This is a genomic window from Oceanisphaera pacifica (genome assembly GCF_017498065.1).
Lineage (GTDB): Bacteria > Pseudomonadota > Gammaproteobacteria > Enterobacterales > Aeromonadaceae > Oceanimonas > Oceanimonas pacifica.
On record NZ_JAGDFX010000010.1, the window covers coordinates 54,406 to 139,874 of the forward strand.

General features: G+C 47.3%; 68 protein-coding genes and 5 tRNA genes (1 of these 73 running past the window's edge). 43 read left to right on the plus strand and 30 right to left on the minus strand.

The window, feature by feature from the left end; all coding sequences use genetic code 11:
• The 3 genes from rpmG to radC form a co-directional block, all read right to left on the minus strand.
• On the minus strand, nucleotides 1–38 hold the start of the coding sequence (gene rpmG / locus J3U76_RS09655) for a 50S ribosomal protein L33 (protein ID WP_208005766.1). The gene continues 130 nt to the left of window position 1, outside the view; the window shows 38 of its 168 coding nt (coding positions 1–38); the start codon lies at nucleotides 36–38; its stop codon lies off the left edge, out of view.
• 11 nt (nucleotides 39–49) lie between these two features.
• A complete protein-coding gene (rpmB, locus tag J3U76_RS09660) occupies nucleotides 50–286 on the minus strand; it encodes a 50S ribosomal protein L28 (protein WP_208005767.1) in 237 nt (78 codons plus the stop codon).
• A gap of 134 nt (nucleotides 287–420) precedes the next feature.
• On the minus strand, nucleotides 421–1,095 hold the full coding sequence (gene radC / locus J3U76_RS09665; RefSeq protein WP_208005768.1) for a RadC family protein: 675 nt from the start codon (nucleotides 1,093–1,095) through the stop codon (nucleotides 421–423).
• Nucleotides 1,096–1,396: 301 nt separating this feature from the next.
• Here radC and coaBC point away from each other — a divergent pair, with 301 nt between their 5' ends.
• The 6 genes from coaBC (at nucleotide 1,397) to J3U76_RS09695 (ending at nucleotide 7,677) form a co-directional block, all read left to right on the plus strand.
• Nucleotides 1,397–2,611, plus strand: a complete 1,215-nt coding sequence (gene coaBC, locus J3U76_RS09670) for a bifunctional phosphopantothenoylcysteine decarboxylase/phosphopantothenate--cysteine ligase CoaBC (RefSeq protein ID WP_208005769.1) — start codon at nucleotides 1,397–1,399, stop codon at nucleotides 2,609–2,611.
• Complete coding sequence (gene dut, locus J3U76_RS09675; protein ID WP_208005770.1) at nucleotides 2,592–3,047, plus strand: dUTP diphosphatase; 456 nt, start codon at nucleotides 2,592–2,594, stop codon at nucleotides 3,045–3,047. Before coaBC ends, dut begins: the two co-directional genes overlap by 20 nt.
• Nucleotides 3,048–3,064: 17 nt before the next feature.
• Nucleotides 3,065–3,664, plus strand: a complete 600-nt coding sequence (slmA, locus tag J3U76_RS09680) for a nucleoid occlusion factor SlmA (RefSeq protein WP_208005771.1) — start codon at nucleotides 3,065–3,067, stop codon at nucleotides 3,662–3,664.
• A gap of 41 nt (nucleotides 3,665–3,705) precedes the next feature.
• A complete protein-coding gene (mscS, locus tag J3U76_RS09685) occupies nucleotides 3,706–4,548 on the plus strand; it encodes a small-conductance mechanosensitive channel MscS (protein ID WP_208005772.1) in 843 nt (280 codons plus the stop codon).
• Between the two features lie 124 nt (nucleotides 4,549–4,672).
• Complete coding sequence (locus tag J3U76_RS09690) at nucleotides 4,673–6,673, plus strand: LTA synthase family protein (RefSeq protein ID WP_208005773.1); 2,001 nt, start codon at nucleotides 4,673–4,675, stop codon at nucleotides 6,671–6,673.
• 113 nt (nucleotides 6,674–6,786) lie between these two features.
• On the plus strand, nucleotides 6,787–7,677 hold the full coding sequence (locus tag J3U76_RS09695) for a chemotaxis protein (protein ID WP_208005774.1): 891 nt from the start codon (nucleotides 6,787–6,789) through the stop codon (nucleotides 7,675–7,677).
• An 84-nt stretch (nucleotides 7,678–7,761) separates the two neighbouring features.
• Here J3U76_RS09695 and pyrE read toward each other — a convergent pair whose 3' ends face one another.
• Both pyrE and rph read right to left on the minus strand, forming a co-directional pair.
• On the minus strand, nucleotides 7,762–8,403 hold the full coding sequence (gene pyrE / locus J3U76_RS09700; RefSeq protein WP_208005775.1) for an orotate phosphoribosyltransferase: 642 nt from the start codon (nucleotides 8,401–8,403) through the stop codon (nucleotides 7,762–7,764).
• Between the two features lie 65 nt (nucleotides 8,404–8,468).
• Nucleotides 8,469–9,209: a ribonuclease PH gene (rph, locus tag J3U76_RS09705; RefSeq protein WP_208005776.1), complete on the minus strand. Its 741-nt coding sequence runs from the start codon at nucleotides 9,207–9,209 to the stop codon at nucleotides 8,469–8,471.
• Between the two features lie 174 nt (nucleotides 9,210–9,383).
• Here rph and J3U76_RS09710 point away from each other — a divergent pair, with 174 nt between their 5' ends.
• The 8 genes from J3U76_RS09710 (at nucleotide 9,384) to murQ (ending at nucleotide 19,649) form a co-directional block, all read left to right on the plus strand.
• Complete coding sequence (locus tag J3U76_RS09710; RefSeq protein ID WP_208005777.1) at nucleotides 9,384–10,247, plus strand: YicC/YloC family endoribonuclease; 864 nt, start codon at nucleotides 9,384–9,386, stop codon at nucleotides 10,245–10,247.
• A gap of 169 nt (nucleotides 10,248–10,416) precedes the next feature.
• Nucleotides 10,417–12,342, plus strand: coding sequence for an LTA synthase family protein (locus J3U76_RS09715; protein ID WP_208005778.1), 1,926 nt, complete (start codon nucleotides 10,417–10,419; stop codon nucleotides 12,340–12,342).
• 541 nt (nucleotides 12,343–12,883) lie between these two features.
• Nucleotides 12,884–13,513: a guanylate kinase gene (gmk, locus tag J3U76_RS09720; protein ID WP_208005779.1), complete on the plus strand. Its 630-nt coding sequence runs from the start codon at nucleotides 12,884–12,886 to the stop codon at nucleotides 13,511–13,513.
• A gap of 49 nt (nucleotides 13,514–13,562) precedes the next feature.
• Nucleotides 13,563–13,838: a DNA-directed RNA polymerase subunit omega gene (gene rpoZ / locus J3U76_RS09725; protein ID WP_208005780.1), complete on the plus strand. Its 276-nt coding sequence runs from the start codon at nucleotides 13,563–13,565 to the stop codon at nucleotides 13,836–13,838.
• A 91-nt stretch (nucleotides 13,839–13,929) separates the two neighbouring features.
• Nucleotides 13,930–16,047 (plus strand): bifunctional GTP diphosphokinase/guanosine-3',5'-bis pyrophosphate 3'-pyrophosphohydrolase, encoded by a 2,118-nt coding sequence (gene spoT, locus J3U76_RS09730; RefSeq protein ID WP_208005781.1) that lies wholly within the window; start codon nucleotides 13,930–13,932, stop codon nucleotides 16,045–16,047.
• 104 nt (nucleotides 16,048–16,151) lie between these two features.
• The gene (locus J3U76_RS09735) at nucleotides 16,152–17,195 is read left to right on the plus strand and encodes an alpha/beta fold hydrolase (RefSeq protein ID WP_208005782.1); all 1,044 of its coding nucleotides are present in this window, start codon (nucleotides 16,152–16,154) and stop codon (nucleotides 17,193–17,195) included.
• Nucleotides 17,196–17,291: 96 nt separating this feature from the next.
• A complete protein-coding gene (locus J3U76_RS09740) occupies nucleotides 17,292–18,380 on the plus strand; it encodes an anhydro-N-acetylmuramic acid kinase (RefSeq protein WP_208005783.1) in 1,089 nt (362 codons plus the stop codon).
• A 348-nt stretch (nucleotides 18,381–18,728) separates the two neighbouring features.
• Nucleotides 18,729–19,649, plus strand: a complete 921-nt coding sequence (murQ, locus tag J3U76_RS09745; protein WP_208005784.1) for an N-acetylmuramic acid 6-phosphate etherase — start codon at nucleotides 18,729–18,731, stop codon at nucleotides 19,647–19,649.
• Nucleotides 19,650–19,780: 131 nt separating this feature from the next.
• Here murQ and J3U76_RS09750 read toward each other — a convergent pair whose 3' ends face one another.
• Nucleotides 19,781–20,098 (minus strand): hypothetical protein, encoded by a 318-nt coding sequence (locus J3U76_RS09750; protein WP_208005785.1) that lies wholly within the window; start codon nucleotides 20,096–20,098, stop codon nucleotides 19,781–19,783.
• A 134-nt stretch (nucleotides 20,099–20,232) separates the two neighbouring features.
• Between J3U76_RS09750 and J3U76_RS09755 the strand changes: the two genes are divergently transcribed.
• On the plus strand, nucleotides 20,233–21,108 hold the full coding sequence (locus J3U76_RS09755; RefSeq protein ID WP_208005786.1) for an aldo/keto reductase: 876 nt from the start codon (nucleotides 20,233–20,235) through the stop codon (nucleotides 21,106–21,108).
• 160 nt (nucleotides 21,109–21,268) lie between these two features.
• On the opposite strand, the gene J3U76_RS09760 is transcribed toward J3U76_RS09755, so the two are convergent.
• Nucleotides 21,269–22,906 carry a Na+/H+ antiporter gene (locus tag J3U76_RS09760; RefSeq protein ID WP_208005787.1) on the minus strand — a complete coding sequence of 546 codons (1,638 nt, stop codon included), beginning with the start codon at nucleotides 22,904–22,906 and terminating at the stop codon, nucleotides 21,269–21,271.
• Between the two features lie 399 nt (nucleotides 22,907–23,305).
• Between J3U76_RS09760 and J3U76_RS09765 the strand changes: the two genes are divergently transcribed.
• Together J3U76_RS09765 and J3U76_RS09770 are read left to right on the plus strand one after the other, a co-directional pair.
• The gene (locus J3U76_RS09765) at nucleotides 23,306–24,469 is read left to right on the plus strand and encodes a linear amide C-N hydrolase (protein ID WP_243454186.1); all 1,164 of its coding nucleotides are present in this window, start codon (nucleotides 23,306–23,308) and stop codon (nucleotides 24,467–24,469) included.
• Nucleotides 24,470–24,587: 118 nt separating this feature from the next.
• Nucleotides 24,588–26,105 carry a TolC family protein gene (locus J3U76_RS09770; RefSeq protein WP_208005788.1) on the plus strand — a complete coding sequence of 506 codons (1,518 nt, stop codon included), beginning with the start codon at nucleotides 24,588–24,590 and terminating at the stop codon, nucleotides 26,103–26,105.
• Here J3U76_RS09770 and J3U76_RS09775 read toward each other — a convergent pair.
• Genes J3U76_RS09775 through J3U76_RS09785 form a run of 3 tightly spaced genes read right to left on the minus strand, consistent with a single transcriptional unit; the run spans nucleotide 26,011 to nucleotide 29,123 of the window.
• Entirely contained in the window at nucleotides 26,011–27,780 is a 1,770-nt protein-coding gene (locus tag J3U76_RS09775) for an FUSC family protein (RefSeq protein WP_208005789.1), read from the minus strand. The two genes, J3U76_RS09770 and J3U76_RS09775, sit on opposite strands and share 95 nt — an antisense overlap.
• On the minus strand, nucleotides 27,773–28,855 hold the full coding sequence (gene mdtN / locus J3U76_RS09780) for a multidrug transporter subunit MdtN (RefSeq protein ID WP_208005790.1): 1,083 nt from the start codon (nucleotides 28,853–28,855) through the stop codon (nucleotides 27,773–27,775). Before mdtN ends, J3U76_RS09775 begins: the two co-directional genes overlap by 8 nt.
• Nucleotides 28,856–28,865: 10 nt before the next feature.
• Nucleotides 28,866–29,123: a YtcA family lipoprotein gene (locus J3U76_RS09785; protein ID WP_208005791.1), complete on the minus strand. Its 258-nt coding sequence runs from the start codon at nucleotides 29,121–29,123 to the stop codon at nucleotides 28,866–28,868.
• A 250-nt stretch (nucleotides 29,124–29,373) separates the two neighbouring features.
• Between J3U76_RS09785 and J3U76_RS09790 the strand changes: the two genes are divergently transcribed.
• The gene (locus J3U76_RS09790) at nucleotides 29,374–30,459 is read left to right on the plus strand and encodes a linear amide C-N hydrolase (RefSeq protein WP_208005792.1); all 1,086 of its coding nucleotides are present in this window, start codon (nucleotides 29,374–29,376) and stop codon (nucleotides 30,457–30,459) included.
• Nucleotides 30,460–30,549: 90 nt separating this feature from the next.
• Here the strand turns inward: J3U76_RS09790 and J3U76_RS09795 are convergent, their stop codons facing one another.
• Nucleotides 30,550–31,737 carry a BaiN/RdsA family NAD(P)/FAD-dependent oxidoreductase gene (locus J3U76_RS09795; RefSeq protein WP_208005793.1) on the minus strand — a complete coding sequence of 396 codons (1,188 nt, stop codon included), beginning with the start codon at nucleotides 31,735–31,737 and terminating at the stop codon, nucleotides 30,550–30,552.
• Between the two features lie 115 nt (nucleotides 31,738–31,852).
• Between J3U76_RS09795 and J3U76_RS09800 the strand changes: the two genes are divergently transcribed.
• From J3U76_RS09800 to J3U76_RS09810, 3 genes are all read left to right on the plus strand, one after another.
• Entirely contained in the window at nucleotides 31,853–33,025 is a 1,173-nt protein-coding gene (locus J3U76_RS09800; RefSeq protein ID WP_208005794.1) for a methyltransferase, read from the plus strand.
• A 141-nt stretch (nucleotides 33,026–33,166) separates the two neighbouring features.
• Nucleotides 33,167–33,973, plus strand: a complete 807-nt coding sequence (locus tag J3U76_RS09805) for an ion transporter (protein WP_208005795.1) — start codon at nucleotides 33,167–33,169, stop codon at nucleotides 33,971–33,973.
• Nucleotides 33,974–34,200: 227 nt separating this feature from the next.
• Entirely contained in the window at nucleotides 34,201–34,641 is a 441-nt protein-coding gene (locus J3U76_RS09810) for a universal stress protein (RefSeq protein ID WP_208005796.1), read from the plus strand.
• Between the two features lie 24 nt (nucleotides 34,642–34,665).
• Here the strand turns inward: J3U76_RS09810 and J3U76_RS09815 are convergent, their stop codons facing one another.
• Nucleotides 34,666–35,589, minus strand: a complete 924-nt coding sequence (locus J3U76_RS09815) for a LysR family transcriptional regulator (protein ID WP_208005797.1) — start codon at nucleotides 35,587–35,589, stop codon at nucleotides 34,666–34,668.
• 643 nt (nucleotides 35,590–36,232) lie between these two features.
• Here J3U76_RS09815 and J3U76_RS09820 point away from each other — a divergent pair.
• From J3U76_RS09820 to J3U76_RS09835, 4 genes are all read left to right on the plus strand, one after another.
• A complete protein-coding gene (locus tag J3U76_RS09820) occupies nucleotides 36,233–37,099 on the plus strand; it encodes a carboxylate/amino acid/amine transporter (RefSeq protein ID WP_208005798.1) in 867 nt (288 codons plus the stop codon).
• A 125-nt stretch (nucleotides 37,100–37,224) separates the two neighbouring features.
• A complete protein-coding gene (locus J3U76_RS09825) occupies nucleotides 37,225–38,199 on the plus strand; it encodes an MDR family oxidoreductase (protein WP_208005799.1) in 975 nt (324 codons plus the stop codon).
• A 106-nt stretch (nucleotides 38,200–38,305) separates the two neighbouring features.
• Nucleotides 38,306–39,325, plus strand: coding sequence for a CobW family GTP-binding protein (locus J3U76_RS09830; RefSeq protein ID WP_208005800.1), 1,020 nt, complete (start codon nucleotides 38,306–38,308; stop codon nucleotides 39,323–39,325).
• A gap of 111 nt (nucleotides 39,326–39,436) precedes the next feature.
• Complete coding sequence (locus tag J3U76_RS09835; RefSeq protein ID WP_243454187.1) at nucleotides 39,437–41,401, plus strand: methyl-accepting chemotaxis protein; 1,965 nt, start codon at nucleotides 39,437–39,439, stop codon at nucleotides 41,399–41,401.
• 316 nt (nucleotides 41,402–41,717) lie between these two features.
• Here J3U76_RS09835 and J3U76_RS09840 read toward each other — a convergent pair whose 3' ends face one another.
• From J3U76_RS09840 to prlC, 4 genes are all read right to left on the minus strand, one after another.
• Nucleotides 41,718–42,593, minus strand: coding sequence for an MBL fold metallo-hydrolase (locus J3U76_RS09840; RefSeq protein WP_208005801.1), 876 nt, complete (start codon nucleotides 42,591–42,593; stop codon nucleotides 41,718–41,720).
• 207 nt (nucleotides 42,594–42,800) lie between these two features.
• Nucleotides 42,801–43,280 carry a DNA starvation/stationary phase protection protein Dps gene (gene dps, locus J3U76_RS09845; protein WP_208005802.1) on the minus strand — a complete coding sequence of 160 codons (480 nt, stop codon included), beginning with the start codon at nucleotides 43,278–43,280 and terminating at the stop codon, nucleotides 42,801–42,803.
• 175 nt (nucleotides 43,281–43,455) lie between these two features.
• Entirely contained in the window at nucleotides 43,456–44,229 is a 774-nt protein-coding gene (locus J3U76_RS09850) for a class I SAM-dependent methyltransferase (protein WP_208005803.1), read from the minus strand.
• Between the two features lie 185 nt (nucleotides 44,230–44,414).
• Nucleotides 44,415–46,457, minus strand: a complete 2,043-nt coding sequence (gene prlC / locus J3U76_RS09855; RefSeq protein WP_208005804.1) for an oligopeptidase A — start codon at nucleotides 46,455–46,457, stop codon at nucleotides 44,415–44,417.
• Nucleotides 46,458–46,696: 239 nt separating this feature from the next.
• Between prlC and gorA the strand changes: the two genes are divergently transcribed.
• Complete coding sequence (gene gorA / locus J3U76_RS09860; RefSeq protein ID WP_208005805.1) at nucleotides 46,697–48,049, plus strand: glutathione-disulfide reductase; 1,353 nt, start codon at nucleotides 46,697–46,699, stop codon at nucleotides 48,047–48,049.
• Between the two features lie 71 nt (nucleotides 48,050–48,120).
• Here gorA and J3U76_RS09865 read toward each other — a convergent pair whose 3' ends face one another.
• Nucleotides 48,121–48,291, minus strand: coding sequence for a hypothetical protein (locus J3U76_RS09865; RefSeq protein WP_208005806.1), 171 nt, complete (start codon nucleotides 48,289–48,291; stop codon nucleotides 48,121–48,123).
• Nucleotides 48,292–48,760: 469 nt separating this feature from the next.
• Here J3U76_RS09865 and J3U76_RS09870 point away from each other — a divergent pair, with 469 nt between their 5' ends.
• Together J3U76_RS09870 and J3U76_RS09875 are read left to right on the plus strand one after the other, a co-directional pair.
• Nucleotides 48,761–50,176, plus strand: coding sequence for a DUF2868 domain-containing protein (locus J3U76_RS09870; RefSeq protein WP_208005807.1), 1,416 nt, complete (start codon nucleotides 48,761–48,763; stop codon nucleotides 50,174–50,176).
• Nucleotides 50,173–51,561 carry a GTPase/DUF3482 domain-containing protein gene (locus tag J3U76_RS09875; protein WP_208005808.1) on the plus strand — a complete coding sequence of 463 codons (1,389 nt, stop codon included), beginning with the start codon at nucleotides 50,173–50,175 and terminating at the stop codon, nucleotides 51,559–51,561. The genes J3U76_RS09870 and J3U76_RS09875 overlap by 4 nt, the downstream gene beginning before the upstream one ends.
• Before the next feature lie 100 nt (nucleotides 51,562–51,661).
• Here J3U76_RS09875 and J3U76_RS09880 read toward each other — a convergent pair whose 3' ends face one another.
• The gene (locus tag J3U76_RS09880; protein WP_208005809.1) at nucleotides 51,662–52,144 is read right to left on the minus strand and encodes an FKBP-type peptidyl-prolyl cis-trans isomerase; all 483 of its coding nucleotides are present in this window, start codon (nucleotides 52,142–52,144) and stop codon (nucleotides 51,662–51,664) included.
• Nucleotides 52,145–52,647: 503 nt separating this feature from the next.
• On the opposite strand from J3U76_RS09880, the gene gcl reads away from it, so the two are divergent.
• The 8 genes from gcl to J3U76_RS09920 all read left to right on the plus strand — a co-directional run bounded on the left by gcl (nucleotide 52,648) and on the right by J3U76_RS09920 (nucleotide 64,276).
• Nucleotides 52,648–54,426 carry a glyoxylate carboligase gene (gene gcl / locus J3U76_RS09885; RefSeq protein WP_208005810.1) on the plus strand — a complete coding sequence of 593 codons (1,779 nt, stop codon included), beginning with the start codon at nucleotides 52,648–52,650 and terminating at the stop codon, nucleotides 54,424–54,426.
• Nucleotides 54,427–54,493: 67 nt separating this feature from the next.
• Complete coding sequence (gene hyi, locus J3U76_RS09890) at nucleotides 54,494–55,279, plus strand: hydroxypyruvate isomerase (RefSeq protein WP_208005811.1); 786 nt, start codon at nucleotides 54,494–54,496, stop codon at nucleotides 55,277–55,279.
• Between the two features lie 106 nt (nucleotides 55,280–55,385).
• The gene (locus J3U76_RS09895) at nucleotides 55,386–56,273 is read left to right on the plus strand and encodes a 2-hydroxy-3-oxopropionate reductase (protein ID WP_208005812.1); all 888 of its coding nucleotides are present in this window, start codon (nucleotides 55,386–55,388) and stop codon (nucleotides 56,271–56,273) included.
• 806 nt (nucleotides 56,274–57,079) lie between these two features.
• Nucleotides 57,080–58,534 (plus strand): YfcC family protein, encoded by a 1,455-nt coding sequence (locus tag J3U76_RS09900; protein ID WP_243454188.1) that lies wholly within the window; start codon nucleotides 57,080–57,082, stop codon nucleotides 58,532–58,534.
• Between the two features lie 601 nt (nucleotides 58,535–59,135).
• Nucleotides 59,136–60,239, plus strand: coding sequence for a type III PLP-dependent enzyme domain-containing protein (locus J3U76_RS09905; protein ID WP_208005813.1), 1,104 nt, complete (start codon nucleotides 59,136–59,138; stop codon nucleotides 60,237–60,239).
• Between the two features lie 54 nt (nucleotides 60,240–60,293).
• Nucleotides 60,294–61,535, plus strand: coding sequence for a saccharopine dehydrogenase family protein (locus tag J3U76_RS09910; RefSeq protein WP_208005814.1), 1,242 nt, complete (start codon nucleotides 60,294–60,296; stop codon nucleotides 61,533–61,535).
• A gap of 295 nt (nucleotides 61,536–61,830) precedes the next feature.
• The gene (locus J3U76_RS09915; protein ID WP_208005815.1) at nucleotides 61,831–62,316 is read left to right on the plus strand and encodes a DUF3015 domain-containing protein; all 486 of its coding nucleotides are present in this window, start codon (nucleotides 61,831–61,833) and stop codon (nucleotides 62,314–62,316) included.
• 91 nt (nucleotides 62,317–62,407) lie between these two features.
• Nucleotides 62,408–64,276, plus strand: coding sequence for an Lnb N-terminal periplasmic domain-containing protein (locus tag J3U76_RS09920; protein WP_208005816.1), 1,869 nt, complete (start codon nucleotides 62,408–62,410; stop codon nucleotides 64,274–64,276).
• A gap of 144 nt (nucleotides 64,277–64,420) precedes the next feature.
• Here the strand turns inward: J3U76_RS09920 and J3U76_RS09925 are convergent, their stop codons facing one another.
• The 6 genes from J3U76_RS09925 to J3U76_RS09950 all read right to left on the minus strand — a co-directional run bounded on the left by J3U76_RS09925 (nucleotide 64,421) and on the right by J3U76_RS09950 (nucleotide 66,076).
• On the minus strand, nucleotides 64,421–65,239 hold the full coding sequence (locus J3U76_RS09925) for an IclR family transcriptional regulator (protein ID WP_208005817.1): 819 nt from the start codon (nucleotides 65,237–65,239) through the stop codon (nucleotides 64,421–64,423).
• A gap of 156 nt (nucleotides 65,240–65,395) precedes the next feature.
• Nucleotides 65,396–65,472 (minus strand) — tRNA-Pro (locus tag J3U76_RS09930).
• A gap of 44 nt (nucleotides 65,473–65,516) precedes the next feature.
• Nucleotides 65,517–65,593 (minus strand) — tRNA-Pro (locus J3U76_RS09935).
• A 168-nt stretch (nucleotides 65,594–65,761) separates the two neighbouring features.
• Nucleotides 65,762–65,846 (minus strand) — tRNA-Leu (locus J3U76_RS09940).
• A gap of 34 nt (nucleotides 65,847–65,880) precedes the next feature.
• Nucleotides 65,881–65,956 (minus strand) — tRNA-His (locus J3U76_RS09945).
• A 43-nt stretch (nucleotides 65,957–65,999) separates the two neighbouring features.
• Nucleotides 66,000–66,076, minus strand: a tRNA-Arg gene (locus tag J3U76_RS09950).
• A 244-nt stretch (nucleotides 66,077–66,320) separates the two neighbouring features.
• Here J3U76_RS09950 and J3U76_RS09955 point away from each other — a divergent pair.
• From J3U76_RS09955 to J3U76_RS09965, 3 genes are read left to right on the plus strand one after another with little or no spacing between them, the layout of a single operon-like run.
• Nucleotides 66,321–66,887, plus strand: coding sequence for a TetR/AcrR family transcriptional regulator (locus J3U76_RS09955; protein ID WP_208005818.1), 567 nt, complete (start codon nucleotides 66,321–66,323; stop codon nucleotides 66,885–66,887).
• Nucleotides 66,888–66,913: 26 nt separating this feature from the next.
• Entirely contained in the window at nucleotides 66,914–68,047 is a 1,134-nt protein-coding gene (locus tag J3U76_RS09960) for an efflux RND transporter periplasmic adaptor subunit (protein WP_208005819.1), read from the plus strand.
• A gap of 12 nt (nucleotides 68,048–68,059) precedes the next feature.
• Nucleotides 68,060–71,134 (plus strand): multidrug efflux RND transporter permease subunit, encoded by a 3,075-nt coding sequence (locus J3U76_RS09965; protein WP_208005820.1) that lies wholly within the window; start codon nucleotides 68,060–68,062, stop codon nucleotides 71,132–71,134.
• 413 nt (nucleotides 71,135–71,547) lie between these two features.
• Here J3U76_RS09965 and J3U76_RS09970 read toward each other — a convergent pair whose 3' ends face one another.
• Both J3U76_RS09970 and J3U76_RS09975 read right to left on the minus strand, forming a co-directional pair.
• Nucleotides 71,548–72,621, minus strand: coding sequence for a hypothetical protein (locus tag J3U76_RS09970; RefSeq protein WP_208005821.1), 1,074 nt, complete (start codon nucleotides 72,619–72,621; stop codon nucleotides 71,548–71,550).
• The gene (locus J3U76_RS09975) at nucleotides 72,614–73,183 is read right to left on the minus strand and encodes a DUF4442 domain-containing protein (RefSeq protein ID WP_208005822.1); all 570 of its coding nucleotides are present in this window, start codon (nucleotides 73,181–73,183) and stop codon (nucleotides 72,614–72,616) included. The genes J3U76_RS09970 and J3U76_RS09975 overlap by 8 nt, the downstream gene beginning before the upstream one ends.
• Nucleotides 73,184–73,660: 477 nt before the next feature.
• Between J3U76_RS09975 and J3U76_RS09980 the strand changes: the two genes are divergently transcribed.
• The 4 genes from J3U76_RS09980 (at nucleotide 73,661) to recG (ending at nucleotide 80,398) form a co-directional block, all read left to right on the plus strand.
• Complete coding sequence (locus J3U76_RS09980; protein ID WP_208005823.1) at nucleotides 73,661–74,542, plus strand: DMT family transporter; 882 nt, start codon at nucleotides 73,661–73,663, stop codon at nucleotides 74,540–74,542.
• A 207-nt stretch (nucleotides 74,543–74,749) separates the two neighbouring features.
• Nucleotides 74,750–76,540, plus strand: a complete 1,791-nt coding sequence (locus J3U76_RS09985; protein ID WP_208005824.1) for an aminopeptidase P family protein — start codon at nucleotides 74,750–74,752, stop codon at nucleotides 76,538–76,540.
• 144 nt (nucleotides 76,541–76,684) lie between these two features.
• Complete coding sequence (pssA, locus tag J3U76_RS09990) at nucleotides 76,685–78,034, plus strand: CDP-diacylglycerol--serine O-phosphatidyltransferase (protein WP_208005825.1); 1,350 nt, start codon at nucleotides 76,685–76,687, stop codon at nucleotides 78,032–78,034.
• Between the two features lie 291 nt (nucleotides 78,035–78,325).
• Entirely contained in the window at nucleotides 78,326–80,398 is a 2,073-nt protein-coding gene (gene recG, locus J3U76_RS09995) for an ATP-dependent DNA helicase RecG (protein ID WP_208005826.1), read from the plus strand.
• 90 nt (nucleotides 80,399–80,488) lie between these two features.
• Here the strand turns inward: recG and J3U76_RS14670 are convergent, their stop codons facing one another.
• The 4 genes from J3U76_RS14670 to J3U76_RS10015 all read right to left on the minus strand — a co-directional run bounded on the left by J3U76_RS14670 (nucleotide 80,489) and on the right by J3U76_RS10015 (nucleotide 85,302).
• Nucleotides 80,489–81,436, minus strand: a complete 948-nt coding sequence (locus J3U76_RS14670) for a DUF5655 domain-containing protein (protein WP_208005827.1) — start codon at nucleotides 81,434–81,436, stop codon at nucleotides 80,489–80,491.
• Nucleotides 81,437–81,518: 82 nt separating this feature from the next.
• Nucleotides 81,519–82,037, minus strand: coding sequence for a hypothetical protein (locus tag J3U76_RS10005; RefSeq protein WP_208005828.1), 519 nt, complete (start codon nucleotides 82,035–82,037; stop codon nucleotides 81,519–81,521).
• A gap of 735 nt (nucleotides 82,038–82,772) precedes the next feature.
• On the minus strand, nucleotides 82,773–83,747 hold the full coding sequence (locus J3U76_RS10010; protein WP_208005829.1) for a transposase: 975 nt from the start codon (nucleotides 83,745–83,747) through the stop codon (nucleotides 82,773–82,775).
• Between the two features lie 169 nt (nucleotides 83,748–83,916).
• A complete protein-coding gene (locus J3U76_RS10015; protein WP_208005830.1) occupies nucleotides 83,917–85,302 on the minus strand; it encodes an ATP-dependent nuclease in 1,386 nt (461 codons plus the stop codon).
• Between the last annotated feature and the right edge of the window lie 167 nt (nucleotides 85,303–85,469).

An 85,469-nucleotide genomic window follows, 5' to 3' on the forward strand; every position in this document is an offset into this window, starting at 1 on the left:
GAGTTCAGGCGGATCTTCTCGCGAATACCTTTAGCCATTGGTTAACTCCTTAAACCTTTTCGCCACGGGCACGAATATCTGCTAACACAGATTCGATACCATTTTTGTCGATAGTACGCATACCTTTAGTGGTAACGCGCAATTTTACAAAACGTTTCTCACCTTCAACCCAAAAACGGTGAGTTTGCAGGTTAGGTAAAAAACGACGCTTGGTAGCGTTTCTGGCGTGAGAGCGGTTGTTACCAACAGCTGGTCGCTTACCAGTTACTTGGCATACTTTAGACATGTCAGTCTTCTCCAATACTTACTTTTGCTCGAGCAATTAATTACCCCGTTGGCCGTCTATCGGGGCAAAATAAGGCGGCAATTTATACAGCATACCGAGCTAAAGATCAATAAAAATACCAAAATCGCGGCCATTTAAAGCCAGCCACGCTCGGCAAAAGAAACGGTTTCACCATCACCCACCACTAAATGATCTAGCACGCGTATATCTAACAACCCTAGAGCTGATTGAATGCGTTCGGTAATCATGCGGTCGGCCCGACTGGGCTCGGCGACGCCGGATGGATGATTATGCACCAAAATGACCGCCGCAGCACCCCGTTTCAGTACTAAAGAGACAATTTCGCGCGGATATACTGCTGCCGCGTCTACTGTACCAAAAAATAACTCACAATATTCAATAACTCTGTGCTGATTGTCTAGTAGCAATAGCGCAAATACCTCTCGGGGTTGATCACGTAACCGCGACTGCAAAAACGCTCGTGTGAGCTCGGGGCTGGTTAGTGCATTTTCACGAATAAGCTTTTCATCTAAAAAGCGACGCATTAACTCTTGGCTTGCCTGAAGCTGCACATATTTTGCTAGCCCAAGCCCCGGTCCTTGGCAAAAGCTTTGTTGATCCGCCATTAATAATTGGCGCAAAGAACCAAATTGATTAAGCAGAGTTCGTGCTAAGGTTACGGCATCCATACCTTTAGACCCAGTACGCAAAAAAATCGCCAGCAACTCAGCGTCCGATAAACTATGAGAGCCACGTTTCAGTAGTTTTTCTCGGGGCCGCTCACCCAAAGGCCAATCTTTAATACTCATCACCACCTCCGTGTGGTTATTTACTGCTAGAAATTAACAACGTCTTTGCCACTGAATACACAGACTCACACGGAAAGTTAAAATGCTGTACTAATAAAAATGTGTATTCATTTTATTGTTCGCCCCTTATCAGAGTCTGCTCTGTACTCAGAGGTAAAACAGCGATTAGGTTTTGGGGTGTCTGTCGCTTATCGCAAACCAAGCCCCGTTACGTTTAAGCCTAGTCGAAAGCTGGCTAATCACCGCAAAATTCATTTTTTTATGATAATCTTGGCAGCTTGTTAGCGGTTGGAACACAGTGATGTCTTTAATAAACAAACGCATTTTAATCGGTATTAGTGGCGGCATTGCGGCCTATAAAATAGCCGAGCTAATACGCCGCCTTAAAGAACGCCACGCCGAAGTGCGCGTGGTGATGACGGAGTCTGCCAAGGCTTTTATTACTCCACTGACCTTGCAGGCGGTATCTGGTGAGCCGGTCTCCGACACCTTGCTTGACCCTGCTGCCGAAGCCGGCATGGGCCATATTGAACTGGCTAAATGGGCCGATCTCATCTTAATTGCCCCCGCCAGTGCCAATACGATCGCTAAACTCAGTGCGGGTCTTGCCGATGACTTACTCACAACCTTGTGTTTGGCCACGCCAGCGCCTCTTGCCGTAGCGCCTGCCATGAACCAGCAGATGTATCGTCATTTAGCTACGCAACATAACCTTGCTACACTATTGCAGCGTGATACTTTGGTGTGGGGCCCAGCATTAGGTGCCCAAGCCTGTGGTGATGTTGGACCAGGCCGCATGCTAGAGCCCATGGAGCTGCTCGCCTTAGTCGAGCAACATTTTACCGCACCTTCACAATTACTAGCCGGCGTTAAGCTGATGCTAACAGCAGGCCCGACCCGAGAAGCACTCGATCCGGTGCGCTTTATTTCTAATCACAGTTCAGGAAAAATGGGTTACGCCTTAGCCGCTGCCGCCCAACAGATGGGCGCAGAAGTAACATTAGTCAGTGGCCCAGTGGCGTTAGCTACCCCTAATGGGGTCACGCGTATTAATGTAGAAAGCGCGACCCAAATGCATGCCGCAGTCATGCAAGATATTAAACATCAACAAATTTTTATCGCTTGCGCTGCTGTGGCAGATTACAGCCCTAAGCAGATAGCTGAGCATAAGATTAAAAAGACATCACAAGACGCTCTGGTCATAGAGCTGACCAAAAACCCTGATATTGTGGCGGACGTGGCGGCTGGCACTAATAAGCCCTTTACCGTGGGCTTTGCCGCTGAAACGCAAGGTGTTGCGCACTATGCTCAAGATAAACTCAAGCGTAAGAAGCTTGATATGATTGCGGCCAATAATGTTGCGGCACAAAATCAAGGTTTTAATAGTGACCATAATGCGCTTAGTGTATTTTGGCCAAATGGACACACTGAGCTGCCGCTAGCAGAAAAAACGACCCTTGCCACCCATCTTCTTACTTTAATTGCAGAGCAATACCATGACACCAATAGAGCTTAAAATTCTTGATCCTCGCGTGGGCAAAGACTTTCCTGTGCCCGCCTATGCCACGCCTGGCTCAGCAGGATTAGACTTACGCGTTTGCCTTGAAGCGCCCTTAACTTTGGCCCCTGGCGACACCCAGCTATTACCGACCGGAATCGCAATTCATATTAGTGATCCTAGCCTGTGCGCCACCATTTTACCGCGCTCTGGCCTTGGTCATAAACACGGCATAGTATTAGGAAACTTAGTAGGCTTAATTGACTCTGATTACCAAGGTCAGTTAATGGTATCCTGCTGGAATAGAGGCTCAACGTCGTTCACTATTGAACCCGGAGAGCGTATTGCACAATTGGTGATTTTACCTGTCGTGCAAGCTCAATTTACGCTTGTTAATGAGTTTAACCAAAGCGAACGAGGAGAAGGCGGTTTTGGCTCTTCTGGTCGCCAATAATCGAGTGATGCGCATTTATGGCTAACACCCAAGTTAAAAAAAATAGACGCGAACAGATCCTACAAGCACTGGCGCACATGCTAGAAACTAGCTCTGGCCGGCGCATTACCACGGCTAAACTTGCAGCCGAGGTAGGCGTATCTGAAGCGGCGCTATATCGGCATTTTCCTAGTAAGGCACGGATGTTTGAGGGATTAATCGACTTTATAGAAGAAACGCTCTTTTCACGCATTAACCTGATCTTACAAGATGAAAAAGACTGCGCCTTACGATTACGCTACATAATGCAGCTAATTTTAGGCTTTTGTGAGCGTAACCCTGGTATCACTCGATTATTAAACGGTGATGGTTTACAAGGCGAGCACGAACGCTTATTAGCGCGCATGAATCAGTTATTTGAACGCTTAGATGTACAACTAAAACAAGTAATACGTGAGCGCCGTTTATATGAAGGTGAAGGCTTTGCTACTAATGAGAAAGTGTTAGCTAACCTGCTACTTGCCCATATTGAAGGCCGTATTAACCAATATGTGCGCAGCCAGTTTCGCATTAAGCCCACCTTACACTTTGATCAGCAGTGGCAGCTACTACTACCACAAGTAAGCACAGTGGCTTAACTAACAACAATAAACCCTCACTAATATAAAAAGGTAACCCAATGGAACCAGCTGAGGCAGCCAGCCAAATTCAAGATTGGCTAAGCAATAACCAAGAGTTAATTATTCACTACGCAGTAAATATTGCAGCAGCGCTACTAACGCTCGTTATCGGCTTTGTAGTAGTGGGCATGCTAACGGGTGGCGTCAACTCACTACTAAAAAAGCGTAAAGTGGACAGTACCATTGCTGACTTTACGACGAGTCTCCTCAAGTATGGCTTATTGGCATTTGTGATTATTGCCGCACTCAGCCGAGTAGGCGTTCAAACTGCGTCATTTGTAGCCATTGTGGGTGCCGCCGGTTTAGCGGTAGGTTTAGCACTACAGGGCTCTTTATCTAACTTTGCCGCCGGTGTGTTACTCATCAGTTTTCGCTTTTTTAAAGCAGGCGATTATATAGAAGGTGGCGGCACTGCAGGCACAGTACAGTCGGTGCAAGTTTTTACCACCATACTCATGACCCCCGACAACCGTATGATAGTGGTGCCTAACTCCAAAATCTTAAACGATAATATTATTAACTACTCAAAAGAAAAAACACGCCGCCTAGACTTAGTGATTAGTGTGTCTTACCACGCCGACTTACGGCAGGTTAAAGCGTTATTAAATCGTGTTGTATTAGCCGACGATCGCGTATTGAAGGACCCTGAATGCAATATTGCTGTAAGTAACTTAGGTAATACTGCGGTTGAGTTTATTGTGCGTCCTTGGGTTAACGCCAGTGATTACTGGGCATTAAAGTTTGATTTGCTAGAGCAAATTAAAGCTGAAATGGATGCGCAGAATATTCGCATGCCCTACCCCAACATGGATGTACACCTCATTAAAGACGAGGTGGTATAATCAATATCGTTTAATATAAGCGTAAATAAAAGGGCCTATATAGGCCCTTTACTCTTTTAATATGGCGATATTAAGCCATAAAAATTATATTAAAGATTTTCCGCTTTATCTATCTAGGCCCACCATGTACCAATCAAGAATTCGCCTGTTATTTCGCCTCCTATGGCCGCAATTTATTTGGCTTACGCTCATTTTATTAGGTGCCCGCTATGTGATGTTTCAACAGTTTACTGGCCCATCAGCATTAGTAGACCAAGCCGATGATATACGCCGTATGTGGATAACTGGCCTAAGGTATGACTTACGCATTGCTGGCATGGCCTTGGCTCCCTTGGTTTTATCTGGATTATTGCTGGCGGCTTGGCGCAGTAGTTGGCAACTTTGGCGGCACTTAGCGTTAGGGTTTATTGCCTTAGTGAGCCTGATTGTGGCGGGCTGCGCTATTAGTAACTTTTATTACTATCAGACCTATCATCGCCATTTTGATGTATTCGCCTTTGGCCTATTTGAAGATGATACATCGGCCGTGTTGGCCAATATGGGGCAAGATTATCCTATTCTGGCGGCCAGCTTGCTTGCTGTTTTGCTCGCTGCTATTCCTACCCTGTTCGCCTACTATCAATTGCGCACAGCATCAATTAAAGGCGCCATCTCTTGGCCCTTTTTCATCATCTATGTACTGATTAGCCTGACCCTTGTTTTTGCCTTCGCTCGTGGCAGTTTAGGCACCTTTCCTTTGCGCCGAGGTAATGCGCAAGTTTCTGAGCTATCGGTACTCAATCAGCTAACACCCAATGCACTGATGGCGCTAGCATGGGCGCGCAAAGATAAAATACACGACGTAAAATTTAGCCCGGTTAGCTCTGCAGAGGGCCAAGCTCTGCTAACAACCCTTAACTTTGACTCCCTTAACGGGCAAACACCGCGCAATGATTATGTTAGCCAGTATCCGCCCCATGTTGTGGTAGCCATGATGGAGGGGCTGGGCAGTAATATGCTGGCCTTTGATGAGCCTGAGCGCAACGATTTGCTAGGTCGACTACGCCCCCATTTTGAGCAGGATTTTTTATTTACTCGTTTTTTATCGCAAGATAATGGCACAGCCCCCTCATTAGCGGCGCTGTTCTTTAATAGCCCAGTGCAAAGTATTAGCCACTCATCAGCACAAACAGTTGACTTAACTACCCCCTTCGATGTGTATAAAAAAGCGGGGTATCGCAATATTTTTATTTCTCCTGGCAATATGATGTGGCGCAACTTGGTTAACTACCTGCCACTGCAAGGGGTTGATGCTGTGTATGACCAAAATGCACTGTTAGAGCATTACCCCGATGCCGAGCAATATATGACCGATTGGGGGCTGCCCGATGAATACGCTTACCGCTTAGCCGAAAAGTTATTGGCCGAGTCTGAACAGCCGTTATTTATTAGCATTTTAAGTGTGACTAATCACCCGCCTTATGTCACACCTAATACCTACACGCCAAAACCGGTTGCCATAACGCCACACTATCAGCGCCACATTGAAGAAGGGGCGATTAAACCACATAATATTTTAACAACCTTTCAGTACGCCTCCGATGCCTTAGGTGGCTTTATCAGTCATATAAAAGATTCAGATTTAGCAAAACGCACCCTGATTGCTGTAACGGGTGATCACCAAATGCGCCGTGTTAAGGCGTTTTATCCTAACGAACAAGTATTAGACAGGGGCGTACCTTTTTATCTGTATGTACCAGATAATATTCTTAACACTCGTGATTGGCACTTTGACCCGACACGCGTAGGATCACACAAAGATATTATGCCAACTCTGTATCATTACAGTCTCTCGCAGCAGCCCTACTTAGCTTTAGGTGGCCGTAATATGTTGGCTACTACTGATGATGCAGCTCGCAACTTTGGCTACAACGTCTTATTGTGGATAGACGCAAAGGGGGCTTATGTATTAAATGAATCCCCCGTCTTTTACCCTTGGCTTAATACCGATTCTCTGCAACTTGATGGCGAACAAGCTTATGCTGTGAGCCCGCAGCAAGATAAACGAATGGCCGCTTATCCTAAGCTGTTACGCTGGCATATCAATCAACAAGTTAAAGGTGAGCACACCAGTGAAAAGCAATAATGCTACCTTGGCTAGACTTAATAAGCGGCCATTGCATACCATGACCCAATAACGTCTGGTGATGTGTACATTACTCGGTACCAGTTATTCTTATTATCAAAAGAGCGTGAACTATGAATAAACAATCCAAACAGCTGCAAAAATTGCTGCTATTTCAGCTTGCGGGTCACCGTTTATTTGGCCTAGGAACGCTGAAAATTCGTGAGATCATGCCGCTGCCTCACTTAACTAAGCTGCCTAGCAGCCAAGGAGCTGTGATTGGTACCGCGACTTTTCGTGGTGCAGCTGTACCTATTATTGATATGGCAGCCGCTATTGGTTACCCGCCATTAACGGGCGAAGAAAGGGCAAACGCCACTGTTATTGTTACCGATGTTAATCGTACAGAAATCGGCTTTATGGTGCGTAACGTGCAGCGCATAGTAGAAACCGACTGGAAAGATGTCTCTCCGCCACCCAAAGCGTTAGGGAGAAATGCCTTTATTACCGGCCTTGTAACCATAGATGAAGACCTAATCCAGCTGTTAGATTTAGAGTTACTACTAGCTAAAGTCTATCCAGAGTCGTTAAGCAGCAAAGATGTATTGCTAAACGATATGGAAGTAGAGACCTTGCGAGGCTTTTCCATATTGATGGTGGATGACTCTGTGGTGGCGCGCAAACAACTCAGTGTGCTGCTAGATAGTAAAAATATCGACTATCAGGTGACTCACAACGGTAATGATGCGTTAGAACGTATGATTAACGCCAGTGAGCAGGGTAATCCAGTTGATATATTGGTTAGCGATATCGAAATGCCTGGGTTAGATGGGTATGAGTTAGCGTTTCAAATACGTAATAACAAAAGCCTGCATCAGCCCTGGATCATCTTGCACTCATCATTAAGTAGCGAAATGAGCCTAAGCTATGCCGAGCAAGTAGGTGCCGATAGAGCATTAACCAAGTTTGATGCCCACGAGTTACTGCACACCATGCTCGATGCCGCCGCAGGCCGCAAACAGTAGCGATGGCTGAAAATAATGCCCAGCGCCAGCGAGCCAAGAACAGAGCCTTATGTTAGCTGGCGCGAGGTACTAGGAGCGACACATTTAAATGCCGTATTGCTCACGGTAGGCTTGCACATTGGCTAAGTGCTCGGCCATGTCTGTTTGCTTGCTTAAATACTCAACCAAATCGGCTAAGGTAATAATAGCGGTAACCTCGGCGTTATAATCGCGCTCGACTTCTTGAATAGCCGATAACTCGCCCTTGCCCTTCTCTTGGCGGTCCAATGCAATCAACACCCCAGCTAGGTCGGCACCGTTAGCCTGAATAATATCCATAGACTCACGAATCGCGGTGCCAGCGGTGATCACATCATCCACCAACATAATACGCCCTTGCAGCGGGCTACCCACCAAGTTGCCACCCTCGCCATGATCTTTGGCCTCTTTGCGGTTAAAGCAATACGGCACATCTTGGTCGTGTAACTCTGCCAGTTGTACGGCAGTGGCACTGGCAATAGGAATACCCTTGTAAGCGGGGCCAAACAACACATCATATTGAGTGTTGGCATCCACTAGCGCAGCGGCATAAAAACGGCCTAAGCGAGCTAAGTCACGGCCACTGTTAAATAAACCAGCATTAAAGAAGTAAGGGCTAGTACGACCCGATTTTAAGGTAAATTCGCCAAATTTAAGCACGTCTTTACTCATGGCAAATTCAATAAACTCACGCTGATAAGCTTTCATCAAGTTCTCTCTTAAGATGTGATTAACGACATTAATATATTTTAGTTTTATCTTTAGCTGATGGCTTACAGCTGACCGCTGATAGCTGGCCGCATGGCTTCACGCTGAATATCGACTAATTCAGCAATCGACTGACTGGCTAGCGCCAACATATCTAACAACTGCTGATGAGTAAAAGGCGCAGCCTCGGCAGTACCTTGTATTTCTATCATCTCACCTTCAGCTGTCATCACCACGTTCATATCGGTATCGGCACTCACGTCTTCGGTATATTCCAAATCCGCCACCGCTTGGCCATCAACCATGCCCACAGAAATAGCCGCCACCCAAGTTTTCATCGGGTTTTGGGCAATCATTTTTTGAGCTTTCATCCACTGCGTGGCATAAGCCAAAGCCACACAAGCCCCGGTAATAGCAGCGGTGCGCGTGCCACCATCGGCTTGAATGACATCACAGTCTAAGGTGATGGTATGCTCACCCAGCTTTTTTAGATCGATAGCTGCCCGCAAAGCCCGGGCAATTAATCGTTGAATCTCTAGGGTACGGCCGCCTTGTTTACCGGTGGCCGCTTCACGCCTCATGCGGTTATGGGTTGAACGTGGCAACATGCTGTATTCTGCATTGACCCAACCTTGGCCTTTGCCACGCAAAAAACGGGGCACACCCTTTTCTACCGAGGCAGTACACAACACCTTGGTATCACCAAATTCAACCAACACAGAGCCCTCTGCGTGGCGGGTATAATGAGGCGTAATAGTAACGGGGCGAATTTCACCCACTGCACGGCCGCAAGCGCGTGTAGACATGGTACTCTCCAACTTAAATAGAATGATAGCGGCCTAAGGCAAAGCCCACTCGTCGTTATTATAAAGAAACAACTCCGCCATTGCATGCAAGCCCTTAGCTAAGCGCAGCATTGCTGTACAGTAAGGCCTTATGCCAAAATTACCTGTTAACGCGCCACTGATATCGAGAGCACTATGATCCACAGTATGACCGCCTATGGGCGACAAGAATTTAAGCAAGAATGGGGCACTGCCGTTTGGGAAATCCGTTCTGTTAATCAACGCTATCTAGAAACCTACACCCGTTTACCCGAGCAGTTTCGTAGCCTAGAGCCATTAATCAAAGAAAAGCTGCGATCCCGCATGCAGCGCGGCAAGGTAGAATGTGCCTTACGCTTTGAGTCAAATACCGCCGTTCAAGGCGAGTTACAGATGAATAAAGCACTGGCACAACAACTGATTAGCGGTGCCGACTGGATTATAAAAGAAGCCGGACAAGGCACGCTTAACCCAGTTGATATTTTGCGCTGGCCAGGCGTAATGGAAGCCCAAGCGCAAGACATGGACGCATTAAGCAATCAGCTTATGGCTTGCTTAGATACAGTGGTTGAGGACTTTTTAGCGGCCCGCGCCAGCGAAGGCGAACAGCTTAAAGAGCTCATTGAGCAGCGCTTGAATGGCATTGAGCAAGAAGTCTCTAAAGTAAAAACTGAGATGCCCGCTATTGTGGCTTGGCAGCGCCAGCGCCTACAAGAGCGCTTTGAAGAAGCCAACATTGAGCTAGAACCACAGCGGGTCGAACAAGAAATGGTGTTATTGGCACAAAAAGTTGATGTGGCAGAAGAGCTAGATCGCTTAGTTACGCATATTAGTGAAACCCGCAAAATTCTCAAAAAAGGCGGCGCCTGCGGCCGACGACTGGACTTTATGATGCAAGAGTTCAACCGCGAGTCTAATACGCTAGGTTCTAAATCGATCAGTACCAGCATTACCAACTCAGCCGTGGAAATGAAGGTATTAATAGAGCAAATGCGCGAGCAGATCCAGAATATTGAATAATATTATAACGAGAAGGTTATTCAACTAATAATGTCTAAAAGCCCTGCTATTTCGTTGTAAATACAGGGCTTTTATTATTCAGCCAATGGTAAATAATGGAGAAGTGATTGACATCCCTAGTGACTGATTAGACTATTTGGCATTATCACTTTTTTGTATTGAGTTTGTTGTGTTACTGAATATCTTTCGCACCCTCTTATTGTTACTGAGCGCGACTGTGCTTAGCAAAATCGCGCTTAGTGCCCTTAACCCTTTTTTAGCAGAGCAGTTATTCAGTCACAGTGGCGCTTATAGTCTCTGGTGGGGGCTGCGCCTTGATATTACCGCTGTTATGGTGATGGCCACACCTGCGGTATTATTACTACTTATCGCCCATTGGGGAAACTGGCGACCTCGCTTGGTCAAGTTATGGTTACTACTGGCCTGTTTTTGGCTGATCGTCACCACCACGGCAGATGCTATCTATATGCTAGAAGCAGGCCGACACGTCACCTTTGAAGTGTTTACCGGCCAAGGCCTAGAGCAAGGCTTGTTGGCCACCGCTGTTACCACCTACTTACCCCAAACCTTCACCGCCTTGATATTAGTGCTGCTATTCGCCTGGCTCACTTGGCGCTTGCCCATAACCGCAGCCCCAGCACCTTGTCGTTATGCGCGCATGATAGGCGGCGCTCTGGTATTAGTGCTTTGGTTAGGGGGCACAGTGACCGCGGTTCGTGGTGGTTGGAGTGATGCCCCACAATCGCCCATGAGTGCATATAAAGTTGGGGAGCCCGAGCAAGCGCTTATCGCGTGGAATGCCCCTTATGCCATTAGCTATTATTTAGCTAAAGGCAAAAAACGCGCAGCTCAGCAAATAACACCAGCGCCAACAGCACAAGAACTCGCGTTATTAGCAAAACATTTTGCTCAGCAGCCACAGTTACAATTACCAAGCAAACAAGCCAATGTGCTCATTGTACTGCTAGAAAGCTGGCCCGCAGCAGATTTAGCCAGCTACCTACCGCTCGATACCGAACAAGGCCCTAAGTCTGCGGCCCCCTACTTTGACGCTTTGCGCCAACAAAGCATCACCACCAATGCGCTATACGCTGATGGGTATCGCACTGTAGAGGGCATGTTTGCCACATTTTGCTCGTTTGCCAACCCTATAGGGGGCGGTGTGGCGGGCACACAATTACAAAGTGCCCCCTACCAATGCCTACCACAAATACTTAAAGAACAGGGCTTTGATACCCACTTTATTCAAGGCAGTGGCAAGGGCATTGTCGGCTCATTTGCGCAAAGTTTAGGCTTTACCCATTCTTATGGTAAAAAAGACTACCCCTTTGCCGGTACAGAGAACTACTGGGGGTATATGGATGACGATATTTATCGGTTTACGCTAGATAAACTCGCTCAGGCCGAGCAGCCTTTTCTGATCACGGTCAATACTGGCACTACCCACGACACTTACTTACCCAACGACAGTGACTATGTGTTTGGCAAAGATAATCGCTCTGCACTGCGACGTAATGTAATTCATCATGCCGATGGCGCACTACAACGCTTTTTAGAACAGCTACCCAAGGTGCTAGATGAGCCAACCTTAGTGGTATTAATGGCGGATCATACCGCAGGCGTTACACAACATGATCTAGACCGTAACGCCATTCCCTTTGCGATGTTTGCCACCGATGGTTCGCTGCCTGTACAAAAGCTTCCCCTTAATGCTGGTCAGCTAGATATCGCCCCCACTATTATGGACTGGCTAGGTGGCAGTGTGCCTTGGTTTACCGGACAGTCATTATTAACACAACCCTATCAAGGCTTTGCTCATTATTCTGCTGGGCAAACAGTGAATTGGATTCAAGGCCAACACTTAGTGCGATTTGATGTAACACAAGATGTCAGCCTTGAGCATAATGCCCGCTGTTTTACCATTGCCGATAACGGCATTAAGCTTCATCAAGCACAATGTGCTCAAGCACCTTATGCCGATATGCTGTCTTTAGCTCAGGCTTATACTCGCTACACCCAGTCTTTATTATTTAAAGGTAAAACCAGTGAGTTTGCCGAGTCGCTATCAAGCTCAAGTACTGTCGCCTCACAATAACTAAGAGTCTAATGTAAAAGAAATGAGGCCCCAATACGAAGACATAGGATCTGAACCGCTCATTTCCCAGATTGGTATCACACTTGTTGACCCATCACGGTTAACAACATGACCGCTCAGCCCTTGTTATCGTCAGAGCTTTATACTGAGTGTGGGTATTATTAAAGATTTCATGCCAAGTAAAATAGAAACAAGGCGGTTTTCTCTATCGAGAAGCGTGCTTTACACAAAGCAGCAACAAGCTTCTTCTAAACTTAACAACTAGGCCTTAATTGTATCTTTAGACAGTAATAAACTCGCGACCCAGCTTAACAGCTCGGTTTTACCGAGGTTTTCATCAGGAAAAAACTGATAGAGTCGAAGCGACTACCTGATCATAATGAAATTTGCGTGGAGGGCACTTCCGCAGCAAGCTATAGTTACTTTTTGATTGGTCGTTGTATTTACAGCGACCATTTTTTTATTCCCGATCTTCTGGTAAACTTGGCCGCCCTTGGTTCCAGCTCGATGCTGGCAAATAACCCCAAACGGCACACATATTATGGCGCACTGCGGTACCTTATTTATTATTTCTTCTCCTAGCGGCGCAGGCAAATCCAGTCTGATCCAAGCCCTGCTTGCGCGTCCTAGCGCCGACGGCCAGCTACAGGTGTCTGTTTCTCATACCACTCGCGGCGTACGCCCAGGTGAAGAAAATGGTATTCACTACCACTTTGTGAGTCAGAACGAGTTTAAAGTGCTGATTGAGCGCGGCGCTTTTTACGAATGGGCTCAAGTGTTCGACAACTACTACGGTACCTCACGGGAGTGGATTGACGAGCAGTTAGCGAAAGGCATAGACATATTATTGGATATTGACTGGCAGGGTGCCCGTCAAATTCGCGAACAATCTCCCAGCGCTAAATCTATCTTTATTCTTCCCCCTAGCCGAGAAGAGCTAGAACGTCGTTTAAATGCTCGTCAGCAAGACAGTGCAGACGTTATTCGGTGTAGAATGGATAAGGCGGTATCTGAGATGTCGCATTACAATGAATACGATTATTTATTGGTTAATGATAACTTTGACCAAGCATTAAATCGCCTCAGCGCCATTATAGAAGCCGAACGGGCCAATACGGGTAAACAGGCGATACGTTACCAAAACTTGCTTTCTGGCCTACTGGCGGAATAAGCTAAGATCAATTAGAATTTTGCACCTTTTTTAATCATTGGAGTCCATTATGGCACGCGTTACTGTTGAAGATGCTGTTGAGCAGGTTGGCAACCGTTTTGATTTAGTGTTGGTTGCTTCTCGTCGCGCTCGCCAACTGGCGATTCAAGGCAAAGACGCCTTAGTACCGTTAGAAAACGACAAGCCGACTGTTATCGCATTACGTGAAATTGAGCAAGGTTTAGTTAACCATGCGGTGATGGACGTACAAGACCGTCAAGAGCAGCAAGAAATGGATGCCGCTGAAATGGCTGCTGTTGCCGCTATTTCTGAAGGTCGCCTGTAACCTTTAAAGAATATCGGTAAGTCCGTTTTAGCACTAAAGCGGACTTAGCTTCTAAACGACCTAGTAACGATATCGTTTATCGAGGTATTGATTGTATCTATTTGAATCTCTTAAAGAGCTTGCTAACAGCTACTTGCCCCCCGAGCAGGTAGCGCAGCTTCAAGCCGCTTATGTGGTGGCCAGAGACGCACACCAAGGGCAAACTCGCTCAAGCGGCGAGCCCTATATCACCCATCCGGTGGCGGTGGCGCGTATTTTGGCAGAGATGCATCTTGATCATGAAACCTTAATGGCGGCCTTGTTACACGATGTAATTGAAGACACGCCCATTACTAAAAATGCCTTAGCTGAGCAATTTGGTGAGGATGTGGCTGAACTGGTGGAAGGGGTCTCTAAACTCGATAAAATTAAGTTTAGAGACCATAAAGAAGCACAAACCGAAAACTTCCGCAAAATGGTACTGGCCATGACCCAAGATATTCGGGTTATCTTAATTAAATTGGCCGACCGCACTCACAATATGCGTACTTTGGGGGCATTACGGCCCGACAAACGTCGCCGTATTGCCCGAGAAACCCTCGAAATTCATGCTCCTATCGCCAATCGTCTTGGTATTCATACTATTAAGAATGAGCTGGAAGAGCTGGGCCTAGAGGCGCTGTACCCAATGCGTACCCGAGTGTTACGTGCATCTGTACGTCGCGCACGGGGTAATCGTCATGAAATTATTCAGTCTATTTTAGAACAAATTAGTGGCCGCTTAGTTGATGCAGACATCACAGCTTCAGTGGCGGGCCGCGAAAAGAACATGTTCTCCATCTATAATAAGATGGTAAAAAAAGAACTGCAATTTCATGAAGTTATGGATATTTACGCCTTTCGCGTGATTGTGAAAGACCTAGATACTTGCTATCGCGTTTTAGGGCAAATGCATACCTTATATAAGCCTCGCCCTGGGCGCTTTAAAGATTATATTGCCATTCCTAAAACCAACGGTTATCAGTCGTTACATACTTCTTTAGTTGGCCCTCATGGGGTGCCCGTAGAAGTGCAGATCCGTACCGAGTATATGGATCAAATGGCCGATAAAGGGGTGGCTGCACATTGGGCTTATAAAGTTGATTCTGAAAAATCCAATACCACAGCGCAGGTTCGCGCCGAACGTTGGATGCAAAGCTTAGTAGAATTGCAACAAAGTGCCGGTTCGTCATTTGAGTTTATTGAAGGGGTTAAAACCGACCTTTTCCCTGACGAAATCTATGTGTTTACTCCAGAAGGCCGCATTTTAGAGCTGCCCTCGGGCGCCACACCGGTCGACTTTGCTTATGCAGTGCACACCGATATTGGTCATGCTTGTGTAGGAGCGCGCGTCGATCGCCAACCCTACCCTCTTAGCCAGCGATTGCACTCAGGCCAAACTATCGAAATTATTACCGCCCCCAACGCACGCCCTAACGCGGCTTGGCTTAATTTTGTGGTGACCTCGCGCGCGCGCACGAATATCCGTCAATTCTTAAAGAACCTGCGTACCGAAGAGTCCGTATTATTAGGCAAACGCTTATTAAATCACGCCTTGGGTGCTAAAAACCTAGAAGATATTTCGGTAGATAGAGTCGAACAGGTGCTAAAAGACACCAAATACAGCTCTATTACCGCCTTACTAGCCAATATTGGTTTAGGTAATGCAATGAGCGTGGTTATTGCTCGGCGCTTGCTAGAAGATACAGATGAAGAACCCACAGAGCGCAATAAAGCACTGAAGAAGATGCCAATTAAAGGCACCAACGACATGTTGCTGAACTTTGCTAATTGTTGTCGCCCTATTCCGGGTGACCCCATTGTGGCGCACATTAGTCCGGGTCGAGGCTTAGTGATTCATTTGGATTCTTGTAAAAATATTCGTGGCCACAATAAAGAGCAAAACAAATACCTGCCCGTGCAGTGGGATATGGATCAAGATTTTGATTTTGACTTTAAAACCGAAATTGGCATCGAAATTATCAATCAACAAGGTGCACTCGCCGGGCTGGCTAACATTATTTCTGCCACAGGTGCCAATATTCACAATATTGCTACCGAAGAAAAAGACGGCCGCGTCTATCAAGTTGAGCTGTTAATTACCACCACTAGCCGGGTTCATTTGGCTAATATCATGCGTAAAATCCGCGTAGCACCGAATGTACTTAAGGTATATCGTCTACGTAAATAACACCTTTGGGGCTCTTTGCGTCCAATATTGGCTGAGTGTTTTTACTGGGTGTTGGCTCACACAGCTCGCTGTGTTATTAAATAATAAACACTTTGGAGCCCAATATGCTTGCCCGCTTGTTATTACTCGGAACTTGCCTGCTCATGAATGCTGTCTCTGCCGCTCCCTTTTTTACTACTGAATCTCAACTGAGCGATTTAAGTCATTCAGGGCTGAATGCTCATTGGCAACGTCAAAGCGTACAGGGCGTATTTAGCAGCCACGACAATCTCGCTTTGCCCTATGCAAAACTGACTAACCCCCAACATCAGCAATCGATCATACTGGTTAATGGCCGTACAGAAACCTACTTAAAATACCAAGAGCTGGCCCTCGATTTATTTAATAATGGCTATAACGTTTATTTATATGATCATCGTGGCCAAGGTCTGGCTCCTCGTCTATTAAAAAACCAACAAATAGGTTATGTGGGGAATTTTGATGACTACGTTCAAGATCTTGAGCAGTTTGTGCAACAAGTAGTCTTAGAAGAGCCGGTCGATAGCCTGTACCTGTTATCACACTCTATGGGCGGGACTATTTCTGCACTCTGGCTAAGTCAAACCCAGGTTCGTCTGCAAGCGGCTGTGTTATCTTCCCCCATGATGGGTATTTATCTTAAACCCCTACCACGCTGGCTAGTTAATGGGCTCTTGTCAATATTTGACAGTGGTTGTGGTTGGCTGGGGCGTACGGCTTGCTATGCACCGGGGCAAGCTGATTATAAGCAGCTTCCCTTTAAAGAGAATGTGCTGACTCACAGCGAAACTCGCTATCAGCTGTTACGCGATTTATATCAGCAACAGCCTCAGTTACAGCTAGGTGGTGTAAGCGTACACTGGTTAAAGCAAGCATTAATGGCCGGAGATCAGGCTATTACAGAAGCTGGACGCATTACCACTCCCCTGCTGGTGTTACAGGCAGGTAATGATGTTGTGGTGGATAACCATGCGCAAAATCGTTTTTGTGATGCCTTGCCCTATTGTGCAGGCGGAGCGCCCAAGGTCATTGACGGCGCCTCTCATGAGCTCTTTATTGAGCAAGATAAACTGCGTAAGCCGGCGCTTCAAGCCACCTTGTCTTTTTTTGAGCAACACGAAAAACAATAGCCGTACGCGTTACCTCATAAGCCGTAAGTAAGATCCGCGACTGTGTTCGCCTTTAACTTACGGCGTATAGCGTGTGGCTTTGCTAAGGGGTCATAGATGGAATTGTTTATTGGTATTATGTCGGGAACCAGCTTAGATGGCATAGATGCCGTTTTAGTGGCCACAGATGGCAAACACGCCGAATTAAAAGCCAGTACCACTCTCCCCTTTGCCACCAATTTGCGCCAGCGCTTATTGCACCTAGCCGGTGGCGCGGCTATTACCGCTCAACAATGGGGCGAACTAGACACCGAGCTTGGCCAAGCTTATGCAGATATTGTGTTGCAGCTATTAAGCGAGTCAGGCACCTCCGCCGAGCAAGTTCGCGCCATTGGTTGCCACGGGCAAACCGTGTGGCACCAGCCAACAGGCGCCCTGCCGTTTTCATTACAGTTAGGTGACGCTAATCGAATTGCCGCATTAACAGGCATAGTCACCATTAATGATTTTCGCCGTAAAGACATGGCGTTAGGCGGCCAAGGTGCTCCCTTAGTACCGGCTTTTCATCAGCAAGTATTAGGTGACACAAAACAAGTACGCATTGTGGTAAATATTGGCGGCATTGCCAATATTACGGTGCTTGCGCCAGGGCAAGCGGCCGTGGGCTATGACGTAGGGCCGGGTAATATGCTAATGGATATGTGGTGCAAACAGCACTGCGGACTCCCATTTGATAAAGACGCAGCACTGGGTCGACAAGGCCAAGTGAACCCCGCCTTACTATCGCGCTTACTCAGTGAGCCTTGGCTGGCACAGCCTGCTCCTAAAAGTACCGGCCGTGAGCTATTTAGCGCGCCATGGTTAGCCCAGCACTTATTCGATAATATTTCGGTGGCAGATGTACAAGCCACTTTGGCTGAGTTTAGCGCCCAAGCCATTGCTAACGAGGTCGATAAGTGGCCCGTAGGCGAGCTATTAGTCTGTGGCGGCGGCGGCCATAACCCGTTATTAATGCAGCGCTTAAGCGCTTTGCTGCCTCAGTGGCAAGTGGATACCACAAACCGTGCTGGGGTTGATATGGACGCTATGGAAGCCATGGCCTTTGCCTGGCTGGCCCACCAAACATTAAAGGGTTTACCAGGTAATTTACCTTCTGTTACCGGTGCCAGCCGCCCCGCCATTTTAGGTGCCATCCATTTGCCGTAAGTCTTGCAGGCGCCAGTAATGCCATACGCTGTACGTTAAGGGCAACAACTAATTACCAAGATAGACCAAAAGGTATATCTGCAACGCTTCTTTATAACGAAAGGCACGGAAGAACACGGAAAAATAAAGATCAGATCTGAAAAAACCAAAGCTATATGAGTAAGGGCCAAATACCAAACCATCAGCGGGCAGGACTTTTGAACTTACCATTAAAAAATCACTTATCACTTTTCGACCTTATCTCATGTTAATTTTTCCGAGGGTTCCGTGGATTCCGTTGCAAAGAGGCTTGAGGTTTGGTGTTATCTCGCCCTCTTTACTCTTCACGCCCTTTTTAAGGAGTATTAAATGCCCACTTCAAATTTACTCAACGACTTAGCTAAGCTGGCCTCTGAAGGGCGAAACCCGGATACCTTAGATATCGACCGCCAATCCACCCTTGAGATGCTGACCACCATTAATAACCAAGATAAGCAGGTGCCAGCGGCTATCGCCAAGGTATTACCTGCCATAGCAGCAGCGGTCGATAGCATTGTTACTGCCTTTCAACAAGGCGGGCGGCTGATTTATATGGGGGCGGGGACCAGTGGCCGTTTAGGGGTATTGGATGCCTCTGAATGCCCGCCCACTTTTAGTGTGCCGCCAGACATGGTGATCGCCTTAATTGCCGGAGGAAAAGAAGCCATGTTTCGCGCTCAAGAGGGTGCTGAAGATAACCAACAATTAGGCGCCGATGACTTAGCCGCACTCACCCTAACCAACAAAGATATAGTGGTCGGCATAGCAGCCAGTGGTCGCACGCCCTATGTGCTGGGCGGTTTAGCCTACGCGCGCAAGGTAGGGGCCACTACAGTGGCACTCGCTTGCAACAGCGGCTCGGCCATTGGGCTGGCCGCCGATATTGCGATTGAGCCGCAAGTGGGCCCAGAGGTGATTACCGGCTCTACCCGATTAAAATCGGGCACTGCACAAAAGCTGGTGCTCAATATGCTCAGTACCGCCAGCATGATCCGCATTGGCAAGGTGTATCAAAACCTAATGGTGGATTTAAACGCCAGCAACTTAAAACTAGAAGCCCGTGCGCTGCGCATTGTGATGCAAGCCACCGAGGCCTCAGAGGCTCAGGCCATAGCAGCCCTTAAAGCCGCCGACAATCAAGTAAAGCTGGCCATTTTAATGTTGCTATCAGGATTAGATAAAGACACCGCCACCGCACAGTTAGCACAACACCAAGGCGGGTTGAACGCAGCTTTAAGCCGTCAGCGGTAAGCTGTCAGCTAAAAATAATACCAAGTGCCCAACTACACACTCAGCAAGATGAGATAGCCGCGATCCTAAGAGCCCGTGTTTATGTTGTTCTGACCGCTGAAAGCTGATGGCTGAAAGCTGATAGCTATCTTTCAAGGTTCTTCATTAAGCTGGGCGCGTAGTTTTTCTTCGCGCTTTAAATACCAGTTCGCCTTAAAAGAGGTCCACCAGTCGGCTGATAGCTCGCCGCCATAAGCTTCTAGTAATTCAATCACCCGCTCTAGGGTTAACACGGCAACGTCATATTCAATTTCTAACCACTGCTTGCGCACCACCACTTTAGCAACACCGGCTTCATGGTTAAATTGTTTCGCTAATAACTCTATTTGCAGCTGATTTAAGTCATCTAGTCGTAAGCGTCGTCGCACCGGAACAACTTCACTTTGGTCATCAAGCTCTGATGTACTCATACATTGCCCCTTAATTAATAACAGAGATTAGCTGCCTATTGCTAAGCCAAGACCGTTGCAATAGGCAGCTTGCTCATGGAACATATTGACTTAGAATACACAAAAAATCCCCATCAACAAATGAAGAGGTTATCATGGACGCGACCGTTACGCTTAAAGCCACCACCACAGAACCCGCGGTTACCCTAGCCGCCATTGGCCAAGGCTCTTGGTATATGGGCGAAGGCTTAGCGCCACGCCGCGATGAAGTGCGCGCCATTCAACAAGGGCTAGACTTAGGGCTTACCTTGGTAGATACCGCCGAAATGTATGCCGACGGCGGCGCCGAAGAAGTAGTAGGCGAGGCATTAAAAGGGCGCCGTGAACAGGCGTTTTTAGTGTCTAAGGTCTATCCGTGGAATGCGGGCAAACGCAGCGCGATTCAAGCCTGTGAAGACAGCTTACAACGCCTAGGCACCGATTATTTAGATATGTACCTACTGCATTGGCCCGGTGGCATAGCGCTAGAAGAAACCCTAAGCGCCTTTGAGCAATTGCGCCTTGATGGCAAGATCAAACGCTTTGCCGTGTCTAACTTTGATCATGATGAATTACAGCTATGGCATTACTTAAGCGGCCAAGATACCGCCGTTAATCAGGTGCTGTACCACTTAGGTTCTCGTGGCATTGAGCATTCGTTACGCCCTTGGCAGCGCCAGCAAGATATTGTCACTATGGGCTATTGCCCGCTGGCCCAAGGTGGCCGCTTACAGCGCGACTTAATGACGCACCCCGAGCTACAGGCTATCGCCAATGAGCTTAATATTAGTGTGCCGCAGCTGTTATTAGCGTGGGCAATTCGTCCTATAGATGGCAAACGCGATTTAATTGCGATTCCTAAAGCCGTGCAGCCGCAGCATGTACAGCAAAATGCCGACGCCTTAAATATTAAACTCAACAGCGACGTACTCGCCCGTTTAGATGCCGCTTTTCCGGCACCTAAGCGCAAAACACACTTGGATATTGTTTAGCCCCCTCCGGGAGCAATATGCTTGACGCCGTACGCTGTAAGAGAAAACTGCCTTATACCGTGACTATGAGGGTTATCTGGGTCACGGTATAAATATACAACTAACTCCCTGTGGTCGTACCGGATCTGTCATCGCCGCCCAGGGGCATTGCCGAGTAGAATTAATTAAAGCGTATTTCATCTAAATCCAACAATGTGACCATGTCTCGAGCCACTTCATCCGAAATTTTCTGCTCTCGCGCCAACAGATAAATAGCTTGGCGAGCAGTATCTATGATAGCTAAGCGCATTTTCCGCTCTACTTCATACTGCAAATGCTGCACATTCTCTGGATCTCGATATGAGTCAAAAGTATGTTCAAACTCTTCCCATATTCGCTGCTTTACCCCCGCAAAATAATCGACACTCAACGCAGTATTAGTGCTAGCTAGTTGCTGTAGCAACTCAGTGAGATGCTTTTCACCAGACTGGCGTGCGGCAGCGATAGCTAACCTTTTCTGCTGTGCTAAAGGGGATTGTAAATGCTCGTGATCTTCGGCACTTCTAAGTAATAATGGCAAGCAAACACTGGCGGTTATCAAGCTAATAATGATCACAGAGGCGGCCAGAAAAATAGCCAAGTCTCGCCCCGGAAAATCCTCACCACTGGGCAACAATAAAGGCAAGGTCAGCACGCCAGCTAAGGTAATAGTGCCGCGCACACCGCCCACGGACACCAGCACTATATCCCGTAAATTATGGTCATCGAAGCGGATGAAGCGCTTATGTTTTACCAAAGAAGTTATATTTACCGAGATAAAGACCCAGCTAAAGCGCAGCACAATCAATACCAAGAAAATGACCACCGCATACAGCAATAACCACCAAGCACTGTTCTGTTCGAGATTGGCCATCACATCCAGAGCACCCGTAAAGATATCGGGCAGCTGTTCGCCCAACAACACAAAAATGGCCCCGTTTAAGGTGAACTGAATGGTGTCCCAAGTGGCGGTGCGGCGCATGCGGGTCATGGGCGAGATAGCCCCACCCAGCTCTAAGCGACTCATGGTAATACCGGCGGCCACCGCCGCTAATACGCCAGAAGCATCAATGTATTCAGCGGCGGCGTAGGCGGCAAACGGCGTCAGCAGGCTGAGTAGCACTTCAGAGCCCAGCTCTTCACCATATTTAGCGGTAAATTTACGACGCACATAAGACAGCAGCCAAGTCACGGCAACCCCAGTGCCAATGCCGATTAAAGCCACCCATAAAAAAGTGCCGGCGGCGTTATAAATAGAGAAGGTGCCGGTTACCGCCACTAACACCGCCATTCTAAAGGCTACTAGACCAGTGGCGTCATTAAATAAGGCTTCCCCTTCTAGAATGGACATCACGCGTTCGGGCAGTGCTAGCTTGCGCGCTATGCCAGCTACAGCCACCGGATCCGTGGGCGATAAAATAGCAGCTAGGGCAAAGGCGACCGGCAACGGTAGGCTTGGGATCAGCAAATTAATAATATACCCCAGCCCTATCATGGTAATAATCACCAGGCCAAAGGCGAGCTGAAAAATATTCATGCGCTGTTTTTTAAGCACATCATTGGGCATGCGCCAGCCATCAAGAAATAATAACGGCGGAATAAACAGTAAGAAGAACACATGAGGATCCAGCTCTATGCCTTCGGAAAACACTCCGGCAATCAGGCCGCCTAAGCCAATTTGTATTAATGGCAGCGGTATACTGATGGGCAGCATTCTAACAATAGCGCCGCTTGCTAGAATTGCTAACAAGATGGCAAAAATGACGCCAATACTCTCCATGCTCTTTCCTTAACCAATTATTTTAAGTTTACATTATCCGGTTCATCCTTGCGGCTGGCGCAGACCTTGATAATCGACAGATTAAGCTAAATATTTTTCTAGCCTAAACTATAATGCCATTTTCAATAAAAATCAGCTGATCAGTTTTCGCTAGGAACCGTTTAACGATTTATTAAGCTTACTTTTTAAAATACAGCTGTGTTATGACATTATTCATACTTTCTGGCTAGAAAAGTTTTTATTTGCCAGTTTAAAAATGCTTGGCATAATGTTGCCTTAGCTGCACTTAAAGTTAATTTAAGTGTCTTTGAAGATATAAGTGCACCTCACTCAATGTTTGAACCCCAGTACGGCAGCTGCGCCAGCTTTAGTGACGATTCATTTAATAAGGAAGTTAAAATGTCTAAGCCAAACCTCTTTATGCGCTCCGTAGTCGCCAGCCTAGTCGCCGGTGCCATAGTGATACCTAATATGGTCGCCGCTTGCACTTCGCTGTTATATACAGATGCCAACGGCGCTCACTATGCGGGTCGAACCATGGAGCTTCCTATGGAGCTGCCCTATCAGGCAACCTATTTCCCTAAAGGCGCCAGCTTTGGCTCTAAAGCCGACCATCATCACACCTTAGACTTTACTGGTCAGTTTGGCTTTATGTCACTAACAGTCCCAGATCCTGTGACTAAGGATCTGAAAGTAGTAGAGGGCTTAAACGATCAAGGCTTAAGCTTCAGCGTGCTGGCTTATGCCAATACCGAAGGTCCAAAAGACATGGTGGACAACACCACAGGCGTACTGGCCGCCATCGACTTAGGTGCTTGGGCGTTATCGCAGTTTAAAGATGTGGCCGCAGTAAAAGCCGCTTTAGCGAAGCAAGAAGTTTTGGTCACGGCCCTATTGCCCCTAGGTATCATGAAAACCCCTTTCCATTACACTCTGCATGATGCCAGCGGTGCCTCTTTGGTGATTGAATTTGCCAACGGCAAACAAACGGTGATCGATAATCCACTCGGGGTAATGACCAATGGCCCCGAGTTTGCTTGGCACATGACCAACCTGAATAACTACACTTTTTTAAATAATAAGGATCAGTCTAAGTTGGAATTAAATGGGGTGAGCTTCCAACAACCCGACTCTGGCATCGCCACCGCAGGCCTGCCTGCTTCTAATACGTCTGTGGGTCGTTTTGTACGCGGCGTGTATTACTCACAGTTTGCCGAAAAAGCCAAAACACCCGAGCAAGCCATCACCACCTTGGCCCATGTGATGAATAACTTTGACCGTCCGCGGGGCATTACCATGGACGAGCGTTTTAAAGGCGAGATTGCCAACATTACCGCACCGGGCGTTGAGGGGCACGCCACCTATACCACCGAATACACCTCTTGGACTGCTTTGTCAGACTTAGCGCAATTACAATTTAAGGTCCGCAGCTACAACAGCCTTAATTACATCAATTTTAACCTGAAAGCACTGGCAAAAGAGTCCCGCCAAAAGACGGTTCATTTGAGCAAGATTAACGCCGATGTCAGCTCAGGTACCCAAGCGCTGCTAGACATCAAATAAACGCGTTCTGGTCACCTCAGCCATAATCCAGCCCAGCAAGACCTGCTCTAAACCGCAGGTTTTGCTGCTCAAGGCGGCGCTGAATATTCTATTCTCATAATTAAGGTGTGAACTCCGTATGATGCGCTTCGCCATTTGTGGTTTGTTAATAAGTAGCTTAATGGCTTGCACCCACCCCAAGCTCGCGGAGCAAACCCCTGCTCCGCGAGCGGCTTCTTACACGCAAGTTACACCAGACTTCTCGTTAACTCGCCTGCCCACCCCTGCCGTCACTTTGCTAGACACCCAGCATTCCTATAGCTTGGCGGAGCTTATTGACTTAGCCCAGAAAAACAATCCGCTGACCCGCATCGCATGGCTAGAAGCAGAGCGCGCTGCCTTGGCCAGCGGCATGGTAAAAGCCACCTATTTGCCGATGCTTTCTGCCAGTGTGATTGGCGGTTATCAACACAGTAAACGCCACACCCGCACCGAGCTCGACACCCTACTCGGTACGCTTGACGTTAACACCCGCACTCATAATCACATTAGCGGCGTGGTGCCGGCACTTACCTTAGAATGGTTACTGTTTGATTTTGGCAAACGCGACGCCTTACATCAGGCCGCTCAAGAGCTGACCTTGGCCAGCCAAAGAAAATTTAGCGCCGCCCATCAAGGGGTGATCTTTAACGTGACCCGTACCTTTTTTAATTACAGCGCCAGCGCCGAAAATGCCCAGCTTAGCGCTCAGCATTTAACCCACTCCTTGACCCTAAAAACCGCGGCCCAAGCACGGTTTAATAAAGGGGTGGCCACCTCCATAGAAGTGGCGCAGGCCACGCAGCTGGCAGCCCAAGCCAAGTTAATTGCGGTACAAAACCAAGGCTTAGCGCGCGACGCCTATCAAGCCTTGTTGTCGGCTGTCGGCTTACCCGCCAACACTCAGCTAACGGTGGCTAGCGCTCAAGACCGCACCTTACCTACCTTGGCCGACTTGCCGAGTGAGGAATTATTGCAACAAGCTCTCGCCTATCGACCGGATTTATTGGCAGTAGATGCGGCCCGGCGCGCCGCCGAGCAAGGCATTCTCTCGGCAAAAGCCAATTACATGCCTAAGGTGGCCCTACTAGGAGTGGCGGCCCATGGCAATGCGGATTTTGATGTGCGGGGGATTGGCGCTATGAGTCCGCACTCGTCTTTCCAAGCAATTTTATTAGGCATCAGCCTGCCGCTCTTTGATGGCGGTTTACGACGGATGCGCTTATATGAAGCCCAAGCGCTTGCCGAGTCGGCTCAAGAATTAGTGCGTAAAACCCAAAGTGATGCCTTACAAGAAATGCACTTAGCCGTAAACACCTTGCGCTCGGCACTGGAAGCTCACGAAGCAGCCAGCGAATTAGTGGCGGCGGCCAGTTTAACCTACGACGCGGCCAGCGATGCTTATCAGGTAGGGGTAGGCAATATGATGTTGGCCACCGAAGCGGCCAACGGTTTATTAGATGCCACTCAAGCTAAAAATTTAGCATACACCAGCGCCTTAGTGGCCAGTGCTAATGTGGCGTTTATGATGGGTCAGTTAAACCAAGCGCCTGACGCTCAACACGTCGCATTAGGGCTGCCAGACGCTGCTGACTCTGGGCTAGATTTAAGCCATTAGTTTGTAGTTTTTTCGACTCAAAGTTGGCCATGTTTATCTGGTATTTAAGTTCCTCGAGCTCGGTGGTGGCGCGAGCGGCCAACACCACCTGCGACATCGGCTCTATGGTCTGCTGCCATTGACTAAGGGTTTGTTCTAAGTCACTTAAGCCCTCGTTCACCTGATGCAAAATGCTATAGGGCCAGATCTGAGTAAACGCCAGATACATCATCAGATTACCCAGCAAAATGCCCACTATTCTGTCGCCCGCTACACTTAAATCCACATCTGGGCCAAAACCTTGCAGACTTATCAATAAGAAGGCAAAGGCAATTTGTAAGCCCGTATACGCCACTCGCTCCGAACCTAGGCTGATCCACGCCGCCAAAGTACTGACCAGCAGTACCGCAACCATTAAGGACACGATAGAGGTCATGTGGGGCATAAAGAACACCAATAAGATCACCCCTAAGGTGGCACCAATTAAGCAACCTATAATTCGCAGCATTAACTTGTTGACGGTTTCACCGCTGCTGCCCAAGCAAGCCACGTAGCAGGTAACGAGAGCAGTATGTATGCCCTCCCATTCAATAGCGCTGTAAATTAAATAACATAAAATGGCCGCCGCCGTGGTTTTAAGGGCGGTTCTTTGATAACTGGGATTGGTAAAAACGTCTTTAACAAAAAACGGCGTTTTTTCGCGGGGAATAATAAAGTTTTCTGTCGCTGGAGTTGCTTGCAGTACCTGCAAGGTCTGAGCGATACCTTGCAGCACCCCAGGCATAAAGTGCTCAGGGGATGGCGCTTGATGAGGCGCAAAGCAAGAAAATTGACTTCTTAATTGCTGAGCTGCGACTCGACAAGTTTGGGCCAATTGGGCTCTTTGCGCTAACTCTTGCTCACTCAGCTTGGTGTCTGGCATCAACGCTGGGCTGCTCAACTTTAAGCAACTTAACAACAGCTGATAGCTTTGCACTACCGCCAATGACAGCGCCCTTTGTTTGGGTTTTGAGACAAGGTGCAATAGTTCTAACCACTGCAAGCGTTTTTGTTGTGCGGCTATGCCCTCGGCTAACGCCTGCCACAGCGCTGTTTGACCCGCTTGTTGCTCTAGGCTGTCAGCCGCCAACTCTAAGCGCTGAGCCACCTCATCGGCCAATACCCGCTGAGGTGGTCGACCCAATAGCAGATTAAAGCTGATGACTAAGGCCATGGGCGCCGCAACCATCAACCAGGCATAGAGCAGGGCGCGTGTGGCCAGCTCGCCCACCGGCACATGCACCAACAAGGTCATCACAAAGGCGACCACCAAGGCAATAATACCGCCCAAGGGCCCTAAACCACTGGTCACGCCCAAAAATAGCAATCCCACAGAGCTTACCGCCATCACCGCCAACCGCGCCGGTGGCGAGCCAATGGTCAGATTAATTAAGCCCACTAATAGCAACACCACTATCGACACTAACACCACTAACGCCGTGGCCATCAAGGTGCTTTCGGCAGCATCAGATTTCATCACAAAGAAAATCACATAACAGCTCAGCATGGCCGCCGGAATCTGAAAGGCCATGGACACCAGCGTCATCAAAGCACACAACACGGCAATGCGCCAAGTTTGTGGCCAACGGCCAGGATAAGGCCTTAAATCTTGTTTAATCCCCGAGCACCACAGGTGAATGGCTTTTGAGCTACTCATCACATAGCTCACCATGATGAACTATAGTGGTGGCCGAAGCCCCCATACGCAGTAACCAAACATGCTCTGGAGCAAATTCTAATCGAATGCGCACCGGAAACCGTTGCGCCACCCGCACCCAGTTCATCGACTTTTGAATATAGGGCATCTGTCTGGGCAAACTTATCATATCGCCACTGCTCACCCCCCAGCCTATGCTCTCTACTCGGCCCTTAATAGCGGTGTTAGGGTCGGCTAGCACATAGACGGTGGCGCAGCTGCCAGGGGAGATGCGCTGTAAGTCTGTTTCGCGATACATACCCACCGCATGCCAATCACCGGTATCCACCAAGGTGAAAACGCTCTCTTGGGGCAGTAAATATTCGCCTACGTTAGCGGTTAACCCCACAACATAACCATCATGGGGCGCACTGATTTTAGTTTGTCTTTTATCCCGCTCCGCCATCGCCAAACCACTGCGGCGCATGTCTACCATGGCCTGTTCGGCGTGCGTATTACTGACTAGGGCGTCCGCCGCCCCCGCCTGCTCGGTGGCTTGGCGCAACGAGATTTGGGCATCGCGAGTTAAGGTATTCGCTTGGTCTAATTGCTGCTGGGTGACGTAACCCTTAGGTGCCAACGAAGCCATACGGGCTTGACTTTGTTTGGCCAAAGCTAAATTTGTGCGCGCCCGTTCAATCTGCTCGGTACTCACGGTGACGTTATGAGATTCGGCCTTGATCACTCGCTCTTTACTGGCTAATACGGCTTCGGCTAATGCCAGTTCTGCCTGAGCTTGTTGTAATCGCAATTCATAAAACTCCGGGTCCACGGCAAACAGCAATTGGCCTTTTTTAACCTTTTGCCCTTCTTGCACGTACAAGTCGGTAATTTTGCCCGGCACCGAGCTGGTAATATGCACCACACCCGCTTCTAAAGTGGCATCTTCTGACAGCGGGTTGTTCGCCGCCTGCTGCCAATATAAGAGCCCAAAAATAACGGCGGCCATCACTATCGCCACACTGACTAACAGCGCCAATACTTTGTTATGTGCCACTGGCACATCCGCGGTGGCGGCTACAGTTTCATGTTTCATATCTCACTTCCTAAGGCAAAAAGAGCAACCATAAGCCCGCATAACATAAGCCCAAGGCCAGACAACTATATATTAAGACGCGAAAACGCAGCGCATCATCTAAACCTACCTTTATAAATATCACTCGGATCAATAACGTAAGCAAAATACCGGCAAACATAAAAATCAGCCACGCCGGAAAAAATGAACCGGCCACCACAAAAGAAGGAGCGCGAGCACATCCACTTAACAGTAAGGTCAATAAAGGAACAAAATAAATAAAAGCCATGGCTTAGCTACCCGCTATAATAAAAATATGCCTTAAGCAGGCACCTAAATAATGCTGTTAATGCTAACTACATCACTAATAAGCTAACACCTATAATAAATAACCATAAATTAATTACCCAGCCCTGCCACTATCAGGTAATTTATCCCCTAAGGTGAGTCTATGCTAATGAGGCGCCCATGAGCCAGCCGAGTTAGCTGACGAATGCCAGTAGCTACCCAGCTCCATTATAAATAAGGAAATTCTAATAATGAAAGTTACTTTCAAGAATTTAAAGAAAGCCAGTTATTTGGCCTTTGCCGGTAGCTTATTGCTCAGCACTAGCATAGCCGAGGCCTGCACCCGCATTGTTTACTTAGGCGAAGGCAACAACGTGATTACGGCGCGCTCCATGGACTGGAAGGTAGACGTAGAAAGCGACATGTGGATTTTTCCCAGAGGCATGAAACGCTCCGGTCAAGCGGGAGAAAACTCCCTAGAATGGACCTCAAAATACGGCAGTGTGATCACTTCTGGTTTTAATATTGCGACAACAGACGGCATGAATGAAAAGGGCTTATCGGCCAACGTGTTATGGCTCGTAGAATCCGAATATCCTACATTTGATAAAAACAGTAAACCGGGCTTAAGCCTAGCCGCTTGGACTCAATATGTGCTGGATAGCTTTCCGGATGTGGCCAGTGCGGTGGCCGCCATCGAAAAAGAACCTTACACCATAGTCACAGCCGACGTGCCCGGCGAGAGCCGCTTGGCCAGTTTGCATCTGTCTTTGTCGGATACGTCAGGTGACAGCGCCATTATTGAATACATAGACGGCAAGCAAGTGATCCATCACGACCGTAAGTATCAAGTAATGACCAACTCCCCCACCTTCGATCAGCAATTAGCGCTAAACAGCTATTGGCAGCAAATTGGCGGCACCACTATGCTGCCCGGCACCAACCGCGCCGCCGACCGTTTTGTACGGGCCTCTTTTTACGTTAACGCCATCCCCCAACAGGCTCCCGCCGAAGAAGCACTGGCCAGCATGTTGAGCGTGATCCGCAACACTTCGGTGCCGCTGGGCATTAGCACTCCCGACCAACCGAATATCTCCTCCACCCGTTGGCGTACCTTGGCTGATCATAAAAATCAGCTGTATGTGTTTGACTCAGTGACGAGCCCGAGTGTGTTTTGGGTGGACTTAAAGAAAATCGACTTTAGTGAAGAAACCGGCAAGGTTAAAACCTTAGATCTGCAAACAAATCGCAATAAAGTAGGCATTAACGATGTGTATGCGGGAGATGTCACTGCAGACTTCAAAGAAAGTAAACCTTTTACCTTTCTTGGTCTTTAACACATAACGTATAAGTTTTTAAACGGGTAAGCAGGCTTACCCGTTTAGTTGCCTCAATGTCGGCCACCGCTTACTTCACCTCGATAAAAATTACACCGACTGTCCAGCACTCCAACCGGCGCTCCAGGCCCATTGAAAGTTATAGCCGCCTAGCCAACCGGTCACATCCACTACTTCGCCAATAAAGTATAAGTTAGGGACTTTTTTGGCCATCATGGTCTTAGATGATAACTCATTGGTGTCTACCCCACCCAAGGTGACCTCGGCGGTACGATAGCCTTCGGTGCCGCCTGGCTTAAGTGGCCAAGCACTCAGTAGCTTTTCTATGGCAGCAATCTCTTTAGGCACATATTGTTTTAGCGGTTTATTGCTGATCTTGGTTTGAGTCCACTCGTCTCGCGTAAACAGAGCCTCAACCAGTCGCTTAGGTAACTGATGCCCTAACCAAGTTTTTAGCTCTTGATTAGGGTGTTCGCTTATTCCTTGGGTTAAGCGCCCTTCGGGCAACAGCTCAAATAATACTTGCTCGCCAGCTTGCCAATAAGAAGAAATTTGTAACACAGCGGGGCCAGACACGCCTCTGTGAGTAAATAATAAACTTTCGGCAAATCGTGTCCCGCCTTCACTTTCTGCCACCACCGGCAAAGACACTCCCGCCAATGATTCAAGTGTGGCTTTGTCGACTGGCTGTAACGTAAAGGGTACTAGCCCCGCTCGGGTGGGCAACACCTTTAGGCCAAACTGCTCTGCCACTTGATAACCAAAAGCAGAGGCACCAATTTTTGGCATAGACAAGCCACCGCTGGCCACCACTAACGACTGACAACTGTACTGCTCATTATTGGTGATAACTGCAAAGCCTTCATCTTGCTGTTCTACCGACTCAATATGACTGCGCAGCCGAATGGTAACTCCGGCGTCTTCACACTCTTTTACCAGCATATCGACGATGTTTTGCGCAGAATCATCACAAAATAGCTGCCCCAAGGTTTTCTCGTGATAAGCAATGCCATGCTTTTCTACCAAAGCAATAAAGTCCCACTGGGTATAACGCGCCAATGCCGACTTAACAAAATGGGGGTTTGCACATAAGAATGCGCTGGGTTCAATAAAATAGTTAGTAAAATTACAGCGGCCACCACCCGACATAATAATTTTTCGGCCAATGCGCTTGCCATGATCAAGCAATAAGACCCGACGGCCTCGCTTACCGGCTTCGGCTGCACACATCAAACCGGCGGCGCCACCTCCTACTATTATTACATCCCAGCTTTTCATATTTTATCCACAGCACTATGAGCAAACAGGTATTCTACCGCCCACACACCTCAACACCAAGCCAGATACCGAGATGGCATGGTGCTGAGCATGGCCACAGAGGTATACTTGGCCCATGAGTATTTTTACCACCTATTTTCAGCAGCTAAGCCGCCTGCTACAACAAGCAAGGGGCGACTGGCAGCCGCTGCCCTTTAGTTGCACAGCACTGCCATGGCCAGAGCTAACAACCCCATTAAACGCCCTAGATGAAGACGCATTAGATGCACTGGATGCAAATTCAGAAGCCGCTCTCGCGTGGTTAAGCCAATGGCGGCCAGAGTTACCCGACGCCCACAATATAGTATTGCCCGAGCGCTCGCGCGCACCTCACTATGCCAACCCTCGTTGGAGCAGTGGTATTGGGGGGCGAAAATGGGCGCAAATTAACGATTTTGCCGCCAACCTCCACACCCGACACCCGATTTTAGAATGGTGCGCGGGCAAAGGGCATTTAGGTCGATTACTGGCCCAGCAAGGCGCACTCGCCGTCACCAGCCTAGAGTGGAATGCCGATTTATGTGCCCAAGGCGAACAATTAGCCAACCGACTACAACTGCCCCATAAATTTGTGTGTGCCAATGCGCTAGACGAAGCTGCAGCTAAGCTATTTCGCCCGCAACAAGCGGCCGTGGCGCTACATGCCTGCGGCGAGTTGCACTTGGCGTTTTTACGACATGGCGCCGCCGCTCACACCCAGCAACTTGCCTTATCGCCTTGTTGTTATCACCTAATTGCCGGTCAGCACTATCAACCCTTATCCGCCCTTGGCCAGCAGCTAGACTTACAACTCGACCGCCACAGCTTGCGCTTACCCTTGCAACAGCAAGCCACAGGAGGAGAAAGAGTACGTCGCTTGCGCCATATTGAACTAACTTGGCGCCTCGCCTTTGATGAGCTACAACAATGGCTCACTGGCCAAGCAAATTACTTGCCCTTACCCAGCTTTCCTAAACGTCTTTTAAGTGGCGACTTTAGTGACTTTGCTCGCTGGGCCTGTGAGAAAAAATCACTCACTCCCCCTGCTGTTATCGACAGTCAATATTGGCTAGCGCGAGCACAAGCTCGACGCTTATTGGTTAAGCGCATTGAGCTGGTACGTCATCGTTATCAGTATCCATTAGAGTTATGGTTACTATTAGATAAAGCCGTGTTTCTTGAAGAGCAAGGCTATCAGGTACAGCTTGGTTACTTTACCGATGCACAACACACACCACGGCGCTATCTGCTACAGGCTGAGCGGCAATAGCAAAAGAAGGCTGGAAGTTAAAAGGCTCCGTTTTTATTAGATAACAGAATGAGTCTACCGTGCCTAGATTCAACTAATAACAGCATTATTATTTAGTTATACTGCACAGCTCATCACAATTAAAAACGGACAGGAGCGCCCGTGAAAACCAAAATACGCATGTTACCGCCCAGTGCCTTCGACCTCGTTATGATGGTGTTATCCATTATTTCGGTGGTGATTATCGTATTGCATCAGTTTGGCCCCTTCAGCAATTCAGAAAAAGAGCTGTTACTTAAGCTCGATACCGGTATTTGCTTAGTGCTACTTAGTCATTTTTTTTATGGCTTATTTAGTGCAAAAAATAAAAAAGCGTTTTTAACTACCCATTGGATTGATTTTATTGCTTCTATACCTGCCATAGACATATTACGTTATGGGCGAATTTTTCAGGTACTGCGGGTGCTGCGTATGCTGCGGGTGGCCAACCAAGTTATTCGCCACCTCTTAAAGCACAGCGAAAGCACTATGCTAGCTTCTATGCTATTAATACTGTTGGTAGTGCTTGGCGGCAGTGCCATTGCGATTTTAATGACAGAAGCAGGCAATGAAGGCTCCAATATCGAAACCGCAGAAGATGCAATTTGGTGGGCGCTGGTCACCATATCTACAGTAGGCTATGGAGATTACTACCCTATTACCACAGCAGGACGTGTTATTTCAGCCATTGTGATTTTAACCGGTGTGTCTATTTTTGCCGGTATTTCGGGGTTGGTGGCCTCAAGCTTATTAACACCTAAAGCCGAAGAGGCTGAAAAACAGCAAAAAGCAAACGACCATCAATATCGTCAAGAGGTCACGACACAGCTAAATAGTTTGCATCAAGAAATCGCCTCATTAAAAGAAGACATAGGCTCACTAAAAACGCTGCTGCAGCAGAAAGCTGGAAGCGATAAGCCGGGAGCTTAAAGAGGAAATACAGCGCCGAGAGCGAGACAGCGAGACAAATACACCGTCTTTTGTTGAGCCTGATACCATTCGCTGGGCGCTTAGCGCTGTTTATAGACTATTGGACTAAGCGATAACCCTTGTCTCATCACCATTTTTTGGCCTATGCTGCTAGGGTTATAAAAATCCCGTTCGGCTCACGGTTTATCTAGTAATGGATTGATAGACTTAAAAAAAGGAGAAATGTCATGGCAGAACCCTATCAGTATAAACATATACTGGCCGCCGTCGATATGTCTGAAAGCAATCGTAAAGTGATTGCTAAAGCTGTTGACCGCGCCCGTGCTAATAACGCTAAACTGTCTATTATTCACGTAGATGTGGATCTTAAAGACCTTTATACCGAAATGATCGACATCGACATCGATAATATTCAAGACCAAGTGGTTGCGGATGCTAAGCAGCGACTTGAAGAATATATTGGTGCAGTTGACTACCCCATTGAGAAAAAGTTGGTGATTTGTGGTGATCTTACTCTTAAAGTCAACGAAGCCGTTGAACAACATGGGGTTGATCTACTGATTTGTGGCCACGAACAAAGCTTTTGGAGCCTACTCACCTCTTCTGCTCGTCAGTTGATGAATACGGTGCCTTGCGATTTATTGGTGGTTCCTCTACCCAAAAAATAGCGAAGCAGCATCGGCAAATCTCATTTAGGGCGATTGGTGTAGCCGATCGCCCACTTCTGTTAATAACTGACGAAGCCAAGTTAATGCAGGATCAAACTCAGTTAATGGATGCTGCGCCAAAATATAGGTACTGCGCAACGACTCACTTAAACTGTGTTGTTGTAAGGGATAGTAGTGACAGAAGTCCCGCGCAATAAGTTCAGGCACCATGGCTAAGTAACGCCCCGTTGCCAGCAATTTAGGCAAAGCTTCAAAGCTGGGTACCCAAACTGCAATATGGCGCTCTAACCCCTTCTCTTTTAGCCACTGTTCAACCAGCGTTTGATTATGCCCCCAGGTTGAGGTGGATACATGACTCCAACTCACTAGCTGCTCTGCAGATAAACAGCCGGGTAAGCCGCTCCCCTCAGCCGATAAGCACACCATGGGATTATCAAACCAAGGATCTACGCGCAACCGCGACGACAGATGATCGCCATCAGCAAAGGCCACCACTAAATCCAGTTCTCCACGGGATAAACTATCTTCATAGTCTGAGTTAGCCAATTCAGACACAGCTAACCGACAAGCAGGCGCCCGCTGGTGCAATAGCTCCACCAATAGCGGCACAACGCCATGCTCAATAGAGGAAGGCACAGCAAGACGAAAAGTACGCGCCGACACGCTAGGGTCAAAGCTTGCAGACTGGCGCACGCCTTGTTCAAGCAACGCTAGCGCTTGGCGCACTGGGGCAGCTAATGCCAGTGCACGTTGGGTGGGCCGCATTTCTTTACGCGTCATCACAAACAAAGGGTCGTCTAACGCTTGGCGTAAGCGGGCTAGCGCATGACTAACAGTAGACTGAGACAAATTTAGTTGTTCTGCAGCGCGTGTGACATTACGACTGCGCATCAGCACATCAAATACGCGTAATAAGTTAAGGTCGAGCCGCTGGTAAAGGTTATTCATCGATATTGACCATGGTTTTATGTTGATAATTCATTTTTTACATGCGTCATCAGACCATAAAATGCCTCCCATAAACAAGTTAATCGTCGGCGTGATGCAGTAATGCATCTGGTTGTCGGGTGAATAAGCTTCTGGGCATGGTGGCATCATGGGGGGTACTACCTGTCTATTATGGTTGTTAATGAATTATTCGAGGTAATTTATTGCAGCTGTAATACCAACAGAATGTTTGCAAACTCGCGGCGCTAGTTGTCACGCTGACAACCTTTTTAAGGCAATGCCTTAAGTTCTGCGTGTGGTGTTAACCACCATGTTTAGGGACGTCATACTTTTATGACACACCTTAGTGATTCCCAGGCCGGTGCTTTGCACCGGCTTTTTTTATGCCCGCTTTTTGCAAAAACGCTGCAAAAAAACGCTGTAAGCTTAACGCCATACGCCTACCGCGAAACACTAAGAATTTTTTGCCACGGAATCCACGAAACCCACAGAAAAATTAATATAAGATATTCATGGGTAATCTCTCACCCTCTGATAGTTCTGTGGGTAGCGCTTACTTTTTAGCTGATCGCTGAAAGCTGACCGCTTACGGCTGCATTTTTGCTATTATCATCGCCATCTTTATCAAATTTGACCTGTTTTTATGCCTTATCTCGTTGCCGTTACCCTGTTGTGGGCTTTTTCTTTTAGCTTAATTGGCGTCTACCTTGCCGGCGCTGTTGATAGCTATTTCTCGGTATTTAGCCGCATTTTAATGGCAACTTTGCTGTTTTTCCCCTTTATGCGCTGGCGCCAGCCCCCTCGCTTAGCGGCCGGGTTAATGGCCTGCGGTGCACTGCAGCTGGGGCTTATGTACCTGTTCTACTACCAATCATTTTTGCTGCTAACCGTGCCAGAAGTACTGATTTTCACCGTGCTAACACCCGTGTATGTCACCTTAATTTACGACCTATTACACAAGCGCTTTAACCCAGGTTATCTGCTCACCGCCGCCTTAGCCGTATTGGGTGCACTGGTGATCCGCTTTAATGGCTTAACGCAAGATTACTGGCTAGGTTTTGCCGTAGTACAAGGTGCTAATCTCTGCTTTGCCTTAGGGCAAGTCGGCTACAAAGTATTGATAGAGCGCTATCAACCCAGCACGTCACAGCATCATCTATTTGGCTATTTCTACTTAGGTGCGCTCGCCATAGTGTTACCCGCGTGGTGGATATTAGGCACACAAAACTACCCAACTACCAGCTTACAGTGGGGTATTTTATTATGGTTAGGCATAGGCGCCTCGGGCTTGGGTTATTTTTTATGGAATAAAGGCGCGACCTTAGTTAACGCAGGAGCCTTAGCCATTATGAACAATGCCCTTGTGCCCGCAGGTCTACTGGTCAATTTATTCATATGGAGCCGAGACGCCGACTTGCCGCGTTTAGCCCTAGGCGGCACTATCTTGCTCGCTTCGTTATTGATAAATGAAAAGTGGATAAATAAAAAGCGACTAAATAAAAACACTTAAGCTGGCAGTTACACCAAAGGCGCCGCTATAAAACCAAGCTCACAGTTCCCTCGTTCGGTGAGCATAAATGATGGCAATCGAGAGTGGCATCTTTACACTCAATACAAAAAACGAGGAGACACGCCATGTTTACTGCCCTGCTACTAGAAGAATCAAATAACACCACTCAGGCAAGCGTACAGCGCCTTTACCAAGACTCTCTCACCTCTGGCGAGGTCTTGGTTAAAGTGGATTACTCTAGCCTTAATTATAAAGACGCCATGGCCATAACGGGCACCGGCAAAATTGTTCGCCAATGGCCCATGGTGCCCGGTATCGACTTTGCAGGTACGGTACTAACCTCTGAACACTCCAAGCACAAAGCGGGTGATCAAGTGATATTAACCGGCTGGGGAGTCGGTGAAAAATACTGGGGAGGCATGGCAGAAAAAGCCGCAGCCAAAGGCGACTGGTTAACTCCTATGCCCTGCGCCATGAACACCAAGCGCGCCATGGCCATTGGCACCGCCGGCCTTACCGCTATGTTGTCATTAATGGCGCTAGAGCGCAGCGGTGTTACGCCAGCACAAGGCCCTATTTTGGTAACCGGCGCCACAGGCGGAGTAGGGTCGGTGGCGGTGCGTCTATTAGCCAATGCCGGCTTTGAAGTACATGCGCTTACCGGTCGCTTACAACATAGTGATTGGCTACGCGCTTTAGGCGCAACAGAGGTAATCCCTCGTAGCGAGTTTGATAAAGAACCCGCAGCACTAGCGTCGCAAAAATGGGCTGGCGCCATCGATGCCGTGGGAGGCCACACTCTGGCCTGGGTGTTAAGCCAAATTAAAATGAACGGCGCTGTAGCGGCCTGTGGCTTGGCGGGCGGCATGGCATTGAATACCACAGTAATGCCCTTTATTTTGCGTGGGGTACAGTTGCTAGGCATAGATTCTGTGTATGCTTCCCCCGCCACCCGTGTAGCGGCATGGCAGCGTTTGCAAAACAGTTTACCGCTCGACTTTGAAGATCAAACCGAGGTTTACACCCTAGCACAAACCATTACCGCCGCTCACGATCTACTGGCCGGTAAGCTTAAAGGCCGCGTACTGATTAAACCCTAACTATTTAAATCAGCGTGGAGTCTGCCGTTGTTAACTAACGATTATTTTGCTGTGACGACACTTTTAAATTGTTATAAGATAACAAAAAATTATTGCGGACTTCACCATGACCTCTACTGTTACCACCCACCTTGTAATGGGCTTTTTAGGCACTGGAAAAACTACACTGCTGCGCCATTTATTAGCCAATAAGCCAGAGCATGAACGCTGGGCTATTTTGGTCAATGAGTTTGGTGAAGTCGGGATAGATGGCGCCCTGTTAACGGAACAAGGCGCCATGATTAAAGAAGTGCCCGGTGGCTGTTTATGTTGCGTCTCGGGCTTGCCGTTTCAAATTGGCCTAAATGCCTTGCTACATAAAGCCAAGCCCGATCGGTTATTTATTGAGCCCAGTGGTTTAGGTCACCCTAGCCAAATTTTACAAACCTTAACTGCCGAGCACTATCAAGATTCATTGCAACTAGGCGCAACTTTTTGTGTGGTCGATCCGCGCCAATGGGCCGATAGCCGTTATCAAGAGCACGAAACTTATCAAGACCAACTGGCACTCGCCGATGTGTTAGTAATTAATAAGGCTGATTTAAGCACGCCTGAGCAAATCATCAGCTTAGAGAGTGCCATTAATCATGGTTTATTTGCCGGGCAAGCACCGCAACAATGCGTCACCATCAGCCAAGGTCAGTTAGACCCTAAGTGGCTGCATGCAGTCCATTACAGCAAACGTAAAGCCGCCACACCTGCGGCACATGCAAATAATACAGCTCGACCATTAATTGCCAGCCCAGAGCCGCGACTAAGCCAAGCGCAGCCGTGGCGACGCTATAGCAATTTGGGCCAAGATCATTATTCGGTGGGGTGGCGCTTTTTAGCAGAGCTGCGTTTTAATATTAAAGCCGTGGAAATGTTTTGCCGCTCACTTAAAGTCGCACGACTCAAAGCGGTATTGCCCAGTGATGATGGCTGGTGGGCATTTAATCAGGTGGGCGACCAGCTTTCGGTTTATCGTCTTGCGCCACAAAAAGAAGGTCGTTTCGAGTTAATCGACCTTGAGCCGCTACCCGCACAGCAATTACAAACCGCATTGTTAGCCACCCTAGATAAAAGTCATGGCCACGAAGAACGGTAAGCCGTTAACCTGATTCTGTCAGGGTCATCGCTATCTAGCCTGTGCTGATCATAAAACTGTCACTTAACTGTCTTACTCTGCTCAATATAAGAAGTGATTAGGGTTAAGAGAATGAAAGTGTCTTTGTTTTCATGGTTATCTTCGCTATTGCTAATGAAAGTGTCTTTGTTTTCATGGTTATCTTCGCTATTGCTAATGGTATTAGCGGTTACGTTTGCCGCCAGCCTTTATGTAGCAGATCAACGCCTGCGCCAAGGCGAGCAGGCGCGAGCAGATATAGAGCAACTGCGCAGAGCCGTTAACTTGGACTTATATCGCACTATTACCGCGTATTTAACCAGTGGCGATAGCAGCTTACTCACCAGCGCCAAACAACAGCTTGCCACAATTAGCACAGTGTTAGACGCAACCCCTAATGCCCAATCAGCACAACAGGCCATCGCCCAGCTAGAGCAGCAATTGCGCCTCGACTTTAGGGCCGCCGGTAAACTTTCCAATAATAGCCAGCAATTACTGCAACACGCTGAGCAAGAGCTGGCCGACAGCTTAAATGCCCTAACGCAATACGCAGATCAAACAGATGCCCAATATCAAGCGCAATTAAGCACCCAATATCAAGATATAGCGACCGCCATGCTGGGTGCCCTTCCCAAATTGATTCATTTACGCCAAAGCTATATGAGTAACCAAAGCGAGCCTCAGAAAAAGGCGCTGTACTTTCAACTGAATAGCCTTAATCAGCAGGCGAAAAAGCTGCAAGACTTACCACTACTAGGTTTGTATCAAACCCCAGAAGTAGACGAATTTGCTCTACGCAAACCCAAGCCAGTCGAAATAGGTGAAGGTCCCAAACGAGAAGTAAGCAGCTTACTGCGTCGTTACCCTAAGGAGTTAACGAATACGCACAATAATTTGGCACGACTCAATCAAGCAGCCAGCACACTCAATACAAGTCTCGTCACCATAGAGCAAGAGCTCGATCAACTCGTGGCGCAACAAGAAGCGACTCGCTCTAGCCAGTATCAGCAGCTAACACTCTTGTTACTGGGATTATGCTTTACTCTATTGCTATTTTCCCTACTCAGTTATGGCTTTCAACGCCAATTAGTCGTTAAGCGCTTACACCAGTTAAGTCATGCTTTTGCCCGTTTACTACAAAACGGCCAGCTTACTCCCATTCCAGTAAGTCACCCTAATAGCGAGCTTGGCCAAATAGCCACCAGCTTCAATGGGCTTATCCAACAGTTACAGCATCAACAACACACGCGAGCCGAGCAGCTTAGGCATGTCTCAATGGCACTCGAGCAAATGGTAGAAGAAGTGTTAGATATTCAGCACCAGACTCAAACCACAGATCACACCATGAGCGGCAGTATGCGTATGGTGGATGAGCTAAATAGCTTAGCTCAGCAAATGCGCCAAGCTACAGACGACATCGCGCTTACTGCCCGCGATAACTTACAAGCCATGGGGGTAAGCAAAGAACAAGTAGAGCAACTGGTGCACACCGCCCAACAAAGCCAACAAGCCGCCCATACCGGCCAGCAAGCACTCAATAGCTTAACCACTTCAGTGGATGATGCCGCCACTATTATTGGCGTGATACAGCAAATAGCTGAACAAACAAACTTGTTGGCTCTGAATGCCGCCATTGAAGCAGCACGAGCAGGCGAGCAAGGGCGAGGATTTGCGGTGGTGGCTGATCAGGTTCGTACGCTATCCGGTAGCACTCAGGGTTCACTTAGCGAAATCAGCAATATAATGGAGCGATTACGTCTATCTAGTGACGAGCTTGGCCATACCATTAGCAATATGATGTCTGCCGCTACCGCTCAACATGAACAAGCTCACACCTTAATGACAGTCACCGAGCAAGTGCGTACCACCTCAGAGGCAACCACCTCAATGGCGACACAGGGTGCGGGGCACGCAGACAGTCAAGCCGCTGAACTGAACCAGTTTATGAATCTAATGGACGAGCTTAAAACACAATCAACTCAGGTTTCTGAGCGAGCAGGCCAGGTGGTTGACCGGATACGTGGTCAAGCCAGCACCATCACCGAGATGTTAACCTAGCCGCTTCGAGGAACGACACATATTATGCCTTACACCAAAAAGACGGCGCTCGTTTTAAAGATACAGCGTAAGGCGCTTTTCTTTAGCTAGGCGCCGAGCACTTAGTGTTCAACGCTGCTCTTTTGATCACTATTTTTCCGTGTTCTTTTGTGGATTCCGTTGCCAATAGAAGTTTTGCTGCGCAAAACCGGCCAGCTGAAGCGGCCTCTACAGAGACACAACGGCCGGTTTGTCTTTCACTGATAGCTGACGGCTTAAACATAAACACCGCCCTTTGTTTAGCTGGGCGCCGGGCGCTTGGTGCTCGGCGCTGTTTTTACAACGCATTAATCGGTAGCTTTAAAAAGGTATTTCCTTGCTCGTCGGTAGGCGGCATTTCGCCGGCACGTATATTGACTTGAATTGACGGCAAAATAAGCCGTGGCATACCTAAGGTAGCATCACGCTCATCACGCATCGCCATAAAACTGGCTTCATCAATACCATCGCGCACATGAATATTGTTGGCGCGCTGTTCAGCAACCGTGGTTAAATACGCATGCTCACGCCCAGCTTTAGGATAATCGTGACACACATAGATATCGGTATTGCCGGGTAACGCAAGCAGGCGCTGAATAGATTGATACAACTGCTGGCTACTGCCACCAGGAAAGTCACAACGCGCCGTGCCTACATCGGGCATAAATAAAGTATCACCCACAAATAACGCTTGCTCGTTCACCAAATACGCCACATCCGCCGGCGTGTGGCCAGGGCTGTGTAGCACCTTAAGTTGCAGCTGCCCCACTGTTAAGCTATCGCCGTCAACAAATAAGCCATCAAACTGACTACCATCTGTCATAAACTCCGGCTCTAAAGCAAAAACATCACGGAAGATGCCTTGAACGTCGGTGATCTGCGCGCCAATACCTATTTTAGCATTGAGACTGTCACGCAAAAACGGCGCAGCCGATAAATGATCCGCATGAGCATGGGTTTCTAGCACCCAGTCTATGGTGAGCTTTTGCTCGGCCACAAAGTCTAATTGCTGCTGGGCAAGCTTAGTGCTGGCGCGACCCGAGGGATAATCAAAGTTAAGTATGGGGTCGATAATCACCCCATGGCCGCCTGCTTGGTCGAACACCACATAACTAAAGGTTTCGCTGTCGTTTTCTAAAAAGGCTTTTACTTGGGGTTGGATTGCTTGTGCCATGATGATCCCTCTTCATTTGTCCAATTTAGTATTCACAACTAACATTAGCACAACCTAAATTAATAAGCAGTGATATTTTAATGAGAGAGATTGAATTACCTTATCCGGCCAAGCGACCAATTTAATCGGCTTCAAAAACAAAAAGTGCCGAAGCTATGCTTCGGCACTTTTTAACTCGCCATTTAGCACAGTGGCTTTTAAGAAGAGTTAGTACTTGGCGTTAGCGCCAATAAACCAGGCATCTTTATCGATAATGCGGCTGGCTTCAGTAAACAAGTCGGCGGTGTCTTCATCACCCGCTTCTCCGGCGGTTTGAATAGCCTCTCGCAGGGTTTCGGCTACCATTTTATAACGCTTGGTCAGTGCTTGCACATGATCATTCACCGCGGTAATACCGGTAGGGTAAGCTTCTAAGACACTGTCTTTAGCCACCCGTGCCGCCAAACCATTAGGCTCGCCGCCTAATATCACCACTCGCTCAGCAATGGTATCTGAGATCTCTAAAATACGATTCGTGGTCTCATCTAATAGTTGATGCACACCAATAAAACCCGCGCCTTGTAGATTCCAATGACACTGCTTACCAGATAAGGTCAAATCAATCACATTCGCCAAATTGGCATTTAATAGCTCAATCATCTGTTTAGCAGTGGTGTCACTTAGTCCGCTTGCATAACGTTCTCTCATTTTTACACTCCATTTTAAAAACTAGTGGTAAAACTGATCCTGTTAGCTTTCAGGCCATAGTACATCTTTATACTAAACGGCTAATCATCTTCTGTTAACCCCTAGCGCACATTTCATTATTTTTCCGGTCATTGTTTGTCGCCACTTCACCTGTAGCCATGGTTTCTAATAGCACTTAACGGCCTAGGGCTTGTTTTACATATAAATCGAAGCGGTTACCTTTGGTGGTTATTTGCGCCGAGGGGGACACTTCATTTAAAAAACCGGCATAACTGGGTCGCTTAACCACCACACGGGCACGGGCAAGTTGCAATGCTTGCGGCAAGAGTGCATCGGCATCTAAGTCGGGCCCCACTAATGACTGAAAGACCCGCATTTCTTTTTTTACTAAGGCTGACTTTTTCTTATGAGGAAACATAGGATCCAAATACACCACCTCAGGAGCCGTTATTACCTCTGCCGCCTTTGCCAAGGTATAACCGAATGGTAATAGTTGCATGCGCTCACTTATCCAATCACCAATATCGCCATCTAATGCAGCGCGACGTAGGCCATCGGCTAACAAGGCATGCACCACGGGATGGCGCTCACACAGCGCTACCTTACAGCCCAAAGCGGCCAACACAAAAGCATCGCGGCCCAAGCCCGCGGTACCGTCTAGCACACTTGGGGTATGGCCTTTTTTTAAGCCAATGGCTTTGGCAATCGACTGCCCTCGCCCACCCCCAAACTTGCGCCTATGGGCCGCTGCGCCGTCGGCTAAGTCAACATAAACCCCACCCAGCTTAGGCTCATCCAATTTACGCAGCTCTAGCCGCCCCTCCGTTAAAACCAAGGCAAAAGGGGCGCTCGCCTTCACGCCTTCTAGCGCTTGCGTTAGCCGGGTAGCATCGGCCGCCATGGCTGAGTCTTCTAATATAATCTGTAGTGGAACTTGCAGTTCGTTCATCGGCGTTACCAATAAAAACGGCTGGCACTAGCCAGCCGTAATAAGCGTTCAATTAAGCCCTTCGGGCAACATTCAGCTGTCAGCGGTAAGTTAAACTCAAAAACTAACCTCCCAAGCTCTGTATGGCCAAAAAAGGTGGGACCTTGTCTTGAGCTGAAAGCTGACGGCTTAAAGCTGACAGCTAATTAGGCCGTAATGCCAGAATGGCGCAGTAAGGCATCTATTTTGGGCTCACGACCACGGAACTGCTTAAACAACTCCATGGGCTCTTTCGAACCACCTTGCTCTAAAATAGCATGCAAGAAATCGCGGCCCGTTTTAGCACAAAAGATACCCTCTTCCTCAAAGCGCGAGAAAGCATCACTCGATAGCACTTCTGCCCACTTATAGCTGTAATAACCCGCCGCATAGCCGCCAGCAAAAATATGAGCAAAACCATGTTGAAAACGGTTAAAGCTAGGCGGTGGCAAGACAGACACTGATTCGCGAACCTTGTCTAAAATGGCTTGCGCTTGGCCCGGCTTAGCGCCGTCTTTGGCCATGTGCAGACGAAAATCAAACAACGAAAACTCTAATTGGCGTAGCATCATCAAAGAAGAATGGAAGTTGCGCGCGGCTAGCATACGCTCTAGCAGATCAGCGGGCAGTGGCTCACCGGTTTCATAGTGGCCCGAAATAAAGGCCAGTGCCTCTGGCTGCCAGCACCAGTTTTCTAAGAACTGACTCGGTAGCTCAACGGCATCCCATGCCACGCCATTAATACCCGACACACCCGCAACATCGACCTTGGTGAGCATATGGTGAATGCCATGACCAAACTCGTGGAACAAGGTTTCTACTTCGCCATGGGTAAAGAGCGCGGGTTGGTCGCCAACCGGGCCATTAAAGTTACAAGTAAGATAAGCCACCGGCTTTTGCAGGCTGCCATCTTCACGGTAACGACGGCCCATGCAATCGTCCATCCAAGCACCGCCGCGCTTATTGGCACGAGCATAAAGATCTAAATAGAAACTACCGCGCAGCTCGCCATCTTGGCCGTAAATATCAAAGAAGCGCACATCAGGATGCCACACTTCCACACCAAAACGCTCGGTAACTTTAACGCCAAATAAGCGTTTTACCGTTTCAAATAAACCATGCACCACTTTATTAGCAGGGAAATAAGGGCGCAGTTCTTCATCAGAAATGGTGTATTTATGTTGTTTAAGTTTTTCACCGTAGTAGCTCACATCCCAAGCATTGAGTGCATCTACTTCATAATGCTCACGGGCAAACTCGGTTAGCTCAGCCAACTCAGCCTTACCCTGTGGGTAAGAGCGCTGCGCTAATTGGTCTAAGAAGTCTAATACCTGCTGTTCGTTTTCTGCCATTTTAGTGGCCAATGATAACTGGGCATAGTTCTCATAACCCAGCAATTGCGCCAGCTCTTGCTTAAGCGCTAGGGTTTCTTCAATCACGGCCGTGTTATCAAACTCACCGGCATTGGGGCCTTGGTCTGAGGCTCGGGTGCAATAAGCGCGATACAGTTCTTCACGCAGGCTGGCATCGTCGGCATACATCATAATCGGTAAGTAAGACGGAATATCCAGCGTAAACACCCAGCCGTCTAGCTCGCGAGATTCAGCCTGGGCTTTAGCTGCGGCTATGGCTGATTCTGGCAAGCCTGACAGCTGCTTTTCATCAGTAATGTGCTTAATCCACGCCTGAGTGGCGTCTAACACTTGGTTAGCAAAGCGAGAGCTTAAATCAGACAAGCGAGACTTTATTTCACCAAAGCGGGCTTTTTGTGCAGGCTCTAGCGCAATACCCGACAGGCGAAAATCACGCAAGGTATTATTCACGTCTTTTTGTTGAGCTAGGCTTAATTTTTTAAAATTATCGCGCTTAGCTAGGCTATCAAAGGCGTTAAATAACCCTTGATGCTGCCCCATCCAAGTGCTGTATTCCGATAGCATTGGCAAGCATTCTTCATAGGCTTGGCGCAGCTCTTCACTATTTAACACCCCATTTAAGTGGCTCACCGGCGACCAAATACGCGACAGACGATCACCCACTTCTTCTAATGGTGCGACTAAGTTATCCCAGGTAAAGTTTTCATCGTGATCCAGCACGCTGGCTACGCGTTTTTTACAATCAGCAATGGCATGCTCTATGGCGGGTTTTACGTGCTCTGGCTTAATCTGGCTAAACGGCGGTAGGCCGTCCATGGTCAGTAGCGGGTTCGTCATCTTGATACCTCTTTATATTTAGGCCATCGACTTGCTAAAGAGCAAACGATCAATGTCTCTAAGATGGTGATAGCAGCGCCAATGTTCAAGCTTTTACTGACGATAAAGGCCAAATACTGACGATTTTGCTCAGTTAGTAAGCATATTATCGCAACCGGCTTGGTGTACAATCAGCAATGGCTTAGGCTGTACTTCATTATTGCCTCATATTCATTCATTTTCTATTAGGAGCCTCTCTCATGGCACAGCACTTTGATTATATCGCCATTGGTGGCGGTAGCGGCGGCATCGCTTCAGCTAACCGCGCCGCCATGCACGGTAAAAACGTAGCCTTAATTGAAGCCAAAGATTTAGGCGGCACCTGTGTAAACGTGGGTTGCGTCCCTAAAAAAGTGATGTGGTACGGCGCACAAGTGGCCGATGCCATTAAACTTTATGCTCAAGACTACGGCTTTGACGTCGACTTAAAAAACCATAGCTGGAGTAAGCTGGTAGAAAGTCGTCAAGCTTATATTGGTCGTATTCACCAGTCTTACGATCGTGTGCTGGGCAATAACAAAATTACCGTTATTAAAGGCTTTGCCCGCTTTAAAGATGCCCACACCGTCATAGTGGACGGTGAAGAATATACCGCCGATCATATTACCATTGCCACGGGTGGCGAGCCGGTTATTCCACAAATCCCGGGCGCTGAGCACGGCATCGACTCCGATGGTTTCTTTGCGCTTACAGAACAGCCAAAGCGCGTTGCGGTAGTGGGTGCAGGTTATATCGCCGTAGAATTAGCGGGTGTGATGAACGCACTAGGTTCAGAAACACATTTATTAGTGCGCAAACATGCGCCACTGCGTAATTTTGACCCTATTTTAACCGATACCCTGGTTGAAGCCATGGCCACCGAAGGCCCAACCCTACATACCCAATCAACGCCGAAAAGCGTCGAAAAGCAGGCAGATGGTAGCTTATTACTGACCTTAGAAAACGATAAGCAACTGGAAATTGACTGCCTAATTTGGGCCATTGGTCGTCGTCCTTTAACAAGCAATCTCAACCTAGAGGCCGCAGGCGTAGAGACAGACGAGCGCGGCTACATTAAAGTCGACGAATATCAAAATACTAGCGCCAAAGGCGTGTATGCGGTGGGTGATAACATCGGCTATGTTGAGTTAACGCCGGTGGCCGTTAAAGCTGGCCGCCAGTTATCTGAGCGATTGTTTAATGGCCAAACCAACGCCAAAATGGATTATAACTTGATCCCAACCGTGGTCTTTAGCCACCCACCCATTGGCACCTTGGGTTTGTCTGAGCCAGAAGCCCGCGCTGAATATGGCGATGAGCAGGTCAAGGTTTATACCTCAAGCTTTACCTCCATGTACACAGCTGCCACCCAGCACCGCCAAGCCTGCAAAATGAAATTGGTCTGTGTGGGCGACAACGAAAAAGTAGTGGGTGTACACGGCATCGGCTTTGGTATGGATGAAATTCTACAAGGCTTTGCAGTGGCCGTTAAAATGGGCGCCACCAAAGAAGATTTTGACGCCTGTGTGGCCATTCACCCCACGGGCGCTGAAGAATTTGTGACCATGCGTTAAGGGTATTAACCCAGAGCATAAATAAAAAAGCCGAGCATGGCTCGGCTTTTTTACTAAGATAGCGGCTAACGTTAGCGAATCACTTTCCAGTCACCCTCGCTATTTTTCTTAAAGCGAAAATCTTGCATCTCTTTTTTTTCCACACCCATCATGGTCACAGTGGCTTCAACCGTACACAGATAAACATCATTATCAGCCGCTTCACAGCCCTGAGGGGAAATATCTTCCACCTTTGGCATCATGCCCTTAGCAACATCTTCAAGGCCGGCTTGACCAGCAATACCAGACAGCTGTGCTAATGCGCTTCAAGTACTTGGCGCACCTCTGAGTCTGACGGAGCACCACCGCACGCAGTTAATAGCCCAGCCACACTTAACACCAAGCCAAACTTGGCCACCTTTCTTAATGGGTTCATACTTATTCCTTGTTTGACGCTGATGCATCCTAATAAAAACCATCGGGTATCTATTAATAAGATGATGGACTCTATCTTATTCAATAGCATAACGAGCATAGGCACTTCATTAAACTCATGCAACTGCACGAAAAACGCTTGGCTATTCACACAGGCTATTAATTGATTAAGATTGAGTACTAATCAGTAATAGTCCGGCCCAAGAGTTATTTCGCCAAGCTTAAATGACCCATGGGCGTTATTCAGAACATATTATCAGGCACAATAGCGCTATAACTGCGACAAATGGATGGCTTGTGACAGAACAACACTCAAATTTACAAACCCTCTGGCTCTGTGAAACCGTGCGCTTACGTGAAGAGCAAACCGGCTTACTGGAAGACAGTGAGGCCTGCCGTAAGGCGCGATCTGCTCAAGGCTCATTGAGTGAGCGCCTACAAGTACGTGGGCTATTTTTGGCTAAACGCGACGGCTTAGTCACGGCCATGCAACATTGGTTGCAGGGGGCGCGACTGGCCTTATGGTTGCTTGTTTTTTCCGCCGTTCTCTCGGGCGTGGTGCTGGCTAAAGCCGCCTTGAGTGGCCCCCCCGAGGCCATCAATATTTTTTGGGCCTTAAGCGGTCTTATTGGCCTAAACCTATTAAGTTTATTGGCGTGGTGCTTGAGTATGCTATTTGCTAAGCGCACTAGCTCTCCGCTTAGCCAAGCTTGGTTATGGCTCAGTAATAAACTGGCGCGCGATGCCAAATCTGCACAACTCGCACCAGCGTTATTGGTATTATTACAACGCCACCATTTACTGCGCTGGGGCTTGGGCCGTTTATTAAATGGCTGGTGGTTGATTACCTTATCGAGCGCACTCATTACCTTAATTATGCTATTAGCTACCCGACGGTATGGTTTTGTGTGGGAGTCCACCATTGTTGCCAGCGAGACTTTTATCAGCTTAGTTAGCTCCCTTGGCACACCCGCATCTTGGCTAGGGTTTGGCCTGCCCGATAGTGCGCTGATTCAACAAAGCGGCCTGACCACAGCCGCCGGTGAGCAAGCTCGGCACATTTGGGCCAGTTGGTTGCTGGGTACGCTGTTAATATACGGCATACTGCCACGCTTGGTGTGCAGCTTGTTATGCGAGTGGCGCTGGCGACGGGGTATACAGCATTTAACCTTTAATGGTGATGACGCCGTTTGGCAGCCATTGCATGAACGAGTGCAACCCAGCAGCGAACGACTCGGTGTGGTTGATGCAGCCCCTAGCGCCTTACCCAGCACTCAGGCCGGCGTACAATTAAATGGTCAAAGCGCCGTAATCTTAGGCATTGAACTGGATGACAGTATTACTTGGCCGCCAGAACACTTAGCCTCCATGTCTCGCGAATTAGAGCCTCGTGCATTAGCGTCTCGCGTGTTAGATATGGGAGTGATCGATAGCCGCGAGCAACGCCGACAAGTGCTCGATAAACTGAGCGTTCAGCCACCCGCACGATTACTTATTGCCTGTAACCCTCAGCGCTCGGCAGACAGAGGCACCTTAAACTTAATTGCCGAGCTATCACGCACAGCTGCAGCCACTCAAGTGTGGTTATTAGAGATGCCAGTGGCAACTGAGCGGTTAGAGAATTGGCAAGAACAACTCAATGAGCTCGCACTCCCCCATGGTCGATCTGCGCCTTGGGCTTGGCTAGAACAAGACTCGGAGCAAACACAATGACACAGCAATCAAGCGCCTTAACATTGGCAGTGGTTGGCCACACGAATGTGGGTAAAACCTCATTACTGCGCACCCTCACCCGCGATGTGGGCTTTGGGGCGATTTCTCATCGTCCCAGCACCACGCGTCACGTAGAAGGCGCACGATTGTCGGTGGATGGCGAGTCATTGATCGAGCTGTATGACACACCGGGATTTGAAGACGCCATAGCCCTTTATGAATATATAGAGCAACTGCCGCAAACCGAGCGACGTTTAGATGGCCCCGAGCAAGTACAGCGTTTTCTTGAGACCAGTGAAGCCGCGCAACGTTTTGAGCAAGAAGCCAAAGTATTGCGCCAGTTATTACAATCTGATGCCGGCTTTTATGTAATCGATGCGCGCGAGCCTGTTTTAGCAAAATATCGTGATGAGCTGGCTATTTTGGCCATGTGCGGCAAGCCGTTATTGCCGGTGCTTAACTTTGTAAATGACCCCGAGCAGCGAGAAGCCGCTTGGCGAGATGTACTGGCCCGCTTAGGCTTGCATGCCATAGTGCGCTTTGACAGCGTGGCCCCGCCCGCCGATGGCGAGCAGCGGCTCTATGAAAATTTAAGCTTGGTATTAGACAGTCAGCGCCCTCGATTGCAGCGCTTAATTGAGCATAACCTAGCGCAAGTACAAGTACGCCGCAAAGCCGGCCATCGCTTAATTGCCGAGTTATTAATTGATGTAGCGGCCACTCGTCGCAGCGTACATCCCGAGTTATTAGACGAAGCCATTAAAGAACTACATAACGACGTGCGAAAGCGTGAGCAACAATGTGTTGAGGCGCTATTAAAACTCTATGCATTTCGTAAAGGCGATGCCGAAGCGCAAGACTTACCATTAACAGAAGGCCGCTGGGGCGAAGATTTATTTAACCCCGCCACCATGAAGCAGCTCGGCGTAAAACTGGGTGGCGGCATGGCGGCCGGTGCCGCTACCGGTGCCGGTATTGATCTCTTTACTGGCGGCTTAAGCTTAGGCGCAGCTACCTTAGTGGGTGCCGCCATTGGTGGCTTTACCCAAACGTTTCGTAACTACGGCGATCGCATTAAAGGCAAATGGCGCGGCGAGCGCGAGCTGACGGTTAACGACGCTACGCTGCGCTTATTAGCCATTCGCCAACAGCGACTATTAACTGCCTTAGAGCTAAGAGGCCACGCTGCCCAAGAGCGCATTCAAATGGACACGCCGCTCGAGCAACACTGGCGCCAAGGCGAACTCGCCCCGCAACTCACCACCGCCCGCGCCTATCCGGCATGGTCGAGCCTAAACGGCCGCAAGCCTAAGCTAGATCACGAACGCACCAGCGAGATTGAACACTTAGCAGCCAGCTTGGCCAAACAAGATGCTGAGAGCTAGGGATTGGGGATTAAAACGAACAAAAAGCCGAGCATCAGCTCGGCTTTTTTAATCTTTAACTTACAGCGTAAAGCTTACTGCTTACCGCTTACGGCTATGTTTAATGCTGGTGTCCGCCTTCGCCGTGGGCGTGGCCGTGGCTCAACTCTTCTTCTGTGGCTTCTCTTACACTCACCACTTCTAAATCAAAATTTAGCGTTAAGCCCGCTAAAGGGTGGTTCATGTCTACATCGGCCATAAACTTGCCCACTTTGGCGAGCACGACCTGACGCTCACCTTGCTCAGTGTGCACTGTGGCCATCATGCCGGCTTTCCACTTTTTAGCACCATGTAAATGTTTTACCGGTACGCGCTGGATCATGTCTTCTTTACGCTCACCGTAACCTTCTTCTGGCGTTAAGGTAATGCTAAAGGTTTCACCCGCCTCTTTACCTGTCATTGCCTTTTCAATGCCTTCTAACATGCCGTTATGGCCATGCAGGTAAGCCAGTGGTGCATTGTCTACATTGGTATCTAATGTATCACCCTCTTCGTTTTTTAAGGTGTAGTTAAACTGAACCACAGTGTTGTCTGCAACGTGCATCAAAAATCCCGTTATTAGGTCAATAAAGTAGATATAAATAGTAACAGATGGCAAAGCAGGGTTCACGATTTCAAGGCTGATGCCATCAATCGGCTTAATGTGCTCACTGCAAACCACGAATGTTGGCTGATAAATGTAAAAAATGTGATCAAAACGCTCTTTAATGTTTATTTAGTCATATTTTTGTTATCATGTGTGCGCTAGGTCACACTATATGAGTTGCTAATGTTGAACTAATCGCTTTACCCAGCACTACCTAGAGTACAGCCGTTACTCAATAAAAAGATGATAGAGAACAAACAGATTGACCCAGTTTTTCTCTTACAATTTCCACATTGTAAAAATGATTTCCAAAAACTGGTTGATCGTCACAGTTTTTTTTGTATCATCACGTTATGGGTTTTCTGGTTATTAACCACCCTCACTAAGTGGGACCAGTAACCATTACTTATGGATTAACAATAAATGGTGCCGAGAGCACCTCAGATGAATGGATACCGATTATGGCTAAAATGAAAGCAATCGAGGCAGTTGCCAAAATCCTTGAGCTGGAAGGTGTAACAAAAGCCTTTGGCGTTCCCGGCGCCGCTATTAACCCTTTCTACTCCGCATTGCGCGGCTTGGGTTCTATTGAGCACGTGTTGGCTCGCCACGTTGAAGGCGCGTCACACATGGCAGAAGGCTACACCCGCTCCAACCCTGGCAACATTGGTATTTGTATTGGTACTTCTGGCCCAGCCGGTACCGATATGATCACCGGTTTGTACTCAGCCATGGCTGACTCGATTCCAATTTTGTGCATCACGGGTCAAGCACCACGTGCACGCATGCACAAAGAAGACTTCCAAGCTGTAGACATTGAGTCTATCGCTAAGCCTGTAACTAAGTGGGCTTCTACCGTTCTTGAGCCAGCTCAATTGATCGGTGCTTTCCAAAAAGCATTCCACATTATGCGTTCAGATCGTCCGGGTCCTGTATTACTTGACCTACCGTTTGACGTACAAATGGCAGAAATTGAATTTGACGCTGAAGCTTACCAGCCAATGACGGCTTATAAGCCTACTGCTAACCGCGTACAAATTGAAAAAGCCCTGACCATGTTAAATGAGTCAGAGAAGCCATTATTGGTTTCTGGTGGTGGTGTTATTAACGCCAACGCAGACAAGCAACTGACTGAGTTTGCTGAGCTGGTAAACGTACCAGTCATCCCAACACTGATGGGCTGGGGTACTATCCCAGACGATCACGAGCTAATGGCAGGTATGTGTGGTCTACAGACTTCACACCGCTACGGTAACGCTAACGTACTAGCATCTGACTTTGTGTTGGGTATTGGTAACCGTTTTGCTAACCGCCACACTGGTTCTATTGATGTTTACACTAAAGGCCGTAAATTCGTCCACGTAGACATTGAGCCGACTCAAATTGGTCGCGTATTTGGCCCAGACTTGGGTATCGTATCTGACGCAGGCGCCGCTTTAGACTTGTTCTTAGAAGTTGCTAAAGAGTGGAAAGCAGCAGGCAAGCTGAAAGACCGCAGCGCTTGGGTTGCTGAGTGTACTGAGCGCAAGCGCACCATGCAGCGTAAGACCAACTTCGATAACACGCCAGTTAAACCACAGCGTGTTTACCAAGAAATGAACAAGGTGTTTGGTCGCGATACCACTTATGTATCTACCATTGGCTTGTCACAAATTGCTGCAGCCCAGTTCTTGCACGTATACAGCGCACGTAACTGGATCAACTGTGGTCAAGCCGGCCCTCTGGGTTGGACTATTCCTGCCGCTCTGGGTGTGGTTGCAGCTGATAGCTCACGTAACGTTGTGGCTATTTCTGGTGACTACGACTTCCAGTTCATGGTTGAAGAATTGGCCGTTGGTGCACAGTTTAAACTGCCGTACATCCACGTACTGGTAAACAACTCTTACTTAGGTCTGATCCGTCAAGCACAGCGTGGCTTCGACATGGACTTCTGTGTTCAGTTGTCGTTCGAAAACATCAACTCTCCTGAGCTAGGTGAGTACGGTGTGGATCACGTTAAAGTGGTTGAAGGCCTGGGTTGTAAAGCAATCCGCGTATTCAAGCCTGAAGATATCGCACCTGCACTGGAACAAGCTAAGAAGCTAATGGCTGAATTCTCTGTACCAGTGGTTGTTGAAGTGATTCTTGAGCGTGTGACCAACGTTTCTATGGGCGTTGAAATTGACGCAGTTAACGAGTTTGAAGAACTTGCAGAAAAAGGCCAAGATGCCCCAACTGCAACTATCTCAATGCTTGATTAATTAAAACGCTAAAGCCCAGCTATTTGGCTGGGCTTCCTTTTGCCCCCAATCAAAGAAGGACATTGTTATGCCAAAATTAGCTGCCAACTTGTCTATGCTGTTTACCGAAGTGGACTTTATGGACCGCTTTGAATCTGCTGCAAAAGCTGGCTTTAAGGGTGTTGAATATTTATTCCCTTATGCTGAAACCGCACAAGACATTAAAGCCAAACTAGACGCTAATGGTCTGACCCAGGTGTTATTTAACCTGCCAGCCGGTGACTGGGCAGGCGGCGAGCGCGGCATTGCTTGCCATCCAGATCGGGTTGAAGAGTTTAAAGCCGGTGTTGATCAGGCTATCGAATACGCCAAAGTATTGGGTAACAGCCAAGTAAACTGCTTGGCGGGTATTCAGCCAGCAGGCGTATCTTATGACGACGCAGAAGCCACTTTTGTTGCTAACTTAAAGTTTGCTGTTGAGAAGTTAGAAGCAGCAGGCATCAAGCTGGTGATGGAAGCGATTAACACTATCGATATTCCTGGCTTCTTCCTGAACAACACAGCTCAAGCTCAGTCTATCCGCGAAAAAGTGGGTAGCGATAACTTGTACCTGCAATATGATATTTATCACATGCAGATCATGGAAGGCGACTTAGCTCGTACTATTAAAAACAACCTAGGCAACATCAACCACGTTCAGTTGGCTGATAATCCTGGTCGTAACGAGCCAGGCACAGGCGAAATCAACTACGAGTTCTTGTTCAAGTACTTGGACGAAGTTGGCTTTGACGGTTGGATTGGTTGCGAATATAAGCCAGCCACCACCACAGAAGCAGGTTTGACTTGGTTGAAGAACTACTCAAGCCTGAACTAAATCCGGACTATGCTGCGAATGCAGCATTGATATATCTTAAAGGTCGCAGGTGTAACACCCAGTGGATCGCACCTGCTGTCCCCACAAGCTAAAAAAGGAACATACGATGAAAATAGGTTTTATCGGTACCGGTATCATGGGTAAGCCCATGGCTGAGAACTTGCAAAAAGCAGGTTACACTCTGTATTTCTCTGAGCACTTCAACAAAGCTCCAGCCGACCTAGTTGGCGATAAAGGAATTGCACTAGCGACGCCTAAAGCGGTAGCAGAAGCTGCTGACGTTATCATCACTATGGTACCTGATACCCCACAGGTTGAAGACGTACTGTTTGGTGATAACGGCGTAGCCGAAGGTCTGTCTGCTGGCAAAATCGTAGTAGATATGTCTTCTATCTCGCCAATTGCGACTAAAGAAATTGCTAAGCGCGTTAACGAAACAGGCGCAGACTACTTAGACGCGCCAGTATCTGGCGGCGAAGTAGGTGCAATTAATGCAACCCTAACCATCATGGTTGGTGGCGAGCAGTCAGTATTTGACAAGATCAACCCATTGTTCGAAATCATGGGTAAGAACATCACTTTGGTTGGTGGTAACGGTGACGGTCAAACGACTAAAGTTGCAAACCAAATCATTGTTGCATTGAACATTGAAGCTGTTGCAGAAGCATTGGTATTTGCTTCTAAAGCCGGTGCCGATCCTGCCAAGGTGCGTGAAGCACTAATGGGCGGTTTCGCTTCTTCTAAGATCTTAGAAGTGCACGGTGAGCGTATGGTTAAGGGTACTTTCGACCCAGGTTTCCGTATTGCTTTACACCAGAAAGATCTGAACTTGGCACTGACTGGTGCTCGCGAATTAGGTGTTTCTCTACCTAACACTGCTGGCGCACAAGAGTTGTTCAACACTTGTAACGCACTAGACGGTGCTGGTTGGGACCACTCAGGTATGATAAAAGCACTTGAGCACCTAGCTAACCACAACATTCGTGGTGAGTGATAATGTTGTTTGCCTGCTGATTAGCAAATAATGGCGGGCAATTAAAAATTAGGGCAGACAAAGATAAATACGAGCTTTCACTCAGGGGGCTTTGTGTAAGATCTAACTTATTCTTCGTACTGCCCTGCCTTTGAAAACATAGCTGTCAGCTAAAAAATGAGCTGAGACCCTTCACGATTCACCCCTCTGCTTTATTCTTCTTTAACTATCTCAAAGCCAACGCCCTACGCTGCCCGTTAAACACAAACACCACCCTTGTAGAGGCCATCTTTAGTCGGCCGGTTTTGCGTAGCGAAACGTACTTTGTCGTCCACGCTTTATACCAATCTGGGAAAATAACTGGTCTGTTTTTGTTTGTATAAAAAGTCGAACAAAGGGTCTACTCCCCTATGCCGCGAAGCCGCCTGTGAATGGGGGTTAGCAGGCAGCTCGGTGCTTCAAGAGAGGTAACAGAGTTGACTTCCACAAGACAGTGACAATGCCAGGGATGGCATTTCCCGAGCCCCCATGGATAGGTTTATGGCGTGTCGTGGAGGGTGACTCAGCTTCCTCCATGATTCAGGTTCTCAATAAAATAAATATTTAATGTATTTGGTATCACATTCAGATATATAGCCTTGGTTACATAACCAAAAGCAAATGTTACCGATAAGTTGACTAATCGTTAACAAAGATGTATTAATACTCACAGGTCAGCGCGATATAGGAACTAGAGTCGCTGATATATAGGTTAAGGGTAATAATTTTTAACAGCACTCTTAATATTAAATAGACTTATTGCTGTGCTTTGATGCAGGGAAAATACCATGACGATACCAACTTCTCAGATAGATCGGCAATCGATCGATTCCACCCAGAAACGCAAAAAATCATTCGAAATGCCCCATATCTATGTGATCTTGTTTGTGTTCATCGCCATTGCTGCCTTGCTTACCTATATTGTGCCTGCTGGCCAATACGATCGCGTACCCGGCCCTAACGGCCGTACCACTATTGACCCCAACTCTTATCAAGTCGTTGAGTCAACCCCTGTCAGCCCAGTCGACTTTATGCTTGCCATTCCAAAAGGACTGATGGATGCAGGCACAGTGGTATTTTTTACTTTCATGATAGGCGGTATGTTTATGGTACTACGCCGCACTGGTATCATCGAAATAGGAGTAGATAAACTCACCCGCCGCTTTGCCAGTAACACTATAGTAATTATTCCGGTCTTAATGACTACATTCGCAGTCATCGCCACGCTAATCGGCACCCAAGAGCTTGCCTTGGTATATGTGCCCGTGATATTACCGTTAATGATAGCCCTACGTTTTGATTCAATTACCGCAGCGGGTGTCGCACTCGTTGCTACTACTGCAGGCTTTGCCACAGGCATACTTAACCCCATTAATACAGGGCTAGGTCAGCAGCTCGCCGACTTGCCTGTTTACTCTGGTATGTTATTGCGTGCTGGGGCTTTTGTACTTATATTGCTGGTTGGTATTTTCTATGTCACCCGCTATGCACTCAAAGTACGCAGTAACCCAACACTCAGCCTGATGGGTGACGATACCAAAGAGCAAGCAAAGCGTGACCGCTATCTAAACAGCCCCAGTGAAAAATCGCTTGTCGCCACCACGCGCCAAAAGTGGGCCTCTCTCGCTACCTTCGGCTTCTTCATCCTACTGGTATGGGGAGTAATGACTCGCGGTTGGTTCATGATGGAGATGGCAGGACTATTTGTTATCATGGGGATAGTGGTGGGTCTGATTGCTGGCCTTAAAACTGACGATATCAGTGAAGGTTTTAACGAGGGCTTTCGTGACGTCTTGGTTGGCGCCATGATCTGTGGCATTGCGCGTGCAGTAGCTGTAGTGTTAGAAGATGGTCAGGTTATGGATACGCTAGTGTATGCCCTAGGGAATCTAGTAGGTGGTTTTCCTGCCATATTTTCAGCAATTGGTATGTTCTTCGCCCAGCTCGGCTTCAATTTTGTTATTCCATCCGGTAGTGGCCAAGCACTGGTGACAATGCCGATTATGGCTCCTTTGGCAGACCTAGTCGGTGTTACCCGCCAGACTGCTGTACTGGCTTATCAATTAGGTGATGGCTTAGGTAATATTCTGTACCCAACTTCAGGTTATTTCATGGCTACCCTCGCTCTGGCTGGTGTGTCTTGGAATAAGTGGGTTAAATTCTTTCTGCCGCTGTTTGCTGTCTGGATTACCATTGCAATGGCTTTTTTGATCTTTGCTCAAGCCACCCAATGGGTTGGTTAACAAGTCTTTATAGTTCAAAAGGCCTCCTGCGGGATAACACCATTCAGTTAAGCGTGTTTCAACTGAATTGTGTACCGAGTCTTTGATACCTGAACGGCCTTTCTCTTGGCCGTTTTCTTTTTCAGGCAAAATATATCGCCTCACTCGCTCGCGCATGGCCCTCAGCTTTTTGGGAATAGTGCCGCGCAAGCAATGCGGCTGCTCTCCACAGTACCAAGTTGTAGACCAATAATACCCACAACTCCTATGTGGCTCCCTCAACCGACTGACTACGCAATAAAATAGTGCCCGCTAACATTCGATGTTTAATTTCACCATAACTATTCTCAACTTCCTAATACCATGTGGTGGTGAGGGTATTCTGACGCCGTATAATAATCGGTCAATCGATCGCCAAATTTCTTAACTGATCGTTGTTACCTTGCGGGAGGCTTTTTGAGTGGTCAACTGCTAGACCAAACACACTTTTATATAACCATTTAGAACAAAAAAATACAGGACTTTTTCTCGAAGCCTTACCTTGTTTCCACTATAATCGTGCGCTTAAAAATTCCCCTGCTCTTGCCGAATGGGTAAGCCGCACCAATAAGGTATAACTGCAGTGATTAAAACGCCGTACTATCTCGTCGATAAAGCCGCATTGTTGCGCAATATGGAAAAGATTGCCTATGTACGTAAACACTCAGGCGCCAAGGCCTTGCTGGCTCTAAAATGCTTCGCCACTTGGTCGGTATTTGACTTAATGAGTCAATATATGGATGGCACAACCTCCTCTTCACTCAACGAAGTTAAGCTTGGCAAGCTCAAATTTGGTGGCGAAACCCATGCCTACAGCGTGGCATATGGCGACGACGAAATGTCTGAAGTATTGGCTCACAGTGATAAAGTCATTTTCAATTCTATTGGCCAGCTTACTCGCTTTAGTGAACAGTCAGCTCAGCATGTACGCGGGTTACGCTTAAACCCTGGCGTATCGAGTTCAGCATTTTTAATTGCAGATCCATCACGCCCTTTTAGCCGCTTAGGTGAGTGGGATGTCAGTAAGATCGCAGATGTTATCGACAAGATCTCTGGTTTTATGATCCATAATAACTGCGAGAATAATGATTTTTCACTCTTTGACCAAATGCTAAAAGAGATAGAAACTAAATTTGGCAGTGTATTAAGTCACCCGAATATCAACTGGGTTAGCTTAGGTGGCGGCATTCATTTTACTGGCCAAGACTATCCGTTGGATCTCTTTTGCGCACGCCTTAAAGCCTTTAGTGAGCGCTATGGCGTGCAGCTATATCTTGAGCCAGGCGAAGCCGCCATTACTATGTCGACCTCGCTAGAAGTAACAGTGCTCGACACCCTAAGTAACGGCAAGCAGCTAGCCATTGTCGACAGCTCTATTGAAGCGCATATGCTAGATTTGCTGATTTATCGTGAGACCGCAAAAATGGAACCTAACACGGGTGAGCATGAGTACATGGTGTGCGGTAAATCTTGCTTGGCTGGGGATATTTTTGGCGAGTTTCGCTTTAAACAACCGCTAGCAGTAGGCGACCGATTATCATTTATCGACGCTGCAGGTTATACCATGGTAAAGAAAAATTGGTTTAATGGCGTCAATATGCCCGCCATTGCAATACGGCAACTCGATGGCAGCATAGAGTTGGTTAAAGAATTTGGTTTCGACGATTTTGTAAACAGCCTCTCTTGAGGCATTAGCTCACCCAACTATCGCATTCTTGCTGCGATAACAGGATATATATTGATGAAAAGAAACGTTCTAATTATTGGTGCTGGTGGCGTTGCTCAAGTTGTTGCACATAAATGTGCACAGCATAATGATGTATTGGGTAATATCCACATTGCTTCACGTACGGTAGAAAAGTGTCAGCAAATTGTTGAAAGTGTACGGGAAAAAGGCAGTTTAAAGACTGCTGGTGAATTGCAAGCTCACGCATTAGATGCGCTAGATATAGCAGCAACAAAGGCGTTAATTGACAATACACAATCGCAAATAGTGATCAATGTTGGTTCTCCTTTCATTAATATGTCGGTACTAGAAGCTTGTATCCAAATGGGCGCTGCTTATCTCGATACTGCTATTCATGAAGATCCAGAAAAAATCTGTGAAACCCCACCTTGGTACGCAAACTACGAATGGAAGCGCAAACAGCGCTGTGCCGATAACAACATTACCGCCATTCTAGGTGTGGGCTTCGATCCTGGCATGGTTAATGCCTATGCCGCTGCTGCAGTAAAGGAAGACTACTTTGATAGCGTTGACTCTATCGATATCATTGATATTAACGCTGGCAGTCATGGCCATTACTTTGCGACTAACTTTGATCCAGAAATTAATTTCCGTGAGTTTACCGGCCGCGTTTGGTCTTGGCAGAACCGCGAATGGGTTAAAAATAAGATGTTTGAAGTGAAGCGTACCGATGACTTACCCGTGGTAGGCAGCCAAACCAGTTATATGACAGGCCACGACGAAATTCACTCGCTATCACGTAACCTAGATGTACCCAATATTCGCTTTTGGATGGGCTTTGGTGAGCATTATATTAACGTATTCACCGTGCTTAATAGCTTAGGCTTATTATCTGAGCAGCCCGTTAAAACCGCCGAAGGCCTAGAAGTTGTTCCACTTAAGGTAGTTAAAGCCATACTACCCGACCCTTCTTCACTCGCTCCTAATTACACTGGCAAAACCTGTATCGGTGATGTGGTAAAAGGGAAAAAAGATGGCCAAGATAAAGAAATATTTATCTATAACATCAGCGATCATGAACAAGCCTATGCCGAAGTGGGCAGCCAAGGAATTTCGTATACCGCTGGTGTTCCTCCGGTCGCAGCCGCTATTTTAATTGCAACTGGGGAGTGGGACGTATCAAAAATGGTCAACGTAGAAGAACTGTCACACCGTCCATTTATTAACTTATTAAATGACATGGGCATGCCTACCCGCATTAAAGACGAACAAGGTGATCGCCCGCTCAGCTTCTAGGTTTAAACGATATTATTTTTTATAAGCAACTCGCTAAAACAAGGCCGACTTAAGCCGGTCTTGTTTATTTCTTGACCTAAAATTAATACCATAACGACACTATTAGCGCCCTTTAGTTTTTATATAGTTGACTCTATTCTCAATATTGTAAAGTGCGAATGCGGTATATTGTTTAATGGCGTTGATAGTACCGAAAAGAGACTTAACAAAAATCGTCATTTTATTAAATAATTTTAATGTATGATATACACTGTTATTGGCTACCTCACAGCCTTCATCATAATAAGGATATAACATGAAAAAAATACTTGCAGTGGCAACACTGGTGACTGCTCTACCTTTTTCTAACATGGCTCTAGCTGATCAAGATATCGGCTGTGGTTTGGGCTCTATGGTATTTGAAGGGAAATCAGGCAAGGTATCTAAAGTACTTGGCGCTACCACCAACGGAACTTCTGGTAACCAAACTTTCGGTATTACCTTTGGTACCTTAGGTTGTGATGGCACCGGCACCGTGACTTCATCAGAAAAGCTAGCTATGTTTATCGATGGCAACATGGATAATTTAGCGCGTGATATGGCCAAAGGCGAAGGCGAAACGCTGGCTACTTTGTCTGAAGTTTGGGGGATTCAGCAGGCTGACCAAGCTGAATTCAACTCAGTAGCTCAGGAAAACTTTGCAGCTATTTTTAGCTCAGAAAATGTGACATCTCAAGAAGTACTGGTTAGCTTAAACACGCTGATCGCACAAGACGCAACATTAGCTGATTACCGTATCTAATCTTAAGATATAGACTCAAGTAAAAGTGCTCCTTAGGGAGCACTTTTTGTAAGCCTGCCAGTATTTAATCAGCATAAAATGGCGATATATCATGAAGTTATCTACTACCGGCTTTATTATTTTCTTTAGTTTTTACGCCTCTTTTTTTTCTTTCAAAGCCAATGCCTCAGCCGTTGCTCTTGACCAATTAAATGTGACTGAACTAGCAAGCAGCCCATACTGGCTCAAACTTGGTCATTATCTTGCTAAACCATTACGCGGCCCAGTAAGTACCGTTAGGCAAGGCGATTTTTTTCTCGCGGTCGATGGCAAAACAAATCCGCATGCCGAGCTAACTGCAACTATCGAGCAGCTATACAGCCTTGATCCCGAAGAAGCTCAGGCCACCCAATGTAAATACCCAGCACGTTTCACTTGGCTAGAGTCATTACAAGGTCGGAGCGTGACACTCGATTGCCCCGAGTTAGAAAAGTGGCGTGCAGTGTTAGAGCCAGAAGGCATGACACTGGTTTTCCCCACCGCATTCATGAACAACCCCTCTTCTATGTTTGGCCACACCTTGTTGCGAGTAGACGCAAAGAACCAAACTCGCAATAAAGAGCTGGTGGCATTCGCGATAAACTTCGCTGCCGAGCCTGAAGTAGACGACAACCCAGCTTTATTTGCCTTCAAAGGCCTGATTGGTAGCTACCCGGGACAATTCACCGTCATGCCCTATTATCGTAAGGTACGCGAATATAATGATATGGAGTCGCGAGATATTTGGGAGTACAAACTTAACTTAACCGAAGGTGAAGTTAATCGTGTGTTGTTGCATCTATGGGAAATGCGCCACGCCGAGTTTGATTATTACTTCTTAGATGAAAACTGCTCTTACCAGCTGCTGGCGTTACTTGAGTTAGCCAGAGACGATCTATTCTTGGTAAAAGACTTTCCTCTGCAAGCCATACCCTCGGACACAGTCGAGACGTTGGAGAAAAATGGGTTATTAGCTCCACCTAAATATCGGCCAGCTTTTGGCACCCGATTAATGCATCAAGCCAATGAAATAGAGCCATCTTTATTTGATGCTGCAGTGAAAGCAAAGCAAGGAGAGTACCCCTCGCCGGATCAGTATACGCCAACACAAAGAGCTGCTATCTTAGAGCTGGCCTATGAATGGCTTAACTTCGAACTCTACGATCAGGCTTTAGAGCGACAAAGTACCGCAAAGCGCTTAACTCAGTTACTCGTGCAGCGCAGTAGAATAACTGTAGAGTCACCTTTCTCTCAGGTACCAGTACCTCCGGTATCACCCGAGCAGGGCCATGCCTCGGCAAGAATGGGGCTTGGGGTACAAACCAATCAACACGCCACCGATAAAATAACCTTAGAATGGCGGCCGGCATATCATGATTTACTAGACTCACAAGCTGGTTTTATTCCTGGTGCTCAAATCAGTTTTTTAGATACCCAAGTTAGTATCGATCGCCAAAGTAACGCTAAACTCGATCGTTTCTACTTCTTAGATGCGATGGCCTTGGCACCGAGCAATAAAGTCTTCGACAGTCTGGCTTGGAATGTTCGAGTCGGTTTTGACCGTAAGCCGATGGCTCATAAGCAGGCGGGACGTTGGTTAGCTCAGGGAGGTACTGGTAAGGCCTGGGGTCGCTCCGATAAGCTGCATGTTTATTCTTTGCTGGCCACTAGCATCAGCCACGGAGATCTCACTAACCATGATGTTATTGCAGGATTGGGTGTTGAGGCCGGATTGCTCCAACAAATAACAGACCACCACAGAATCGGCTTGCAGGCGCAATATCTAACGCTCATCGAAGCATCAGCCAATCAAGATGCGTCGGTAACGGCAAGCTGGCACTGGAGCTTTAATCGCAACTTAGCCTTACGTAGCCAAGCGCAATATCAGCACTGGCATACCGAAGATACATCCGCAAAGATCACCGCGTATTTCTATTATTAGGTAAAAAGTGAAAGCGGCGAGTTGCAAAGGCGACATAGCCTAACAATCCCACCTATTTAGCAACCGAGCAAGGCGTAAGATGACTGCAGCTCGGCTTGCTCTTGCCGCTCAGTCGCTTGGTAGTACTGCTATTTATTCAACATTTCACGAAGCAGATTGCTTACCACCAATGGCGTCGGTGGCTTCTTGCGCGGCATCCATCACGAGTCGGCTTAAGTGCGCTAAACGCTCGCGTTTTACTCGCACTGCGGGGCCAGAAATAGAGATAGCCGCTACCGCTTCACCGTATTCATTATAAATATTAGCGGCAATACAACGCAGCCCTTCAAATTGCTCTTCGTCGTCTAACGAGTAGCCTTGTTGTTTGATATGTTGCAACTCGCTCGCAAACTGCTCAGCGTCGGTAATGGTATGCTCGGTAAAAGCCACCATATCGGTCTGCTTAATAAGTGCCATGGCATCTTTTATCGGCACCACAGACAGCAATGCCTTGCCCACTCCAGAGGCATGCAAGGGCGAACTACTACCCAAAGACACCACCATACGCATGGTTTGTGGCGACTCGACTTGCCCGACATACACCACGCGACCCTGCTCTAAAATAGCCAAATTAGAGGTTTCACCCGTTTCAGCCACTAACCGCTTCATAAAGGGACGAGACTGGGCGATAACATCGCGTTTTTTAAGATAAGCATTGCCAACCGCAAAGGCATTTACGCCTATGCTCCACAGGCCTTGAGTGTCATCCACATCAACAAAGTGATGGCTGCGTAAACTGTTTAGTAAGCGATGGGTTGTAGAAGGGGCAAGCCCTAAGCTACCAGCCACTTCTGTGAGTGACATGCCCATATCGGAAGTAGCCAGCTGCTCTAGCACCAATAAGGCACGAGAAAGCGACTGCACTTGGGTGGTGCCCGCTGGTTTGGTGACTTTATTTTTTTTAGATATTACTTCTTCGCTCATGAGTTTCCATGATCTACAGAGACTTAAGACTATTGTATGGGTATTTGGCCCTTAAGTCCTGTTTGTGTTTAAAGTTCCGTGAAGGGTCAATGGTGAAGAGTAAAGGGGAAAAGCTCAAGACGAAAAAAAACCAGCTACTTGAGCTGGCTTCTTAATTGGTCGGCGTTGCAGGATTCGAACCTGCGACCCTCTGGTCCCAAACCAGATGCGCTACCAAGCTGCGCTAAACGCCGTAAACTTTTGCTACTTTTAAACCAGCTACGCTAGTTTTCTTAATTGGTCGGCGTTGCAGGATTCGAACCTGCGACCCTCTGGTCCCAAACCAGATGCGCTACCAAGCTGCGCTAAACGCCGAAATTTCTTCTTTTACTCTTAAACCACTCTCGGGTCGCACCCTCTGGTCCGCTTAATCCCAAAACACGAGATGCGCTGCCAAGCTGCGCTAAACGCCGTTTTTTACGATAATCTTTATCGCTATGTACCATACTCCGTTAGAGTATAATTACAAATTTCTTGAAGCAGTGGTGCGAAGGGGGGGACTTGAACCCCCACACCCGAAGGCACTAACACCTGAAGCTAGCGCGTCTACCAATTCCGCCACCCTCGCACATCTTTACTGCTTCCAGGCCTTAACCTGAAATTGGGGTGACTGACGGGGCTCGAACCCGCGACAACCGGAATCACAATCCGGGACTCTACCAACTGAGCTACAGTCACCATTATTTCCGCTTACATTAAGTAAGCTTGTCCGCATACTAGATGGCGCGCCCGACAGGATTTGAACCTGTGACCTCTGCCTCCGGAGGGCAGCGCTCTATCCAGCTGAGCTACGGGCGCTCGCATTTGGACGATGCGAATACTAAGGCTAACCCCGTTTATTGTCCAGCACTATTTCAAAACAATCGTCCACATGGTCACTTTACCAGCAAAACGCTGTTTTTTTGGCTAAGCTCACTTTTGTTTATACTAACATGGTCAGCAGGTGCCTGTGATTGACTTATCAATGAAAAGATCTAAAATCCTAAAAAATGAATGAACGTTCATTCATAACCACTTATACTAGTACTAATGATGGTAAGGTATGCCAGATAAACGTGAACGTATTTTAAGCTCGGCTGAAGCGCTGATTGCTCGCCTTGGTTTTCATGGCATCTCAATGCAAAAGATAGCTAAACAAGCCAATGTCGCCACTGGCACTATTTATCGTTATTTTTCTGATAAAGAAATGCTATTACGCTGTTTACATGAAGAACGGCTGCGCGGTGCGTCTGCCGCTATTTTGCAGGGTGTGGATGCTAAAAAACCAAACTATGAGCAGTTTTGTACGCTGTGGTTTAACACAATGCACTACTTACAGGCCAGCCCCGATAGCCTGTGTTACCGAATGCAGTACGAGGCGTCACCGCTGTTTAATAAAGAAGAAGAGCGCCAAATGGATGAGCGCTACTTTAAACCGGTACATGAGTTTTTTGAGGCTGGGCGGGTAAACGGTTTGTTTCGTGATATGCCGGCAGAATTACTGGGTTTTTTAGCACTCGAAAATTTAATGCTGCTAACACAAAAATGCACCAAAGGCTGTATTGAGCTGGATGATGCTCTGTATCAACAGTTACTTGATGCCAGCTGGAACGCCATTCTTAAACGTTAAATTTAATAAGTTGCGGGAGTAAACTAATGAAAAAATGGACACTGTCCATGTTGTTGCTGGTGATAGTCATCTTCGGCAGCGTCATCGGCTTTAACTTGTTTAAACAAAAGATGATGGGTGAATATTTTGCCAATCAGCCGGTCCCTAGTTTTCCGGTTACCACCACAGAAATTACTCCACAAGACTGGACGCCACGCATTGCCGCCATTGGTTTTATTGAGCCTATTCAGGGCATCAATATCAGTAATGAATCGGCAGGTATAGTACGTGCCATTCATTTTGAGTCTGGCCAATCAGTTAAAGCCGGTGACATTCTCTTAGAGCTTGATGCTGATGTAGAAAAAGCGAACTTGCGTAGTGCTCAGGGCCGCCTGCCCTCAGTGCAAGCCAATTTAAAACGCATGCGCCAGCTTTATAAACGCGGTTCTGTTTCTAAAGGGCAACTAGATGAAGCGCTCGCCAATCAGCAAGAGCTGTTAGGTCAGGTTGACTCATTTAAGGCCACTATTGCCCGCCGTACTATTCGCGCCCCTTTTGATGGGGTTATGGGTATTCGTAATGCCTTTTTGGGCCAGTATTTAAATGCGGGTAGTGATATTGCGCGTTTAGAAAATATTAGCCAGTTCCGTATTCGCTTTACTATCGCGCAAACTCGCTTAGCGGATATTGCCGTAGGCCAGTCATTGAATATTTTTGTTGATGCTTACCCCACCACGCCGTTTGAAGGTGAAATTACCGCCATTGAGCCCCAAGTTAATCCGGGCTCTGGCGTGGTGCAAGTACAAGCCAGCATTCCTAATAAAGAAGGCAAGTTACGCTCAGGTATGTTTGCCAAGCTAGATGTACAGTTACCCACGCAAAAGCAGCAAATTTTGGTACCACAACAAGCGATTAACTTTACGCTTTATGGCCAAACTGTGTATGTGGTTACCGAGCAACAGCAAGAGGCAGAACAAAAAGAAGGTGACACTACCTTTATTGCCGAGCAAAGAGTGATTGAAGTGGCTGAGCGCGAAGATGATTATGCACGCGTAGTAAAAGGCCTAGAAGCGGGTGAAACAATAGTGACCTCGGGTCAGGTACGCTTATCTAATGGCAGCCATGTCAAACTGGTAGAAAGCGATGCGCTAGACACCCCAGAGTCAGCACCCCAGCTGTAAGCGGAGAATCTGATGCGTTTTACTGATATTTTTATTAAGCGGCCAGTATTAGCTATCTCAATAAGCTTACTGATCGTACTACTGGGGCTGCAAGCACTGCAAAAAATGCAGGTGCGTGAATACCCAGAAATGACCAATACCGTGATTACCGTGAGTACTGGTTATTACGGCGCCAGCGCCGACTTAATTCAGGGCTTTATTACCCAACCCTTAGAGCAAGCCATAGCGCAGGCCGATAATATCGATTTTATGAGCTCCAACAGTAGTAACGGCAGCTCAAGCATTACGGTGCAAATGAAGTTAAACACCGACTCTAATGCGGCCCTGTCGGATATTTTGGCGCGGGTAAACTCGGTGCGATCTCAACTTCCTCGAGAAGCGGAAGATCCTAGCTTAGAGATGACCACAGGTGCGTCCACCTCCATTATGTATATCGCTTTTAGTAGTGATGAACTGAGTGCACCTCAGATCAATGACTACTTAGAACGCGTCATACGGCCGCAGTTTTACTCGGTGGATGGGGTTGCCAAGATCAACCTGTTTGGTGGTGCTAAGTTTGCGCTACGCATTTGGTTAGACCCACTGCGTATGGCGGCACATAAGCTGACCGCACCTGAGGTTTTGTCGGTATTACAAGCCAATAACTACCAAGCTGCAGCCGGCCAATCTACCGGTTACTACATGGTGTATAACAGTGATATCAACACCCAAATAGAAAACCCAGAGCAGTTAGAATCACTGGTGGTCGCCACTCACGATGATGCAGTGGTGCGCCTGCGCGATATTGCCCAAGTGTCCCTCGAAAAAAGTCATGACGTGGTACGTGCCTTGGCAGATGGCCAGCCTGCGGTAGTAATTGGTGTGGATCCTACGCCATCTGCTAACCCGCTAAATGTGGCTGAAAACGTGCGTGGCATGTTGCCAGAGCTTGAAAGCAACATGCCCGATACCATTAAAATGCAGTTGTTATACGATGCAACCGATGCCATTAATGAGTCGATTAGCGAGGTAGTCAAAACCATACTCGAGGCCTCATTAATCGTGGTTATTGTGATCACACTGTTCTTGGGCTCGTTTCGTGCGGTCTTAATCCCTATTATCACGATTCCGCTATCGCTCATTGGCGTAGCCATTTTGATGAGTGCCTTTGGGTTTAGTATTAACCTAATGACACTGCTGGCCATGGTGCTTGCTATTGGCTTGGTGGTAGATGACGCCATAGTGGTGGTGGAAAACGTCGACCGGCACATCAAAGCCGGTGAAGAGCCCTATCGCGCGGCTATTATTGGTACCCGCGAAATAGCCGTTCCTGTGATCACCATGACCATCACCTTGGCGGCTGTGTATGCACCTATTGCCTTGATGGACGGTATTACCGGCTCACTGTTTAAAGAGTTTGCCTTAACACTGGCTGGGGCGGTATTTATTTCTGGGATAGTGGCATTAACCTTGTCACCCATGATGTGCTCTAAGCTACTTAAGCCCCATAGCAACCCAGGCCGCTTTGAGCGTGGTGTAGAAAACACCCTAGATAAGCTCACTCGCAGCTATTCGCGCATGCTCGATGCCGTGTTAGCAAAGCGCGCCGTGATCATCGCTTTTGCCGTATTGGTGTTTGCCTCTATGCCGGTGTTATTTAGCTTTATTCCTAGTGAGTTAGCGCCCAGTGAAGATAAAGGCGCCTTCTTAATGATGGCCAAAGCACCTAACTCCGCCAATCTCGATTACATCGAAAACAACATGCGTAAAGCGGTTGAGGTATTGGACAAAGAAGATGGCCTAGCCACGTCACTCACCATTGCCGGTGTGCCTAACCCTAACCAAGGCTTGGCGGTAGCAGTACTTAAGCCTTGGAGCCAACGTGACGGTCAAAAAGCAGTCATAGACAGAGTCACACCTGGCCTACAGTCAATTCCGGCCGTTGCTATTAGTGCCTTTGAGTTCCCTGAACTGCCGGGCGCTTCTAGCGGCTTGCCGGTGCAATATGTACTGACCACGCCTAACTCCTTTGAAAGTCTCTATGAGGTGGCCGCTGATGCATTAGAAAAAATCAGCAACAGCCCTTTGTTTGTTTACAGCGAGCTGGACTTGGCCTTTGACTCGGGCACCATGAAAATTAAGGTAAACCGAGACAAAGCTGGTGCTTACGGCGTCACCATGCAAGACATTGCCATTACCTTGTCGACCATGATGAGTGATGGCTACGTGAACCGTGTTGACTTAGATGGCCGCAGTTACGAGGTGATCCCACAGGTATATCGTAAAGACCGCCTCAACCCAGATTCCATTAAAGACTACTATGTGCGCGCAGCCAATGGCGACATGGTGCCCTTGTCTAATATGGTCTCTATTACCATGGAAGCACAACCGCGTGCCTTGCCTCACTATAACCAGCTCAACTCAGCAACAATTGGTGGGGTACTCACGCCGGGGGTGTCTATGGGTGATGCCATTAACTTCTTAGAACAAGATGTATCGGCCAACTTACCTAAGGGTTACAACCACGATTACTTAGGGGGCGCCCGTCAGTTTGTTAGCGAAGGCAATGCGTTATATATGACCTTCTTACTGGCCTTGTTTATTATCTTCTTAGTACTCGCATCGCAGTTTGAGAGTATCCGCGATCCATTAGTGATTATGGTGTCGGTGCCGCTTGCGATTTCTGGGGCCTTAATTGCCTTGGCGTGGGGGCTAGCCACTATGAATATTTATACTCAAGTGGGGCTAATTACGCTGGTCGGTGTGATCACCAAACACGGCATTTTAATGTGTGAGGTAGCCAAAGAAGAGCAATTAGCAGGCGCCAGCCGTCACGACTCTATCCGTACTGCGGCACGCATTCGTTTACGGGCAATCTTAATGACCACAGCGGCCATGGTTGCCGGCTTAGTCCCGCTGTTATTTGCAGTAGGCGCCGGCGCTATCTCACGCTTTGGAATGGGGATTGTTATTGTGTCGGGCTTGAGTATTGGTACTCTGTTTACCTTGTTTGTACTGCCGGTGATTTATACCTTCTTGGCATCAAATCACAAACCTTTACCCGAGTTTGATGAAGACCAAGCACCTAAAACGGTGAGCAGTCATTAAATAATAATGGCGTGTATATAACGAATAAAGGGCTGCTCATGCAGCCCTTTTTATTGCCCGAAAAATGCTCCTGCCACTTCGGCACTCCCACCATCCATGGCGGTCGGATGTCATGTGCTGAAGCCAGAGGGGCGAGTTTACTCGCAGTGACGAGCAGTATCAGCTTAACCGAACATCCAGTGAATGTTCGCAGTAGGCTGATAATGTGAGTGTCATTAGCCCCGCAGCGTGTCGGTGGAGTTACCCCTTTGTTCGGCTTTTGTAGTAAGCAAACTGACTATTTCTTTAATATGATTGGTATAAAAGCCACAGCGCTGCATAAGGGTTGGATTAGCAGAAAACGAGTAGTCAGGCGGTAGGATGCGGCAGCGCGGCGGTTTAACACCACGCTGCCGAATATAATCGGAGAGTAATTATGCTTGCTGAAACAGACTTTTACGCCAAGTAATCATCATAATAGCCAACCCTGCCATCCCTAACGATAACGCAGGCGCATAGTCGGTACTCACTAAAAAACCCAAGGTATAACAAGGCGTTAAAAAGGCAACGGCAATCAATGAGCGCGCATTAATACCACCAAAAATCAGCAGTACCGGAAACACCACGCCAATAATAAATAACAAGCTGCGATACACAAGATCACCAAAGGCAAATGTTAACTCTGGCGCCAATAAATCTATGCCTAAGTGAAAACCACATAGCAGGCCAACAACAATAATGGCCGGTAGCGCAAACTTTCTTTCAAACCAAGGCGTTTTTTCCAGCTCGCACAAGTGCGCCGCAGTAGTAAACCCCATTTGCATCACCCAGAGCCCCACCAGCCATGGTAGCGCGGCATGAGCCAAACCCTGCCCAGTAATAAAAGCAGACAGTATAGACGTGCTATACAACATACCGATCAGCAATATGGCAAACAGCACCATAAAGCCGATAAAAAAGCTCACTTTGGGATTAGGGCTGGCGGCAAAGGCGCGGTGAAACGTTAAGTCAAAATAAGGAGCAAGCAAAAAGCCTAATGCTAATGGCAGCACATAGTGTATTACCCCATCAGAAGCCGGTATTGGCTCAAGGTTAGGCGCAGGATAACTCAGTGCTATGACAAACAGGGCAAGCGTAGCCATAAAAATTAAAACTGATAAGCCAATTAACTTACGACGCAATGTAAAAAACGCGCTGCCTGCAGCAATAAAGCCGGTGATGGGTAACGCGGAGTTAAGCAGTGTGCTAATCCAAGCCATAAAGACGAAGTGATATGCGATAACCACCACAGAAAATAACTGAGACAAGAAACTAAAGCGCGCTAAAAAACGCGCTCTTCGTCGGCTATCGAGTACAAAACCAAACAGGGCTGCGCCTGTAATATTAACCGTAAAAAAGACCCAAAAAGCCACCACACTAAAATCATGATCGAGCAATACGGGTAAAAAGCCACCTATGCACCAAAACCAGGCGCAGGCCAGAAAAAACGCGGGCAGCAGATTACGCATCACTGGCTCCAGATACCGTCCATAAATGAAAGGTCACGTCTCCCCGACCAATCAAACGCCCAGGCACTCCTGGCTGTTTACCACGGGTATAAACATGCACTTTAAGATCGGCATTAAAAGGCTGACCGGTGGTTATTGCCTCATCTATATCTTGGCTAACGGGTTCTATTTTAAAGTGCAGGCCATTAGTAGAAGGCAATCTAAACCGGTAAGAAAGGTTTCTGCATACCAAACGATGGCCGCCATCGGTGCGCATAAACAAATACGCCCCCGCCGCCAGCTCTATATTCGCTAATAACGCAGCCCCACCTATGGTGCCGTAGGCATTGCGATTAAACCTTTTATGGGGCACTTCTACATAGAAGTTATTAGGATCATAATTTATACGCAGGCCAAACTTGCACACCATCGGAAAAAAGATCCATGACAGCAGCCACCTCAAGACAGGAGAGCGCATACTTGCTTGGTTAAGTGCGCGCTCAACTTTAGGGCTAATCCACTTAAAGTTACTCGCTGGTGGGCGGTACTTTTTGTCGCCGCCATTTCCGGTCGTCTTAGACATTATTTGTTTCCTAGTCTTACTTCATTTTTAAGGCCTATTTATCTGCCTCAAAAACCTATTTTATGCGTCATGCTTAGCATTCAGCTGCGCTTAAACCAGCACTAACATCCCCTTAACCTTCATAAAAGAGGCTAATTTCTTTAATGATCAAGATGGAAGGTATTGGTAAGGCGAGTCACTATCACCTGTTCGCAGCCCATTGGCTTCTTTACTCAAGGTAAAAGGCAGAGCGCCATGTTACCCAAGTATACTAAGCCAAGCGATAGTTTGCGGCTTAAGCGCGTCATTTAACGGTGAGTTTAGCTGTTAAGTGCCACAAACTTAAGAGGCAAAGTCATAGTATTAGGCTTAACGTCTATTAGGTAGCCACACTTTATGCTAAACATTACATATTAAGCAGTAATTTCTGTCAATTGTTGAAGGGTTATTGCCCCATGCTGGCACAGGCCCTACTCATTAAACCGTGAAATGAATAACATGAAAAATCAACAAAAAGCCTATTTTTATGGCTTGGGTGCCGTTGCCTGCTGGTCAACGGTTGCCACGGCGTTTAAGCTCTCTTTAGGCTACTTTTCTCCAGCTCAGTTATTACTGGTTGCCACTATCACCTCATCGCTATTACTGCTGGGTATTTTAGCATGCCTTGGTAAGTTGCTGCTGCTTGTGCAAAGCATAAAAGCACACCCCACTTATTACCTGTTACTGGGGCTGATTAACCCAAGCCTCTATTATCTAGTGCTATTTCAGGCCTACGATCGCCTGCCTGCTCAACAGGCGCAAACCCTTAATTATACCTGGGCTATCACTCTCACCTTGTTGGCGGTGCCTTTTTTAGGGCAGCGCATTCGCAAGCAAGACTGGCTGGCCATTATATTGGGCTACTTAGGCGCTATGGTCATCGCCACTAAGGGCGATATCTTCAGTTTAAACTTTGAAGATCCCCTTGGCGTAGCCTTGGCATTACTATCGACCTTGCTCTGGGCTGGTTATTGGATTTTAAACACCCGCCATCAAGGTGATCCGCTGGTCACTCTTACTTTAAGCTTTTTAGTGGCGATTCCCTTGGTCACCCTTGCCACAGGGTTATGGTCAGATTTTCAGTTACTGGCCTGGCAAGGTTGGGTAGGCGCCATTTATATTGGCGTATTTGAAATGGGCATCGCCTTTGTACTTTGGCTAATGGCCATGCGCTACGCTGAACACACTGCCCGCATTTCAAACTTAATTTTTATCTCACCCTTTGCATCACTCTTATTACTGTACTTTTTAGTGGGCGAAGAGATTTACCCCGCCACTCTTATCGGCCTACTGATGATAGTGGCGGCGCTGGTTATTCAACAGCTTAAAATCAAACGGTAACCCTTTCGGGCAGCGATACGCCAAAGGCAAACATTTTAAGTTACAAGAAACACTGAAAGCTTCAAGCCTGTCACTTTCGGCTTTTTTTGTTCTGTACCGAGTTCCGTGCCTTGAGTGGCAAAAATAATAGCCAAGTTTTGTTATAGTCTATCGCTAACGGTACAAGCTAACGGCTAACCATCGTCTTTTTCTTATTAAGGAGCCCTAATGACACACGCCCATCGCCTTGCGGCCGTTCGTCGCACCATGGCTGAATACGACATTAACGCTTTTATTGTGCCCCACGACGACGAGCACCTAGGGGAATATATTCCACCCTATGCCGAGCGATTAGATTGGGTAACAGGCTTTAGTGGCTCCGCAGGCGTGGCCGTGATCTTGGCGGATACCGCCGCCATGTTTGTTGATGGTCGCTACACAGTGCAAGTTCGCCAACAATGCGATAACACATTATTTAGCTATCACCACCTTATTGATGAACCCTACCTAAATTGGCTGATAACAGAGCTTAACGCCGGCGATAAAGTAGGTTTTGATGCGCATTTACATAGCCAGCACTGGTATCAAGGCGCCCAAGAAAAATTGGCCGCCCATAATATTACACTGGTGCCCATTGCTCACAACATCATTGACCAGCACTGGCAAGACCGGCCAACCCCCAACAGCCATCCAGCCTTACTATTAAGCCAAGACTATAGCGGCCAGCATAGCGAGGCTAAGCGTAATCGCATTGCCCAAGGCTTGGCCGAACAGCACATTGATGCACAGCTATTAACCCAAGCTGAGCCCATTAACTGGTTATTAAATATTCGTGGCCGTGATATTGACTGCCTACCCGTAGTGTTAAGTTTTGCCCTGTTATATCAAGATGGTAGCGTGCAATTATTTGCCGATCCCGCTAAGTTTGCCGGATTAGACCTAGCAGCCCATGCTGGGGATAACGTCAGCTTATTCGCCGTGTGTGAGTTTGAAAAACACTTACAAATGCTGGGCACACAAAAGTCCCGCGTACAACTAGACCCCACCACGGCCAATGCTTGGAGCGCGCTCACCTTAAGTGAGGCAGGTGCCGAACTGGTGTTTGCTGCCGATCCATGCATGCTACCCAAAGCCTGTAAAAATCAGGTAGAAGTAAACGGCAGCCGCAGCGCCCATTTACGTGACGGCGCCGCCGTGTGTCGCTTTTTATCTTGGTTAGATAAACGCTTAAGCCAGCCTCATCCAGAACAAGAGCACGAAGGCACACTGGCCGATAAACTAGAGAGTTTTCGCGCCAGCCACCCTGAGTTTGTAGAGCCCAGCTTTAGCACTATTTCGGCACTGGGGCCCAATGCCGCCATGTGCCACTACCATCACTTAAATGGCACGCCCCGAACACTGGGCCAAGATGCCATTTATTTAGTCGACTCTGGCGGCCAGTATTTAGACGGCACCACAGATATCACCCGCACAGTAGCGGTGGGCGAGCCCGATGCTGAAATAAAAAAGCTGTTTACACTCGTATTGCGTGGTCATATTGATTTAGCCCAAGCGCGTTTTCCTGCTGGCACCGCGGGCCAGCAATTAGACGCCTTAGCGCGCATGCCATTGTGGCAACAAGGCTATAACTTTGATCATGGCACCGGCCATGGTGTGGGGCACTATTTAAGCGTACACGAAGGGCCACAGCGCATTTCACCGAAAGGCAGCATGGTGCCGTTAACAAGCGGCATGATAGTGTCTAACGAGCCCGGCTACTATCGCGAACAAGGCTTTGGTATTCGCTGCGAAAACTTACAAGTAGTGCAAGCCGCTCATCTCGATGGCGACATTCCGGTATTTGAGTTTGAAACCCTTACCTTTGTCCCCTTCGACCGACGCTTAATTGATGAAAACTGGCTAGAAAACAAACATATTCAATGGCTTAATCAATATCACCGCCAAGTATGGGAAAAAATTAGCCCACTACTAGAAGGGGATGACCTCGCCTGGTTAGAACAAGCTACCCGCCCTTTGTAGTCGCACACTTAAGCAGCGCACTCTAGTCAATATTGGCTAGAGTGCGCGAGAATTTGCCGTTGCTCAGTAAAATTCGGTAAACTGCCTACGAATATTGTCGCTTAGGTATGGTCTTAAGCGACAACTTATTAACCGGATTGATATATGTCACTCACTCATAACTACCGAACCTTGCTACAGCGTTTGCCGAAGCTTGCCATTAATGCCGAGCAAATGGACATTCTGCATTCTGCCCAAGGCTTTAAGCAGCGATTGTTAGAACTGATTGGTGCCGCTCAACAGCGTATCTATCTGGTGGCGCTTTATTTGCAGGATGACGATGCCGGCCGAGAAATTTTAACCGCACTGTATGAAGCAAAACAGGCTAACCCTGCTCTCGATATTCGGCTGTTTGTTGATTTTCATCGAGCGCAACGCGGCTTAATTGGTCATAAAGGCCAAGGCGGTAACCATAAAATGTACCAAGCCTTTGCCGAGCATTATGCCGAGCCCATTGAGGTATACGGCGTGCCCGTTAAAGGCCGAGAAGTGCTCGGCGTGCTGCACCTTAAAGGCTTTGTGTTTGACGATACGCTCTTGTATTCCGGCGCCAGCATCAACGACATTTACCTGCACCAACAAGAGCGTTATCGCTTTGACCGTTACCACCAATTTAATGATGCTTCGCTTGCCGACACCATGGTGGACTATATACAGCGTTTGTTTATCGACAATCCCGCTGTGGTGTCGCTCATCGACGAGCCCATTGCAAGCGCGCGCCAGCTAAGACCGGTGATCCGCCAATTTAAACAGCAAATGAAGCGCACTCAATATCAGTTTGAGCATCAAACACGCCAACCAGGGCAAGTGTCAGTCACCCCCTTAGCCGGTTTAGGAAAAATAGGTAACCGCCTTAATCGCGCCATCCGCACCAGCCTGCGTAGTGCTCAGCAACAGCTGTTTATTTGTACGCCTTACTTCAATTTACCTAAGCCACTCGCAAAAGATATTCGTGGTTTACTAAAAAAAGGCGTTGAAGTCACCATAGTGATTGGTGATAAAACTGCCAACGACTTTTATATTGCTCCCGACCAGCCGTTTCGTACCATAGGCGGTCTACCCTATTTATATGAAGCTAATTTGCGCCGCTTTGCTCGCGCTCATCAGACATCTATTTACCAGGGTAAGTTAAACATTATGCTGTGGCGCCATGAGCGCAATTCTTATCACCTTAAAGGTTTGTTTGTGGATAAGGATTTAGCCATGATCACCGGCAACAACCTTAACCCACGCGCTTGGGGGCTAGATTTAGAAAACGGCCTGCTGCTCAACGATCCCGAGCAATTATTGCAACCCAGCTTTGATGCAGAAAAAGCCAATATTCTTGAGCATTGCCAACGCATTGAGCATTTCTCAGAAATTGAAGCAATCACCGACTACCCCGCTCCCGTACAGCGCCTACTCAAACGCGTACAACGCACCCGCGCCAACGTACTCCTTAAAAGGCTGCTTTAAATACAGCTGTCAGCCGTCAGCTATCAGATAAACATAAGAGCTGGATTGCCGCGCTGCGCTCGCAAAGACAAAATAAGAGCAGCGCCCAGTTCGTCATTGCGAGGAGCGGAGCGACGCGGCAATCCATGGCCTTTCGGTCAGCGTTAGCTATCAGTTAAACCAACACCGAACCCGCAAGGTTCGGTGTTTTTCTTCGGCTGATCGCTGACAGCTGAAGGCTGACCGCTGCTGTTGCTCCCTTTTTGATCTCGGCTTTGCTATTCTCTGTATATATACACAGGTGGGGTCGTTATGAATCTAGATAAAGTCTCCTTAAGTACGCTTAAGGGTGTGGGCGACAAGATGTTAGAAAAACTGCAACGGCTCGGTTTGAGTACGGTACAAGACTTGTTGTTTCACCTGCCCCTGCGCTACGAAGACCGCACCCGTGTTTACCCTATTGCCCAACTCATGCCCGGCATGCATGTTTCTGTGATTGGCGAAATAGTCGATAGCAATATTAGCTATGGCCGTAAGCGCATGCTGTTATGCCGCATGCGCGATAACACTGGCAGCCTAACACTGCGCTTTTTTAGCTTTGCCGCCGCACAAAAAAATACCCTTACTGCCGGCACTAAAATTCGTGCCTTTGGTGAAGTACGCCCAGGCCAATATGGACTAGAGATTATTCACCCCGAATACAGCCTACAAGTGGGCGAACAACCCATTACCAGCGAGGCCTGCTTTACTCCCGTATATGGCGCCACCGAAGGCTTACGTCAAATTACCTTACGCCAACTAACCGATCAGGCGCTCACCTTGCTCGAGCAACACCCAGTGCAAGAATGGCTGCCCGATGGCCTATATAATAAACAAATTAGCCTTAACGATGCCGTGCGGTTATTACACCGGCCACCGGCAGATGTCGCTCTGTTTGATATAGAGCAAGGCAAGCACCCCGCGCAACAGCGGTTAATCATGGAAGAGCTATTAGCGCATAACTTGTCGGTGCTTAAGGTACGAGAACAAAGCCAAGCCCATCAGGCCCGCAGCCTGAGTTATCCAAAACCATTAATTGACGAGTTTTTAGCTCAACTTCCCTTTACACCAACCGGCGCTCAGCAAAGAGTGGTCGGTGATATTAACGCCGACTTACAAAAAAATGTGCCCATGATGCGGCTAGTGCAGGGGGATGTGGGTTCAGGTAAAACCCTAGTGGCCGCCTTGGCGGCATTACAAGTTATGGGCAATCAGGGCCAAGTAGCCTTAATGGCACCCACCGAATTACTAGCCGAGCAACACGCTAACAACTTTGCTGCTTGGCTAGCCCCCTTGGGCATTCAAGTTGGCTGGCTGGCGGGCAAGGTAAAAGGCAAGGCCCGAGCCGAGCAATTAGCGCGGCTCGCCAGCGGCGAAGTAGGCATGATAGTGGGCACCCATGCTTTGTTTCAGGAAGAAGTAAAATTTAATGCACTCGAGCTGGTGATCATTGATGAGCAACATCGCTTTGGCGTACATCAGCGCTTAGCCCTGCGCGAAAAAGGCAGCCAAGGCGCGTTTTATCCTCATCAGTTAATTATGACCGCCACCCCTATTCCTCGCACGCTGGCCATGACGGCTTATGCCGATCTCGATACCTCCATTATCGACGAGCTCCCCCCGGGGCGTACTCCGGTCACAACCGTAGCCATGCCCGACACTCGCCGCCAAGACATTGTCACCCGCGTGCGAGAAGTATGCCGCGACCAAGGCCGCCAAGCTTATTGGGTATGTACGCTGATTGATGAATCAGAAATGCTTGAATGCCAAGCCGCCGAAGATACCGCCACCGAACTAAGCGCACAGCTTCCCGAATTAAAGGTTGGTTTGGTTCATGGCCGCATGAAACCCGCCGAAAAACTGGCGGTAATGGCTGATTTTAAAGACGGAAAATTAGACTTATTAGTGGCCACCACAGTAATAGAAGTGGGGGTTGATGTACCTAATGCCTCGTTAATGATCATTGAAAATCCCGAACGCTTAGGTCTGGCACAACTACACCAATTACGCGGCCGAGTCGGCCGAGGAGCCGTGGCCTCGCATTGCGTACTGCTATATCACGCGCCATTAACCAAAACCGCCAGCCAACGCCTAGGAGTACTGCGCGATACTAACGACGGCTTTATTATTGCGCAAAAAGACTTAGAAATTCGCGGCCCCGGCGAACTATTAGGCACCAAACAAACCGGCCTCACCGATTTAAAAGTGGCCGACTTAATCCGCGACCAACATCTATTACCCGAAATACAACGCCTAGCCCGCTATATTGCCGATGCCCATCCGCAAGTAGTCGCCCCACTTATCCGTCGCTGGCTAGGTGAGAGAGATCAATATGGGAAAGTGTAGAAGACACAGCCGTCAGCGGTAAGCTATCAGCTGTCAGAAAAACAACCAATCTCTATGGGTGGCCCGACAATATGCGCTTGTTAGGAGCCATCAGCCACCGACCTTGTTATAAGCCATTTTTATAAAGTGTTTAACTGGTTCAAATTCTGATTCAGACGAAACAGTGAACTCAACATCACCAGTACCGTAATGACCTATTGAAGACACATCACGATAGTTCTTTGTGTCAGCAGGTACATCAGATGGTTTGAGTTTTAGAAAAAGCTTTAAATTTTTTCCTTTAACTTCTAAACAGACAATATTTTGAGATACTTTATAAGCAACATAGAATTTCTTGGGTACTTCTTCTATGGACTCATCGATACCAAGAATAAACTCTCGTACAACTGCTGTAAGCTCTAAAATCTCATCACTTTTACCATCAAGTCTCTCATCAAAAGTATAAGTTGCTGTTGCACGAGTTAGCGCAGCTTTCTTACCAGCCTCTACCATAACAGGATTTTTATATCCGCCATCAGGTGTCGTTGTAGAAGCTATTGCCATTGATTTTGAGGTGTGAAAGACTTCTTCAAGATAAAGCGAGTTATTAGAAAAGAGACGATACTTCCATAATTCAATATTGGCGCCCATTACTTGAACTGCATGTAAATCATATTTTTTATAATTAGGTGCAATACAGATAACTCTAATATCTGACCAATCAATTTTAATTCCATTTCCAATGCGTTTCTGTACTGCGATCTCAAAATCACCTTTGTGATCTTGAATCCAGTGTAAGTAAAAAAGGCTTTGATTAATTAACTCTGATGACTCTACTTTTTTATATTCAATAATTACGGGATTATCTTCTTCTGACAAAGCTAGCGTATCAATACGGCCAGCATGTTGGGCGCCCGTTGAAAACTCGCTAGCCACAAATCGGCAATTGAACACAGTTTCTAAGTTTTTCTCAATCAGGTTTTGTAAATCTTTTTCCAGATCAAAATTCTTCTGCTCTACTGCAGACAATTTATCTCCTGAAATATCAAAAATTGGCACTTGATAAATACTCCATTACTTCTCTAGCAGCTAACGCCTGCAGCAGGGGCGCGACTTAAGGAGCGTCCCTTGGCTGCACTTGTTAGGCATTTTGTCCCCAACGAACAAGCTTATCTTCTGGCCAAGTTTGGCTAAATAATTCTGTTTCAGGATTGCCATCTAAGAAAGAAGAGATGAGCTCCCATTTGTTTTTTGTAAGCCCCCATGCACTAGATGGCAAGAAATACATTTTCCTACTCCAGTCAGACTTCACAAAGTCACCAACCCAAAGTGATGGAACTATATAAACGTCAGGCTCTTTTTCCGAACCCAGCTTTAAATCAACAAGCGCATACCACAAGTTAGGGCTAACTTTTCCTATTACCCCAGCACCTACATCCCATTCACACCCCTCACGGCCATATCGACTTCTTCGATATGCGCCTTGTGACGTCTTAACTTGTATAGAAATACTTTTGGAACCGTCTGCTTTAGCAGCAATTATGTCTACTGACGGCGCATTTCCGACCGTAATACTCGCATGAACAAATCGCTTGGTTAGTTGATGAGCTACATAAAACTGACCTGAAGCTCCGATAAATTGACTTCTTCCTTTTGACAAAGTGCTATTTCCTCATCGTAATGCCTAACGCCGCCAACACAGGCGAGCGTAGCGAGTCCAGCCAGCTTGCTGGCGTTTGTGATTAGCCTTGTTATGAGTTTCAAGCAACCAACTAGTATGGGTGACCTGTTAGACTTTCTTTTACTCAGTATCTTGAACCTTTTCGAAGATATCAACATTAGCTTTTTTTACTTCTGATTGAATACGATTGCCTGTATAAAAAATTACAACTACAGCTATGAATGCAATAAAATATGAGTAGTAGCTGAATAAAAAAACAATGCCGAATATAAAACTATAAATAGATATGGCAGGCAAACTATTCAAATGTAGCCATGGGTAAAGCGTGAAATAAATTCGATTAACATACGTATCAATTTGACCAAACAGAGCTAAAAAGAGTGATAGACCAGCATTAGAGATAACGCTTATACAAAAAAATATTGACGCTATTTTTATTGAGAATGCGTCAACTGTAGTTTGTTGAGCACTCAACAAGCTAAGAAACTAAAATGCCACCCAATGTTAAATTATCTCACTAAGACTCATATTGGGCTGACAGCCTAGATTTTTGGCTGTGATTGGCAAAATTGAATGATATGGAAAACCAAAATGGAGAAAATTACTCTTATTTGATGTGATCTGCTAGTAATTTGCTTCGTTTAAGCGGTACTCAGACAGCCTTTGTGCACTCCTGTTGGAGTGTACAGATTTAGCTATGTTGACGCTAAGTACTTAGCTTGACCAGTGCTGGCAACTTTTAAGGTGCGCGCGCCGCTGCATACCTAAGTGTTTGCAGTAACGCGTTAAATCTTCAAGCGACCCGACCGGCCCTGTAAACAGGTATTTAAACTCTTCGGTTATCTTTAACCAGTTTTCTAGCGAAATATTCAATTTGTTCAGTATGTTGGCGGTGCTTTCTGCAATGGCACCTCCTTTGTCATCACGTAGTATTCTGCCCATATCGTCTACGAGGGTAATGTAGTCTTTTACCTCAAACAGTAGGCCTTTGGGCAACTGTTTGCGGTCATTGCCGACAAAGGGCAGTAGTCGCTTCGGTTGTGCTCCCTGTTTTGCTGCATCTATACGTCGCCTAATGCTGGTGTGTTTAGATGTTTCTGGGGTGGTGGCCATGTTAGCGCGAATGGGGTTTAAATCGACGTAGGTCATACAGGCCAACACCGCAGCTTCATCAAGTAAGGCTTGGGATTTAAAACGCCCTTCCCAGAAGCGTCCCGTGCAGTTATCTTCTTTATTGGCTTGGCGGGCAATGGGCTCGCTTAAAGCACGCATAAACCAGCTGATGTCTATCAGTCGACGCCGATACTCGGCAACCCTCTCGTTAAGTGTGTCGATTTCATAAGCCTTAACGACCTCGCCGTTCGCAAATCGTTGGGTGAGCGGTGTACCTTTAAACAGCTTATGCCATTGATTTACCACATCAATATCTCGCCAATTCATCGCTGTTTCTGCATCAATACGCAGCACCACATGCACATGATTAGACATAACCGCATAGGCAGTAATATCAATGGCAAACGCCTGCGTCAAAAACAGCAATCGCTTCTCTAACCATTGTCGACGGTGCTCAAACGTGCGACCAGAAACTTCATCCACACCACACAAAAATGCCCTTCTCACCGTGCGACTCACGCAATGGTAAAAGGGCGTATCTTGTAAACTCACTTGGGCAACCCGTGGTTTAGCCATCCTAGCCTCCTAAAAAGTTCAACCCTGAACATGTTAAGTATAGGTCCTAGGCTAAAAAACAACCAATTCCTATGGGTGGCCTGTTAGTTTGCTAGTTGGTTAAAATTAGCGACGCAGGAGCAAAACCAACTGTTTTTTGTCCTGCTGAATTGACTTGTTAGTTTACATTTTAGCCGTAAACAGCTTCATTCCGTTCTTTTAATGCTTTTTCGACAACATCGAAAACAGTTTTAAACCTTGCTACCCAATCAAAGCTATCAGCCTCAACTGCTTTAGATTTTAAATAATTTCTCAGTTGCTCTTTACTGGAGTTTGATTTAACGGTAAACGGCTTAAGAACTCCCTCAACATCAGTATCAAAATCACTAAACCAATTAGGGTGCTGCTCATAAGCTTCTATGATCCAATCATGTGGAAATAAACCCTCGAGTGAAAACCCATCGTGTAACGTGACAAAGTCTTTTTTGGAGTGAAAAGGTATTTTTTTATTACCAAAGTATTGCTGTAAGGTTCTTCGTGTTTTATCTCCAGCACTATCACCGTCTAATACCGTTACCACAGGCCTTTCAGAATATATGTATTCATAAGTAGCTTTCATAAAACCTTCCATTCCAGCTACTCCTGTGAAATCTAATATCTCAGACTTTCTTACATGTGGCCAAGAATATTCACCTTCTAATGTTTCAGGAACGACACTCAAAAACCATTTAAACACTTCTCTATCAGTTTTCCCTTCGACAAAAATATTAGATACACCTAAATTATAAAAATCACTAAATCGTACGCCTAGTGCTTTTCTTATGGATGTTGTTGCTTCAACATAACTATCATATTTTATTACCTTAGTTTCTTTACCATCATTTATAGTGCCCACTATACGCTGAGGATCTTGAGAAACAAAACCAAGAGAATGAGTTGTAGTTACTAACAAAGCCTCATTACTAATTTCATTTAACATTTTATGACAAGAATCTGCTAGCTCTGGATGTAAATATGACTCAGGCTCTTCTATTAACCATATAGGATTTTTATCTAATTTTTTTTCTTCTTGTGTTATCCAAAGAAATGAAGCCAGAATAGCTGAAGCTTGGATACCCATACCTTTTCTATCAATTGATGTTTTATTCGGATCTGATAGATGAAATTCAAATTTATGGATTAACTCTTCTAGTGAGTTATTTGGCAAAGAAAAATGTGAAGATATATGTGGCAAACCTGCCACAGATAATTGAGCATCTAAATGATTAGAGATTTCTTGCAAGCTTTGGTTAATTTCTTGAAGTTTGTCATCTAATACTTTTGAAACTGAACGCTTAATGAAAGGTTGAAGTAACGATGAATATAAATCATCAATACTTTTTGATGATGGTACGTAATGACATACGAACTTTTCTAAAAGCAGAGAAACAGCTTGCCTTTGAATTCTAGAAAACGCTTTTGTAGTCTCAGGTTTTCTTTTCTCATTAGTGAAAAATACATATTTTGGGTTTTCTGAGTTAGGGAATGATAAATATAAATGAAATTTTTCAACTATACTCTTTGGCTCTTCAAGCATTTCATTTAATTCTTCATAAAGAACAAAGAAATCTTCATCGCCCCCTCTGTCACCCTAGTTGTCCGGTTGGCAATTCAGCCTAATTTTATATCAATAGGGCCGGTGTGGGAGTTATTATGTCATTGTATTCTGAAGAGCGTAAAGCAGCGGTTGTCAGTAAGTTATTG

Excerpts from the sequence above, each read along its gene's own strand:
- rpmB (WP_208005767.1), bottom strand. The coding sequence starts at position 286 with ATGTCTAAAGTATGCCAAGTAACTGGTAAGCGACCAGCTGTTGGTAAC.
- radC (WP_208005768.1), bottom strand. The coding sequence starts at position 1,095 with ATGAGTATTAAAGATTGGCCTTTGGGTGAGCGGCCCCGAGAAAAACTA.
- coaBC (WP_208005769.1), top strand. The coding sequence starts at position 1,397 with ATGTCTTTAATAAACAAACGCATTTTAATCGGTATTAGTGGCGGCATT.
- dut (WP_208005770.1), top strand. The coding sequence starts at position 2,592 with ATGACACCAATAGAGCTTAAAATTCTTGATCCTCGCGTGGGCAAAGAC.
- slmA (WP_208005771.1), top strand. The coding sequence starts at position 3,065 with ATGGCTAACACCCAAGTTAAAAAAAATAGACGCGAACAGATCCTACAA.
- mscS (WP_208005772.1), top strand. The coding sequence starts at position 3,706 with ATGGAACCAGCTGAGGCAGCCAGCCAAATTCAAGATTGGCTAAGCAAT.
- J3U76_RS09690 (WP_208005773.1), top strand. The coding sequence starts at position 4,673 with ATGTACCAATCAAGAATTCGCCTGTTATTTCGCCTCCTATGGCCGCAA.
- J3U76_RS09695 (WP_208005774.1), top strand. The coding sequence starts at position 6,787 with ATGAATAAACAATCCAAACAGCTGCAAAAATTGCTGCTATTTCAGCTT.
- pyrE (WP_208005775.1), bottom strand. The coding sequence starts at position 8,403 with ATGAAAGCTTATCAGCGTGAGTTTATTGAATTTGCCATGAGTAAAGAC.
- rph (WP_208005776.1), bottom strand. The coding sequence starts at position 9,209 with ATGTCTACACGCGCTTGCGGCCGTGCAGTGGGTGAAATTCGCCCCGTT.
- J3U76_RS09710 (WP_208005777.1), top strand. The coding sequence starts at position 9,384 with ATGATCCACAGTATGACCGCCTATGGGCGACAAGAATTTAAGCAAGAA.
- gmk (WP_208005779.1), top strand. The coding sequence starts at position 12,884 with ATGGCGCACTGCGGTACCTTATTTATTATTTCTTCTCCTAGCGGCGCA.
- rpoZ (WP_208005780.1), top strand. The coding sequence starts at position 13,563 with ATGGCACGCGTTACTGTTGAAGATGCTGTTGAGCAGGTTGGCAACCGT.
- J3U76_RS09735 (WP_208005782.1), top strand. The coding sequence starts at position 16,152 with ATGCTTGCCCGCTTGTTATTACTCGGAACTTGCCTGCTCATGAATGCT.
- J3U76_RS09740 (WP_208005783.1), top strand. The coding sequence starts at position 17,292 with ATGGAATTGTTTATTGGTATTATGTCGGGAACCAGCTTAGATGGCATA.
- murQ (WP_208005784.1), top strand. The coding sequence starts at position 18,729 with ATGCCCACTTCAAATTTACTCAACGACTTAGCTAAGCTGGCCTCTGAA.
- J3U76_RS09750 (WP_208005785.1), bottom strand. The coding sequence starts at position 20,098 with ATGAGTACATCAGAGCTTGATGACCAAAGTGAAGTTGTTCCGGTGCGA.
- J3U76_RS09755 (WP_208005786.1), top strand. The coding sequence starts at position 20,233 with ATGGACGCGACCGTTACGCTTAAAGCCACCACCACAGAACCCGCGGTT.
- J3U76_RS09760 (WP_208005787.1), bottom strand. The coding sequence starts at position 22,906 with ATGGAGAGTATTGGCGTCATTTTTGCCATCTTGTTAGCAATTCTAGCA.
- J3U76_RS09765 (WP_243454186.1), top strand. The coding sequence starts at position 23,306 with ATGTCTAAGCCAAACCTCTTTATGCGCTCCGTAGTCGCCAGCCTAGTC.
- J3U76_RS09770 (WP_208005788.1), top strand. The coding sequence starts at position 24,588 with ATGATGCGCTTCGCCATTTGTGGTTTGTTAATAAGTAGCTTAATGGCT.
- J3U76_RS09775 (WP_208005789.1), bottom strand. The coding sequence starts at position 27,780 with ATGAGTAGCTCAAAAGCCATTCACCTGTGGTGCTCGGGGATTAAACAA.
- mdtN (WP_208005790.1), bottom strand. The coding sequence starts at position 28,855 with ATGAAACATGAAACTGTAGCCGCCACCGCGGATGTGCCAGTGGCACAT.
- J3U76_RS09785 (WP_208005791.1), bottom strand. The coding sequence starts at position 29,123 with ATGGCTTTTATTTATTTTGTTCCTTTATTGACCTTACTGTTAAGTGGA.
- J3U76_RS09790 (WP_208005792.1), top strand. The coding sequence starts at position 29,374 with ATGAAAGTTACTTTCAAGAATTTAAAGAAAGCCAGTTATTTGGCCTTT.
- J3U76_RS09795 (WP_208005793.1), bottom strand. The coding sequence starts at position 31,737 with ATGAAAAGCTGGGATGTAATAATAGTAGGAGGTGGCGCCGCCGGTTTG.
- J3U76_RS09800 (WP_208005794.1), top strand. The coding sequence starts at position 31,853 with ATGAGTATTTTTACCACCTATTTTCAGCAGCTAAGCCGCCTGCTACAA.
- J3U76_RS09810 (WP_208005796.1), top strand. The coding sequence starts at position 34,201 with ATGGCAGAACCCTATCAGTATAAACATATACTGGCCGCCGTCGATATG.
- J3U76_RS09815 (WP_208005797.1), bottom strand. The coding sequence starts at position 35,589 with ATGAATAACCTTTACCAGCGGCTCGACCTTAACTTATTACGCGTATTT.
- J3U76_RS09820 (WP_208005798.1), top strand. The coding sequence starts at position 36,233 with ATGCCTTATCTCGTTGCCGTTACCCTGTTGTGGGCTTTTTCTTTTAGC.
- J3U76_RS09825 (WP_208005799.1), top strand. The coding sequence starts at position 37,225 with ATGTTTACTGCCCTGCTACTAGAAGAATCAAATAACACCACTCAGGCA.
- J3U76_RS09830 (WP_208005800.1), top strand. The coding sequence starts at position 38,306 with ATGACCTCTACTGTTACCACCCACCTTGTAATGGGCTTTTTAGGCACT.
- J3U76_RS09835 (WP_243454187.1), top strand. The coding sequence starts at position 39,437 with ATGAAAGTGTCTTTGTTTTCATGGTTATCTTCGCTATTGCTAATGAAA.
- J3U76_RS09840 (WP_208005801.1), bottom strand. The coding sequence starts at position 42,593 with ATGGCACAAGCAATCCAACCCCAAGTAAAAGCCTTTTTAGAAAACGAC.
- dps (WP_208005802.1), bottom strand. The coding sequence starts at position 43,280 with ATGAGAGAACGTTATGCAAGCGGACTAAGTGACACCACTGCTAAACAG.
- J3U76_RS09850 (WP_208005803.1), bottom strand. The coding sequence starts at position 44,229 with ATGAACGAACTGCAAGTTCCACTACAGATTATATTAGAAGACTCAGCC.
- prlC (WP_208005804.1), bottom strand. The coding sequence starts at position 46,457 with ATGACGAACCCGCTACTGACCATGGACGGCCTACCGCCGTTTAGCCAG.
- gorA (WP_208005805.1), top strand. The coding sequence starts at position 46,697 with ATGGCACAGCACTTTGATTATATCGCCATTGGTGGCGGTAGCGGCGGC.
- J3U76_RS09865 (WP_208005806.1), bottom strand. The coding sequence starts at position 48,291 with ATGATGCCAAAGGTGGAAGATATTTCCCCTCAGGGCTGTGAAGCGGCT.
- J3U76_RS09875 (WP_208005808.1), top strand. The coding sequence starts at position 50,173 with ATGACACAGCAATCAAGCGCCTTAACATTGGCAGTGGTTGGCCACACG.
- J3U76_RS09880 (WP_208005809.1), bottom strand. The coding sequence starts at position 52,144 with ATGCACGTTGCAGACAACACTGTGGTTCAGTTTAACTACACCTTAAAA.
- gcl (WP_208005810.1), top strand. The coding sequence starts at position 52,648 with ATGGCTAAAATGAAAGCAATCGAGGCAGTTGCCAAAATCCTTGAGCTG.
- hyi (WP_208005811.1), top strand. The coding sequence starts at position 54,494 with ATGCCAAAATTAGCTGCCAACTTGTCTATGCTGTTTACCGAAGTGGAC.
- J3U76_RS09895 (WP_208005812.1), top strand. The coding sequence starts at position 55,386 with ATGAAAATAGGTTTTATCGGTACCGGTATCATGGGTAAGCCCATGGCT.
- J3U76_RS09900 (WP_243454188.1), top strand. The coding sequence starts at position 57,080 with ATGACGATACCAACTTCTCAGATAGATCGGCAATCGATCGATTCCACC.
- J3U76_RS09910 (WP_208005814.1), top strand. The coding sequence starts at position 60,294 with ATGAAAAGAAACGTTCTAATTATTGGTGCTGGTGGCGTTGCTCAAGTT.
- J3U76_RS09915 (WP_208005815.1), top strand. The coding sequence starts at position 61,831 with ATGAAAAAAATACTTGCAGTGGCAACACTGGTGACTGCTCTACCTTTT.
- J3U76_RS09920 (WP_208005816.1), top strand. The coding sequence starts at position 62,408 with ATGAAGTTATCTACTACCGGCTTTATTATTTTCTTTAGTTTTTACGCC.
- J3U76_RS09925 (WP_208005817.1), bottom strand. The coding sequence starts at position 65,239 with ATGAGCGAAGAAGTAATATCTAAAAAAAATAAAGTCACCAAACCAGCG.
- J3U76_RS09955 (WP_208005818.1), top strand. The coding sequence starts at position 66,321 with ATGCCAGATAAACGTGAACGTATTTTAAGCTCGGCTGAAGCGCTGATT.
- J3U76_RS09960 (WP_208005819.1), top strand. The coding sequence starts at position 66,914 with ATGAAAAAATGGACACTGTCCATGTTGTTGCTGGTGATAGTCATCTTC.
- J3U76_RS09965 (WP_208005820.1), top strand. The coding sequence starts at position 68,060 with ATGCGTTTTACTGATATTTTTATTAAGCGGCCAGTATTAGCTATCTCA.
- J3U76_RS09970 (WP_208005821.1), bottom strand. The coding sequence starts at position 72,621 with ATGCGTAATCTGCTGCCCGCGTTTTTTCTGGCCTGCGCCTGGTTTTGG.
- J3U76_RS09975 (WP_208005822.1), bottom strand. The coding sequence starts at position 73,183 with ATGTCTAAGACGACCGGAAATGGCGGCGACAAAAAGTACCGCCCACCA.
- J3U76_RS09980 (WP_208005823.1), top strand. The coding sequence starts at position 73,661 with ATGAAAAATCAACAAAAAGCCTATTTTTATGGCTTGGGTGCCGTTGCC.
- J3U76_RS09985 (WP_208005824.1), top strand. The coding sequence starts at position 74,750 with ATGACACACGCCCATCGCCTTGCGGCCGTTCGTCGCACCATGGCTGAA.
- pssA (WP_208005825.1), top strand. The coding sequence starts at position 76,685 with ATGTCACTCACTCATAACTACCGAACCTTGCTACAGCGTTTGCCGAAG.
- recG (WP_208005826.1), top strand. The coding sequence starts at position 78,326 with ATGAATCTAGATAAAGTCTCCTTAAGTACGCTTAAGGGTGTGGGCGAC.
- J3U76_RS10010 (WP_208005829.1), bottom strand. The coding sequence starts at position 83,747 with ATGGCTAAACCACGGGTTGCCCAAGTGAGTTTACAAGATACGCCCTTT.
- J3U76_RS10015 (WP_208005830.1), bottom strand. The coding sequence starts at position 85,302 with ATGCTTGAAGAGCCAAAGAGTATAGTTGAAAAATTTCATTTATATTTA.